General features: G+C 68.1%; 98 protein-coding genes (2 of these 98 cut by a window edge). 52 read left to right on the top strand and 46 right to left on the bottom strand.

The window, feature by feature from the left end:
• The 26 genes from ACSQ9A_RS23980 to ACSQ9A_RS23855 form a co-directional block, all read left to right on the top strand.
• Positions 1–725: the 3' portion of a tyrosine recombinase XerC gene (locus ACSQ9A_RS23980; protein WP_436305460.1), read on the top strand. The gene continues 292 nt to the left of window position 1, outside the view; only the last 725 of its 1,017 coding nucleotides appear in the window; the start codon falls outside the window, past its left edge; its stop codon occupies positions 723–725.
• Entirely contained in the window at positions 722–1,924 is a 1,203-nt protein-coding gene (locus ACSQ9A_RS23975; protein WP_436305459.1) for a class I SAM-dependent rRNA methyltransferase, read from the top strand. The genes ACSQ9A_RS23980 and ACSQ9A_RS23975 overlap by 4 nt, the downstream gene beginning before the upstream one ends.
• A gap of 80 nt (positions 1,925–2,004) precedes the next feature.
• The gene (locus tag ACSQ9A_RS23970; RefSeq protein ID WP_436305458.1) at positions 2,005–3,051 is read left to right on the top strand and encodes a CobW family GTP-binding protein; all 1,047 of its coding nucleotides are present in this window, start codon (positions 2,005–2,007) and stop codon (positions 3,049–3,051) included.
• A gap of 567 nt (positions 3,052–3,618) precedes the next feature.
• The gene (dksA, locus tag ACSQ9A_RS23965) at positions 3,619–4,263 is read left to right on the top strand and encodes an RNA polymerase-binding protein DksA (RefSeq protein WP_093104176.1); all 645 of its coding nucleotides are present in this window, start codon (positions 3,619–3,621) and stop codon (positions 4,261–4,263) included.
• Positions 4,264–4,295: 32 nt separating this feature from the next.
• On the top strand, positions 4,296–5,885 hold the full coding sequence (locus ACSQ9A_RS23960) for an STAS domain-containing protein (RefSeq protein ID WP_436305457.1): 1,590 nt from the start codon (positions 4,296–4,298) through the stop codon (positions 5,883–5,885).
• A gap of 167 nt (positions 5,886–6,052) precedes the next feature.
• On the top strand, positions 6,053–6,598 hold the full coding sequence (gene hslV, locus ACSQ9A_RS23955; protein WP_436293632.1) for an ATP-dependent protease subunit HslV: 546 nt from the start codon (positions 6,053–6,055) through the stop codon (positions 6,596–6,598).
• A 19-nt stretch (positions 6,599–6,617) separates the two neighbouring features.
• Complete coding sequence (hslU, locus tag ACSQ9A_RS23950; protein WP_436305456.1) at positions 6,618–7,943, top strand: ATP-dependent protease ATPase subunit HslU; 1,326 nt, start codon at positions 6,618–6,620, stop codon at positions 7,941–7,943.
• A gap of 259 nt (positions 7,944–8,202) precedes the next feature.
• Entirely contained in the window at positions 8,203–8,631 is a 429-nt protein-coding gene (mraZ, locus tag ACSQ9A_RS23945; RefSeq protein WP_093104177.1) for a division/cell wall cluster transcriptional repressor MraZ, read from the top strand.
• An 8-nt stretch (positions 8,632–8,639) separates the two neighbouring features.
• A complete protein-coding gene (gene rsmH, locus ACSQ9A_RS23940; RefSeq protein ID WP_093104004.1) occupies positions 8,640–9,560 on the top strand; it encodes a 16S rRNA (cytosine(1402)-N(4))-methyltransferase RsmH in 921 nt (306 codons plus the stop codon).
• A gap of 2 nt (positions 9,561–9,562) precedes the next feature.
• Complete coding sequence (gene ftsL / locus ACSQ9A_RS23935; RefSeq protein ID WP_093104006.1) at positions 9,563–9,925, top strand: cell division protein FtsL; 363 nt, start codon at positions 9,563–9,565, stop codon at positions 9,923–9,925.
• The gene (locus ACSQ9A_RS23930) at positions 9,922–11,679 is read left to right on the top strand and encodes a peptidoglycan D,D-transpeptidase FtsI family protein (RefSeq protein WP_436293630.1); all 1,758 of its coding nucleotides are present in this window, start codon (positions 9,922–9,924) and stop codon (positions 11,677–11,679) included. Before ftsL ends, ACSQ9A_RS23930 begins: the two co-directional genes overlap by 4 nt.
• Positions 11,679–13,163, top strand: a complete 1,485-nt coding sequence (locus tag ACSQ9A_RS23925; RefSeq protein ID WP_436305455.1) for a UDP-N-acetylmuramoyl-L-alanyl-D-glutamate--2,6-diaminopimelate ligase — start codon at positions 11,679–11,681, stop codon at positions 13,161–13,163. Before ACSQ9A_RS23930 ends, ACSQ9A_RS23925 begins: the two co-directional genes overlap by 1 nt.
• Before the next feature lie 23 nt (positions 13,164–13,186).
• Entirely contained in the window at positions 13,187–14,605 is a 1,419-nt protein-coding gene (locus tag ACSQ9A_RS23920; RefSeq protein WP_436305453.1) for a UDP-N-acetylmuramoyl-tripeptide--D-alanyl-D-alanine ligase, read from the top strand.
• A 16-nt stretch (positions 14,606–14,621) separates the two neighbouring features.
• Positions 14,622–15,800, top strand: a complete 1,179-nt coding sequence (gene mraY / locus ACSQ9A_RS23915) for a phospho-N-acetylmuramoyl-pentapeptide-transferase (RefSeq protein WP_093104012.1) — start codon at positions 14,622–14,624, stop codon at positions 15,798–15,800.
• A gap of 5 nt (positions 15,801–15,805) precedes the next feature.
• Positions 15,806–17,488 (top strand): UDP-N-acetylmuramoyl-L-alanine--D-glutamate ligase, encoded by a 1,683-nt coding sequence (gene murD, locus ACSQ9A_RS23910; RefSeq protein WP_436305451.1) that lies wholly within the window; start codon positions 15,806–15,808, stop codon positions 17,486–17,488.
• Positions 17,485–18,777, top strand: coding sequence for a putative lipid II flippase FtsW (gene ftsW / locus ACSQ9A_RS23905; RefSeq protein ID WP_093104016.1), 1,293 nt, complete (start codon positions 17,485–17,487; stop codon positions 18,775–18,777). Before murD ends, ftsW begins: the two co-directional genes overlap by 4 nt.
• Entirely contained in the window at positions 18,774–19,835 is a 1,062-nt protein-coding gene (gene murG, locus ACSQ9A_RS23900) for an undecaprenyldiphospho-muramoylpentapeptide beta-N-acetylglucosaminyltransferase (protein ID WP_093104017.1), read from the top strand. The genes ftsW and murG overlap by 4 nt, the downstream gene beginning before the upstream one ends.
• On the top strand, positions 19,832–21,289 hold the full coding sequence (gene murC / locus ACSQ9A_RS23895; protein WP_093104019.1) for a UDP-N-acetylmuramate--L-alanine ligase: 1,458 nt from the start codon (positions 19,832–19,834) through the stop codon (positions 21,287–21,289). Before murG ends, murC begins: the two co-directional genes overlap by 4 nt.
• A complete protein-coding gene (locus ACSQ9A_RS23890; RefSeq protein WP_436305450.1) occupies positions 21,286–22,245 on the top strand; it encodes a D-alanine--D-alanine ligase in 960 nt (319 codons plus the stop codon). The genes murC and ACSQ9A_RS23890 overlap by 4 nt, the downstream gene beginning before the upstream one ends.
• Complete coding sequence (locus ACSQ9A_RS23885) at positions 22,245–23,027, top strand: cell division protein FtsQ/DivIB (RefSeq protein WP_436305448.1); 783 nt, start codon at positions 22,245–22,247, stop codon at positions 23,025–23,027. The genes ACSQ9A_RS23890 and ACSQ9A_RS23885 overlap by 1 nt, the downstream gene beginning before the upstream one ends.
• 16 nt (positions 23,028–23,043) lie before the next feature.
• Positions 23,044–24,273: a cell division protein FtsA gene (ftsA, locus tag ACSQ9A_RS23880; protein WP_093104023.1), complete on the top strand. Its 1,230-nt coding sequence runs from the start codon at positions 23,044–23,046 to the stop codon at positions 24,271–24,273.
• 158 nt (positions 24,274–24,431) lie between these two features.
• Complete coding sequence (gene ftsZ, locus ACSQ9A_RS23875) at positions 24,432–25,640, top strand: cell division protein FtsZ (RefSeq protein ID WP_093104025.1); 1,209 nt, start codon at positions 24,432–24,434, stop codon at positions 25,638–25,640.
• A 78-nt stretch (positions 25,641–25,718) separates the two neighbouring features.
• On the top strand, positions 25,719–26,642 hold the full coding sequence (gene lpxC / locus ACSQ9A_RS23870; RefSeq protein ID WP_093104026.1) for a UDP-3-O-acyl-N-acetylglucosamine deacetylase: 924 nt from the start codon (positions 25,719–25,721) through the stop codon (positions 26,640–26,642).
• 18 nt (positions 26,643–26,660) lie between these two features.
• Positions 26,661–26,837: a hypothetical protein gene (locus tag ACSQ9A_RS23865; RefSeq protein WP_170855528.1), complete on the top strand. Its 177-nt coding sequence runs from the start codon at positions 26,661–26,663 to the stop codon at positions 26,835–26,837.
• Positions 26,838–26,872: 35 nt separating this feature from the next.
• Positions 26,873–27,133, top strand: a complete 261-nt coding sequence (locus tag ACSQ9A_RS23860) for an AbrB/MazE/SpoVT family DNA-binding domain-containing protein (protein WP_170855529.1) — start codon at positions 26,873–26,875, stop codon at positions 27,131–27,133.
• Positions 27,130–27,528: a PIN domain-containing protein gene (locus tag ACSQ9A_RS23855; protein ID WP_170855530.1), complete on the top strand. Its 399-nt coding sequence runs from the start codon at positions 27,130–27,132 to the stop codon at positions 27,526–27,528. Before ACSQ9A_RS23860 ends, ACSQ9A_RS23855 begins: the two co-directional genes overlap by 4 nt.
• A gap of 10 nt (positions 27,529–27,538) precedes the next feature.
• Here the strand turns inward: ACSQ9A_RS23855 and ruvC are convergent, their stop codons facing one another.
• The 8 genes from ruvC to ACSQ9A_RS23815 all read right to left on the bottom strand — a co-directional run bounded on the left by ruvC (position 27,539) and on the right by ACSQ9A_RS23815 (position 35,199).
• Positions 27,539–28,087: a crossover junction endodeoxyribonuclease RuvC gene (gene ruvC / locus ACSQ9A_RS23850; protein ID WP_093104029.1), complete on the bottom strand. Its 549-nt coding sequence runs from the start codon at positions 28,085–28,087 to the stop codon at positions 27,539–27,541.
• Positions 28,088–28,094: 7 nt separating this feature from the next.
• Positions 28,095–29,165 (bottom strand): phosphatidate cytidylyltransferase, encoded by a 1,071-nt coding sequence (locus tag ACSQ9A_RS23845; RefSeq protein ID WP_436305447.1) that lies wholly within the window; start codon positions 29,163–29,165, stop codon positions 28,095–28,097.
• Complete coding sequence (locus ACSQ9A_RS23840; RefSeq protein ID WP_436305446.1) at positions 29,162–29,920, bottom strand: lysophospholipid acyltransferase family protein; 759 nt, start codon at positions 29,918–29,920, stop codon at positions 29,162–29,164. The genes ACSQ9A_RS23845 and ACSQ9A_RS23840 overlap by 4 nt, the downstream gene beginning before the upstream one ends.
• Positions 29,921–30,038: 118 nt before the next feature.
• Positions 30,039–30,788 (bottom strand): monofunctional biosynthetic peptidoglycan transglycosylase, encoded by a 750-nt coding sequence (gene mtgA / locus ACSQ9A_RS23835; protein WP_436305445.1) that lies wholly within the window; start codon positions 30,786–30,788, stop codon positions 30,039–30,041.
• Positions 30,785–31,627: a shikimate dehydrogenase gene (gene aroE / locus ACSQ9A_RS23830; RefSeq protein WP_436305444.1), complete on the bottom strand. Its 843-nt coding sequence runs from the start codon at positions 31,625–31,627 to the stop codon at positions 30,785–30,787. The genes mtgA and aroE overlap by 4 nt, the downstream gene beginning before the upstream one ends.
• Before the next feature lie 2 nt (positions 31,628–31,629).
• Entirely contained in the window at positions 31,630–32,493 is an 864-nt protein-coding gene (locus tag ACSQ9A_RS23825; RefSeq protein ID WP_093104036.1) for an energy transducer TonB, read from the bottom strand.
• Positions 32,490–34,553 (bottom strand): ribonuclease catalytic domain-containing protein, encoded by a 2,064-nt coding sequence (locus tag ACSQ9A_RS23820; RefSeq protein WP_436305443.1) that lies wholly within the window; start codon positions 34,551–34,553, stop codon positions 32,490–32,492. The genes ACSQ9A_RS23825 and ACSQ9A_RS23820 overlap by 4 nt, the downstream gene beginning before the upstream one ends.
• Positions 34,554–34,602: 49 nt before the next feature.
• Entirely contained in the window at positions 34,603–35,199 is a 597-nt protein-coding gene (locus ACSQ9A_RS23815) for a YqiA/YcfP family alpha/beta fold hydrolase (RefSeq protein ID WP_436305442.1), read from the bottom strand.
• 49 nt (positions 35,200–35,248) lie between these two features.
• On the opposite strand from ACSQ9A_RS23815, the gene rodA reads away from it, so the two are divergent.
• From rodA to ACSQ9A_RS23800, 3 genes are all read left to right on the top strand, one after another.
• On the top strand, positions 35,249–36,403 hold the full coding sequence (gene rodA, locus ACSQ9A_RS23810) for a rod shape-determining protein RodA (RefSeq protein ID WP_436305441.1): 1,155 nt from the start codon (positions 35,249–35,251) through the stop codon (positions 36,401–36,403).
• A gap of 33 nt (positions 36,404–36,436) precedes the next feature.
• Complete coding sequence (gene tldD / locus ACSQ9A_RS23805; RefSeq protein ID WP_436305440.1) at positions 36,437–37,897, top strand: metalloprotease TldD; 1,461 nt, start codon at positions 36,437–36,439, stop codon at positions 37,895–37,897.
• Positions 37,898–38,114: 217 nt separating this feature from the next.
• Positions 38,115–39,233: a 3-deoxy-7-phosphoheptulonate synthase gene (locus tag ACSQ9A_RS23800; protein WP_436305439.1), complete on the top strand. Its 1,119-nt coding sequence runs from the start codon at positions 38,115–38,117 to the stop codon at positions 39,231–39,233.
• Positions 39,234–39,249: 16 nt separating this feature from the next.
• Here ACSQ9A_RS23800 and ACSQ9A_RS23795 read toward each other — a convergent pair whose 3' ends face one another.
• Entirely contained in the window at positions 39,250–39,750 is a 501-nt protein-coding gene (locus ACSQ9A_RS23795) for a cupin domain-containing protein (RefSeq protein WP_436305438.1), read from the bottom strand.
• 4 nt (positions 39,751–39,754) lie between these two features.
• The gene (mpl, locus tag ACSQ9A_RS23790) at positions 39,755–41,158 is read right to left on the bottom strand and encodes a UDP-N-acetylmuramate:L-alanyl-gamma-D-glutamyl-meso-diaminopimelate ligase (RefSeq protein WP_436305437.1); all 1,404 of its coding nucleotides are present in this window, start codon (positions 41,156–41,158) and stop codon (positions 39,755–39,757) included.
• A 67-nt stretch (positions 41,159–41,225) separates the two neighbouring features.
• Between mpl and ACSQ9A_RS23785 the strand changes: the two genes are divergently transcribed.
• The 7 genes from ACSQ9A_RS23785 to ACSQ9A_RS23755 all read left to right on the top strand — a co-directional run bounded on the left by ACSQ9A_RS23785 (position 41,226) and on the right by ACSQ9A_RS23755 (position 47,485).
• A complete protein-coding gene (locus ACSQ9A_RS23785) occupies positions 41,226–41,819 on the top strand; it encodes a hypothetical protein (RefSeq protein WP_436305436.1) in 594 nt (197 codons plus the stop codon).
• Entirely contained in the window at positions 41,816–42,349 is a 534-nt protein-coding gene (locus ACSQ9A_RS23780; protein ID WP_093104048.1) for a TlpA family protein disulfide reductase, read from the top strand. The genes ACSQ9A_RS23785 and ACSQ9A_RS23780 overlap by 4 nt, the downstream gene beginning before the upstream one ends.
• Positions 42,350–42,471: 122 nt before the next feature.
• The gene (gene accB / locus ACSQ9A_RS23775) at positions 42,472–42,939 is read left to right on the top strand and encodes an acetyl-CoA carboxylase biotin carboxyl carrier protein (RefSeq protein WP_093104050.1); all 468 of its coding nucleotides are present in this window, start codon (positions 42,472–42,474) and stop codon (positions 42,937–42,939) included.
• A gap of 2 nt (positions 42,940–42,941) precedes the next feature.
• Entirely contained in the window at positions 42,942–44,291 is a 1,350-nt protein-coding gene (gene accC / locus ACSQ9A_RS23770) for an acetyl-CoA carboxylase biotin carboxylase subunit (RefSeq protein WP_436293614.1), read from the top strand.
• A gap of 16 nt (positions 44,292–44,307) precedes the next feature.
• Entirely contained in the window at positions 44,308–45,192 is an 885-nt protein-coding gene (gene prmA, locus ACSQ9A_RS23765) for a 50S ribosomal protein L11 methyltransferase (RefSeq protein WP_436305435.1), read from the top strand.
• Between the two features lie 42 nt (positions 45,193–45,234).
• The gene (locus tag ACSQ9A_RS23760) at positions 45,235–46,539 is read left to right on the top strand and encodes a zinc-ribbon and DUF3426 domain-containing protein (protein ID WP_436305434.1); all 1,305 of its coding nucleotides are present in this window, start codon (positions 45,235–45,237) and stop codon (positions 46,537–46,539) included.
• Between the two features lie 43 nt (positions 46,540–46,582).
• Positions 46,583–47,485, top strand: a complete 903-nt coding sequence (locus ACSQ9A_RS23755) for a carbohydrate kinase family protein (RefSeq protein WP_093104056.1) — start codon at positions 46,583–46,585, stop codon at positions 47,483–47,485.
• Between the two features lie 104 nt (positions 47,486–47,589).
• Here ACSQ9A_RS23755 and ACSQ9A_RS23750 read toward each other — a convergent pair whose 3' ends face one another.
• The 8 genes from ACSQ9A_RS23750 to ACSQ9A_RS23715 all read right to left on the bottom strand — a co-directional run bounded on the left by ACSQ9A_RS23750 (position 47,590) and on the right by ACSQ9A_RS23715 (position 57,771).
• Positions 47,590–48,069: a histone H1-like DNA-binding protein gene (locus tag ACSQ9A_RS23750; protein ID WP_436306352.1), complete on the bottom strand. Its 480-nt coding sequence runs from the start codon at positions 48,067–48,069 to the stop codon at positions 47,590–47,592.
• A 193-nt stretch (positions 48,070–48,262) separates the two neighbouring features.
• On the bottom strand, positions 48,263–49,489 hold the full coding sequence (locus tag ACSQ9A_RS23745) for a ribonucleotide-diphosphate reductase subunit beta (protein ID WP_436305433.1): 1,227 nt from the start codon (positions 49,487–49,489) through the stop codon (positions 48,263–48,265).
• 150 nt (positions 49,490–49,639) lie between these two features.
• A complete protein-coding gene (locus ACSQ9A_RS23740; protein WP_436305432.1) occupies positions 49,640–52,567 on the bottom strand; it encodes a ribonucleoside-diphosphate reductase subunit alpha in 2,928 nt (975 codons plus the stop codon).
• 349 nt (positions 52,568–52,916) lie between these two features.
• Positions 52,917–53,513 carry a 1,6-anhydro-N-acetylmuramyl-L-alanine amidase AmpD gene (gene ampD / locus ACSQ9A_RS23735; protein WP_436305431.1) on the bottom strand — a complete coding sequence of 199 codons (597 nt, stop codon included), beginning with the start codon at positions 53,511–53,513 and terminating at the stop codon, positions 52,917–52,919.
• Positions 53,500–55,020 carry a sigma-54-dependent transcriptional regulator gene (locus tag ACSQ9A_RS23730; protein WP_436305430.1) on the bottom strand — a complete coding sequence of 507 codons (1,521 nt, stop codon included), beginning with the start codon at positions 55,018–55,020 and terminating at the stop codon, positions 53,500–53,502. Before ACSQ9A_RS23730 ends, ampD begins: the two co-directional genes overlap by 14 nt.
• Before the next feature lie 4 nt (positions 55,021–55,024).
• Positions 55,025–56,716, bottom strand: a complete 1,692-nt coding sequence (locus ACSQ9A_RS23725; protein WP_436305429.1) for a two-component system sensor histidine kinase NtrB — start codon at positions 56,714–56,716, stop codon at positions 55,025–55,027.
• Between the two features lie 12 nt (positions 56,717–56,728).
• The gene (locus tag ACSQ9A_RS23720) at positions 56,729–56,965 is read right to left on the bottom strand and encodes a PP0621 family protein (protein WP_093104065.1); all 237 of its coding nucleotides are present in this window, start codon (positions 56,963–56,965) and stop codon (positions 56,729–56,731) included.
• Positions 56,962–57,771 (bottom strand): cytochrome C assembly family protein, encoded by an 810-nt coding sequence (locus ACSQ9A_RS23715; protein WP_436293607.1) that lies wholly within the window; start codon positions 57,769–57,771, stop codon positions 56,962–56,964. Before ACSQ9A_RS23715 ends, ACSQ9A_RS23720 begins: the two co-directional genes overlap by 4 nt.
• Before the next feature lie 80 nt (positions 57,772–57,851).
• Here ACSQ9A_RS23715 and ffh point away from each other — a divergent pair, with 80 nt between their 5' ends.
• Positions 57,852–59,234, top strand: coding sequence for a signal recognition particle protein (gene ffh / locus ACSQ9A_RS23710; RefSeq protein WP_093104068.1), 1,383 nt, complete (start codon positions 57,852–57,854; stop codon positions 59,232–59,234).
• 55 nt (positions 59,235–59,289) lie between these two features.
• On the opposite strand, the gene mdoH is transcribed toward ffh, so the two are convergent.
• The 6 genes from mdoH to ACSQ9A_RS23680 all read right to left on the bottom strand — a co-directional run bounded on the left by mdoH (position 59,290) and on the right by ACSQ9A_RS23680 (position 67,143).
• On the bottom strand, positions 59,290–61,290 hold the full coding sequence (mdoH, locus tag ACSQ9A_RS23705) for a glucans biosynthesis glucosyltransferase MdoH (RefSeq protein ID WP_436305428.1): 2,001 nt from the start codon (positions 61,288–61,290) through the stop codon (positions 59,290–59,292).
• 392 nt (positions 61,291–61,682) lie between these two features.
• Positions 61,683–63,089 (bottom strand): sigma 54-interacting transcriptional regulator, encoded by a 1,407-nt coding sequence (locus ACSQ9A_RS23700; RefSeq protein WP_093104073.1) that lies wholly within the window; start codon positions 63,087–63,089, stop codon positions 61,683–61,685.
• The gene (locus ACSQ9A_RS23695; protein ID WP_436305427.1) at positions 63,086–63,703 is read right to left on the bottom strand and encodes a hypothetical protein; all 618 of its coding nucleotides are present in this window, start codon (positions 63,701–63,703) and stop codon (positions 63,086–63,088) included. The genes ACSQ9A_RS23700 and ACSQ9A_RS23695 overlap by 4 nt, the downstream gene beginning before the upstream one ends.
• A gap of 70 nt (positions 63,704–63,773) precedes the next feature.
• A complete protein-coding gene (locus ACSQ9A_RS23690; protein ID WP_436293603.1) occupies positions 63,774–65,201 on the bottom strand; it encodes a sensor histidine kinase in 1,428 nt (475 codons plus the stop codon).
• Positions 65,201–66,571 (bottom strand): tRNA (N6-isopentenyl adenosine(37)-C2)-methylthiotransferase MiaB, encoded by a 1,371-nt coding sequence (miaB, locus tag ACSQ9A_RS23685; RefSeq protein ID WP_436305426.1) that lies wholly within the window; start codon positions 66,569–66,571, stop codon positions 65,201–65,203. The genes ACSQ9A_RS23690 and miaB overlap by 1 nt, the downstream gene beginning before the upstream one ends.
• Positions 66,572–66,672: 101 nt before the next feature.
• Positions 66,673–67,143: a hypothetical protein gene (locus ACSQ9A_RS23680; RefSeq protein WP_093104079.1), complete on the bottom strand. Its 471-nt coding sequence runs from the start codon at positions 67,141–67,143 to the stop codon at positions 66,673–66,675.
• Between the two features lie 220 nt (positions 67,144–67,363).
• Between ACSQ9A_RS23680 and ACSQ9A_RS23675 the strand changes: the two genes are divergently transcribed.
• The 4 genes from ACSQ9A_RS23675 to ACSQ9A_RS23660 all read left to right on the top strand — a co-directional run bounded on the left by ACSQ9A_RS23675 (position 67,364) and on the right by ACSQ9A_RS23660 (position 72,818).
• Positions 67,364–68,617, top strand: a complete 1,254-nt coding sequence (locus ACSQ9A_RS23675) for an efflux RND transporter periplasmic adaptor subunit (protein ID WP_436305425.1) — start codon at positions 67,364–67,366, stop codon at positions 68,615–68,617.
• The gene (locus tag ACSQ9A_RS23670; protein WP_436305424.1) at positions 68,614–71,766 is read left to right on the top strand and encodes an efflux RND transporter permease subunit; all 3,153 of its coding nucleotides are present in this window, start codon (positions 68,614–68,616) and stop codon (positions 71,764–71,766) included. The genes ACSQ9A_RS23675 and ACSQ9A_RS23670 overlap by 4 nt, the downstream gene beginning before the upstream one ends.
• Before the next feature lie 109 nt (positions 71,767–71,875).
• Complete coding sequence (locus tag ACSQ9A_RS23665) at positions 71,876–72,016, top strand: hypothetical protein (RefSeq protein ID WP_436305423.1); 141 nt, start codon at positions 71,876–71,878, stop codon at positions 72,014–72,016.
• A gap of 7 nt (positions 72,017–72,023) precedes the next feature.
• The gene (locus ACSQ9A_RS23660) at positions 72,024–72,818 is read left to right on the top strand and encodes a GSU2403 family nucleotidyltransferase fold protein (RefSeq protein WP_436305422.1); all 795 of its coding nucleotides are present in this window, start codon (positions 72,024–72,026) and stop codon (positions 72,816–72,818) included.
• Between the two features lie 29 nt (positions 72,819–72,847).
• On the opposite strand, the gene ACSQ9A_RS23655 is transcribed toward ACSQ9A_RS23660, so the two are convergent.
• The 10 genes from ACSQ9A_RS23655 to ACSQ9A_RS23610 form a co-directional block, all read right to left on the bottom strand.
• Positions 72,848–73,789 (bottom strand): alpha/beta hydrolase family protein, encoded by a 942-nt coding sequence (locus tag ACSQ9A_RS23655; protein WP_436305421.1) that lies wholly within the window; start codon positions 73,787–73,789, stop codon positions 72,848–72,850.
• Positions 73,782–74,588: an alpha/beta fold hydrolase gene (locus ACSQ9A_RS23650; RefSeq protein ID WP_436305420.1), complete on the bottom strand. Its 807-nt coding sequence runs from the start codon at positions 74,586–74,588 to the stop codon at positions 73,782–73,784. Before ACSQ9A_RS23650 ends, ACSQ9A_RS23655 begins: the two co-directional genes overlap by 8 nt.
• Positions 74,585–75,304 (bottom strand): 4'-phosphopantetheinyl transferase family protein, encoded by a 720-nt coding sequence (locus tag ACSQ9A_RS23645; protein ID WP_436305419.1) that lies wholly within the window; start codon positions 75,302–75,304, stop codon positions 74,585–74,587. Before ACSQ9A_RS23645 ends, ACSQ9A_RS23650 begins: the two co-directional genes overlap by 4 nt.
• Before the next feature lie 10 nt (positions 75,305–75,314).
• On the bottom strand, positions 75,315–80,330 hold the full coding sequence (locus tag ACSQ9A_RS23640) for an amino acid adenylation domain-containing protein (protein WP_436305418.1): 5,016 nt from the start codon (positions 80,328–80,330) through the stop codon (positions 75,315–75,317).
• A complete protein-coding gene (locus ACSQ9A_RS23635) occupies positions 80,327–87,655 on the bottom strand; it encodes an amino acid adenylation domain-containing protein (RefSeq protein ID WP_436305417.1) in 7,329 nt (2,442 codons plus the stop codon). Before ACSQ9A_RS23635 ends, ACSQ9A_RS23640 begins: the two co-directional genes overlap by 4 nt.
• A gap of 332 nt (positions 87,656–87,987) precedes the next feature.
• Positions 87,988–88,626, bottom strand: a complete 639-nt coding sequence (locus ACSQ9A_RS23630) for a histidine phosphatase family protein (RefSeq protein WP_436305416.1) — start codon at positions 88,624–88,626, stop codon at positions 87,988–87,990.
• Between the two features lie 44 nt (positions 88,627–88,670).
• Positions 88,671–89,297 carry a DUF4136 domain-containing protein gene (locus tag ACSQ9A_RS23625; RefSeq protein ID WP_436305415.1) on the bottom strand — a complete coding sequence of 209 codons (627 nt, stop codon included), beginning with the start codon at positions 89,295–89,297 and terminating at the stop codon, positions 88,671–88,673.
• Positions 89,298–89,325: 28 nt separating this feature from the next.
• On the bottom strand, positions 89,326–90,237 hold the full coding sequence (gene ttcA, locus ACSQ9A_RS23620) for a tRNA 2-thiocytidine(32) synthetase TtcA (protein ID WP_436305414.1): 912 nt from the start codon (positions 90,235–90,237) through the stop codon (positions 89,326–89,328).
• Positions 90,237–90,626, bottom strand: a complete 390-nt coding sequence (locus tag ACSQ9A_RS23615) for a dihydroneopterin aldolase (protein ID WP_436305413.1) — start codon at positions 90,624–90,626, stop codon at positions 90,237–90,239. The genes ttcA and ACSQ9A_RS23615 overlap by 1 nt, the downstream gene beginning before the upstream one ends.
• Positions 90,623–91,423: an SDR family oxidoreductase gene (locus tag ACSQ9A_RS23610; RefSeq protein ID WP_436305412.1), complete on the bottom strand. Its 801-nt coding sequence runs from the start codon at positions 91,421–91,423 to the stop codon at positions 90,623–90,625. The genes ACSQ9A_RS23615 and ACSQ9A_RS23610 overlap by 4 nt, the downstream gene beginning before the upstream one ends.
• Positions 91,424–91,440: 17 nt before the next feature.
• On the opposite strand from ACSQ9A_RS23610, the gene ACSQ9A_RS23605 reads away from it, so the two are divergent.
• Together ACSQ9A_RS23605 and ACSQ9A_RS23600 are read left to right on the top strand one after the other, a co-directional pair.
• Positions 91,441–92,538 (top strand): class I SAM-dependent methyltransferase, encoded by a 1,098-nt coding sequence (locus tag ACSQ9A_RS23605; protein WP_436305411.1) that lies wholly within the window; start codon positions 91,441–91,443, stop codon positions 92,536–92,538.
• Positions 92,539–92,570: 32 nt separating this feature from the next.
• Entirely contained in the window at positions 92,571–93,461 is an 891-nt protein-coding gene (locus ACSQ9A_RS23600; protein ID WP_436305410.1) for a TauD/TfdA dioxygenase family protein, read from the top strand.
• A 22-nt stretch (positions 93,462–93,483) separates the two neighbouring features.
• Here the strand turns inward: ACSQ9A_RS23600 and ACSQ9A_RS23595 are convergent, their stop codons facing one another.
• Positions 93,484–93,870 carry a DUF5329 family protein gene (locus tag ACSQ9A_RS23595; RefSeq protein WP_436305409.1) on the bottom strand — a complete coding sequence of 129 codons (387 nt, stop codon included), beginning with the start codon at positions 93,868–93,870 and terminating at the stop codon, positions 93,484–93,486.
• A gap of 117 nt (positions 93,871–93,987) precedes the next feature.
• Here ACSQ9A_RS23595 and hisN point away from each other — a divergent pair, with 117 nt between their 5' ends.
• The gene (gene hisN / locus ACSQ9A_RS23590; protein WP_436293587.1) at positions 93,988–94,782 is read left to right on the top strand and encodes a histidinol-phosphatase; all 795 of its coding nucleotides are present in this window, start codon (positions 93,988–93,990) and stop codon (positions 94,780–94,782) included.
• A gap of 148 nt (positions 94,783–94,930) precedes the next feature.
• Positions 94,931–95,470: a helix-turn-helix transcriptional regulator gene (locus ACSQ9A_RS23585; RefSeq protein WP_436293586.1), complete on the top strand. Its 540-nt coding sequence runs from the start codon at positions 94,931–94,933 to the stop codon at positions 95,468–95,470.
• 28 nt (positions 95,471–95,498) lie between these two features.
• Here the strand turns inward: ACSQ9A_RS23585 and ACSQ9A_RS23580 are convergent, their stop codons facing one another.
• On the bottom strand, positions 95,499–95,723 hold the full coding sequence (locus ACSQ9A_RS23580; RefSeq protein ID WP_436305408.1) for a hypothetical protein: 225 nt from the start codon (positions 95,721–95,723) through the stop codon (positions 95,499–95,501).
• Between the two features lie 114 nt (positions 95,724–95,837).
• Here ACSQ9A_RS23580 and ACSQ9A_RS23575 point away from each other — a divergent pair, with 114 nt between their 5' ends.
• Complete coding sequence (locus tag ACSQ9A_RS23575) at positions 95,838–96,032, top strand: DUF2905 domain-containing protein (RefSeq protein ID WP_093104104.1); 195 nt, start codon at positions 95,838–95,840, stop codon at positions 96,030–96,032.
• 4 nt (positions 96,033–96,036) lie between these two features.
• The gene (locus tag ACSQ9A_RS23570) at positions 96,037–96,963 is read left to right on the top strand and encodes an ROK family protein (RefSeq protein ID WP_436305407.1); all 927 of its coding nucleotides are present in this window, start codon (positions 96,037–96,039) and stop codon (positions 96,961–96,963) included.
• On the opposite strand, the gene ACSQ9A_RS23565 is transcribed toward ACSQ9A_RS23570, so the two are convergent.
• Positions 96,936–98,468 carry a PLP-dependent aminotransferase family protein gene (locus ACSQ9A_RS23565; RefSeq protein WP_436305406.1) on the bottom strand — a complete coding sequence of 511 codons (1,533 nt, stop codon included), beginning with the start codon at positions 98,466–98,468 and terminating at the stop codon, positions 96,936–96,938. The two genes, ACSQ9A_RS23570 and ACSQ9A_RS23565, sit on opposite strands and share 28 nt — an antisense overlap.
• Before the next feature lie 182 nt (positions 98,469–98,650).
• Here ACSQ9A_RS23565 and ACSQ9A_RS23560 point away from each other — a divergent pair, with 182 nt between their 5' ends.
• Entirely contained in the window at positions 98,651–98,968 is a 318-nt protein-coding gene (locus tag ACSQ9A_RS23560; RefSeq protein ID WP_436305405.1) for a hypothetical protein, read from the top strand.
• Here ACSQ9A_RS23560 and otsA read toward each other — a convergent pair.
• The 7 genes from otsA to ACSQ9A_RS23525 all read right to left on the bottom strand — a co-directional run bounded on the left by otsA (position 98,965) and on the right by ACSQ9A_RS23525 (position 107,772).
• Positions 98,965–100,350 carry an alpha,alpha-trehalose-phosphate synthase (UDP-forming) gene (gene otsA, locus ACSQ9A_RS23555; protein WP_093104110.1) on the bottom strand — a complete coding sequence of 462 codons (1,386 nt, stop codon included), beginning with the start codon at positions 100,348–100,350 and terminating at the stop codon, positions 98,965–98,967. The genes ACSQ9A_RS23560 and otsA overlap by 4 nt on opposite strands.
• Before the next feature lie 25 nt (positions 100,351–100,375).
• Positions 100,376–102,301: a glycoside hydrolase family 15 protein gene (locus tag ACSQ9A_RS23550; protein ID WP_436305404.1), complete on the bottom strand. Its 1,926-nt coding sequence runs from the start codon at positions 102,299–102,301 to the stop codon at positions 100,376–100,378.
• On the bottom strand, positions 102,298–103,059 hold the full coding sequence (otsB, locus tag ACSQ9A_RS23545; RefSeq protein ID WP_093104113.1) for a trehalose-phosphatase: 762 nt from the start codon (positions 103,057–103,059) through the stop codon (positions 102,298–102,300). Before otsB ends, ACSQ9A_RS23550 begins: the two co-directional genes overlap by 4 nt.
• A gap of 64 nt (positions 103,060–103,123) precedes the next feature.
• Positions 103,124–104,380: a multifunctional CCA addition/repair protein gene (locus ACSQ9A_RS23540; protein WP_436305403.1), complete on the bottom strand. Its 1,257-nt coding sequence runs from the start codon at positions 104,378–104,380 to the stop codon at positions 103,124–103,126.
• Positions 104,381–104,421: 41 nt separating this feature from the next.
• Positions 104,422–105,105, bottom strand: a complete 684-nt coding sequence (locus tag ACSQ9A_RS23535; RefSeq protein WP_436305402.1) for a glutathione S-transferase family protein — start codon at positions 105,103–105,105, stop codon at positions 104,422–104,424.
• 85 nt (positions 105,106–105,190) lie between these two features.
• On the bottom strand, positions 105,191–105,751 hold the full coding sequence (locus tag ACSQ9A_RS23530; protein WP_436305401.1) for an MgtC/SapB family protein: 561 nt from the start codon (positions 105,749–105,751) through the stop codon (positions 105,191–105,193).
• Entirely contained in the window at positions 105,751–107,772 is a 2,022-nt protein-coding gene (locus ACSQ9A_RS23525) for a transglycosylase SLT domain-containing protein (RefSeq protein WP_436305400.1), read from the bottom strand. Before ACSQ9A_RS23525 ends, ACSQ9A_RS23530 begins: the two co-directional genes overlap by 1 nt.
• Positions 107,773–107,781: 9 nt before the next feature.
• On the opposite strand from ACSQ9A_RS23525, the gene ACSQ9A_RS23520 reads away from it, so the two are divergent.
• Positions 107,782–108,399, top strand: coding sequence for a 5-formyltetrahydrofolate cyclo-ligase (locus ACSQ9A_RS23520; protein ID WP_436305399.1), 618 nt, complete (start codon positions 107,782–107,784; stop codon positions 108,397–108,399).
• A gap of 1 nt (position 108,400) precedes the next feature.
• Here the strand turns inward: ACSQ9A_RS23520 and ACSQ9A_RS23515 are convergent, their stop codons facing one another.
• Complete coding sequence (locus tag ACSQ9A_RS23515) at positions 108,401–109,384, bottom strand: LysR substrate-binding domain-containing protein (protein WP_436305398.1); 984 nt, start codon at positions 109,382–109,384, stop codon at positions 108,401–108,403.
• Positions 109,385–109,522: 138 nt separating this feature from the next.
• Between ACSQ9A_RS23515 and ACSQ9A_RS23510 the strand changes: the two genes are divergently transcribed.
• Positions 109,523–109,843, top strand: a complete 321-nt coding sequence (locus ACSQ9A_RS23510) for a DUF2917 domain-containing protein (RefSeq protein WP_436305397.1) — start codon at positions 109,523–109,525, stop codon at positions 109,841–109,843.
• Positions 109,844–109,861: 18 nt separating this feature from the next.
• Here the strand turns inward: ACSQ9A_RS23510 and ACSQ9A_RS23505 are convergent, their stop codons facing one another.
• Complete coding sequence (locus ACSQ9A_RS23505) at positions 109,862–110,266, bottom strand: BLUF domain-containing protein (protein ID WP_436305396.1); 405 nt, start codon at positions 110,264–110,266, stop codon at positions 109,862–109,864.
• A 91-nt stretch (positions 110,267–110,357) separates the two neighbouring features.
• On the opposite strand from ACSQ9A_RS23505, the gene ACSQ9A_RS23500 reads away from it, so the two are divergent.
• Both ACSQ9A_RS23500 and ACSQ9A_RS23495 read left to right on the top strand, forming a co-directional pair.
• Entirely contained in the window at positions 110,358–111,128 is a 771-nt protein-coding gene (locus ACSQ9A_RS23500; RefSeq protein WP_436305395.1) for a Crp/Fnr family transcriptional regulator, read from the top strand.
• Positions 111,129–111,245: 117 nt separating this feature from the next.
• Positions 111,246–112,437: the 5' portion of a hypothetical protein gene (locus ACSQ9A_RS23495; protein ID WP_436305394.1), read on the top strand. It continues 107 nt past the right edge of the window; only the first 1,192 of its 1,299 coding nucleotides appear in the window; it begins with the start codon at positions 111,246–111,248; its stop codon lies beyond the right edge, outside the window.

The raw sequence follows: 112,437 nt of genomic DNA, 5'->3' as shown, positions 1-112,437 counted from the left end.
TGGTGGGCGCGAACCCGGTGCAGGACGTTCATGCGCCCAAGGCAGCTCGGCCCTTGCCGAAGGCGCTGGCGGTCGACGAGGCCGTGCAGCTCGCCGACCTGCACGACGCCGATGCCGACCCCTGGGCCGAGGCGCGCGATCGCGCGATCGTCGAACTGCTCTACGGCTGCGGCCTGCGCGTCGGCGAACTGACCGGATTGGACGTGCGCGCCAGCAACACCGCGCGCGGCTGGGTCGATCTCGATGCGCAGGAAGCCAGCGTGCTCGGCAAGGGCAGCAAGCGCCGCATCGTGCCGGTGGGCGCCAAGGCGGCCGAGGCGCTTGCGGCCTGGCTCGCGGTGCGCGACGAATGCAGCGCGCTCGAGGCCGCCCGACTGCGCGATCCGGCGAATGCCGCCGCGCTATTCATCGGCCGCAACGGCCTGCGTTTCTCCCCCCATTCGGTCTGGAAGCAGCTGCGCCAGCGCAGCCTCAAGGCCGGCCTGGCCGCGCCGGTGCATCCGCACATGCTGCGCCATTCCTTTGCCAGCCACGTGCTGCAGTCCAGCAGCGACCTGCGCGCGGTGCAGGAGCTGCTGGGCCACGCCAACATCGCAACCACGCAGGTCTACACGCGGCTGGATTTCCAGCACCTGGCCAAGGCCTACGATGCGGCGCATCCGCGGGCGCACGCGCGCGACGAGGGCGCATCGGTGCGCGCCCATAAAAGCAAGAACAAGCCATGAAACTTCTGCGTCTTCGGCCCGGCAAGGAGCGCTCGCTGCAGCGCCGCCATCCATGGGTCTTCGAATCGGCGATCGCCAAAGGCGGCGGCGATGCGGGCGAGACGGTGCGCATCGAATCGGACGAGGGCAAGTTCCTCGCCTGGGCGGCCTTCAGCCCGCATTCGAAGATTCGCGCCCGCGCCTGGAGCTTCGACGAGAAGCAGCGCATCGACGCGGCCTTTTTTGCGGCGCGTGTCGCGAGTGCGGTCGCAGCCCGGCAGCTCTTCGACCTGCAGAGCGACGGCGTGCGGCTGGTTCACGGCGAGGCCGACGGTCTGCCGGGTCTGATCGTCGACCGCTATGGCGACACGCTGGTGGCGCAGTTCCTGTCGGCCGGCGTGGAGCGCTGGAAGGAGGTGCTGGCCGATGCTTTGCTGGCTGCCACCGGTCTTGCAAAACTTTACGAACGCTCCGACGCGAGCGGCCGCGAGCGCGAGGGCCTCGCGCCGCAGACCGGCTGGCTGCGCGGCAGCGGTCCCACAGAGCTCACGATCCGCGAGCACGACTGGCAGCTCACGCTCGACATCGCGACCGGCCACAAGACCGGCTTCTACCTGGACCAGCGCGACAGCCGCCGGCGCTTTGCCGAACTGGCCCGGCATCGCCGCTTTCGCCGCGTGCTCAACTGCTTCTGCTACACCGGCGGCTTCACGGTCGCGGCGCTCGCGGGCTTGAAGGCGGCCGGCGCGGTCGAGGGCGCCGAGCTGGTGTCCATCGATTCCTCGCTGCCGGCGCTGGAGCGTGCGCGTGCGCATGTCGCCTTGAATGGCTTCGAAGGCGCGCGCACCGAGTTCCTCGATGCCGACGTCAATGCCGCGCTGCGCCGCTTCATCGAGGAGGGACGGGTGTTCGACGCCATCGTGCTCGATCCGCCCAAGTTCGCGCCCACCGTCGCCCACGCCGAGCGCGCCGCGCGGGCCTACAAGGACATCAACCGGCTGGCGCTCAAGCTGCTGGCGCCGGGCGGCGTGCTCTTGACTTTTTCGTGCTCGGGCGGCATCGGCGCCGACCTGTTCCACAAGATCGTGGCCGGCGCCGGCATCGATGCCGGCGTCGACGGCTACATCAGCGAGCGCCTGGGCGCCGCGCCGGACCACCCGATGACCATCGAGTTCCCCGAGGGCGAGTACCTGAAGGGCCTGGTGGTGGTGCGCAAATAGCTTTTGCCCTTGCCGGAGCGCGGCCGGACCGCCGTCGCTAAACTTTCCGCCTTTCCCCGATTCCACCCCCGGAGCACTTCATGGCCCTCATTCCCGCCACCATCCTGACCGGCTTCCTCGGCGCCGGCAAGACGACCTTGCTGAAGCGCATCCTGAACGAGGCGCACGGACAGAAGATCGCGGTGATCGAGAACGAATTCGGCGAAGAGAACATCGACACCGACATCCTGGTCACCGAGTCGAAGGAGCAGATCGTGCAGATGAGCAACGGCTGCATCTGCTGCACCATCCGCGAGGACCTGCGCGAGGCGCTGCAACTGCTGGCGGCCAAGAAGCGCAAGGGCTTGCTCGATTTCGACCGCGTGGTGATCGAGACCACCGGCCTGGCCGACCCCGGCCCGGTGGCCCAGACCTTCTTCATGGACGACGAGATCGCCGAGAGCTACCTGCTCGACTCGATCCTCACGCTGGTGGACGCCAAGCATGCGCCGCAGCAGCTCAACGACCGCCAGGAGGCGCGCCGCCAGGTCGGCTTTGCCGACCAGATCTTCATCAGCAAGAGCGACCTGGTCGCCGCCGACGAGACCGAGGCGCTGATCCACCGGCTCAAGCACATGAACCCGCGCGCGCCGCAGCAGAAGGTGCATTTCGGCGAGGTGCCGCTGAAAGACGTGTTCGATCTGCGCGGCTTCAACCTCAACGCCAAGCTGGACATCGACCCGGACTTTCTCAAGGAAGACGAGCACGAGCACCACGACCACGAACACGGCGAGGATTGCGACCACCCTTCGCATGCGAACGAGGGCCACGGCCACCACCATCACCATGACGACGACGTGAAAAGCTTCGTCTACCGCGCCGACCGGCCCTTCGACCCGGCGCGGCTGGAGGATTTCCTGGGCGCCATCGTCAACATCTACGGCCCGCGCATGCTGCGCTACAAGGGCGTGCTCCACATGCAGGGCACCGAGCGCAAGGTGATCTTCCAGGGCGTGCACCAGCTGATGGGCAGCGACCTCGGCCCGGCCTGGGGCGCGGACGAAAAACGCAACAGCCGCATGGTCTTCATCGGCATCGACCTGCCGCGCGAAATCCTGGAGCAGGGCCTGGAGCAGTGCCTGGTCTGATGATCGAGTGCGAGGCGGCCGCCGACGGGGCGCCCCAAGGCGAGCTGCGCCTCCCCCTCGGGGGGTGGAGTTACACGCAGCGTAGCGAAGTGAAAAGCCGGGGGCCAACATTCTTTGTCTATACAATCGCGCGCCTGTTCCGGGAGCGCACCTGTCCTGTCTTTATGGGGATGTGTGACTTTCGGCATAGGACTGCGCACGTTTCTGGCCTGCTTTCGGGGGTATAACCCCGGGGTTCGCCACCGGCGAGCACCCTGACAACGTTCGTCGAAGGAGCCAGTCACCGTGAAGAAACCCGTCGCCAAAGCCAAGCCCGTGACCAAGCCGGCGGTCAAGAAGACACCGGCTGCCAAGAAGGCTGTGCCCGCGGCGAAGAAGGTTTCTCCGGTCAAGCCAGTCAAGTCTGCCGCGCCGTCGAAGGCCCCTGCCAAGAGCAAGACCACGACGGCGAGTGCAGGCGCTTCGTCAACCAAGGCGGCCGGCCCTCGTGCCACCGCACATGCTGCATCACCGACTCCCGTGAAAAAAGCGGCTGCCGCCTCCACTCCCGCCACGGCGACACCTTCCATGACCACTCCGACCACCCCCACCAATACCCCCGCCGCCACGCCTGCCCCCGCACGCGGCGGACGCGTTTCGCGGCTGTCGCAGCTGACCGTGCCCTCCATGCCCCAGTCGGTGGCCTCCACCGCGGCCAAATCGAGCTTCGTCCAGATCACGACGAACCCGCTGGTGCCGCCGCCGCCCATCGCCGTCAAGAAGGACCCGAAGCTGGCCAACAACTGGAAGAGCAAGCCGGCCCACGAACTCACCGATGCCGAGGTGATCGCGATGCCGGATTCGGAGTACATGAACGAGAAGCAGATGGCCTTCTTCCGCCTCAAGCTGCAGGAGCTCAAGCGCGGCATCCTCGAGAACGCCGGCGAGACCACCGAGCATCTGCGCGAAGACACGGTGGTCGTGCCGGACCCGGCCGACCGCGCCACCATCGAGGAAGAGCACGCGCTCGAACTGCGCACGCGCGACCGCGAGCGCAAGCTGCTCAAGAAGATCGAGCAGTCGATCCAGCGCATCGACGCCGGCGACTACGGCTACTGCGACGAAACCGGCGAGCCGATCGGTGTCGGCCGCCTGCTGGCCCGGCCGACCGCCACACTGTCCCTGGAGGCGCAACAGCGTCGTGAACTGAAGCAGAAGATGTTCGGCGACTGATCTTTCACGAAGCCGAAGGGGAGACGCTGCGCATGGCCAAGGAAGATTCCGGTCGCTTGTTGTCGAAGGTTGCGAAGTTCGTTCGCAATCCGCTCAAGGATTGGTCCGAGCTCGACGCCGAGGAGTCGTCGCAGCTCGAGAACGGCTACAGCCGCGAGATGCTCAAGGAAATGATCGAGCGGCGGCAGCGCAACGACTTCGTGCGCCGCCGTGAGTTCGACATGCTGCGCAAGTTGCGCCAGCGCGAGGCGGCCGGCGGCCGGGATGCCGCGGCCACGCCGTCCTCCTTCAACGTCAGCAGCACCTCGGGCAAGACCGAGGGCCGGGCGCTCACGCTCAAGAAGATCGACGAGATCGAAGAGCAGATGTCGCAGCAATGGTGGAAGAACCGCGGGCCTGGAGGCGCAGCCGGCCCCGACGGCGCGGCTTCCCGGAACTCCGACATGGCCGCTCAGCATGCGCGCGCCTATGCCGACACCGTACCCGGCGTGCCGCCGCCCCCCGGGGCGACCGGGCAGCAGGGCGCACGCTCCGTCTACGACGGCAGCATCGAGGAAGCCGCCATCCGCTTCGCCCACGGCGACGATGCCGGCGCCGAAGCCATCCTGTTGCAGACGCTGGCACCGGACAGCCCGAGCGCCGATCACGACGACACCTGGCTCGCCTTGCTCGACCTTTACCGGGCCACCGGCGATGCCGAGAAGTTCGCGGCCGCCGGCGTTCGCTATGCGCAGCACATGAAGCGGGCTGCGCCCGAATGGATTTCGCTGCGCGCGCTGGCGCGCAATGTCCAGGCCTCGGCGGCTGCCGATAGCGAATCGGCGCCGAGGGCGGCACCGGTCGGCGGCGCCGACTGGGCGAGCCCCGCGCGGCTGACGCGCGAAAGCCTGCTCGGCCTCACCCGTGCGCTCGCCGCGGCCGGCGCGTCGTGGAAGCTCGACTGGAATGCGCTCGACGCCATCGAAGCCGATGCCGCCGGGCCGCTGCGCGCCTTGTTCAACCACTGGGCCGATTCGGCGGTGCAACTGCGCTTTGCCGGCAGCGATCGCCTGCTGATCGTGCTCACCGAGGCCACGCCCGTCAACAACCGCCAGGTCGATGCGGTTTGGTGGCAGCTGCACATGGCCGCCTTGCGTGTCATGCACCGGGCCGACGAATTCGAACTGCTGGCGCTCAACTACTGCATCACCTACGAGGTGTCGCCGCCGCCCTGGGAAGACCCGAAGGGCGATTTCGGCGAGCTCGAAGCACAGCCGCAGGGGCCCGCACCGGAGGCGGCGTCCGGATTCGCGATCTCGGCCATCGACGACGAGCCCGGCGACGACCTGGCGCCGGCCGGACCCATCGGCCACAGCGCGCTGGCGGGGGAGCTCGTGGGCGAGTCGCTCTCGACCTGGGAGCGACTCGATGCGGAGCTGGTCGGCGCACCGAACTTGTCGGTGTCGTGCGCGGCGCTGGTGCGCATCGATTTCGTGGCGGCCGGCACGCTCCTGAACTGGGTCACGGCCCGCGATGCGCGCGAACAGCGCGTGGCCTTCGTGGACGCGCACCGGCTGATCGCGGCCTTCTTCGGCGTGATCGGCATTGCCGACCACGCCGAGGTCGCAGTCAGAACGAACTAGGCCCCCGGCTTTTCACTTCGCTTCGCTGCGTGTTTTTCTCTCCACCCCCCGAGGGGGGCTCGGCCGCCTTGGGGCGGCCCGGCGGCGGCCGATATAGTCTCTCAAGCTCACGAGGGCACTACGCTTATTCGGCTTGCATTCGCGCCAGCCGTCGCCATATTGCTTCGATGGAACAATTTCACGGAACCACGATCATCAGCGTGCGGCGCAAGACCCCGAACGGCGACCAGGTCGCAATCGGCGGCGACGGCCAGGTCACCCTCGGCAACATCGTCATCAAGGGCAGCGCACGCAAGGTGCGCCGGCTCTATCACGGCAAGGTGCTCGCCGGTTTTGCCGGCGCGACCGCCGATGCCTTCACCCTCTTCGAGCGTTTCGAGGCCAAGCTCGAAAAGCATCAGGGCCACCTGGCGCGCGCCGCCATCGAGCTCACCAAGGACTGGCGTACCGATCGCGTGCTGCGCCGGCTCGAGGCGATGCTGGCGGTGGCCGACGCCACCACCTCGCTGATCATCACCGGCAGCGGCGATGTGCTGGAGCCCGAGAACGGCATCATCGCGATCGGCTCCGGCGGCGCCTACGCGCAGGCCGCGGCCAAGGCGCTGGTCGACCACACCGAGATGAGCGCCGCCGACATCGTCAAGAAATCGCTCGAGATCGCGGGCGAACTCTGCATTTACACCAATATGCATCACACGGTAGAGACCCTGTGAGGCCGCTCCGAGTCCATCCATGTCCATGACCCCCCAGGAAATCGTTTCCGAACTCGACCACCACATCGTCGGCCAGCCCGACGCCAAGCGCGCGGTGGCGATCGCGCTGCGCAATCGCTGGCGCCGCCAGCAGGTCGAGGAAAAGCTGCGCGCCGAGATCACGCCCAAGAACATCCTCATGATCGGCCCCACCGGCGTGGGCAAGACCGAGATCGCGCGCCGGCTTGCGCGCCTGGCCGATGCGCCCTTCATCAAGGTCGAGGCGACCAAGTTCACCGAGGTCGGCTACGTCGGCAAGGACGTCGATTCGATCATCCGCGACTTGGCCGAAATCGCCGTCAAGCAGACGCGCGAAAGCGAGAGCGCCAAGGTGCGCATGCGCGCCGAGGACGGGGCGGAAGAGCGCATCCTCGACGTGCTGCTGCCGCCGGCGCGTTTGGCCGATGGCGCCGCCACAGACGGCAGCGGCAATGCCACGCGGCAGGCCTTCCGCAAGAAGCTGCGCGAACACCAGCTCGACGACAAGGAGATCGAGATCGACCTGGCCGAAGCGCGCGCGCCGCTCGAGATCATGGGCCCCGCCGGCATGGAGGACATGACCGAACAGCTGCGCGGCATGTTCGGCCAGCTGAGTCAGGGCCGGCGCAAGACGCGCAAGCTCAAGATCGGCGAGGCGATGCATTTGCTGATCGACGAGGAGTCCGCCAAGCTGGTCAACGAGGACGAGATCCGCACCCAGGCGATCCACAACGCCGAGCAGAACGGCATCGTCTTCATCGACGAGATCGACAAGGTCGCCACGCGCACCGAGGCGCAGGGCGCCGACGTGTCGCGCCAGGGCGTGCAGCGCGACCTGCTGCCGCTGGTCGAAGGCACGTCCGTGACCACCAAGTACGGCGTGGTGCGCACCGACCACATCCTTTTCATCGCGAGCGGTGCCTTTCACCTGAGCAAGCCGAGCGACCTGATCCCCGAATTGCAGGGCCGCTTCCCGATCCGCGTCGAGTTGCAGTCGCTCTCGGTGGCGGATTTCGAGAGCATCCTGACCCAGACCCAGGCCTCGCTGGTGAAGCAGTACCAGGCGCTGTTGGCGACCGAGGGCGTGACGCTGGAATTCGCGCCCGACAGCATCACGCGGCTGGCGAGCATCGCCTACGATGTCAACGAGCGCACCGAGAACATCGGCGCGCGGCGCCTGTCGACCGTCATGGAGCGGCTGCTCGACGAAGTGAGCTTCGACGCCACCAAGCTCGAAGGCCAGGCGATCCGCATCGATGCCGCCTACGTGGACGCACGCCTCTCGGCACTAAGTCACGACGAAGACCTCTCTCGATTCATCCTCTGATCGGCGCTTTTCACTTGTACGGTTCACGCATCACATTCATTGCGTGAGCTAAGTGCTTCATCTGCAACGAAATTCGGTGTTCTTGGAATTGCAAAAACACCGCTAAGTCGTTGATTCCATTACAAAAAATACCTGCGACGGCCCGTTGCGCGCTAAGTGTTTCCTGCTACAGTGCAAAAAAGTGCAGTTAAGTGGGAAAAAGTGTCGAGCGGTGCCTCTTTTGGGTGCGCGACGCCTCCCACCACAGGGGTTCGTGGTCGTGTTTCAAGGCGCTTCATCGCTCAGTCTGGATGCCAAGGGGCGGCTCTCCGTGCCGACCCGGCATCGTGACGTCCTGAGCGCCACCGCGGCCGGTCAGCTCACGATCACCAAGCATCCGCACGGATGCCTGATGCTGTTCCCTCGTCCCGAGTGGGAGAAATTCCGCGAGCGCATCGCCGCGCTGCCGATGTCGGCACAGTGGTGGAAGCGCGTTTTCCTGGGCAATGCGATGGATGTCGAAATGGACGGCACCGGCCGTGTGCTGATCTCGCCCGAGCTGCGCTCGGCGGCGGGGATCACGCGCGACGTTCTGTTGCTGGGCATGGGCAACAACTTCGAGCTCTGGGACAAGGCCACCTACGACGCCAAGGAGGCCGAAGCCACGCAGGGCGAGATGCCCGATGTTTTCCAGGACTTTTCGTTCTGAGGCCGGCAGTGGAACAGGCATGGACCCATACGACGGTTTTGTTGAAGGAAGCGGTGGAAGCCCTCCTTCCCGATGCGTCGCGGGCCTCCGGCACCTATGTGGATGCCACCTTCGGCCGCGGCGGCCATTCGCGCGCCATCCTCGAGAGGCTGGCGCCGGCCGGCCGGCTGATCGCGTACGACAAGGACGCGGAAGCGGTGGCCGAAGCAGCGCGCATCGAGGATGCGCGTTTTTCCATCCGGCACCAGGGTTTCAAGGACGTGGGGGAACTGCCGCCGGCGAGTGTGGCCGGCCTGCTGATGGACCTCGGCATCAGCTCCCCCCAGATCGACAACCCCGCACGGGGTTTTTCTTTTCGTTTCGACGGCCCGCTCGACATGCGCATGGACACCACGCGCGGCGAGAGCGTGGCCGAATGGCTGGCAACGGCCGAACCACAGCAGATTGCGGAGGTGATTCGTGACTATGGCGAGGAACGGTTTGCTGTTCAGATTGCAAAGGCGATTGCAGCTCGCCGACAAGAACGGGGCGCAATTTCAACCACCGCCGAGCTGGCCGAGCTCGTGGCTGGCGCGGTCAAAACCCGCGAGCCGGGCCAGAACCCTGCAACGCGCACATTTCAGGCTCTTCGGATTTTCATCAACGCCGAGCTTGAAGAGCTGCAACAGGCGCTAGAAGCGAGCCTTACCGTGCTGCAACCCCAAGGCCGGCTCGCGGTGATCAGCTTCCACTCGCTGGAAGACCGCATCGTGAAGCAGTTCATCGCCAAGCATTCGCGCGAGGTCTACGACCGCCGCGCGCCCTTTGCTGCACCGAAGGCGATGAAGCTGAAGGCTTTGGGACGCGTCAAGCCGTCGAAGGCCGAGGTGGACGGCAACCCCCGCGCGCGCAGCGCGATCCTGCGCGTCGCCGAGCGCACGGAAGCCTGAACATGGCCCGCCTCAACCTGCTCCTGCTCATGGCCGTGCTGGCCTCGGCGATCTACCTGGTGCACACGCAGTACCTGTCGCGCCAGCTGTTCACCGAGCTGCACCGCGTGCAGAACGAGGCGCGCCGGCTCGAGCTCGACCACGACCGGCTGCAGGTCGAGAAGCGCGCGCAGGCAACGCCGCTGCGCGTGGAGAAGCTGGCCAAGGAGCAGCTCAGGATGCGCACGACCACGCCGGCCATCACCCAGTACGTGCGGCAGGACGGCACCGTGATCCCGGCGGTTGCAGCGGTGCCCGCGGCTGCAGCCGCGCCAACGCCGGCCTCGCCGGCGCGTGCGGCGACGACGCGGAGGGCCACGCCATGAGTCGCCGCAGCAGCCGCAGCGTGCAATACACGACCAGCCCGCTGCTCGCGAGCAAGACCCCGGTCTGGCGCAGCAAGTTCATCGTAGCCGGCATCGCCTTCGGCTTCCTGGTGCTGGCCGGCCGCGCGGCCTACGTGCAGGTGATCGGCAACGATTTCTTCCAGCGCCAGGGCGAGGTGCGCTTCACGCGCACGCTGGAGCTGCCGGCCAACCGCGGCCGCATCCTCGATCGCAACGGGCTCTTGCTCGCCTCCAGCGTGGTGGCGCCCAGCATCTGGGCGATTCCGGAGGACATCGAGCGCGACGACCCCGAGGTCAAGGCCAAGCTCAAACAGGTCGCCAGGCTGCTGGAGATGACGCAGAAGGACTTCGACAAGAAGCTGGAGGACGAGGACAAGACCTTCGTCTGGATCAAGCGGCAGGTCGACGAGCCCATCGCCAAGCGCATCGCCGAGCTCAACATCAAGGGCATCTACCAGCGCAAGGAATACAAGCGCCAGTACCCCGAGGGCGAGGCGGCCGCGCACGTGGTGGGCTTCACCAACGTCGAGGACAACGGCCAGGAAGGCATCGAGCTCGCGTTCAACAAGGAGCTGGCCGGCAAGGCGGGCGCGCGCCGCGTCATCAAGGACCGGCTCGGTCGCGTGGTCGAGGGCGTGGGCGAGCAGATCCCGCCGGTCGACGGCCGCGACATCCAGTTGAGCGTCGACAGCAAGGTGCAGTTCTTCGCCTACCAGAAGCTGCGCGATGCGGTGACGGCCAACAAGGCCAAGGCCGGCAGCGTGGTGGTGCTCGACGCCGTCACCGGCGAGGTGCTGGCGCTGGCCAACTACCCGAGCTACGTGCCCGACAAGCGGCAGAACCTCACTGGCGAGCAGCTGCGCAACCGCGCGCTCACCGACACCTTCGAGCCCGGCTCGACGATGAAGCCGATCACGGTCGCGATGGCGCTCGAAGCCGGCCGCATCAAGCCGCAGACGCTGATCGAAACCGGCCCCGGCCGATTCAGCATCGGCGGCTTCACCATCAGCGACACCCACAACTACGGCACGCTGACGGTCGAGGGCGTGATCCAGAAGTCGAGCAACGTCGGCGCGCTCAAGATCGCGCAGAAGATGAGCCCGCACGAGATGTGGGACACCTACACGGCGCTCGGCTACGGCCAGAAGCCCCAGCTGCAGTTCCCCGGTGCGGTGACGGGGCGGCTGCGGCCCTGGAAGAGCTGGCGCCCGGTCGAGCAGGCCACCATGGCCTACGGCTACGGCCTGTCGGCCTCGCTGTTCCAGATGGCGCATTCCTACACCTCCTTCGCGCACGACGGCCAGCTCATTCCCGCGACCATCCTCAAGAGCCCCGACCCGGCGGTGGGCGTGAAGGTGTTCTCGCCGCAGAACGCGCTCGCGGTGCGCAAGATGCTGCAGATGGCGGCCGGTCCCGGCGGCACCGGCCAGCGCGCGCAGACCATCGGCTACTCGGTGGGCGGCAAGTCCGGCACCGCGCACAAGCAGGTCGGCAAGGGCTATGCGAGCAACAAGTACCGTTCCTGGTTCACCGGCATGGCGCCGATCGAGAAACCGCGCATCATCGTGGCGGTGATGATCGACGAGCCGAGCGCCGGCCAGTATTTCGGCGGCCTGGTGGCAGCGCCCGTGTTCAGCGAGGTCGTGCAGCAGACGCTGCGCATGATGAACGTCCCGCCCGACATGGCAGTCAAACCGCTGGTCGTGACCAACGGCGTGGAAGAGAGCTTCTGATGCTGACGCTGCACAGTCCCCTCGAGGCCGCCGGCTGGCTCAAGGCCCGCGTGCGCGGCGTGCTGCATGCCGACAGCCGGCCGGTGGGCGCGGGCGACGGTTTCGTCGCCTGGCCCGGCGCGGCCACCGACGGCCGGCGCCATGTCGCGGCCGCGCTGGCGCAGGGCGCCGCGGCCTGCCTGGTCGAAGCCGAGGGCGTCGAGGCCTTCGGCTTCGAAGGCGAGACCATTGCGCGCTACGTCGGCCTCAAGGCCGCGACCGGGCCGATCGCCGCGGCCTACCACGACGATCCTTCGACCCGGCTCGACGTGCTTGCTGTCACCGGCACCAACGGCAAGACCTCCACCGCCTGGTGGCTGGCGCAGGCGCTCGCGGGGCGCTCGCCCTGTGCCGTGATGGGCACGCTGGGCATCGGCGTGCCGCCGGACCTGAGCTATACCGGCCTGACCACGCCCGACCCGGTGATGCTGCAGCGCGAGCTGCGCAACTACGCGGACCGCGGCTTCGGCGCCTGTGCGATCGAGGCCTCCTCGATCGGCATCGCGGAGCGCCGGCTCGACGGCACGCGGATCGCGGTCGCGGTGTTCACCAATTTCACGCAGGACCATCTCGACTACCACGGCAGCATGGATGCGTACTGGCAGGCCAAGGCCGAGCTGTTCGGCTGGCCGGGCCTGCGCGCCGCGGTGGTCAACATCGACGACGTGCACGGCGCCAGCCTGGTCGCGAACCTGATCGAGCGCGGCGTCGGCGCACTCGACGTCTGGACCGTGTCGGCCGCCGGCGCGCCGGCCCGCCTCCGGGCGACGGAGATCGGCTACGACGCGCAGGGCCTGCAGTTCTCGGTGGTCGAGCAGGGCGTGCCGGCCGAACACCTGAAGACGCAGCTGATCGGCCAGTACAACGTCGCGAACCTGCTGGGCGTGCTGGGCACGCTGCGCGCGCTCGGGCTGTCGCTGAAGGAAGCGGTGGCGGCCTGCGCGCGGCTCGACAGTGTGCCGGGCCGCATGGAGCGCGTCGCCATCGCGGGCCAGCCGCTGGCGGTGGTCGACTACGCGCACACGCCCGACGCGCTCGACAAGGCGCTGGCTGGCCTGCGTCCGCTGGCGCGGCTGCGCGGCGGGCAGCTCTGGTGCATGTTCGGCTGCGGCGGCGACCGCGACACCGCCAAGCGGCCCATGATGGCCGCGGTGGCCGAAAAGCAGGCCGACCGCCTGGTCCTGACCAGCGACAACCCGCGCAGCGAGAAGCCCAACGCCATCATCAGCCAGATCCTCCTCGGGCTCGCGCGTCCCGAGGCAGCCCAGGTCGAGCCCGACCGCGCGAAGGCGATCCGCGAGACGCTGGCTCAGGCCGCGCCCGAAGACGTGGTGCTGCTGGCCGGGCGCGGCCACGAGGCCTGGCAGGAAATCGCCGGCGAGCGCATCGCGTTTTCCGATCGAACGCATGCGATCGAAGCCTTGACGCTAAGGAGTGGCGCATGAGCGTTCATCAGCCAGGAACACCCATGATGACGCTCGGCCAGGCACAGGCCTGGATTCCGGGCGCGCGCCTGGTCGGCGATCCCGCCACGCCCGTCTCGCGCGTGCACACCGACACGCGCACGCTGGCGGCCGGCGACCTGTTCGTCGCCCTCAAGGGCGAACGCTTCGACGCCAACGACTTCCTGGCCGATGCGCGCGCGCGGGGCGCGGTCGCTGCGATCGCGCACCGCGGACTGGCGGCCGCCGGGCTGCCGGGGCTCGAGGTGCCGGACACGCTGGCTGCGCTCGGCGCCCTGGCTGCGGGCTGGCGCGCGCAGTTCGAGCTGCCGCTGGTCGCGGTCACCGGCAGCAACGGCAAGACCACCGTCACGCAGATGATTGCGTCGATCCTGCGCGCCGCCGGTGCCGAGCGCGCGCTCGCGACGGCCGGCAACTACAACAACGAGATCGGCGTGCCGCTGACGCTGCTGCGCCTGCGCGAACAGCACCAGCTCGCGGTGGTCGAGCTCGGCATGAACCACCCGGGCGAGATCGCGCGGCTGGCGGCGATTGCGCGTCCCACCATCGCGCTGGTCAACAACGCGCAGCGCGAGCACCTGGAGTTCATGGCGAGCGTCGACGCGGTGGCGCGCGAGAACGGCGCGGCGATCAGCGCGCTGCCGGACAGCGGCACCGCCGTGTTCCCCTACGGCGACGCCTTCACCTCGCTGTGGAACGAAATGGCGCACGAGGGTGCATCGCGCCGCTGCCTGACCTTCGGCGAGCGGCCCGACGCGGACATCGCGCTGGCGGGCGCCGAATGGCGGGGCGACGCCTGGCGCTTCGAGGCGCGCACGCCGCTCGGCGACATCAAGTCCACCCTGCGGATCGCCGGCCGGCACAACGTGGTCAATGCGCTCGCCGCCGTGGCCTGCTCGCTCGCCAGCGGCGTGTCGCTCGAGAAGATTGCCGAGGGGCTGGCCGCGTTCGAGCCGGTCAAGGGGCGTTCGAAGGCCACCGAGCTGCGTTTCGCGGGTCGGCACACGATCACGCTGGTCGACGACAGCTACAACGCCAACCCCGACTCGGTGCGCGCCGCGATCGATGTGTTGAGCGGCCTGCCGGGCCCGCGCCTCCTGGTGCTGGGCGACATGGGCGAGGTCGGCGACCAGGGACCGCAATTCCACGCCGAGGTCGGTGCATGGGCGAGCCAGCGCGGCATCGAAACACTTTTCGCGCTCGGCCGCGAATCGGCGCACGGCATCGCGGCCTTCAAGGCCGCCGGCGGCGCCGAGGCCCGGCATTTCGACGACATCGCGGCACTCAACGCGGCGGTCCTGGCGCAGGTGCCGCGCACGGCCAGCATGCTGGTCAAGGGCTCGCGCTTCATGCAGATGGAGCGTGTGGTGCAGGCCGTCGCGGCGGCTGCCAAAGAACAACAAGACAAGGAGGGCAGCCAATGAACCCGGCCTGCGCATCATGCTAGTGAGCCTCGCCCTGTGGCTGCAGACGCTCTCGCCGGAGTTCGGCTTCCTGCGCGTCTTCCAGTATCTGACCTTCCGCGCGCTGATGGCCGCGCTGACCGCGCTGCTGGTCGGCCTCCTGGCCGGGCCCTACGTGATCCGCCGCCTTGCCGCGCTCAAGATCGGCCAGCCGATACGCGGCTACGGCATGGAGACGCACCTGACCAAGAGCGGCACGCCCACCATGGGCGGCGTGCTGGTGCTGTTCTCGATCGCCTTCGCGACGCTGCTGTGGTTCGACCCGTCCAACCGCTTCGTCTGGATCGTGCTGTGGGTCACGCTGGGCTTCGGCGCCATCGGCTGGGTCGACGACTGGCGCAAGGTGGTGCGCAAGGATCCGGAAGGCATGCGTTCGCGCGAGAAGTACTTCTGGCAATCGGTGGTCGGGCTGGTGGCGGGCTTCTACCTGCTGTTCAGCATCTCCGAAAGCTCCAACTGGCGCGTGCTCGAGCTGTTCTACAGCTGGGTCGGCTCGGGCTTCGACCTCGACTTTCCGCCCAAGATCAACCTCCTGGTGCCCTTCTTCAAGGAAGTGAGCTACCCGCTCGGCGGCATCGGCTTCGTGATCCTGACCTACCTCGTGATCGTCGGCGCCAGCAACGCGGTGAACCTGACCGACGGGCTCGACGGCCTGGCGATCATGCCGGTGGTGATGGTCGGCTCCGCCCTGGGCGTGTTCGCCTACGTGACCGGCAGCGCGGTCTATTCCAAGTACCTGCTGTTCCCGCACATCCCGGGCTCGGGCGAACTGCTGGTGTTCTGCTCGGCCATGGCCGGCGCCGGGCTCGCATTCCTCTGGTTCAACACCCATCCGGCGCAGGTCTTCATGGGCGACGTGGGCGCGCTCGCGCTGGGCGGCGCGCTCGGCACCATCGCGGTGATCGTGCGCCAGGAAATCGTGTTCTTCGTCATGGGCGGCATCTTCGTGGTCGAGGCGATCTCGGTGATGGCGCAGGTGACCTACTTCAAGTACACCAAGAAGCGCTTCGGCGAAGGCCGCCGCGTGCTCAAGATGGCGCCCTTGCACCACCACTTCGAGAAGAGCGGCTGGCGCGAGACGCAGGTCGTGGTGCGTTTCTGGATCATCACCATGCTGTTGTGCCTGGTGGGTCTTTCCACCTTGAAGCTGCGGTAGGACACATGCGGCATCTTCAAGACCAACACGTGCTGATCCTGGGCCTGGGCGCCTCGGGACTGGCGATGGCGCGCTGGTGCGCGCGCCATGGCGCCAGGCTGACCGTGGCCGACACGCGCGAGGCGCCGCCGCAGCGCGATGCGCTGCTTGCCGAGCTGCCCGAAGCGGATTTTGTCGGCGGGCCGTTCTCGGCCGCACTGGTCGAAGGCACGTCGGTGCGCGCCGTCTATCGCTCGCCGGGCCTGTCGCCGGCTTCGATCGCGGTGGTGGTCGATGCGGCGCGCGCCATGGGCCTTCCCGTGGGCGGCGAGCTCGATCTGTTCGCGCAGGCGCTGGCGGACCTGCGCACCGTGGAAGCTGCCGACGCAGTTGATGCGCCGGTGGAAGAGGCCGAGCCGGCGCCGGTGTCGCCGCCGCAGGAGCAGGAAGCCGAATCCGCCGCTATCGAGGACGACGACGACGACGCCGAAGCGCCGACCCCGATCCTCGTGCCCGTCCCGCCGGCGCCCCAGGGCTACACGCCGGCGGTGCTGGCCGTGACCGGCACCAATGGCAAGACGACGGTCACCGCGCTCGCCGGCCAACTGGTGGAACGCGCCGGCAAGACGGTCGCGGTGGCTGGCAACATCGGCCCCACCTTGCTCGACACGCTGGCCGCGCACCTCGACGCCGGCACGCTGCCCGAGGTGTGGGTGCTCGAGCTCTCGAGCTTCCAGCTCGACGGCGTGCAGGGCTTCGAGCCGACCGCGGCCGCGGTGCTCAACCTGACGCAGGACCACCTCGACTGGCATGGCGACATGGCTTCTTACGCAGCGGCCAAGGCGCGTATCTTCGGCGCCAAGGGCACCATGGTGCTCAATCGCGAGGACGAGGCGGTGATGGCGATGCAGCCCGCGCCGGTGAAGCTGGCGAAGGGCCAATCGCCGCGCAGCATCGTCACGTTCGGCGCCGGCATGCCGCTGCGTCCCGGCGACTACGGGCTCGAACGGCTGAATGGAATGCCCTGGCTGGTGCGCGCGCTGGAAGCCGACGAGACGCAGAAGCGCAAGCGCGGCGCCACGGCCGAAGAGGAAGAGATCCACATCCAGCGCCTGATGCCGGCCGATGCGCTGCGCATCCGCGGCCGGCACAACGCCCTCAACGCCCTGGCGGCGCTCGCGCTCGCCGCGGCGGCCGGCTGCCAGCTCGCGCCCATGCTCTACGGCCTGCGCGAATACCGTGGCGAGCCGCATCGGGTCGAGCCGGTCATGATCGTCGACGAGGTCGAGTATTTCGACGACAGCAAGGGCACCAACGTGGGCGCGACGGTCGCGGCCCTGATCGGGCTGGGCGAAGAGCGCCGCCTGGTCGTGATCCTCGGCGGCGAGGGCAAGGGCCAGGACTTCGCGCCGCTCGCGGAACCGGTGCGCCAGTACGTGCGCGCCGTGGTGCTGATCGGCCGCGACGCGCCGCTGATCGAGGCGGCGCTGGCATCGACCGGCGTGCCGCTGCTGCCCGCCGCCTCGCTGCCCGAGGCCGTGACGCTGGCCGCCGGCCGCGCGCATCCCGGCGATGCCGTGCTGCTGTCGCCGGCCTGCGCGAGCTTCGACATGTTCAAGGACTACGAACACCGCGCGACGGTGTTCTGCGAGGCGGTGCAGGAACTCGCCGAGGCACCGCGTGGCACCGGCGGGGAGGAGCTCGCATGAGCACGACCGCCGCAGCCACCCCCAACAAGACGAGCCGCTTCGCCGGCTGGTTCAGCCGCGCCACGAGCGGCATCGACGCGCTGCCCATGCACCTGCCGGTGCGTCTCGGCAATGCCGGGATGACGCAGACCAAGGCGGCGCCGGTGCGCGTGTTGGGCTTCGACCAGGCGCTGGTCTGGGTCACGGTCGCCTTGCTCGCCTGGGGCCTGGTGATGGTCTATTCGGCCTCCATCGCATTGCCGGACAACCCGCGCTTCGCGCGCCAGGGCTACGGCCCGGCCTTCTTCCTCACGCGCCATGCGGCCTCGGTGGTGATCGCCTTCATCGCCGCGCTCTTGGCCTTCCAGATCCCGATGGCGATCTGGGAGCGCGCGGCGCCCTGGCTCTTCGTCGCCTCGCTGCTGCTGCTGGTCGCGGTGCTGATTCCGCACATCGGCATCAACGTCAACGGTGCGCGCCGCTGGCTGCCGATGGGCTTCATGCGCTTCCAGCCTTCCGAGCTGGCCAAGCTCGCGATGATCCTCTACGCCGCCAGCTACATGGTGCGCAAGATGGAAATCAAGGAGCGCTTCTTCCGCGCCGTGCTGCCGATGGGCATCGCGGTGGTGGTGGTCGGCATGCTGGTGATGGCGGAGCCCGACATGGGCGCCTTCATGGTGATCGCGGTGATCGCGATGGGCATCCTGTTCCTCGGCGGCGTCAACGCGCGCATGTTCTTCGTGATCGCCGCGCTGGTGGTCGTCGCGTTCGGCACCATCGTGGCCACCAGTCCGTGGCGGCGCGAGCGCATCTTCGCCTACCTCGATCCGTGGAGCGAAGAGCATGCGCTGGGCAAGGGCTATCAGCTGTCGCATTCGCTGATCGCGATCGGCCGCGGCGAGATCTTCGGCGTCGGCCTCGGTGGCAGCGTCGAGAAGCTGCACTGGCTGCCCGAGGCGCACACCGACTTCCTGCTCGCGGTGATCGGCGAGGAGTTCGGCCTGGTCGGCGTGCTGCTCGCGATCGGCCTCTTCCTCTGGCTCACGCGCCGCATCATGCACATCGGCCGCCAGGCGATCGCGCTCGACCGCGTGTTCTCCGGACTCGTGGCGCAGGGCGTCGGCATCTGGATCGGTTTCCAGGCCTTCATCAACATGGGCGTGAACCTGGGTGCGCTGCCGACCAAGGGGCTGACCTTGCCGCTGATGAGCTTCGGGGGCTCGGCCATCCTGATGAACGTAGTCGCGCTCGCGATCGTGCTGCGCATCGACTATGAGAATCGGGTTCTCATGCGCGGAGGCCGCGTATGAGCAGGACGGCACTGGTCATGGCGGGCGGCACGGGCGGGCATATCTTCCCGGGACTGGCCGTGGCCGAGGCCCTGCGCGAGCGCGGCTGGCGCGTGCACTGGCTGGGCGCGCCCGGCAGCATGGAAGAAAAGCTGGTGCCGCCGCGCGGCTTCGCCTTCGAGCCGGTGCATTTCGGCGGCGTGCGCGGCAAGGGGCCGATCACGCTGTTCCTGCTGCCGATGCGCCTCTTGCGTGCGTTTTTGCAGAGCATCGCCGTCGTTCGCCGCGTCAAGCCCGACGTGGTGGTTGGCCTCGGCGGCTACATCACCTTTCCGGGCGGCATGATGAGCGTGCTGCTCAACAAGCCGCTGGTGCTGCACGAGCAGAACTCGGTCGCCGGGCTCGCCAACAAGGTGCTTGCCAGCGTCGCGGACCGCGTCTTCACCGCGTTCCCGAACGTGATGAAGAAAGCCCAGTGGGTCGGCAACCCGCTGCGCGCGGCCTTCACTTCGCAGCCCGACCCGGCCACGCGCTTCGCGGGCCGCAGCGGTCCGCTCAAGCTGCTGGTCGTCGGCGGCAGCCTGGGCGCGAAGGCGCTCAACGCCGTCGTGCCGAAGGCGCTCGCGCGCATCGCACCCGAGCAGCGTCCGACGGTCACGCACCAGAGCGGCGCCAAGCAGATCGACGAGCTGCGCGCCAACTATGCGGCTGCCGGCGTCGAAGGCGAGCTCACCCCTTTCATCGAAGACACCGCAAGCGCCTATGCCGACGCCGACCTGATCGTCGCGCGCGCCGGCGCGAGCACCGTCACCGAAATCGCGGCCGTCGGCGCAGCAGCGCTGTTCGTGCCATTTCCATCCGCCGTGGACGACCACCAGACCACCAATGCGCGCTTTCTTGTCGACGCAGGCGGCGGCTGGCTCGTTCAGCAAACCGAATTGACTCCCGAATTGTTGGCCGACTTGCTACAGAAAACCGGGCGCCCTGCGCTCATGGAACGCGCCGTGAAGGCCAAGACGATGCAGAAAACCGAGGCGGTCAACGTGCTCGTGCAGGCCTGTGAGGAGCTGGTCAAATGAAGCACGCAATTCGTCATATCCACTTCGTCGGCATCGGCGGCTCCGGCATGAGCGGCATCGCCGAGGTGTTGTTCAACCTGGGCTACAAGATCACCGGCTCCGACCTGGCCGACAGCGCGACGCTCAAGCGGCTCGCGGGGCTGGGCATCACCACCTTCGTGGGCCACGACGCGGCGAACATCGCGGGCGCCGACGCGGTCGTGACTTCCACCGCCGTGAATGCCGACAACCCCGAGGTGGTCGCCGCGCGCGAGAAGCGCATCCCTGTCGTGCCGCGGGCGCTGATGCTGGCCGAGCTGATGCGGCTCAAGCAGGGCATCGCGATCGCCGGCACGCACGGCAAGACCACGACGACCAGCCTGGTCGCGAGCGTGCTCGCGGCGGCAGGGCTCGATCCGACCTTCGTCATCGGCGGCCGGCTCAACAGCGCGGGCGCCAATGCGCAGCTCGGCAGCGGCGACTACATCGTGGTCGAGGCCGACGAGTCGGACGCTTCCTTCCTGAACCTGCTGCCGGTGATGGCGGTGGTCACGAACATCGATGCCGACCACATGGAGACCTACGGGCACGATTTCGCGAAGCTCAAGAAGGCTTTCGTCGATTTCCTGCATCGCATGCCTTTCTATGGCACGGCGATCCTCTGCACCGACGATCCGGCGGTGCGCGAGATCGTGACCGAGGTGTCCTGCCCGGTCACCAGCTACGGCTTCAGCGAGGACGCGCAGGTGCGTGCGGTCAACGTGCGCGCGGTCGGCGCGCAGATGCACTTCACCGCGCAGCGGCGCAACGGCGTTACGCTGCCGGACCTGGACATCGTGCTGAACCTGCCCGGCGAGCACAACGTGCGCAATGCGCTGTCAGTGATCGCGGTGGCGGTCGAGCTCAACGTGCCCGACGAGGCGGTGCAGCGCGGCCTGGCCGACTTCAAGGGCGTGGGCCGGCGCTTCCAGCGCTACGGCGAGGTCAAGCTGCCGCGCGCACACGGGCCCGGCAGCTTCACGCTGATCGACGATTACGGCCACCACCCGGTCGAGATGGCGGCCACCATCGCCGCCGCGCGCGGCGCTTTCCCAGGGCGGCGCCTGGTGCTGGCTTTCCAGCCGCACCGCTTCACGCGCACGCGCGACTGCTTCGAGGATTTCGTCAAGGTCATCGGCGCGGCCGACGCGGTGCTGCTGGGCGAGGTCTATGCGGCCGGTGAAGCGCCGATCGTGGCCGCCGACGGCCGCTCGCTGGCACGCGCGCTGCGCGTGGCGGGCAAAGTGGAGCCGGTGTTCGTCGACGAGATCGCGGACATGCCGCAGGCCATCCTCGACAACGCGCGCGAGGGCGACGTGGTGATCTGCATGGGTGCGGGCTCGATCGGCGCCGTGCCCGCCAAGGTGGTCGAGCTCGGCGGCGCGGCCTCTTCCAAGAAATCGGAGCGCTTCACGCGCGAAGGGAGAGCACTGTGAACCCGCAGGACTTCGGCAAGGTGGCCGTGCTTTTCGGCGGCACGTCGGCCGAACGCGAGATTTCCATCATGTCGGGCACCGGCGTGCTGGAGGCACTGCGCTCGCGCGGCGTCGACGCCCACGCCTTCGATCCGGCCGAGCGCGAGCTGGTCGAGCTCAAGCACGAAGGCTTCGCACGCTGCTTCGTCGTGCTGCATGGCCGACACGGCGAGGACGGCACGGTGCAGGGCGCACTGGAACTGCTCGGCATTCCCTACACCGGCTCCGGCGTGATGGCCTCGAGCGTGGCGATGGACAAGGTCATGACCAAGCGCATCTGGCAGGCCGACGGCCTGCCGACGCCGCGCTATGTGCGCCTGGCCTTCGACCAGCAGAGCCGCGAGCAGGTGCTGGCCGTGCCCGACGTGCTGGGGCTGCCGCTGATCGTGAAGCCGCCGCGCGAGGGTTCCTCCATCGGCGTGACCAAGGTCGAGGGTTACTCGCAGATGCAGGACGCCGTGACGCTGGCCGTCGGCTACGACACCGACGTGCTCTGCGAGGAGTTCATCGAGGGCGAGGAAGTCACCTGCGCCGTGCTCGGCGGCGGCCTCGGCGCCGAGGCGCTGCCAGTGGTGCGCATCGCCGCGCCCGAGGGCGCCTACGACTACCAGAACAAGTACTTCACCGACGACGTGAAGTACCACTGCCCGAGCGGCCTGCCCGATGCGGAGGAGCAGGAGATCCGGCGCATCACGCTGGCGGCCTACCACCAGCTCGGCTGCCGCGGCTGGGGCCGCGCCGACCTGATGATCCGCGCCAGCGACCGCAAGCCCTTCCTACTGGAGATGAACACCTCGCCCGGCATGACCACCCATTCGCTGGTGCCCATGTCGGCGCGCGCGGCCGGCATCTCCTACGAGGACCTGTGCCTGCGCGTGCTGGCATCGGCCACCCTGGACTCGAAAGCGGAGGTCTGATGGCTGCCAGCATCCCCGTGCCCTTCGACGTCAAGCTCATGAACGTGACCGCGACCCTGGTGTACGCGTTGTTCGCGCTCGTGTTGCTGGCGGCGGGCGCATGGTGGGTGCTGCGCCAGCCCTTCTTCCCGCTGGCCGGCATCAAGGTCGACGGCGAGGTCACGCACAACAACGCGGTCACGTTGCGCGCCAACGTCGCGCCGCAGCTGGCGGGCAACTTCTTCACGGTCGACCTGGCGCGCGCGCGTGTCGCCTTCGAGGCCGTACCCTGGGTGCGCAAGGCGGTGGTGCGGCGCGAGTTCCCGAACAAGCTGCGCGCCACCCTCACCGAGCATGTGCCGGTGGCGCACTGGGGCGACGAGGCGCAATCGCGCCTCATCAACGGCTTCGGCGAAGTGTTCGAGGCCAACGTGGCCGAGGTCGACGACAGCCTGCCGCGGCTGGACGGGCCGACCGAGCAGTCCGGCCAGGTGCTGGGCATGTACCGCGTGCTGCAGCCGCTGTTTGCGCCCTACGAGCTGTCGCTCGACGCGCTCACGCTGTCGAGCCGCGGCAGCTGGCGCGCGGTGCTGGACACCGGCGCCGCGATCGAACTCGGCCGCGGGCAGAGCGAGGAAGTGGCGGCGCGCACGCAGCGTTTTCTGGTCACGGTGGCGCCGGTCGCGCGGCAGTACGGGCGCACGGTCGCTTCGGTCGAGGGCGCCGACCTGCGGCACAACGAAGGCTACGCGCTGCGCTTGCGCGGTGTCACCACGGTCGTCACCGACCCCAAGAAGAAATAGGAACTGAGGAAGCTTCATGTCCAAGGAATACAAAGACCTGGTTGTCGGACTCGACATCGGCACCGCCAAGGTGATGGCGGTGGTGGCCGAAGTGCTGCCCAACGGCGAGCTCAAGCTGGCCGGGCTCGGCATTGCGCCCAGCAACGGGCTCAAGCGCGGCGTGGTGGTGAACATCGACGCCACCGTGCAGAGCATCCAGCAGGCGCTCAAGGAAGCCGAGCTGATGGCCGACTGCAAGATCAGCCGCGTCTACACCGGCATCACCGGCAGCCACATCCGCGGCATCAACTCGAGCGGCATGGTCGCGGTCAAGGACAAGGAAGTCACGCAGGCGGACGTGGCCCGCGTGGTGGAGACGGCGCGCGCGATCAACATCTCGAGCGACCAGCGCCTGCTCTTGGTGGAGCCGCAGGAGTTCGTGATCGACGGCCAGGACGTGAAGGAGCCGATCGGCATGAGCGGCATGCGTCTCGAGGCCAAGGTGCACATCGTCACCGGCGCCCAGAGCGCGGCCGAGAACATCATCAAGTGCGTGCGCCGCTGCGGCCTGGAGGTCGACCAGCTGATGCTGAACCCGCTGGCCTCCAGCCTGGCGGTGCTGACCGAGGACGAGCGCGAGCTGGGCGTGGTGCTGGTCGATATCGGCGCCGGCACCACCGACGTCGCGATCTTCACCAACGGTGCGATCCGCCACACGGCGGTGATCCCGATCGCCGGCGACCTGATCACCAGCGACATCGCGATGGCGCTGCGCACGCCGACCAAGGACGCCGAGGACATCAAGGTCGAGAACGGCTATGCCAAGCAGCTATTGGCCGATCCGGACACGCAGGTCGAGGTGCCCGGCCTGGGCGACCGCGGGCCGCGCATGCTGAGCAAGCAGGCGCTGGCCGGCGTGATCGAGCCGCGGGTGGAAGAGATCTTCTCGCTGGTGCAGCAGGTGGTGCGCGAGTCGGGCTACGAAGAGGTGCTCTCCTCGGGCGTGGTGCTGACCGGCGGCAGCGCCGTGATGCCCGGCATGGTCGAGCTCGGCGAAGACATCTTCCTGAAGCCGGTGCGGCGCGGCATCCCGAAGTATTCGAGCGCGTTGTCGGACATGGTGGCGCAGCCGCGCGCCGCGACCGTGATGGGCCTGCTCGAGGAGGCGCGCTATGCGCGGCTGCGCGGCTTCAAGGTGGCGCAGAAGAACGGCTCTGTCAAGACGGCCTTCGGACGCTTCAAGGACTTCATTGTGGGGAACTTCTGATCATGAACTTCTACCCACTTTGGTTGGCACGCGGAAGTCCTCAACGTCATTTCAACGAGCGATGGCGACGAACCGGCCCACCGCTCGATCGTTGACGGTTCCCTAGAAAAAATTCACTCATACATACACGGCAACTGCAAATATTCAAGGAGTCAGAAATGGCCATCGAAATGATCGAAATCGAAGAGTTCAACCTAGGCACGCAGATCAAGGTGATCGGCGTCGGCGGCGGCGGCGGCAATGCGGTCGCGCACATGATGGAGCGCGGCGTGCAGGGCGTTCAGTTCGTCTGCGCCAACACCGACGCGCAGGCGCTCTCGCGCAGCAACGCGCACAAGACCATCCAGCTCGGTACCAACGGGCTGGGCGCCGGCAGCAAGCCCGAGAAGGGGCGCGATGCCGCGGAAGCCGCGATCGACGACATCCGCGAAGCCATCGCCGGCGCGCACATGCTGTTCATCACGGCCGGCATGGGCGGCGGCACCGGCACCGGCGCGGCGCCGGTGATCGCGCGCGTGGCCAAGGAGATGGGCATTCTCACCGTGGGCGTGGTGACCAAGCCCTTCGACTGGGAAGGCGGCCGCCGCATGACCAACGCCGATGCCGGCCTGGCCGAGCTCGAGGCGAATGTCGATTCGCTGATCGTGGTGCTCAATGAGAAGCTGCTCGACGTGCTGGGCGAGGACGTCACGCAGGACGAGGCCTTTGCGCATGCCAACGACGTGCTCAAGAACGCGGTCGGCGGCATCTCGGAAATCATCAACGAGTACGGCGGCGTGAACGTCGACTTCGAAGACGTGCGCACCGTGATGGGCGAGCCCGGCAAGGCCATGATGGGCACCGCCGCGGCCGCCGGCCCGGACCGCGCGCGCATCGCCGCCGAACAGGCCGTGGCCTGCCCGCTGCTCGAAGGCATCGACCTCTCGGGCGCCAAGGGCGTGCTGGTGCTGGTGACGGCGTCGAAGTCCTCGTTGAAGCTCAGCGAATCGAAGCTCGCGATGAACACCATCCGTGCCTACGCTTCGCCGGACGCGCACGTGATCTACGGCGCTGCCTACGACGACAACCTGGGCGACGAGATGCGCGTGACCGTGGTCGCGACCGGCCTCTCGCGCGCGGATGCGCGCCGCCAGGCGCCGACGCTGGAAGTGATCCGTACCGGCACCGACAACATCCCGTTCAACGTGCCGACGCTCGGCGGCGCGGGCCACGGGCATGCGAGCGGCCAGCCCAACTACGACGGCATGGCGGTGCCCAGCGTGTGGCGCACCAACCGCACCATGGCCGCTGCCAAAGTGGATGCGCTGTCCTCGGGTGGGATGGATGATTTCGAGATCCCGGCCTTTCTCCGCCGCCAGGCCGATTGACCGTCCCAGATGGCAGCTATCACGGACATAGCGAGGCGCACGGCACGCCGGGCGCCTCGCCCTCCTAAAATCGCTGCCGTGCTCCAACAACGTACCCTCAAATCCATCACCCGCGCGGTCGGCGTGGGGCTGCACAGCGGGCAGCGCGTGGAACTCACGCTCAGGCCGGCGCCCATCGATGCCGGCATCGTGTTCCGCCGCGTCGACCTGCCGGAACCGGTCGAGATCGCGATGACGGCCGAGGCCGTCACCGACACGCGGCTCGCGTCCACCGTGTCGTCCAAGGGTGCCAAGGTCCAGACCGTCGAGCACCTGATGTCGGCCTGCGCGGGCCTCGGCATCGACAACCTCCTGATCGACATCACGGCCGACGAGGTGCCGATCCTCGACGGCTCGGCATCGTCCTTCGTGTTCCTGCTGCAAAGCGCGGGCATCGAGCTGCAGAAGGCGCCGCGCCGCTTCATCCGCGTCACCAAGCCGGTCGAGGTGCGCGAAGGCGAGGGGGCCGATACCAAGTGGGCGCGGCTTTCGCCCTACCACGGCTACAAGCTCAGCTTCGAGATCGACTTCGATCATCGCGTGGTCAATTCGACCGGCCAGCGCGTCGAGTTCGACCTGGGGTCGGGCTCGTACAGCCGCGACATCGCGCGCGCGCGCACCTTCGGCTTCACCAAGGAGGTCGAGTACATGCGCTCCAAGGGCCTGGCGCTCGGCGGCGGGCTCGACAACGCGATCGTGATGGACGACACCAAGGTGCTGAATGCGGGCGGACTGCGCTACGACGACGAGTTCGTCAAGCACAAGATTCTGGACGCCATGGGCGACCTCTACGTCATCGGCCGGCCGCTGCTCGCGGCCTACAGCGCGTTCCGCTCGGGCCACGCGCTCAACAACAAGCTGCTGCGCGAACTGCTCGCGCACGAAGACGCCTACGAGATCGTCACCTTCGACGACCAGAGTCGCGCGCCGGCTGGCTTCGCCGAAGTCGCGCGCGCCTGGTAGCGCGGGGCCTTCCAGACGATGCTGCTGTTTCGCTGGGCCATCCTGCTGCTTCTGCTGGTGGCCGGCATCTCTTTCGCCTTCTTCGCCGGCACCGGGCAGCCCAAGTACAAGCGCTTCGGCTGGATCGTGCTCAAGTGGACGCTGTTCGCGGCCTTCGGCTTCTTCGCGGTACTGATCGCGGAGCGCGTGGTTTGACGTGATATCCTTACCTTTTGGTAAGGAAGGTTAGCATGCAAACCACCCTGACATCAAAGGGCCAGATGACGCTGCCAAGTGCCGCCAGGGCGCGGCTAGGCCTGGAGGCAGGCGATCGGCTTCTGGTGACGGTGGTGGACGACGACACCATCGTTCTGAAAAGGCCGACACCAACGCCTGTCAAGGCGCTGCGGGGTCTGCTGGCGCGGCCCAAGCGGGCGCTGACCGTCGAAGAGATGGACGTTGGGGTTGCGGCCCACCTGGGCGAGAAACATCGCCCCGGCACGGCGAAGTGATCGCGCTCGATACCAACCTGTTGGTGAGGCTCCTCACCAACGACGATGCGCGGCAGGCGGCCAAAGCCGAAGCTTGGCTTCGCGACAACGCCAGCGCGCGTTCACCGGCTTACGTCGATCACGTCGTTCTTTGCGAGCTGAGTTGGGTCTTGGAGCGCAGCTATGGCTACGCGCGTGATGCTGTTCACCAAGCCATGAGCGCATTGCTGAACCATGATCAACTCAAGGTCGAATCACCGGGCCTGGTTCGGCAGGCGCTTGGCCTGTACGAAGCTGGTCCGGCCGACTTTTCGGACTACCTGCTGGCCGTGCGTGCGCAGGCCGCCGGCTACGCGCCGGTGCTGACCTTCGATAAGAAGGCGGCCAAAACACCAACGCATCGGTTGCTGCGCTGACGCGTCCGAATCAGCGCGTCCGCCCCTGCCTGTACATCCCGCTGGTGCTGCGTGCGAGCACCGCGGCCTGGCCGAGCCGGGCCATCGAGCTGCCGACATGGGCGTGCGTGATCGCGATGCCGAGCGCATCGGCCGCGTCGCTGCCGGGCAGGCCGGGTAGTTGCAGCAAGCGCTTGACCATCTCCTGCACCTGCGCCTTCGCGGCCTTGCCGTGGCCCGCGACCGCCTGCTTCATCTGCAGCGCGGTGTATTCGGCGACCGACAGGTTGCTCGTCACCAGCGCCGTGAGGCAGGCGCCGCGCGCCTGCCCGAGCAGCAGGGTCGATTGCGGATTGACGTTGACGAACACGATCTCCACCGCTGCTGCATCGGGCTTGTAGCGCTCGACGACTTCGCAGATGCCGTCGAACAGCACCTTCAGCCGGGCCGGCAGCTCGCCCTGCGCGACGCGCTTGGTGCTGATGGTGCCGCTCGCGACATAGCGCAGCGTGTGGCCGTCCATGTCCACCACGCCGAAGCCGGTGGTCTGCAAGCCGGGGTCGATGCCGAGGATGCGCATGCGAGCCTTATGCGCCGAAATACCAGCGCACCGAATGGAAGAACACGGGTGCCGCGAAGCAGAGCGCATCGACGCGGTCCAGCAGGCCGTTGGCGCCCGTCACGCCGACGCCGCGTTGCCCCCAGTTGGGAATGCCGCGGTCACGCTTGAGCGCCTTCATCACGAGGTGGCCCATCGAGCCGGCGACGCAGGCGATCAGCGACACCGCGAGCGCCTGGGCGAACTTGAAGGGCGTGATGAAGGAGAACAGCGCGCCGACCAGGCTCGCGATGCCCATGCCGATCGCCCAGCTGGTCCAGTTGAAGCTGCGGCTCACGTGGGGTGCGACGGGTTCCTGCCGGAACAGCCAGTGCCCGAGCTTGCCGAGCCGGGCCTTGGCCTGTTCCTCGGGCGCCGGTGCGGAAGCATCCCCGGGCATGGTGCTGCGCCGCGAGATCAAATGCTGCGTCAGCACGCAGGTCTGGACCACGAACACCAGGAAGAACACGAGGAAGGCGCTCTTACCCTCGTAGCCCGGAAAGGACAGCAGGAGCAGCGCCGGCACATGGCTCATGCCGTAGACGCAGACCATGATGCCCCACTGCAGCTTGGCGTTGCGTTCCAGGAAGTGGTTGGGGTCGTCGGCCAGCGCGCTCACCACGGGAATCGCGATGAACACATAGACCGGGATGAACACGGTGAACAGGTCGAAGTGCGCGGTTGCGACCAGCCAGAACTGGATTGGCAGTACGACGAAGAAGGCCAGGATCAGGCTGCGATGGTCGCCGCGCCGCGTCGGCGAGAGCGTGATGAACTCGCGCAGCGCGAAGAAAGAGATCAGCGCGAACAGCACGGTGGCGACCGTTTCGCCCAGCGCCCAGCCGATCCAGAAGATCACCACCATGACCCAGGTGGTGCGCAGCAGGGTGAGGAAGTGCAGCAGTTCGCGTTGCCAGGTCTCGTCGTGCACCGGGTTGCGGCGCTCCCTGAAGGTCAGCAGGAAGGCCACGGTGCTGACGATGACGAGCAGGCCGAAGACGATCAGGAACAGGGCCGCGACCTGGTGGTTCGGCGCGAGATGGCGCAGGTATTCGTTCATACGTAGCGCAGCGCGACGACCGCTTCGCGCGCCCGATCGAGGAAGGGCCGGCGCTCTTCACCTTCTTCGAGGCGAACCGGCTCGCCGAAAGTGACCGAGCAAAGAATGGGCACCGGCACGACCTCGCCCTTGGGCATCACGCGCTGCACGTTGTCGATCCAGGCCGGCACCAGCACCGCCTCCGGGAACATCTGGGCCAGCGCGAAGAGGCCCGACTTGAACTTCTGCGGCTCGCCCGTGTGGCCGCGCGTGCCCTCGGGAAAGATGATGATCGAGTCGCCGCTCTGCAGCGCCTCGATCAGGGGCTGCAGCGGCGCGAGGGCTTCGGCGCTGCCGGGCACTACCGCAGCCGCCGGTTCCGCGATCTCGGCCGCCGGCGGCGCGAGCGGCAGTTCCGTTTGCACCACCCCGTCGAACGAGGGCTCGATGCGCTCCGCGGGCGCGGGCGGCGCGACGGGCGGCGGAACCGGCGCGCTGCCGCCACGCTCCACATAGATCGCATTGAACACCTCGGTCGTGATCCAGCGCTTGAAGGGCGTCGTGGCCCAGTAGTCGCGCGCCGCGATCGGCCGCGTGATGCTGCGCAGTTCCTCGGGCAGCGCGGCCCAGATCATCACCAGGTCGAGATGGCTCTGGTGGTTGGCGAAATAGATGCGCTGCTCGGCCTTGGGCGGGCAGCCCCACCAGCGCGCCTGGGCGCCGGTGAGGAGCCGGATCACGACCAGCAGGGCCCACCCCGTGAACTTTGCAAGCATGGCGGCGATGATACGGGCCCGAACCCGTTCACCCTGAGCTTGGCCTGTCCTGAGCTTGTCGAAGGGTCGAAGGGCTGCGCAAGGCTTCGACAGGCTCAGCCCGAACGGTTTGGGGAACTCAGGGCAGTTCTGCAGACGGCATGCGCGCCGCGATCGTGGCCGCGCGGCCCGAGAGATAGGCCGAGCCGGACCGGCGTTCGTAGGACTTGGGGCTCGGCAGCATCACCGCGAGCCGCGCCGCTTCGCCGGCGCTAAGCCGCGCGGCCGGCTTCCTGAAGTAGTGCTGTGCGGCCGCTTCGGCGCCGAACACGCCTTCGCCCCATTCCACGCTGTTGAGGTAGATCTCGAGGATGCGTTCCTTGTCGAGCAGAAGCTCCAGTGCCGTGGCCAGCACCAGCTCCTGGCCCTTGCGCAGCAGCGTGCGCTCGCCCGAGAGCAGCAGGTTCTTCGCGAGCTGCTGGGTGATGGTCGAACCGCCGCGCAGCTGGGGCGGGCGCGGTTCCTTGCCGCGTGCGCGCATCTTGGCAGCACGCCGCGCGGCGATCTGCTCGGCCTTGGCATTGCGCTGGCGCGCGCGCTCGATCGCTTCCCACTCGACACCCTGGTGGTAGATGAACTGGTCGTCTTCGCTGGCGATCACCGCGCGCTTGAGCGTGTCGGAGATCTGCGTGTAGGGGACCCAGCGCTGCTTCCAGTCCCGCTCCCCATTGCTGCGCCCCTCGGTGGCGAGTTGCCAGGCCTCGGAGCGCTGGAAGGCGGTGGACTGCGGATCGATCGCCGCCATCGCGGCGATGCGCGCGATGAAAAAGACTTCGAGCGCGAAGCCCGCGACGATCAGGCACAGCGCCCAGCGAAGAAGCGCTTTCACGTCCGATCGACAATGGCGCGCAGCTCGGCCAGCACCTGTGCCGCGGGCGGCCGCACGCCGCGCCAGAGCGCAAAGGCCTCGGCCGCCTGCTCGACCAGCATGCCGAGGCCGTCGCGCGGCACGGCGCCGTGGTCGCGCGCCCAGTTCATGAAGCCCGCGGCGGCCGGGCCGTACATCATGTCGACCGCCAGCGCGCCGCGCTTCAGCACGCTCGCCGCGACCGGCACTTCGCCGCCCGCCAGGCTCGAGGCCGTGGCGTTCACCACGATGTCGAAGTTGCCGGGCACCGCGTGCAGTTCCTGTGCTTCCAGCGTGACGTGGTGCGCAAGCGCGAGCGCCGCATGGCGCTGCACCAGCGTGATGGCCTTGGCCAGCGTGCGGTTGGCGACCACCACGCGGCGCGGGCCGCCTTCCAGCAGCGGGCCCAGCACGCCGGCCGCGGCACCGCCGGCGCCGAGCAGCAGCAGCTCGCTGCCGGCGAGCGACACCCCTGCATGGACCGTGATGTCGTTGACGAGGCCGGCGCCGTCGCTGTTGTCGCCATGAATGCCGTCTTCCTCGAAGCTCAGCACATTGACGGCGCGCGCCAGCGCGGCGCGCGGGCTCAGGTGCTGGGCCAGCGCCGCCGCGTCGAACTTGAAGGGCACGGTGATGTTGCAGCCGCGCGCGGTGCCGGCCGGTTCGGCGCGGAAGGCCGCCACCGCTTCATCGAAGCCGTCGATCGGCACCAGCCGGCGGCCGTAGTCCAGCGTCTGGCCCGTCAGTTCGGCAAAGCGCGCATGGATCCATGGCGAGCGGCTGTGCTCCACCGGATTGCCCATCACGCAGTACTGGTCCATGCTCATTGCCTCGATGAAGAAGACACCTGGGTTTCGAGCGTCTCGTCGCGGGTGAACTTGAAGCGCGAGGGCAGCACGATCTGGTCGGTCTGGCGGCGCATCGCGTCGGTGAACTTGCCGAAATTGCCGATGCTGCGCACGATCGCCTGGGCGCGCCGGTCCAAGGCCTGGTTGCCCGAACCTTCGATGACCTCGGTGCCGAGGATCGAGCCGTCGAAGTTGACGGTCACCATCATCGTGAGCTCGCCGTACAGTTTTTTGCCGGCGAGCTCGGGGAAGTTCTCGGTGCCGCGTTGCTCGATGCGCCTGCGCAGCGCGTCGACGTAGACGGCATACGTGGCTTCGCGGGTCGCCGGGCTCAGATAGCGCTTCTTGGGCCGCGCGTTCTCTTCGTTCACGCGGCGTTCGATCTCGGCCAGCATCTTGATCAGCTGGCGGCGCTTTTCCTCGCGCGCCGCGTTCTCGCTCGGGCTGCCCTGGTTGCGCGGGTCGGGCATCGGCATGGCGGCGAGCTGCTGCTTGATCTGCGCCAAAAGCAGCATCTGCTGCGCCTGCATCGCCTCCACCTGGCGCTGCGCGTCTTCCATCGAGTCGCCGACGGCGGTGAAGGTGGAGGGCGGCAGCGGGCTGGTGGCGCGGCCGCGTTCGAGATCGCCGCCGCCGGCCAGCGAGGTCTGGGCGATGGCCCGGGCCTTGTCGGGGCGCTCGTTGGTCTTGGCGTTGACCAGGATGACCTCGAGCGGCGTTTCGGTGAACACGCGGTTGAAAGTCTCCGGGTCGGCAAAGCGCAGCCCGAGCAGCAGCGCGTGCGCCGCGACCGACAGGCCGAGCGCGATCTGCAGGCTGCTCAGGTCGCGCAGGTTCATGCTGTTACCTTCTCCGGGGCAGCCTCGTCGCTGTCGGCGAGGTCGACCGCAATGGCGATCGGCCCGGCCACTTCTTCCTCGTCCTCGCCGCTCTCGTCTTCCGCGGCAGCTTCGGCCGGCGCCGCATCGAGGCGCTCGATGACGGTGCCGTGCACGTCGAGCGCGATCTCGTCGATCTCACCGAGCCTGACGCGCACGCGAGCGCCGCGCATCAAGCCTTGCGTGCCGGTGACCTGGAACACCAGCGGCAGCGTGTCGGCGCGCACCAGGGCGCCGTTGCCCACGTCCTTGATCAGGGTCGCGTCGAGTTCGGCGATGCCCCGCTGCTGGAGGTACTTGAGCGTCCAGAAGCGCTCCATGCCGCCCTGGTGGGCGTTGTAGGCGGCGTAGGCCGCGTCGAAACCCGAGAGGATCGAGAACAGGTCGGCGTCCTTGGGCTTGAAAGGCGCAGCCAACGCCGCGGTCTTGCCGTGGCGCGCGGCCGCGATGATCTGCCACTGGTTCACGAGGTCGGTGTAGCGGCGCAGCGGCGAGGTGCTCCAGGCGTAGCTCTTCACGCCGAGGCCGGCATGCGGCAGGGCCCGCGTGCCCATGCGCACCTTGATGCCGGGCGCCAGGCTGGCCTGGCTGCGGTAGAGGCCGGGCACGCCGAGTTCGCCGAGCCAGCCGCCCCAGCTGCTGTTGGCCAGGATCATGGCCTCGGAAACGATCAGGTCGAGCGGTGCGCCGCGCTGGCGGGTGCTGATCTGCACCTGCTCGTTGCCGGTGGGTTCGCTGTCGTTGCCGATCAGTCGGAAGTTGTAGTCGGGCCGGTTGAAGCTCTCGGGCTTGCCGCGCACCACTTCGCGCTGCGCTTTCAGCTGCTTCGCGAGGCGGAACAGGAAGGACAGCGGGGCGCGCGCGCGTTTCGCGACCTCGGGCGTGTTCTCGCCGTCCACCGAGGCATCTTCGAGCCAGCCCTGCGTGACGACGCCGTCGAGCTGGTCATGGCGCAGGTTGGCCACGATCGGCACGCGCTCGAGCTGGGTCTCTGCGCCTTTCAGTTCCAGCGTCGCTTCGTCGAAGCTGGCGTAGAGCGAGACGGCCGGGCAGTCGCGCCCTTCCTGCAGGGTGTAGGCCTCCACCACGTCGTCGGGCAGCATGGTGATCTTGTGGCCCGGCATGTAGACCGTCGACATGCGCGCGCGCGCCACTTGGTCGATCGGGCTGCCCGGCGCCAGCGCCAGGCCGGGCGCCGCGATGTGGATGCCGACGCGCACCGTGCCGCTGCCGAGGCCCGTGACCGAGAGCGCATCGTCGATCTCGGTGGTCTGCGAATCGTCGATCGAGAAGGCCTGCACCTCGGCGAGCGGCAGTTCGTCGGTGATGGCTGGCGCTTGCAGGGCCGGGAAGCCGGTGCCCTTGGGGAAGTTCTCGAACAGGAAGCGGCGCCAGTGGAACTGGTAGGGCGAATCGATCGCGCCCGCCTGCTTGAGCAACTCGAGCGGCGGTCGCTGCGTCGCACGCGCGGCTTCGACCACGGCCTTGTACTCGGGCGCGTTCTTGTCGGGCCGGAAGAGGATCTTGAAGAGCTGCTCGCGCACCGGCGCCGGGCAAACGCCTTCCGCCAGCTGCGCGGACCATTCGGCGATCTGCGCCTGTACCGCTTTTTTCTTCTCGATAGCGGCCAACGCCTGCTGCACGATCTCGGCCGGCGCCTTCTTGAAGCGGCCCTTGCCCGCGCGGCGGAAATAGTGCGGCGCCTCGAACAGCGCCAGCAGCGCGGCGGCCTGCTGCGCCAGCGTCGGATGAGCCTGAAAGTAGTCAACCGCGAGCTCGGCAAAGGCGAACTCGCCTTCGGGCGCGAATTCCCAGGCCAGGTCGAGATCCATGCCGGCGGCCAGGGTGCGCGCTTCGGCCAGCAATTCGGCCGGAGCCGGCTTCTCGAAGCGCAGCACGATGTTGGCGCCCTTGACCTTGACGCGTTTGCCGGACTCGAGCTCGACCTGCGCCGAGGCCTCGGCCTCCGACAACACGCGGCCGCCGAGGTACTTGCCGGCTTCTTCGAACAAAACAAACATGGCGCGGATTGTCCCATGCGCGGCGATGAACGCCGGCCGCGGACCGCGTTCAGGCCGGGTCGATGAAGGCCATCACATCGTCCAGGTGATGGCGCTCGAAATCGGACAGCGCATGGTCGCTGCCCTCGAGCAGCTTGATGCGGCTTCCGGGGTAGCGGGCCGACATCTCGCGCCAGTCCAGGAGCTCGTCGCCCTTGGCGATGACGGCGAAGACCTGCTCGGGCTGTGCCAGCGGCCCGAGTTCGAGCGCACGCAGTTGATCGATGTACTCGGGCCGGAAAAAAAAGTGCTCGGCCGGGTCGTGCCAGGAGCTTTGCTCGCCGATGTAGTTCGCCAGGTCGCGTGCCGGATGGACCGCGGGGTTCAGCAGCACGGCGCGGCAGCCTGTCATGCCGGTCACATGGGTGGCATAGAAGCCGCCGAGCGAGGAACCCACGACCGCCATCGAGCTGCGCGGCCATGGCGCGATGCCGTTCATCACGAGATCGATGGCCTCGCGGGGGGAGGGCGGCAGTTGCGGGCACCACCACTGCAGTTGCGGGTGCCGTTCGGCCACGCGCTGCGCCATCTGCCGCGCCTTGGTCGACAGCGACGAGGAGCGAAAGCCATGGAGATACAACAAATGGGTGGTGGGCAGCGGGTTCATGCGTTTGGATTGTTACGGAAGCGCGCCGGGACGCGGATAATCCGCGCCCATGTCAGCCGTGTTCAACCAGCCGTCGCTCGCGCGTCGCATCGTCCCCGTGTTCCAGGGCTTCGACGGCTTTCTCGCTTTCGCCGTGCTGCTGCTGGCCTGCGCCGGCATGCTGACCATGTATTCGTCGGGTTTCGACCACGGCTCGCGCTTCGCGGACCACGGCCGCAACATGCTCCTGGCCGGCTTCATCATGTTCGTGGTGGCGCAGGTGCCGCCGCAGCGCCTGATGTTCTTTGCCGTGCCGCTCTACGCCCTGGGCGTGGGGCTGCTGATCGCGGTGGCGCTGTTCGGCATCACCAAGAAGGGCGCCACGCGCTGGATCAATGTCGGCATGGTGATCCAGCCGAGCGAAATCCTGAAGATCGCGATGCCCCTGATGCTGGCCTGGTGGTTCCAGCGCCGCGAGGGCCAGTTGCGCACGCTCGACTTCGTGGTCGCCACCGTGCTCTTGGCGGTGCCGATCGGCCTGATCATGAAGCAGCCCGACCTGGGCACCTCGCTGCTGGTGCTGGCGGCCGGCCTGTCGGTGATCTTCTTCGCCGGGCTCTCGTGGAAACTGATCGTGCCGCCGGTGGTGATCGGGCTGGTCGCGGTGGCGCTGATCGTCGGCTTCGAGTCGCAGCTGTGCGCCGACGGCGTCGACTGGCGCGTGCTGCACGACTACCAGAAGCAGCGCATCTGCACGCTGCTCGACCCGACCAAAGACCCGCTGGGCAAGGGCTTCCACATCATCCAGGGCATGATCGCCATCGGCTCCGGCGGCGTCGGCGGCAAGGGTTTCATGCAGGGCACGCAGACGCACCTGGAGTTCATTCCCGAGCGCACCACCGACTTCATCTTCGCGGCTTATTCCGAGGAATTCGGTCTCATCGGCAATCTGGCGCTGATCGCGGCCTTCGTCTTCCTGATCTTTCGCGGCCTCGCGATCGCGCTGGATGCGCCGACGCTGTTCTCCCGCCTGCTGGCCGGCGCGATGACGATGATCTTCTTCACCTACGCCTTCGTGAACATGGGCATGGTGAGCGGCATCCTGCCCGTGGTCGGCGTGCCTTTGCCCTTCATCAGCTATGGCGGCACCGCGATGGTGACGCTCGGCCTGGGGCTCGGCATCCTGATGTCCATTTCGCGCGCCAAGCGGCTGATGCAGTCCTGAGCGCCATTCGGGGTGCGAGCCTAGAATCCTTCGATGATTTCACGCGAACCCACCATCGAGCGCCTCGCCACGGCGCAGCAGCTCCTGCTCACGCCCTTCGGCCTCGACGAGTCGCACCTGTCGCGCGCCCTGGCCGAAATCACCGCCCACAAGGTGGACGACGCCGACCTCTACTTCCAGTACACGCGCAGCGAGGGCTGGAGCCTGGAGGAGGGCATCGTCAAGACCGGCAGCTTCAGCATCGACCAGGGCGTCGGCGTTCGCGCGGTCAGCGGCGAGAAGACGGCCTTCGCCTATTCGGACGACATCTCCGAGGCCTCGCTGCTCGATGCGGCGCGCACCGTGCGCACCATTTCCGCTGCCGGGCGCAACGGGCGGGTGAAGGCTCCGGTGCGCAAGGTTGCAACGAGCCGTTCGCTCTATGGCGGCGTGGACCCGATCTCGACGCTCGACAGCACCGCCAAGGTCGAGTTGCTCGGCAAGGTCGAGAAGCTCGCGCGTTCCAGGGATCCGCGCGTCGCGCAGGTGATGGCCGGCCTCGCGAGCGAATACGACGTGGTGCTGGTCGCGCGCGCCGACGGCACGCTGGCGGCCGACGTGCGGCCGCTGGTGCGGCTGTCGGTCACGGTGATCGCCGAGCAGAACGGCCGCCGCGAGATGGGCTCGGGCGGCGGCGGCGGCCGCTTCGGCCTCGCCTATTTCGACGATGCGCAGATTGCCGAGTACGTCGACCAGGCCGTCCAGCAGGCGCTCACCAACCTGGAATCGCGTCCCGCGCCCGCGGGCGAGATGACCGTGGTGCTCGGCCCGGGCTGGCCCGGCATCCTGCTGCACGAGGCCATCGGCCACGGGCTGGAAGGCGACTTCAACCGCAAGGGGTCGAGCGCCTTCTCGGGCCGCATCGGCGAGCGCGTGGCGGCCAAGGGCGTGACCGTGCTGGACGACGGCACCATCGCCGACCGCCGCGGCTCGCTCAACGTCGACGACGAAGGCAACGCGACGCAGCGCAATGTGCTGATCGAGGACGGCATCCTGAAGGGCTACATCCAGGATTCGCTCAATGCGCGCCTGATGAAGGTCCCGCCCACCGGCAACGGCCGCCGCGAGAGCTACGCGCACGTACCGATGCCGCGCATGACCAACACCTACATGCTGGGCGGCGACAGGGTGCCGGAAGAAATCGTCGCCAGCATCAAGAAAGGCCTCTACGCCACCAACTTCGGCGGCGGCCAGGTCGACATCACGAGCGGCAAGTTCGTGTTCTCGGCCAGCGAAGCCTACTGGGTCGAGAACGGCAAGATCCAGTATCCGGTGAAGGGCGCCACCCTGGTCGGCAACGGTCCCGATGCGCTGACGCGCGTGACGATGATCGGCAACGACATGGCGCTCGATACGGGCGTCGGCACCTGCGGCAAGGAAGGCCAGAGCGTGCCGGTCGGCGTCGGCCAGCCCACGCTGCGCATCGACGGCCTGACCGTCGGCGGCACCGCCTGACGCCCGCAAACAACAGCCGAGCCCAAAACCCTGTGCTACATTCGGCCTCTATGTCTTCGCGCGTCGCGTTTTTCTTTTCGTACTTTTGGTTCCCGGTTTCCGGCGGACGAGAGGCGAGCGCGTAAAGCACACTGACACACCCTCCCAGAACCGCCGGCGCCTCGAGCCCCGGCGGTTTTTTTATGCCCCGATGATTTTCAAAGTGAAGGAAGAAGCGATGAGCACGAACACTGCCCCGGCCACCGAGAACTGGTATGCGAGCGTCGAGAAAACCAGCCGAACCGACGACGAACGCATCAAGGACATCACCGTGCTGCCCCCTCCCGAACATCTGATCCGTTTCTTCCCGATCCGCGGCACGCCGGTCGAATCGCTGATCAGCGGCACCCGCCGCGCCATCCACAACATCATGGCCGGCAAGGACGACCGGCTACTGGTCGTGATGGGCCCGTGCTCGATCCACGACCCGGCCGCCGCGCTCGAATACGCAAGGCGCCTGAAGGCCGAGCGCGAGAAGTACGCCGGCACGCTGGAGATCGTGATGCGGGTCTACTTCGAAAAGCCGCGCACGACGGTGGGCTGGAAGGGGCTCATCAACGACCCCTACCTCGACGAGAGCTTCCGCATCGACGAGGGCCTGCGCATCGCGCGCCAACTGCTCATCGACATCAACCGGCTGGGGCTGCCGGCCGGCAGCGAGTTCCTCGACGTGATCTCGCCGCAGTACATCGGCGACCTGATCTCCTGGGGCGCGATCGGCGCCCGCACCACCGAGAGCCAGGTGCACCGCGAACTGGCTTCTGGCCTGTCGGCGCCGATCGGCTTCAAGAACGGCACCGACGGCAACATCCGCATCGCGACCGACGCCATCCAGGCGGCGGCGCGCGGGCACCACTTCCTCTCGGTGCACAAGAACGGACAGGTGGCGATCGTGCAGACCAACGGCAACAAGGACTGCCACGTGATTCTGCGCGGCGGCAAGGCGCCCAACTACGACGCCGCGAGCGTGGCCGCCGCCTGCGAGGACCTCGAAGCCGCCAAGCTGCCGCCGACGCTGATGGTCGACTGCAGCCACGCCAACAGCAGCAAGCAGCACCAGAAGCAGATCGACGTGGCGAAGGACATCGCCGCGCAGATTGCGGGCGGCAGCAAGAGCGTGTTCGGCCTGATGGTCGAGAGCCACCTGAGCGCGGGCGCCCAGAAGTTCAGCGCCGGCAAGGACCGCGTGGCCGATCTGGAATACGGCAAGAGCATCACCGATGCCTGCCTGGGCTGGGACGATTCGGCCCAGGTGCTGGAGCTGCTGTCGCAAGCGGTGAAACAGCGCCGCGGCTGAATCGGTGCGACGGCGCTCAGATCAGCGCCGCCAGCTCCGGCCAGTGGTGGCGCAGCAGCGCCGCCTCGTCGCCCTCGGGTTGCATGAACGAGAAATCGCTGAAGTCGAAACCGGGTCCCACGGTGCAACTGACCAGCGTGTAGTCGTCGGTGGCCTGCGACACGATGGGCCGGGCTGCTTGCCACTGGCCTGCCGGAACGGTGTGCTGCGGTCGCGTGCCGTGGACATCGACCGGGCCCAGCCGCAGGTGGACCGGCGGCGTGCGCAGCGCCCCATCGCTGGTCCAGAGCGCGAGCGGAACCCCTTCGAGATGGATCCACACTTCGTCGGACGCCACACGGTGCCAGCGCGAATGCTGGTGGGCTTCCAGCAGGAAATAGATGGTAGTGAGCGCCTGGCGGGCCGGCCGCCCATCGGCGGGCATGACCTGCGCTGTCGAGCGGAACACCTCGCGAAACCAGCCGCCCTCGGGATGAGGCTGCAGATTCAGGGTATCGATGAGCTCCTGTGCGCGCATGAGCCTATTCTGCCGCGCCTGTCGCGCGCAAGGCGGAAAGAAGCTTCTCGTGCACGCCTCCGAAACCGCCGTTGCTCATGCAGACGATGTGATCGCCGGGCCGCGCGACCGCGACGATCTGCGCCACCAGCGGCTCGATCGCGCCGGCCACCTGCGCCCGGTCGCCCATCGGCGCGAGCGCTGCGGCAGCGTCCCATTCCAGTCCGCCGCTATGGCAGAAAGCGAGGTCGGCCGCTTCGAGGCTCCAGGGCAGCTGGGCCGCCATGGTGCCCAGCTTCATGGTGTTGCTGCGCGGTTCGAAGGCGGCCAGGATGCGCTCGCCCTGGTGGCCGTCGGCGTCGAGCTTCTTTCGCAGGCCGTCGAGCGTGGTGCGGATCGCCGTCGGATGGTGCGCGAAGTCGTCGTAGACCGTGATCGCTGCGCCCGCGCGCGCGACGGTGCCGCGCAGCTCCATGCGGCGGCGCACGTTGCGGAAGCTGGCCAGAAAGCCGGCCGCTTCGGCCGGCGCCACGCCCACGTGCTCCGCGGCGGCGATCGCGGCGAGCGCATTCATCTGGTTGTGCAGACCGGACAGCGCCCATTCGACGCGGCCGACCCGCTCGCCTTGGCGCAGCACCTCGAACGCGTCGTGCGGCCCATGGGCCTGCCATTCGCCGCCGGCGCCGAAGCGGGCCAGTTCGCTCCAGCAGCCCTGGGCCAGCACGCGCTGCAGACTTTCCTCGGTGGCGTTGACGACCACACGGCCCGTCCCCGGCACGATGCGGACGAGGTGGTGGAATTGCCGTTCGATCGCCCCCAGGTCGTCGAAGATGTCGGCGTGGTCGAACTCCAGGTTGTTCAGGATCGCGGTGCGCGGGCGGTAATGGACGAACTTGCTGCGCTTGTCGAAGAAGGCCGTGTCATATTCGTCGGCTTCGATCACGAACTTGTTCTTGCCGAGCCGGGCCGAGACGCCGAAGTCGAGCGGCACACCGCCCACCAGGAAACCCGGCGCCAGGCCGGCGCGTTCGAGGATCCAGGCCAACATCGAAGTGGTGGTGGTCTTGCCGTGCGTGCCGGCCACCGCCATCACATGCCGGCCCTGCAGCACGTGTTCTGCCAGCCATTGCGGGCCGCTGGTGTAGCTGGCGCCGGCGTCGAGGATGGCTTCCATCAGCGGGAACTTGGGTGTGCCGTCGGCGAGCCGGGCGCGGGACACCACGTTGCCGATGACGAAGACATCGGGCCGCAGCGCCATCTGGTCGGCGTCGTAGCCTTCGATCAGCTCGATGCCGAGCGAGCGCAGTTGGTCGCTCATCGGCGGATAGACGCCGGCATCGCAACCGGTCACCCGATGGCCGGCTTCGCGCGCCAATGCGGCGACACCGCCCATGAAGGTGCCGCAGATGCCGAGGATGTGAATATGCATCGGTCGATTCTAGGGACGCAGGGCGGCCGGTCTTCTGCCGGTGCCTTACTGCGGGCAAAATGGGCCGATGGACACGTCCAAGCAGGAAATTGCCGCCGCTGCGGCCCGCCTCGTCGTCGAGGAAGGGCTGGAGTACGGCCCCGCCAAGCGCCGCGCGCTGCGCGACCTGGGTCTGCCTGTGCGTACGCCGCTGCCGAACAACGACGAGATCGAGGCCGAGGTGCGGGATTACATCCGGCTCTATTGCGCGGACACCCAGCCCAAGGAATTGCACGCGCTGCGCCAGCTGGCGCTCGAATGGATGGAGCGGATGGCGCAGTTCCGGCCTCACATCGGTGGCGCCGTGTGGCACGGCACGGCGACGCGCCTGTCGGACATCTACATCCAGCTCTTCTGCGACGACCCGAAGTCCGCCGAGATCGCGCTCATCGACCACCATGTCGATTACGAGCCGCGCATGGTCACCGGCTTCCATGGCGAGCAGGTCGAAGCCCTCAGCGTTCATGTGGCGAGCCGGGCACTCGGCGAGGAGATTGGCGTGCACCTGCTGGTGTACGACCTCGACGATCTGCGAGGCGCGCTCAAGCCTGACGCGCAGGGCCGCATCCCGCGTGGCAACCTGGCCGCGCTCAGGCGGCTGATAGAAAAGGACAGTGGATGACTTCGAGCCCCACGCGCCGGGCCTGGCTCTATGGCGGCGTCGCCGCGGTGGCGGCCGTTGCCGGTCTGGGCGGTGCTCTGTGGCACCGCCGGGGCGGCGCGGCCGGCGGCGAGCAGCTGGACGCCGCATTCTGGGCGCAGCGCTTCGATCGGCCCGAAGGTGGCGAACTGGTGTTCGAGAGTCTGCGGGGCAAGCCGCTGTTGCTCAACTTCTGGGCCACCTGGTGTCCTCCTTGCGTCGAGGAGATGCCCATGCTCGATGCGTTCTTTCGCGAAAATGCGGCCAACGGCTGGCAAGTTGTCGGTCTGGCGATCGATCAGCCCACCGCGGTTCGCAAGTTCCTGACCAAGACGCCGGTCAGCTACCCCATCGGTCTGGCGGGGCTGCAAGGCACGGAACTGGTCAAGAATCTGGGCAACACGGCCGGCGGTCTGCCCTTCACCTTGGTGCTCGATGCCGGTGGCGCAGTGGCGGCGCGTAAAATGGGCAAGCTCGAGCCGGGTGATCTCCAGGCATGGCGACGGGCCTAGTTCACGGCTAGAATCGCTCGCCCGTTCGGGCAGTTGATGGCGAAACGCCGAAATACGCCGAAAAACACCGATTTTTAGGCGAGTTAAATCCTAATAGCCGGCAAAGCCGGCGCTGGAGTCCCATGGATCTGCGCAAGCTCAAGACACTGATCGATCTGGTGTCCGAATCGAATATTTCCGAACTGGAAATCACTGAAACCGAAGGCAAGGTCCGCATCGTCAAGGGCGGCGTCGCCGCACCGGTTCAATACATTCAAACCGTCGCCGCGCCGGCTCCGGCCATCGGCGCTGCAGCACCGGCCGGTGCCATCGCCGCGCCAGTCGCGGCGGCGCCGGCCGCAGAGGCGGCGCCCGTCGGCCATGCCATCAAGTCGCCGATGGTCGGCACCTTCTACCGCTCCTCCAGCCCCGGTGCACCCGCATTCGTCGAGATCGGCAGCCAGGTCAAGGAAGGCGACACGGTCTGCATCATCGAGGCGATGAAGATCCTCAACGAGATCGAGGCCGACAAGGCCGGCACCATCACACAGATCCTCGGCGAAAACGGTCAGGCGGTCGAATACGGCCAGCCGCTGTTCATCATCGAGTGACCATGTTCAAGAAGATACTGGTCGCCAACCGCGGCGAAATCGCGCTGCGCATCCAGCGCGCCTGCAGCGAGTTGGGTATCAAGGCCGTGATGGTCTATTCCGAGGCCGATCGCGATGCCAAATACGTGAAGCTGGCCGAGGAAGCGGTATGCATCGGCCCGGCCCCTTCCTCGCAGAGCTATCTGAACATGCCGGCGATCATCTCGGCGGCCGAAGTGACGGACTCCGAGGCGATCCACCCGGGTTACGGCTTTCTGAGCGAGAACGCCAACTTCGCCGAACGCGTGGAGCAGAGCGGTTTTCAATTCATCGGCCCCACGCCCGAATCGATCCGCATCATGGGCGACAAGGTCTCGGCCAAGCAGGCCATGATCAAGGCTGGCGTCCCCTGTGTGCCCGGCTCGGAGGGCGAACTGTCCGACGATTCCTCGACCAACAAGCGCATCGCCCGGGCGATCGGCTATCCGGTCATCATCAAGGCGGCGGGCGGCGGCGGCGGGCGCGGCATGCGCGTGGTGCACACCGAGGCGGCGCTGGTCAATGCGATCCAGATGACCAAGGCGGAGGCCGGCGCGGCCTTCAACAATCCATCGGTCTACATGGAGAAGTTTCTCCAGAACCCGCGCCACATCGAGATCCAGATCCTCGCCGACAAGCACAAGAACGCGGTCTACCTGGGCGAGCGCGACTGCTCGATGCAGCGGCGCCACCAGAAGGTGATCGAGGAATCGCCCGCACCGGGCATCCCGCGCAAGTTGATCGAGAAGATCGGCGAGCGCTGCGCGGCCGCCTGCAAGAAGATCGGCTACCGCGGCGCCGGAACCTTCGAGTTTCTCTACGAAAACGGCGAGTTCTACTTCATCGAGATGAACACGCGCGTGCAGGTGGAGCACCCGGTCACCGAATTCACGACCGGCATCGACATCGTGAAGACGCAGATCATGGTCGCCGCCGGCGAGAAGCTGCCGTTCACGCAGCGCCAGATCGAGATGCGCGGCCACTCGATCGAGTGCCGCATCAATGCCGAAGACGCCTACAAGTTCACGCCCTCGCCGGGCCGCATCACGATGTGGCATCCGCCGGGCGGGCCGGGGGTGCGCGTGGATTCGCACGTCTACACCAACTACTTCGTGCCGCCGAACTACGACTCGATGGTTGGCAAGATCATCGTTCACGGCGATACCCGCGACCAGGCCTTGGCGCGCATGCGCACGGCGTTGAGCGAAACGGTGATCGAGGGTATCCAGACCAACATCCCGCTGCACCGCGAGTTGATGGTCGACGCCAAGTTCATGAGCGGCGGCACCAACATCCACTACCTCGAAGAGTGGCTCGCGGCCCACAAGCGCTGAGCGGGACCGCGGCACCGTGTTCGAACTCCGCCTGCTCGCGCCGGAAGATCGCGTCGAAACCGTCAGCGATGCGCTCGAGGCGCTCGACGCGCTGAGCGTTTCGGTCGAGGACGCGGATGCCCAGACCGATGCCGAGCAGGCCCTGTTCGGCGAGCCGGGCATGCCGCCGCCCAAGGGAGGCTGGCAGCGCTCCCGGGTGATCGCCTTGTTTGCCGCCGAGGCGCAGGCGCGGGAGGCTGCTGCGGTGCTGGCCGCGCAGGACTTCTTTGTGGATTGCGAGGTGCTTGGATTGACCGAGGTGCCCGAGCAGGACTGGGTGCGGCTGACGCAGTCCCAGTTCGCACCGGTCGAAATCACCCCCGAGTTCTGGATCGTGCCCACCTGGCACGATCCGCCGGCGCAAGCGCAGCAGGTCATCCGGCTGGACCCGGGTCTTGCCTTCGGCACCGGCACGCACCCGACCACGCGCATGTGCCTGCGCTGGATCGCAACGCGCGGGGAGCTCCGTGGGAAGCGCGTGCTCGACTACGGTTGCGGCTCCGGCATCCTGGCGATCGGCGCGGCCAAGTTCGGCGCGACCGACATCGACGCCGTCGACATCGACGAAGCCGCCGTGGATTCGACGCGGCTCAACGCTGAGGCGAACGAGGTGCAACTGAAGGCCGGCCTGTCCGACTTGGCAACTGGCCGCTACGACATCGTGCTCGCCAACATCCTCGCCACGCCGCTGAAGGTGCTTGCGCCTTTGCTGTGCGAGCACGTCGCAGCGGGCGGTTCGCTGGTGCTGGCGGGCATCCTCGAGCGCCAGGCCGACGAACTGAAGCTCGCCTATGCGCCCCATGCAGCGCTGGAAGTGAGCGACAGCGAGGACGGCTGGATTCTGATGACCGCGGCCCTCTAGATCGTCCTCGACGCTGGAGGTCGACCCTACAATCGGCGCCTCATGAGCCTGGTCACTCGCTGCCCCGCCTGCGCCACCACTTTCAAGGTGGTGAGGGACCAGCTTCGCATCTCCGACGGGTGGGTGCGCTGCGGCCGGTGCAGCGAGGTGTTCGACGCGACCGTCGATCTGCATGAAGCGCCCGATTCGGCGCCTGGACCCGCGGCAGTCGCACCGACGTCGGCGCCCGACGAAGGCACCAGCAGCGTGCCGCCCGACGCCGATCCGCCGATCGAAACTGAGCTGGACGAAGTGGCAGAGTGGCCCGCGGACGAGGAACCCGTGCGGAACCTCGAGGAGGCGGACTTCCTCGACGACGAACAAGAGATCGAACCACCGGTCGCCGAGCCGCCCGTCGCCGTGCCGCCGCCGCCTGCGTCCAAGACCTCGGCGCCATCCGATCCGCTGTCGTTCGCTGTCGGCGTCGTTGCGGACGAGCCCTGGCCCCAGCGCTCGCAGCCGATGCGTGCAGCCGAAGCGCAAGTGATTCCGCCTTATCCCTCGCTTCCGCCATTCCCGAACATCGACCTGAACCTGCCGGCCGCCCCGCCCATCGGCCGCGAGCCGCCACCGCCACGGCCGTCGCCGCCACCTCCGCCGGCGGCTGAAGAAGACACCGGCAACGCGCAACTGCAGAAGGCGCTGCGCCGTGCGCGTGCCAAGTCCGCCAAGATCGCCAGGGCGAAGGCGCGCGGAGAAGAGCGGGCGGCGCGCGAATCGGCGCCCGTGGTGCTGGCCGCCAGCGAGCCTGAGCCTGCTATCGAGCTCGCTCGGCGCAGCCCTCGGTTTTTGGGCGCCGCCGCCGAGGGATCGGCATTCTGGCAGCGGCCAGCGGTGCGGCGCTCCCTGATCGTCGTGGCCGCGCTGGCTGCGCTTCTTCTGCTCGTGCAGGTATTGCATCAGGAGCGCGACCTCATCGCCGCTCGCCAGCCGGGGCTGCGTCCCGCGCTCGCGGCGCTGTGCAGCCTGACGGGCTGCGAGCTCTCGGCGCTGCGCCAGATCGGCGACATCACGATCGATGGCGCCTCCTTCGCGCGCGAGAAAAGCGGCGATGCCTACCGCCTCAGCTTCACCTTGCGCAATGCCGCCACCGTGCCGCTCGCGATGCCCGCGGTCGAGTTGTCCTTGCTCGACATGCAGGAGCGTGCCGTGATCCGGCGCGTGCTCATGCCGGCCGAGTTCGGCGCGCCGCCCGTCCTGCCCGCCCGTGCCGAGCGCGCGGCGTCGTTGCCGCTGGCGCTGACCGGGCCCGAGGCCGCGGCACTGGCGCCGATCGCAGGCTACCGGGTGCTGGCCTTCTATCCTTGAGCCGCGCGCTCTTTTCTTTTTTCAATCAACCAACGGTTCATCCATGGCAGCAGTGATTTGCGGTTCCCTCGCGTTCGACACCATCATGACTTTCGAGGGACGGTTCGCCGATCAGATCCTTCCGGACCAGTTGCACATCCTCAACGTGTCCTTTCTCGTGCCCGGCCTCAGGCGCGACTTCGGCGGTTGTGCGGGCAACATCGCCTACAGCCTCAACGCGCTAGGCGGCACGGCACTGCCGATGGCGACGGTCGGCAGCGACGGCGTCGACTACCTGGAGCGGCTGCGAACGCTGGGCATCAGCACCGAGTTCGTGCGGCAGGTGGACGACAGCTTCACCGCGCAGGCCATGATCATGAACGACCGCGACAACAACCAGATCACGGCCTTCCACCCGGGCGCGATGCAGCAGGCGCACATCACGCGCATCGCGGCGCGCGAGGACATCCGGCTCGGCATCATCGCGCCCGACGGCCGCGAGGCGATGCTGCAGCATGCCGAGCAGCTCAAGGCTGCGGACATCCCTTTCGTGTTCGATCCCGGCCAGGGCCTGCCGATGTTCGACGGCAAGGAACTCGCGCATTTCGTCGACTTGGCCAGCTGGGTGGTGGTCAACGACTACGAGGGAAAGATGCTCTCGCAGCGCACGGGCTGGAGCCTTGCTGAGATCTCGAAGCGTGTGCGCGGACTGGTTGTGACGCTGGCTGCCGAAGGCTGCGAAGTGTGGACCGAAGGCGAGCGCGAGCACGTGCCCGGCGTGAAGCCGACGGCCGTGGTCGAGCCGACGGGTTGCGGCGATGCATGGCGCGGCGCGCTGCTGTTCGGGCTGGAGCAGGGCTGGCCGCTCGCGCGTTGCGCTGCGTTGGGCAACCGCATCGGCGCGCTCAAGATCGCGCAACGCGGGCCGCAGAATTACCAGGTGGATCGGAAGGCGCTCGGCCTCTGAGCCCATAAAAAAGCCCAGCACCTGTCTTCGGTGCCGGGCCAACCATAAAAAAAGCCCAGCACCTTGCGGTGCCGGGCTTTGTGCCTTCAAGGCCGCTGAACGACTCAGGGCTTGCTGGCCGTCGGAAACGGCCAGGCTGCCTGGGGGTTCAGCGTCGTTTGCGCTGCAGGAGCAGGCACTACGGCTGCCTTGGCGGGCGCTTTCGCGGCCTTCTTGGCAGCAGGCTTTTTCGCTGCTTTCTTGGCAGCAGGCTTCTTGGCTGCAGCCTTTTTCGCAGGCGCTTTCTTGGCAGGCGCCTTTTTCGCGGCGGCCTTCTTCGCCGGCGCCTTCTTGGCTGCTGCCTTCTTCGCAGGCGCCTTTTTCGCGGCGGCCTTCTTCGCCGGCGCCTTCTTCGCTGCTACCTTCTTGGCAGGAGCCTTCTTCGCAGCGGCCTTCTTCGCCGGTGCCTTCTTGGCTGCTACCTTCTTGGCAGGAGCCTTCTTCGCAGCGACCTTCTTGGCCGGTGCCTTCTTGGCGGCGACCTTCTTAGCCGGAGCCTTCTTTGCAGCGGCTTTCTTGGCCGGCGCTTTCTTTGCAGTTGCCATTTCTATTTTCTCCTTGATCAAGTTGAAAAAATCAACCTTTTGAAGCACTCCACGCATGTTGGTAGCGTGAAGCGATTCATGGCGTTGGAGCAAGCCCCAGCACCATGAACACCTGAGCTTTTCACCGCCGCACTCTTCGGTGCGTGTAGCCGGCGAAAGCAATTCTTGAACTCACTTTATTTGTCGGAACGATTCAATCCCAGGAGAGCGCACCACCCGACTGATACTCGATCACGCGGGTTTCGAAGAAGTTGCGCTCCTTCTTCAGGTCAATCATTTCGCTCATCCAGGGGAACGGGTTTTCCTCGTTCGGGAAGAGCGTTTCCAGGCCGATCTGCTGCGCGCGCCGGTTGGCGATGTAGCGCAGGTAGCCCTTGAACATGGAGGCATTCATGCCGAGCACGCCGCGAGGCATGGTGTCTTCGGCGTAGCGGTACTCGAGCTCGACGGCCTTCAGGAAGAGGGCCTTGATCTCGGCCTTGAACTCCGCGGTCCAGAGGTGCGGATTCTCGAGTTTCAGTTGGTTGATCAGGTCGATGCCGAAGTTGCAGTGCATCGACTCGTCGCGCAGGATGTACTGGTACTGCTCGGCGGCGCCGGTCATCTTGTTCTGGCGGCCCAGCGCGAGGATCTGGGTGAAGCCGACGTAGAAGAACAGCCCCTCCATCAGGCAGGCGAAGACGATCAGCGACTTGAGCAGGGTCTGGTCGTTCTCGTGCGTGCCGGTGTGGAAGTGCGGGTCGCTGATGGCTTCGATGAAGGGGATCAGGAACTGGTCCTTCTCGCGGATCGACGGCACCTCGTTGTAGGCGTTGAAGATCTCGCTCTCATCCAGGCCGAGCGACTCGACGATGTACTGGTAGGCGTGCGTGTGGATCGCTTCCTCGAAGGCCTGGCGCAGCAGGAACTGGCGGCACTCGGGGGCCGTGATGTGGCGGTAGGTGCCCAGCACGATGTTGTTGGCGGCCAGCGAATCGGCGGTCACGAAGAAGCCGAGGTTGCGCTTGACGATGCGGCGCTCGTCTTCGGTCAGGCCGTTCGGGTCTTTCCAGAGCGCGATGTCGCGCGTCATGTTCACTTCCTGCGGCATCCAGTGATTGGCGCAGGTGGCGAGGTACTTCTCCCAGGCCCACTTGTACTTGAACGGAACCAACTGGTTGACGTCGGTCTGGCCGTTGATGATGCGCTTGTCGGCGGCCTTCACGCGGCGCGCGGCCTGCGCTTGCGGCATGGAAGCCGGAGCAGGCCGCAGTGCGACGCCATCATCGAGTGTGCGGAAAGTCGGGGCGATAGGAGCAATTTGCGAAGTCGGGAACTCCGACGAGCGACCGACGGTCGCGTCGTTGTTTGATGAGTGCCGCAATCCTTGTTGCAGATCCTTTGGCAAGGAGGGCTTGACTTCTTCGTCCCAGGTCAACATAGAAAGATCCAATGCTCAAATTATGTGAGCAACGATGTGAGTTGCAAAGTGCTGCTTCACATCGCGCTCCAATTATGTTGCCGTTATGTTGTTCGCATGCATCGCCATTTGTCAGGCGATGCCGCGAATCACGGCAACTTCACGCTGACATCACTGGCACGCTTCGCACGTCGGATCGTCGACGCCGCAGAACGCGATGTCGGTCGCCGGCATCGCACTCAGCTGCGCTTGCGCTGCGAGCGCAGCCGCTTCGAGCGCGCTCATGCCCGACGAAGATGCGTCGCCACTGCCATTGCTTCCCGAGGACACCGCGTTGAGCCGGCCCGATTGCACCGTCGATTTCTCGGCGTGCGTCGCGCTCTGCGTGCGCAGGTAGTAAGTGGTCTTCAGGCCGCGCAGCCACGCGAGCTTGTAGGTGTCGTCGAGCTTCTTGCCCGACGCGCCGGCCATGTAGATGTTGAGCGACTGCGCCTGGTCGATCCACTTCTGGCGACGCGCGGCGGCTTCCACCAGCCAGGTGGTTTCGACCTCGAACGCGGTGGCATAGAGCGCCTTGACGTCCTGCGGTACGCGGTCGATCGGGCGCAGCGAGCCGTCGAAGTGCTTGAGGTCCATCACCATCACGTCGTCCCACAGGCCCAGGCGCTTGAGGTCTCGCACCAGGTAGTGGTTGATGACGGTGAACTCGCCGGAGAGGTTCGACTTGACCGACAGGTTGCCGAAGCAGGGCTCGATCGAGGCGTCGACGCCGATGATGTTCGAGATGGTCGCCGTCGGCGCGATGGCGACGCAGTTCGAGTTGCGCATGCCGTCGGCCTTGATCTTCTGGCGCAGCGCATTCCAGTCGAGCGTGGACGAGCGGTCGACGTCGACGTAGCCGCCGCGCGCCTTCTCCAGCAGGTCGAGCGTGTCCGGCGGAAGCACTCCCTTGTCCCACAGCGAGCCCTTGTAGCTCGAATACTTGCCGCGCTCGCGCGCCAGTTCGGTCGAGGCCCAGTAGGCGTGGTAGCAGATCGCTTCCATCGACTCGTCGGCGAACTGCACCGCTTCCTGCGAGGCGTAGGGAATACGCAGCTCGTACAGCGCGTCCTGGAAACCCATCACGCCGAGGCCGACCGGGCGATGGCGCAGGTTGGAGTCGCGCGCCTTCTTGACCGCGTAGTAGTTGATGTCGATCACGTTGTCGAGCATGCGCATCGCGGTCGAGATCGTGCGCTGGAGCTTTTCCTGGTCGACCTTGCCGTCCTTCAGATGCTGCAGCAGGTTGACCGAGCCGAGGTTGCAGACCGCGGTTTCGGTGTCGCTGGTGTTGAGCGTGATCTCGGTGCACAGGTTCGACGAATGGACCACGCCGGCATGCTGCTGGGGCGAGCGCACGTTGCAGGCATCCTTGAAGGTGATCCACGGATGCCCGGTCTCGAACAGCATCGTGAGCATCTTGCGCCAGAGATCGGTGGCCTGGACCGTGCGGCTCGGCTTGATTTCGCCGCGCGCGGCCTTCTCTTCGTAGGCGGCGTAGGCGGTCTCGAAGTCGGTGCCGAACTTGTCGTGCAGGTCGGGCACGTTGGAGGGCGAGAACAGCGTCCAGCTGCCCTTTTCCATCACGCGGCGCATGAACAGGTCGGGAATCCAGTTCGCCGTGTTCATGTCGTGCGTGCGGCGGCGGTCGTCGCCGGTGTTCTTGCGCAGTTCGAGGAACTCCTCGATGTCGAGGTGCCAGCTTTCCAGGTAGGTGCAGACCGCGCCCTTGCGCTTGCCGCCCTGGTTGACCGCCACCGCGGTGTCGTTCACCACCTTGAGGAAGGGCACCACGCCCTGCGACTCGCCGTTGGTGCCCTTGATGTGGCTGCCGAGCGCGCGCACACGGGTCCAGTCGTTGCCCAGGCCGCCCGCGAACTTGGACAGCAGGGCGTTTTCCTTGATCGACTCGTAGATGCCGTCGAGGTCGTCGGGCACCGTGGTCAGGTAGCAGCTCGAGAGCTGCGAGCGCAGCGTGCCGCTGTTGAACAGGGTGGGCGTGCTCGACATGAAGTCGAAGGAGGACAGCACTTCGTAGAACTCGATCGCGCGGGCTTCGCGGTCGATTTCATTGAGGGCCAGCCCCATCGCCACGCGCATGAAGAAAGCCTGCGGCAGTTCGATGCGGGTCTTGCGCACGTGCAGGAAGTAGCGGTCGTAGAGGGTCTGCAGGCCGAGGTAGTCGAACTGCAGGTCGCGCTGGGGCTTGAGCGCGGCGCCGAGGCGGTTCAGGTCGTACTGCAGCAGCTTCTCGTCGAGCAGCTCGTTGTCGACGCCCTTCTTGACGAACTGCGGGAAGTAGTCGGCGTAGGCCTGGGCACGTTCGGCCGGCATCACCTCGCGGCCGATGATCTCCTTGAAGATCGTGTGCAGCAGCAGGCGCGCGGTGGCGAAGGTGTAGTCGGGGTCCTTCTCGATCAGCGTGCGAGCCGCCAGGATCGACGCCTTGTAGACCTCGTCGAGCGGCACGCCGTCGTAGAGGTTGCGCATCGTTTCGGCCACGATCGGGCCGGCCGTGATGCTGTCGCCCAGGCCTTCGCAGGCGGATTCGATCAGGCCCTTGAGTTCGTTGAGGTCGAGCGCGACGCGCTCGCCGCGGTCGAGCACGTGCAGCGTCGAAACGGCGATCTGCGCGTCCTGTTCGCCCGACTTCGAGCGTTCCTGCGAGCGGCGCTCGCGGTACAGCACGTAGGCGCGCGCGATCTCGTGGTGGCCGCCGCGCATCAGGCCGAGTTCGACCTGGTCCTGCACGTCCTCGATGTGGAAGGTGCCGCCGCCCGGACGCGAGCGCACCATAGCGCGGACCACGCCCTGGGTCAGGTTGTCGACCGTCTCGCGCACGCTGGCGGAAGCCGCGCCCTGGGTGCCGTGCACCGCGAGGAAGGCCTTCATCATCGCGATCGCGATCTTGTTGGGCTCGAAGGGCACGACCGCGCCGTTGCGGCGAATGATCTGGTAGTGGGCGAGCGCGTTGCTGGCGGGCGAGCCTGCGACATCGTTTTTTTGCGGCGTCGAGGGTACGGCGCGAGGTGTGGCGGGGGTGTTCAGGGCAGTTTGCATTCGTTCCTCTGTTGGCAATTCTTGTTGGGGCGGTGGTGCCGCTTGCGGCCGGTTGCTCGGCATGAAGCACGGGGCAGGGCACACTATATCTAGGGTCTCGCGGGTCTACAACCCACTAGATGTAGTGTTTTCCCAATGGTTCAAGGAACAAGTTCACAGCGAAGAGCTCTCAGATGAAGAGCTATGCCGCGCCGTTGCTGACCCACCTTAGCGCCTGCCGCTGTCCATGGGCCTTGCAGGCGTTTTTGGGCCTGAAAGGCGCATGGTTGCTGCGCCGCCGGGGTTGCGCGATCGGCGTTGTTGCGCTGCATCCGCTGCGCATCGCGGGATGCATCGCGATTGAAAAATTTCAGCGCACCGCGACGTCGTCGGGGAACATCGCGCGGTCCCAGCCCAGTTGCTCCTGCAGCAGGCGCCAGTCGAAGCCGCTGCCTGGGTCCGCCTTGCGGCCCGGCGCAATATGTTCATGGCCCGCGATGAACGCGATCGCATGGCGCTGCGCGAGCGCCGGGCAAAGGCTCGCGAGGGTCTCGTATTGGGCGGGCTCGAAGCCTTCGCCCTCCAGGCCTTCCAGCTCGATGCCGATCGAGTCGTCGTTGCAGTTGGCGCGGCCGCGCCACGATGAAGGACCGGCATGCCAGGCGCGGTCGTCGCAACTCACGAACTGCCACAGCTCGCCGCTGCGGCGCACATAGAAATGGGCCGAGACCTCGATGCCGCGGATGGTCTGGAAGTAGGGATGCGCATCCCAGTCCAGCTGGTTCGTGAAAAGCCGCTGGACCTCGTCGCCGCCATAGCGTCCCGGCGGCAGGCTGATCGAATGCAGCACGATCAGATCGATCTGCGCGCCCTCGGGGCGCGGCCCGAAATTCGGCGAGCGCAGTTGCCGGGCGAAGCGGTACCAGCCGGCCTGCCAGAGGCCTGCGTTGTCTTCAGTCGTCGACACCGTTGCCACTCGCCTCGTCGCCGCTGGGGGTCGCGATGCCCAGGCGCGCGATCCGGTAGCGAATCTGCCTGAGGCTCAGGCCGAGCCGCGCCGCGGCAGCGGTCCGGTTGAAGCCGCTCTCCTGCAGCGCACGCACGAGGATCTCGCGCTCCTGCTGGTCGAGATAACTCTGCAGGTCGCTCGGTACCGCGGGTGCCGGCTTTGCTTCGGAGGGCGCTGCTGTCGTGCTGGCTGCGGGCTGCTGTTCCGGAGTTGCCGGCGCCGGGGCCACAGGCAGTGCCATGCTGGCGCTGCCCACGAAATCGAGATGGAGCACGTCGCCATCGCTCAAGGCCACGGCGCGATGCAAAAGGTTTTCGAGCTCACGCACGTTGCCGTGCAGCGGATGCTCCGCGAGGCGCTGCAGCACCTCGGGCGAAAGAACGGGCACCGGCATGCCGGCATCGCGCGCGATGCGTGCGAGCAGGGCCTCGCAGAGTGCGGGCAGGTCTTCGCGCCGCTCGCGCAAGGCCGGCACCGCGATCTCGATCACGTTGAGGCGATAGAACAGGTCCTGGCGGAAGCGGCCGGCTTGCACCTCGGCCTGCAGATCCTTGTGGGTCGCGCTCACGATGCGCACGTCGACCGCATCTTCCTGGGTCGAACCGATCGGGCGCACGCTGCGCTCCTGGATCGCGCGCAGCAACTTGGATTGCATCGGAAGCGGCAGGTCGCCGATCTCGTCGAGGAACAGCGTGCCGCCGCGGGCGGCCTGGAAGTAGCCGTCGCGGTCCTGCGAGGAGCCGGTGTAGGAGCCTTTTCTCGCACCGAAGAATTCGGCCTCGAGCAGATTCTCGGGAATCGCGCCGCAGTTGACGGCGACGAAAGGACCGTCGCTGCGCTGGCTGCAGGCATGCACCGCGCGTGCCACCAGTTCCTTGCCGGTGCCGGACTCGCCGCGCACCAGCACCGGCGCCATGCCGCGCGCCACCTTGGCGATGCGGGACTTGACGAGGCGCATCGGCTCGGAAGCGCCAACCAGCCGTTCGAGCGCAGCCAAGCCGGCGTTGCTGGTCGTCGCCGCGACCTTGCTGCTGCCCTCGTCGGCCTGGCGCATGGGCCGTGCAGGCGCAGCCTGGGCCTGCACGGCAGAGGCGACGACGGCGCGGAACTGCTTGAGGTCCACCGGCTTGGTGAGGTAGTCGAAGGCGCCGGCCTTGAGGGCCTCGACCGCGTTCTCGGCCGAGCCGTAGGCCGTCATCACCACGCAGCGCTCGCTGCGCTGGTCCTGCTGGATGCGCTGCAGGATCTCCATGCCGAGCCCGTCGGGCAGGCGCATGTCGGTGATCACGGCATCGAAGCGGCCCGCGTCCAGGTGCTCGCGGGCTTCCGACACGCTGCCGGCCGCCTCGACCCGGTAGCCCTCGCGCAGCAGCGTGAGTTCATAGAGCGTGCGCAGGTCGGGCTCGTCGTCGACGACCAGGATCTGGGCAGGGGGCCGAGGTGCTGAGGAGGTGGGGGTGCTCACGGCGCTATTGTGTCAGCCGGGTCTCGCCCGCAGCGAAGGAGACGAAGAATTCGTTGCCTTCCGGCCCCGCGGCGTAAAGGGCGCGGCGCTCGTAGCCGATCGTCGCGCCGTGCCGCTCGCACAGCTCGCGGCAGAGGAAGAGGCCGAGGCCGCTGGAGCGGCTTTCGGAGGAGAAGAAGGGTTCGAACAGATGGCGCTGCACCGCAGGTTCGAGCGGTGCGCCGTCGCTCCACACCTGCAGGCTGGCGCGGCCGGCCGCGTTCTGGCGCGTCGTCACCTGGATCGAGCCTTCGCGATCGCCGGCATAGCGCGCGGCGTTGTCGAGCAGGTTCACGAGGATGCGCCGCAGATGTTCGATGTCGAAGCGCACCACGCTGCCGGCCGCTTCGAGAACCAGCAGCACGCCCTGGCGCTGCGAGTGCCGCACCCACTCCTCGGCGAGCGTGCGCACGGTCGAATCGAGGGCCAGCTGTTCGCCCAGCGGCAGCACCCGCTGCTGGCGGGCCCGCGCGACATCGAGCACTTCGTCGACGATGCGCGAGAGCCGCTGTGCGTTCTGCTGCACCATCGTCGTCAATTGGCGGTGCGCCGGGTCGACCAGGTCCTCGCCCAGCAGCGCGCTGGCCTGGGTGATGGCGGCCAGCGGGTTGCGGATCTCGTGCGCGACGGCCGCCGACATGCGGCCCATGGCCGCCAGCTTCTCGGTGCGGATGCGCGCCTGGAGCTCGCGCAGGTCCTGCAGGAACATCACGCACAGGCTCTCGGTGTGGCGGTCGGTGCCCGGCGTGAGCCGCGTGCGGACCCGCACTTCGCGCGGCGCGCCCTGCGCCTGCGCGACCGGAATTTCCTTCGATTGCGGCGTGCGCCGCGCGAAGGTCTGGCGCGCAATCGCGGCCAGGGCGGCCCAGGCCGGATAGGTGCTCAGCGCGAAGGGCAGTGCGAGTTCTGCCAGCCCCTGCCCGAGAATCGCGTTGGCGGCGGGGTTGGCGGCATGCACCTGCCCTCGCTCGTCGATCACGAGCACGCCTTCGCTGAGGGTCTCGATCACGAGGTCGTTCACCAGCGCGTGCATCTGGGCGGTGCTTCGATTGCGCTGCGCCAGCGCTTCTTCGCGCGTGAGCCGCCGCGCCAGCTCGTGCGCGAGCAGCGCCACCACGAACAAGCCGGTGCCGGTCAGCGCCGCCTGCACGAAACGCGGCGATGCGTCGCCCGGCTGCTGCAGCCAGTACCAGCCCGCATGCACCAGCAGCAGCAGCGTGACGGCCGCGGTGGTGCCCAGGCCCACCATGCCCGAGCCCAGCACCGCGCCCATCAGCACCGGCAAGGCAAAGAGCGGCGTGTAGTTGATGCTGCCGATCTGCAGCAGTTGCAGCGCGGTGAAGGTGATCAGGTCGATGCCGATGGTCGAAAGCCAGGCGGCGCCGAAGCCGCGCACCGGCAGCTGGAAGAGCGCATAGCGTGCCGCCAGCAAGGCCGCCCCCAGGTAGCCGACGGACAGCGCGATCGCCGCCGGCTCCAGCGGCTGCCCGAGCGCGAAGGTCACCGCCTGCAACAGCAGCAGCACGACGGCGACGAAGCAGCGCGCGGTCATGAAGCCGCGCCACAGGCGCAGCAGCGCCGAGCTTTCGCGGGCGAACTGATCGAGCAGGCTCCAGTCCGTCGCCGGCTCGCCACGCGACCAGAGGAATGTGCTCATCGGCAATGCGCCTCAGTGCGCAGCCGCCTGGCGGTGCGCAGCGCTGCAATACACCGCGCCGTCGGGTCCGCTGATGGCATCCGCTGCCGGCAGATGCAGCCCGCAATGGGCGCAGCGCACCATGGCCTGCGGCGCCCCGACGGCCGGCGTGGCGGGCGGCGGCGGGCGCGAGCGCATCTCGTCGCGCCGATTCTTGCGCCAGAGCCAGATCGCCACGAAGACCACGGCGAGGACGAGCAGGTATTTCATGGTGTCGCGCGCGCCAGCACCACTTCGAGCACGAAGCGCGATCCGACGTAGGCCAGCAGCAGCAGGGCGGAGCCCGCGTAGAGCACGCGCCGGGCCGTGCGGCCGCGCCAGCCGAAGCGAGCGCGACCGATCAGCAGCACCGCGAAACTGAGCCAGGCCAGCACCGAGAACACGGTCTTGTGGTCCCATTTCCAGGCCCGCGCGCTGGCGCCGTACAGCGTCTCGCTGAACAGCAGGCCGGCGAGCAGCGTGGCCGACAGCAGCACGAAGCCGGCGGTGACGAAGCGGAAGGTGAGGCGCTCCATCGTCAGCAGCGGCACACCGCCCTGCGGCTCGGCCGCGAGCCGGATCTGCTTTTCGGCACGGGTCATGAGCCAGGCATGCACCACCGCCGCGGCGAACAGGCCGTACGAGGCGATGCCGAGCGCCAGGTGCAGCGGCAGCCAGGGCGAGGCCGACACATGCAGCGGCGTGCCGGGGAACAGCACGGCGAGCAGCACCGCCGCCGCGCCCAGCGCCGCAAGCACGCGCCGCACCTTGAGCTGCGGATACATGCGGCTTTCGATTGCGTAGACCGTCAGCACCAGCCAGGCCGTGACCGACAGCGCCGGCGCGAAGCCGAAGCGCGGGTCGCCGCCGACCAGCCCGACGCCCAGTGCGCAGGCGTGCAGCAGCCAGGCCAGCCCGAGCAGCCATTGCATGGAGGGGCGGCCCAGCCAGGAAGAGGCAGCGGCGGTCGTGCCATAGGCGGCGGCGGTGGCGATGCCCAGCGCCACGCCGAGTGGGGAGGGGATCGCTAAAATCATCGGTCGGAGTTTAGCGTCTCGCCTTGGCGAGACGCCTCTCGCTCCCGTCTATATACCGGTCCCGCCGAGCGGGAAGCACCATGGCCACCGCCCTCACCGAAAAATTCTCCCGCCTCGTCAAGCAGGTCAGCGGCCAGGCCCGCATCACCGAAAGCAATGTGCAGGACATGCTGCGCGAAGTGCGCATGGCCTTGCTCGAAGCCGACGTCGCTCTGCCCGTGGTGCGCGATTTCGTCGCCCGCGTGAAAGAAAAAGCGCTTGGCCAGGAGGTGCTCGGCTCGCTGAAACCCGGCCAGGCGCTGGTCGGCATCGTCAACCGCGAACTCGCCGCGACCATGGGCGAAGGCGTGGCCGACATCAACCTGGTGGCCCAGCCGCCGGCCGTGATCCTGATGGCTGGCCTGCAGGGCGCCGGCAAGACCACCACCACCGCCAAACTGGCCAAGCACCTGATCGAAAAGCGCAAGAAGAAGGTGCTGACCGTGTCGGGCGACGTCTACCGTCCGGCGGCCATCGAGCAGCTCAAGACGGTCACGAAGCAGGCCGGGGCCGAATGGTTCCCGAGCACGCCTGACCAGAAGCCGCTCGACATCGCACGCGCCGCGCTCGACCATGCCAAGCGCCATTTCTTCGACGTGCTGCTGGTCGACACGGCCGGCCGTCTCGCGATCGACGAGGTGCTGATGACCGAGATCCAGCAGCTGCACACCGCACTGAACCCGGTCGAAACCCTGTTCGTGGTCGATGCGATGCAAGGCCAGGATGCGATCAATACGGCCAAGGCCTTCAAGGAAGCGCTGCCGCTGACCGGCATCATCCTGACCAAGACCGACGGCGATTCGCGCGGCGGCGCGGCGCTGTCGGTGCGGCAGGTGACGGGCGTGCCGATCAAGTTCGCCGGTGTCAGCGAGAAGATCGACGGGCTGGAGGTGTTCGATGCCGAGCGCCATGCCGGACGCATCCTCGGCATGGGCGACATCGTCGCGCTGGTCGAGCAGGTCACGGCCGGCGTTGACGTCGCGGCTGCGCAGAAGCTGGCGGCCAAGGTCAAGAGCGGCGCCGGCTTCGACCTCAACGACTTCCTCGGCCAGCTGCAGCAGATGAAGCAGATGGGTGGCCTCTCCAGCATCATGGACAAGCTGCCCGCGCAGATGGCGGCCAAGGCCACCGAGGCCGACATGACGCGCGCCGAGCGCGACATCCGGCGCAAGGAAGGGATCATCAACAGCATGACGCCGCTGGAACGGCGCAAACCCGAGCTGCTCAAGGCCACGCGCAAGCGCCGCATCGCGGCCGGCGCCGGTGTGCAGGTTCAGGAAGTGAACCGACTGCTCAACGAGTTCGAGCAGATGCAAGGGATGATGAAGAAGATGAAGGGCGGCGGCCTCATGAAGATGATGAAGCGCATGGGCGGCATGAAGGGGATGCCCGGAATGGGCGGAGGCGGGATGCCGCGCTTCTGACCGCAATAAAAAAAGCCCGCTGACAGCGGGCTTTTTTTGCGGCGAGATCAGCGCGTCACACGCGTGCCAGTCTTACTGCATGCATCCACGCTCTGCGCAGCACGGCCGGCGAGCGCGACTCTTCGGGAATCAGCAGGAAGCCGCGATCGCGCAGCGAGTTGCCCAGTGCAATCTGGCTGGTCAGCACGGTCAGCGGGATCGCCAGCAGCAGCGGCAGGCCGACCGGCATCAGCCAGGCCAGCGCACCGGCGTCGATCAGCGCGATACCGACCGCCAGCGCCGCGATCACCAGGGTCATCGGCGCCAGCTGGGCGGCGGCGATGCGCCACGGCACAGCGGCCGCTTCGCGCGGAGGCGACTTCCAGTCCAGCTTGATGCCGGTGAGCGCCACGATCACGAACAGCGAGTGGGCCAGCATGCGGACCGGCGCTTGCACGATGGCCAGCGCGCTTTCGAGCGCGGCGCTCTTGAGCAGGCTGCCGACGCCGCCGTACTGGCGCTGCTCGCGGCGCATCAGCACGGCCGCGATGCCCAGGATGCGGGGCAGGAACAAGAGGCACAGCGTCCACAGCCAGAGGCCGGCCAGTTCCATCGGCATCACCAGCCAGTGGGCGACCACGCTGGAGCCGGTGAGCCACAGGGCCGTGCCCAGCGTCAGGAAGGCGAGCCACAGCGGCGCCGAGACATAGGCCATGGTGCCGGTGACGAACATCGCGCGGTGCACGGAATGCAGGCCCGGTTCGGCCATCAGGCGCGCGTTCTGCAGGTTGCCCTGGCACCAGCGGCGGTCGCGCTGCAGTTCGGCCAGGAGGTCCGGCGGCTGCTGCTCGTAGCTGCCGACCAGGTCGGCCACCAGCCACACGTGGTAGCCGGCGCGGCGCATCAGCGCGGCCTCGACGAAGTCGTGCGACATGATGCCGCCCGACATGCCGCCGGTGCCCTTGATCGGCGCCAGCGCGCAGTGTTCCATGAAGGGTTCGACGCGGAGGATCGCGTTGTGGCCCCAGTAGTGCGATTCGCCGAGCTGCCAGAACTGCATGCCGAGCGTGAACAGGCGGCCCGTCATGCGCGATGCGAACTGCTGGGCGCGGGCATGCAGCGTGACGTGGCCGATGGCCTGCGTCGCGGTCTGGATGATGCCGGCCGTCGGGTTGGCTTCCATCAGCTTGACCATCGAGGTCAGGCAGTCGCCGCTCATCACGCTGTCGGCATCGAGGACCACCATGTAGCGGTAGTCCTTGCCCCAGCGGCGGCAGAAGTCGGCCACGTTGCCGGCCTTGCGATGGGTGCGGCGCTTGCGCAGGCGGTAGTAGACCTCGACCTGCGGCTGGTTCGGGCTCTCCGCCAGCGCGGCGCGCAGCTCTTCCCAGGCGGCGCGTTCGGCGGCGGCAACCTCGGGCGTGTAGCTGTCGGACAGCACGAACACGTCGAACTGCCGCGCATGGCCGGTCGCGGCCACCGATTCGCAGGTCGCGCGCAGGCCGGCGAACACCGTGGCCACGTCCTCGTTGCAGATCGGCATGATGATCGCCGTGCGCGCTTCCGGATTCATCGGATGGTCGGCCACCTGCTTGGCCGAGAGCGCGTGCTTGTCGCCGCGCACCGAGACGTAGAAGCCCATCAGTGCGGTCACGAAACCGGTCACGACCCAGCCCGAGAGCAGGCCGTAGAGGGCGATCTGGCTGTACTCGAGCCAGAGGTTGTCGTAGTCGGGCTGCACGCGGGCGAACAGCGTCGAGGCGATCAGCGTGCTGAAGACGGTGAGCGCCATGAAGGCCAGGCGCCGCTGCGTGGCGGCACGCTGCCAGGGCTGCTTGGCCGCCCGGGCCGGCGCCGCGCCGCGCGCCACCTGGGCTGCGCTGCCGGCGCCGAGCTTGACCAAGAGGGCCGTGCCGATGCTGTTCCAGAAGCCGCGCCAGGGGCGGGGCGCCATCGAACCGCGGTTGATCGGGGGCGCCGTCACCGAATTGGGATGGCGCTCTTCGCGGATCGGGCTGCGGTGCGAGAAATCCGCGGCCGTCAGCACTTTCAGTTGGGAGAAATCGTTGGGCTTCATATGCGACTCACCACCGTTGCTTCTGGACGGATGGCGTGTCGCCGATTGCCGGAAAGCGCTTGAACACGCAGTCCGGTGCGGCACCGCCGGCGTTTGCCAGCGCGGCCGCTGAATGACCCGCGGCACGGGGCCGCGAGAGGGAAAACTGCTTTTGACGCAGGCCGTCGCGCTGCGGACGCAGTGCGAAAGATGGGCTGTTGTGTGCTGTCATGCCTCTACAGGGGCAAACCCTGTGCCAGCATGGAAAAACGCTTTCAGATCAAGCGCTTAGATCGCTTCGGTGGCCTTTCGACTGACCGTGAACCCCGCGAGGGCTCCAAAACCCCCGAATTTGTCGCCGAATCCCGACAAGCTCTGGAGTAGCACTGAGGATGTTCAATCGAATCAACGACTTAGCTGCGTCGCTCGTCGGCGACAGGATCGCCGCCGGGCGACGCCGCGTCGGCCTTGAAGTGGCCGGGCGTGAGTTCGTGCTTCTGCAGCAGCCGGTAGAACTCGGTGCGGTTGCGGTCGGCCAGGCGCGCCGCGTCGGCCACGTTGCCGTCGGTCAGCTTGAGCAGGCCGACCAGGTAATCGCGCTCGAAACGCTGCTTGGCTTCGGCGTAGGTCTGGACCTCGACGCTCGGCACGCGCAGTGCGCGCTGCACCAGCGCCAGCGGGATCAGCGGCGAGCTCGAAAGCGCGCAGACCTGCTCGACCACGTTGAACAGCTGCCGCACATTGCCCGGCCACGAGGCGGTGGTCAGCGCCTTCAGCGCCTCGGGCGCGAAGCCGGAGAGGCGCTTGCCGTACTTGGTCGAGAGCCGCTGGAGGAAATGGTTGGCCAGAAGCGGAATGTCTTCGCGCCGCGCCGCGAGCGTCGGCAGGTTCAGCGTGACGACATTGAGCCGGTAATAGAGATCTTCCCGGAACTGCCCGGCTTCCATGGCCGCATCGAGATCGCGGTGGGTGGCGGAGATGATCCGCACATCGACCGTGATCGACTGGGTTGCGCCCACCGGCCGCACCGCGCGCTCCTGCAGCACCCGCAGCAGCTTGACCTGCAGGGCCGGCGGCATGTCGCCGATCTCGTCGAGCAGCAGCGTACCGCCGTCGGCCTGCTGGAACAGGCCCTTGTGGTTGGCGACCGCGTCGGTGAAAGCGCCCTTCATGTGGCCGAAGAGCTCCGACTCCAGCAGCGCCTCGGGGATGGCCCCGCAATTGACCGCCACGAAGGGCTTGTCGGCACGCGCGCTGGCGCGGTGGATGGCACGCGCCAGCAGCTCCTTGCCGGCGCCGCTGTCGCCGCGCAGCAGCACGCTGGCGTCCGACTTGGCCACCATGCGGGCCTCGGCCAGCAGCTCGGACATGCGGTTGCTCCGGCTCACGATCTCCGAGCGCCAGCTTTCGTCGCCGCCCTTGCCGCTGCCGGTCGTCGGCGCGCCGAGCGCCAGCGCCTGGGCGATCTTGTCGAGCAGCTCGCGCGCGTCGTAGGGCTTGGTCAGGTAGGTGAAGACGCCGCGCGCCGTGGCCTCGACCGCGTCGGGAATGGTGCCGTGCGCGGTCAACAGGATCACCGGCAGCGTCGGATGGCGCTTGCGGATCTCGTCGAACAGCGCCAGGCCGTCGCGGCCCGGCAGCCGCACGTCGCTCAGGACCAGCTGCGGATGCTCGATCTCGAGCTGCGTCAGCGCCGATTCCGCCGAGGTCACGGCCGTGACCTGGTAGCCGGCCCCGGTGAGCCGCATCGACAGCAGCCGCAGCATGTCCGCGTCGTCGTCGACGACGAGGAGGCGGGCGCCGCTGCTGCTGTTGCTCATGGTGCGGGCTTGGGCGTGCTCGGCACCGGGGCCGCCGGTGGCGGGCTGTTGGGCCGTGAAAAGCTGCGCTCGATCGCGCGCAGCGCCTCGATGCGGTCGTTCAACTGGTCGATGCGCCGCTGGCTGTCGCGCAGCTGTTGGGCCTGCCGTTCGCGGTCGTCCTCGACGCGGCGCTGCTCCTGGTAGCGGGCAGCGAGCGCGCGGGCCAGCGGCTGCAAGGGCTGGGCATCGGCCGAGGGGTTGGCGGCCACGCGCTGCATCAGGCCGATGGCGCGTACGAGGTCGGCCGGAACGCGGGTCTGCGCCAGAACCAGCGCGACCTGCATCTGCGTCAGGGGGACGTCGCCGGGCTCGCCGAGGCGCGCGAGTTCGCCCGCGAGTTCGTTGCCGCCGAGCGGCCGCACCCTGTCGGCGTAGGCGAGCAGGGCGGCCACCGGGCCCTGCGTGAGCTGCGTGAACACCAGGGCCGGCTGCGTGGCCGGAGCCATGGGCTCGGCTTCGACCGGCATGACGGGCGGGGGCGGCGGCGGCGCGGGCACCACGGCGACGGCTTCGGCCGGCGGCTTGGGAGGTGCGCTGCACGCGGCGAGCAGCATCGGCACGACGAGCGTCATGACGAAAGCGGATCTGCGGACGATCGGAGAAAAAAGCATGGGTCGGAAGTAGCGCGTGGAGCGGCAGAGTTCAGGCGGAGCGCGGCAGTTCGATGCGGAAGCGTGCGCCGGGCCCCTCCGGCAGCAGCGTGATGCGGCCGCCATGAGCCGCAATGTACTCCTGCACGATCGACAGCCCGATCCCGGTGCCCTTGACCGAATGCTGGGGTTGCCGCTCGCCGCGGAAGAAAGGTTCGAAGATGCGGTCGCGATCGCCCTCGGCGATGCCGGGGCCGGCGTCCTCGATGTCGATGCGTGCGGTGTCGGCCGTGCTCGAGACGGCGATCGCGATGGTGCCTCCGCGAGTCGAAAAACGGATCGCGTTCGACAGCAGGTTGGCCAGCGCGGTGCCCAGCTTCACCGGGTCCACCACCACTGCGATCGGCTCGCCTTCCGCCCGCACCGTGAGGCCGTTGGCCTGCCACTGCAGGCGCTGGGCCTCGATCTGTTCCTCGATCAGCGGCAACAGCGGCGTGCGCTGGCGGCGCAGCTCGCGCGCCTCGAAGGCCGCCGCGTTGAAGCGCAGCAAGGCCTCGATCTGTCCCTGCAGCGCGATGGTGTTCTGCTGCAGGATCTGCGCGACCTCGCGCTGCGCCGGGTTCAAGGCGCCGGTCACGCCGTCTTCCAGCAGCGAGACGCCTTCGCGCAGCGCGGCCAGCGGTGTCTTGAGTTCATGCGACACGTGACGCAGGAAGCGTGCCTTGTCGGCGTCCAGCTCGGTGAGCCGCAGCCGCAGCCATTCGAGTTGCTGCGATACGCGGCGCACGTCGGCCGGGCCGCGGATATCGATCGGCTCGTCGAGCCGATTTTCCCCGAGCCCGACGATGGCGTGCTCCAACCGCTTGAAGGGCCGCGCCAGCCAGATGCCGAAGGCGAGCGCGAGCGATACCGCCAGCGCGCTGGCGGCCAGCACCTCGCGCATCAGCCGCCGGCGCGCGTTCTCGATGCGCTGCGCGAGCGCGTTGTTCTGCGTCTCGATCAGGAACTGGACCTGCTGCGCGATGTTGGTGTTCAGCGCGTCGAGGTCTCGGAATTGCATCGCCATCGAGCTCTCGCGCGCAAGCGCGGTCTCGGGAGCGCCGCCCATCAGGCCCTCGATCACGCTCATCTGGGCCCGCCACTGGTCGGGGCCGGCGGACGGCAGGCCGTTGACGCCGAGGCGATCGAGCACGTGGCGGGCGTCGCGCGCGGCCTCGTCGAAACGGCGGCGCAGCACCGCATCGTTGAGCACCAGCGACTGGCGCCCCGCGCGCTCCATCGCGGCGCTGCGCTCGGCCAGGGACTGCGCCGCGCCCGACAGCGTGAGGGCGCGCGCGGCCGCGTCGCGGCTCTGCGTCACCAGCGCGTCGTACTGGAACACCGAACGCAGCGCGACGCCCACGAGCAGCGCCGTGATCAGCAGGAACGCGAACAGCAGCAGCTGCCGGAACGAGCCGCGCGCCGACTTCAGTTTCGCCATCAGGCCGCCGGCACCGCGGCTTCGCGGGCCGATGCCTGGGGCGATTCGGCGGTCGGGACCTCGCCGCGCAGCGTGTAGGCCAGCGAGCGGGTGATGCGCACGTCGATCATGCGGCCGACCAGCCGCGCATCGCCTTCGAAATTGACCACCCGGTTGCACTCGGTGCGGCCCATCAGCTCGTGCGCATCCTTGCGCGAAGGTCCTTCGACCAGCACGCGCTGCAGCGTGCCGACGCGGCTTTCGCCGAAGCGCTTGACGTTGCCGTCGATCACGGCCTGCAGCCGCTGCAGCCGTGCGAGCTTGACCGCATGCGGCGTGTCGTCGGGCAGGGCGGCCGCCGGCGTGCCGGGGCGCGGGCTGAAGATGAAGCTGAAGCTGTTGTCGAACTCGAGATCGTCGATCAGCTTCATCATCTTGTCGAAATCGGCATCGGTCTCGCCCGGGAAGCCGACGATGAAGTCGCTGCTGAGCGAAAGGCCGGGGCGGATGGCGCGCAGCTTGCGCACCGTGCTCTTGTATTCCATCGCCGTGTAGCCGCGCTTCATCGCCATCAGGATGCGGTCGCTGCCGTGCTGCACCGGCAGGTGCAGGTGGCTCACGAGCTGCGGCACGCGGGCATAGGCCTCGATCAGCCGCGGCGTGAACTCGTTCGGGTGGCTGGTGGTGTAGCGGATGCGCTCGATGCCGGGAATCTCGGCGATGTATTCGATGAGCAGGGCGAAGTCGGCGATCTCCGCTGTGCCGCCCATCCTGCCGCGGTAGGCATTGACGTTCTGGCCCAGCAGCGTGACTTCGCGCACGCCCTGGTCGGCCAGGCCCGCGACCTCGACCAGCACGTCGTCGAGCGGGCGGTTCACTTCCTCGCCGCGCGTGTAGGGCACCACGCAGTAGCTGCAGTACTTGGAGCAGCCTTCCATGATCGAGACGAAGGCGGTCACGCCCTCGACCCGCGCCGGCGGCAGGTGGTCGAACTTCTCGATCTCGGGGAAGCTGATGTCGACCTGCGGCCGGCCTTCGCGCTCGCGCTGGTTCAGCATCTCGGGCAGGCGGTGCAGGGTCTGCGGGCCGAAGACCACGTCGACGTAGGGCGCACGCGCGATGATGGCCGCGCCCTCCTGGCTCGCCACGCAGCCGCCGACGCCGATCTTCACGCCGCGGGCCTTGAGATGCTTGACGCGGCCCAGGTCGGAGAACACCTTCTCCTGCGCCTTCTCGCGCACCGAGCAGGTGTTGAAGAGGATCAGGTCGGCCTCGTCCACGTTGGTGGTCGGCTCGTAGCCCTGGGCGGCGTGCAGCACGTCGGCCATCTTGTCCGAGTCGTACTCGTTCATTTGGCAGCCGAAGGTCTTGATGAAAACTTTGGGGGTCATGGGGTGCTCCCGGTGAGGTCCGGTTGGCCTTGCTCTTTCGTCATGGCGCGCCTGGCCGGCGGCAAGGCGGCCGGGCCCTGGCGTCGAAGGCGGGCGCTTTTCTACTGCCCGTAGCGGGGCAGCTGGTCAAACGGCGTCTTGCCGTCGTCGCGCGGGCCGGTGTCGGCCACGAAGGGCCAGAAGTTCAGAAGCGGCTTCTCTGCCGATTCGCGCTTGGCCTGCGCCTCCTCGGGCGTGAGGATCCAGACTTCGCGCACCAGGCCGGCGGCATCGCGCGTGTAGTTGACCAGCAGGTTCTGGCCGGTGATGGAGGCCGGCATCACCAGCATGTGCTGGGCGCTGCGGATGCGCGCGCCCGGCGAGAGCCGCTCGGGCTGGCCGTCGAGCTGGATCTCGGGCGGGTTCACCACCATGAATTTGCCGCGCAGCGTGCCGACGGGGAAATTGCGGCCGCCTGCGGCGGCTTCGTTCTGGGTTTGCGGCACGGGCGCGTCCTGCGCCCAGGCGGGCGCCATTACTGCGCCGAGCGCTACTAAAATGAGAGCATTCCAGGGGGTGATGCAGCGGTTCATGGTGTTCATCCAGAGGCTGTGGGAGCGGGGATTCTAGCGGCCCGTTCCCTGTCGGCCCACGCCGGAGCCGCGTCCATGGCGTGCGGTCCCTCATGGTCGCTTTACTTATCTTTACGGGGGTGATGGACTCTTGCAGTGCACCCCTGCTCCAATGGTTGCTGTCAGGTAAAAGTGCACCCACTGCGCCTGCGATCCGCCCACGATCCAACGTATACGCCCCATGAAGAAGAACCTCGTCCTCACCTTTGCGGGCGTGTTGATCGTCGCCGCCGCAGCCGGCACCTGGTGGTGGTCCGGCGCCAAGACGCGCAGCGCGCCAGAGGCCGGCGCGCCGACCGCGGGCAAGGGTGCGGCGCCCAACGGGGGCGCGGTGGCGCTGGTCACGCTGGCCGCCGCGCAGCGGCAGGACGTGCCGGTCACGGTGCAGGTCAACGGCAGCGTGGTTTCTCTCAACAGTGTGGACCTGCGCCCGCAGGTGACCAACACGGTGCGCGAGGTGCATGTGAAGGAAGGGCAGTTCGTGAAGGAGGGCCAATTGCTCTTCACGCTCGACGACCGTCCCGACCAGGCCAACCTCGCCAAGGCGCGGGCGCAGCAGCAGAGGGACGAGGCCACGATGGCCGATCTCGAGCGCCAGCACAAGCGCAGCCAGGAGCTCGTGGCGCAGAACTTCATCGCCAAGGCTGCGGCCGACGCGACGCTGTCGCAGCTCGAGGCGCAGCGCGCCGCGGTGGCGGCCGATCGCGCGGCGGTGCAATCGGCGCAGGTGGCGCTGGGCTATGCGACGCTGCGCGCCCCGATCGCCGGGCGCATCGGCGCCGTCAACATCTATCCGGGCACGCTGGTGCAGCCCAGCCTGTCGCTGGTCACGATCACGCAGCTCGACCCGATCGCGGTGAGCTTCCCGGTGCCCGAAGGAAAGCTGCAGGACCTGCTGGCCGCGGCCCGTTCGCACACGCCGGTCGAGGCGCTCGTGACCGGGCGCAAGGCGCCGATGAAGGGCGCGCTGAATTTCGTCGACAACACGGTCGACCCGCTGATCGGTACGGTGCGCGCCAAGGCGGTGTTCGACAACGCCGACCAGGGCCTCTGGCCCGGCCAGTTCGTCGAGACCCGCGTCACCGTGCGCACCATCGAGGGCGCGACGGTGGTGCCGGCGGCCGCGATCATGATGCTGACCGAGGGCAGCTCGGTCTACGTGGTCGATGCCAACAAGACGGCCGCGCGCCGCAAGGTCGAGACGCTCCACAGCTTCGGCACGCAGGTCGCGGTGCGCGGCGTCGAGCCGGGCGAGCAGGTGGTCATCGAAGGCAAGCAGAACGTGCGTCCCGGCGGCAAGGTGCGCCTCGACGCAGCGGCCACGCCACAGCAACAGCAGCGGCCCGGCGGCACGACGCCCGAGGCCACGCCCGGCAGCGCGGCCTCGGTCGCGCCCTCCAACGCCAGCCTGGTCGCGGAGCGGGAGCGCTCATGAACATCTCCGAGCTTTGCATCCGTCGTCCGGCGATGACGGTGCTGCTCTCTGCCGCCGCGGTGGTGGCCGGCATCTTTGCCTATTTCCAGATCCCGGTCGCGGCGCTGCCGAGCTACAACACGCCGGTCATCAACGTCAACGCGCAGCTGCCGGGCGCCAGTCCGGACACCATGGCTTCCTCGGTCGCGCTGCCGCTCGAAAAACAGTTCTCCACCATCCCCGGGCTGCAGATCATCAGCTCGGTCAACACCCAGGGCGTGACCTCGATCACGCTCGAGTTCGTGAGCAGCCGCGACATCGATGCGGCCGCGGTCGACGTCCAGGCTGCGCTGCTGCGCGCGCAGCGGCAGCTGCCGATCGAACTCACCCAGCTGCCGTCCTATCGCAAGGTCAACCCGGCCGACGCGCCGGTGCTGTTCATCGCGATGGTGTCGCAGTCGATGAGCCCGGCCGAGCTCAACGACTATGCCGAGAACCTGATCTCGCCGACGCTGTCGACCATCGACGGCGTGGCCCAGGTCGTGGTCTACGGGCGCAAGGCCTTCGCGGTGCGCGTCAAGGCCAACGCCGACCTGCTCAACGCGCGCAACATCACGCTCGACGAGCTGGCCGACGCGGTGCGCTCGGCCAATGCCAATACCCCGGTCGGCGTGCTCGACGGCCCGCGCCAGACGCTCACGATCCAGGCCAACGAGCAACTGATGAAGGCCGCCGACTTCGCCAAGCTGATCGTCGGCCAGCGCAATGGGGCGCCGGTGCGTCTGGACGAGGTCGCAACCGTCGAAGACAGCTTCGAGTCGGTCAAGACCGGGAGCAGCTTCAACGGCCAGAACTCGATCTCGCTGGCGGTGCAGCGGCAGCCCAACGCCAACACGGTGCAGGTGGTGGACGCAGTGCGCGCGCTGATGCCGCGCTTCAAGGAAGAGCTGCCGCAGTCGGTCGAGATCAACATGGTCAACGACCGCTCGATCTCGATCCGCGAGGCCGTGCACGACGTGCAGCTGACGCTGCTCGGCACCGTGCTGCTGGTGGTGCTGGTGATCTTCCTGTTCCTGCACCGCGTGGTGGCCACGCTGATTCCGGCCGCCACGATCCCGATCTCGCTGATCGGCGCGGTGGCGCTGCTCGCCGCCTTCGGCTACAGCCTGGACAACGTGTCGCTGCTGGGCATCACGCTGGCGGTCGGGCTGGTGGTGGACGACGCGATCGTGGTGCTCGAGAACATCATGCGCTACGTCGAGAAGGGCATGGAGCCGATGGCCGCCGCGCTGCGCGGCGCGCGCGAGGTGGGCTTCACCATCATCTCGATCTCGATCTCGCTGGTGGCGGTGTTCATCCCGATCTTCTTCATGCCGGGCGTGATCGGCCTGCTGTTCCACGAGTTCGCGGTGGTGGTGGGCCTCGCGGTCATGGTCTCGGCCGTGGTGTCGCTCACGCTGGTGCCGATGCTCGCGAGCCGGCTGCTCCGGCATACGCCGCGTGCCCACGGCGCCCTGGACCATGAGGAAGGCCACCCGGAGCCGGGCACTGCAATCGGGCGCGGCTTCGAGCGGGGCTACCGCTGGGTCCACGGCAGCTACCTGCGCTCGCTCGACTGGACACTGCATCATCGCAAGCTCATGCTGGTCGTCGCCGCATCGACCTTCGCGCTGACGGCGTGGCTGTTCATCGTCATCCCGAAGGGCTTCTTCCCGGAGGAAGATATCGGGCAGATCTTCATCACGACCGAAGCCGCCGAGGACATCTCGTTCCCGGCGATGAAGGTCTTGCAGGATCGCGTGGCCGAGGCCGTACAGGCCGATCCGAACGTGGCCTATGTCAACTCCTTCGTCGGCGTCGGCGGTTCGAGCTCCACGCAGAATGCCGGCCGATTGTTCGTGGTGCTCAAGCCGCGCAAAGAACGCGCCGCCATGGCGCAGGTGATGGAGTCCCTGCGCACGCGCTTTCGCGAGATCGCGGGCATCACCGCCTACATGCAGCCGCTGCAGAACCTGCGCCTGGGCGGCCGGCAGAGCAAGGCGCGCTTCCAGTACACGCTGCAAAGCGTGAGCGCCGGCACCATGAACGTCTGGGCCGACCGGCTGATGGAGCGCATGCGCGCCGACCCGGCCTTCCGCGACGTGACCAGCGATTCGCAGAACCGCGGCCTTCAGGCCACCATCGACATCGACCGCGACAAGGCCGGCGTGCTCGGCGTCGAGGTCGGCGACCTGCGCACCGCGCTCTACAACGCCTATGGCGACCGGCAGATCGGCAGCATCTACGGCCCCAGCAACACCTACCAGGTGATCCTCTCGGCGGCCGACGACGACCGCCAGTTCGAGGAGGACATGACACGCCTCTCGGTGCGCAACAAGGCCGGGCAGCTGGTGCCGCTGTCGGCCTTTTCGACGGTCAAGCGCACCGTCGGCCCGACCTCGGTCAACCACCAGGGGCAGCTGCAGGCCGTGACGGTGTCCTTCAACCTCGCGCCCGACGTGCCGCTGGGCAATGCGACCGCCAAGGTCGACCAGTTCAAGGCCGAGCTCAAGATGCCGGCCTCGATCATCACGAGCTACGGCGGCGACGCTGCGGTGTTCCAGAGCTCGCAGGCCAGCCAGGCGGTGCTGCTGATCCTGGCCGTGCTGGTGATCTACGTGCTCCTGGGCGTGCTCTACGAGAGCTACATCCATCCGCTGACCATCCTGGCCGGCCTGCCTTCGGCGGCGGTCGGGGCGCTGTTGTCGCTCAAGCTCTTCGGCTTCGACCTGACGCTGATCGCGACCATCGGCATCCTGCTTCTGATCGGCATCGTCAAGAAGAACGCGATCATGATGATCGACTTCGCGCTCGATGCGCAGCGCACCCAGGGCATGCAGCCGGTCGATGCGATCCGCGAGGCCTGCCGGCTGCGCTTCCGCCCGATCATGATGACCACGCTGGCGGCCATGATGGGCGCACTGCCGCTCGCGCTGGGCCTGGGCGCCGGCGCCGAACTGCGCCAGCCGCTGGGCGTGGCGGTGGTCGGCGGGCTGATCTTCTCGCAGGTGATCACGCTCTACATCACGCCGGCGATCTACCTCGCGCTGGACCGCTACAGCGGCAGCGGGCCGATGCAGGAGCTGCCTGAGGAAAAGCTGGCGCACGTGGCGCCGGGGGCGGCTGGATAGCGCCGCTGGGAGCCATCCGCCCTGGCCGGCCCGGTCCCGTAGCCGCCATCTAAGTTGTTGATTTATATCGATTCACCGCATCAATTCAGATTTCTTTATTTTTGCGGTGATGAACTACCTCCCACTTCCCGACAACGCGGCCCGCCAGGTCATCGACTCGATGACCGTCTTCGGCGAGTTTCGACGCGTCAAGCGCCAGGTCGAAGCTTACGCCGGCAGCATGTATTTGGAAGCGGGAGGGAGCGTATGAGTACCTGGTGAAGACCAAGCCGCGCCGCCGCGTCCAAGAGCGGCTGGGCGCCCGCTCGGAGCAAACCGAACGCACCTTCACGGAGTACATATCGCGGAAGAAGGCGCTCGAGTCGCGCTTGCAATCGCTGCGTGAAGCGCTCACCGAGGCTGAGCGCATGAACAAGGCGCTGAAGACGGGCCGTACCCCTGATCTGGTCGTTCGGCTGCTTCAGGCGCTTGAAGATGCAGGGCTGTTCAAGCACTTTACCGTCGTGGGCACATACGCCTTGTATGCCTACGAAACGGCCGCGAGTGTTCGCGTCGCGCCGGGCGCACTGGCCACGCAAGACGTCGACCTGTTGTGGGATGCGCGCAGGCGCGTGCAATTCATGACTGACCTCGAGCAGTCGGACTCCTCGGTACTGAAGGTGCTCAAGAGAGCCGACCCGAGCTTCGAGCGCAAGGAAGGGCCCAACAAAACGGCCATCAACGCCCGTGGCTTCGAAGTCGACTTCCTGCGTCGCCAACCCGTGGAGGATGACCCTCACCCTTTCCGGTTCTCTGCCGACGAAGGCGACCTGTGGCCGGTCCAGGCTGTCCGCGCCTCGGTACTCACGAGCGCACCGCGCTTCGAGCACGTGGTCATTTCGCCCACTGGCCGCATGGCGCTCATGAGCACTATCGCGCCGGCGACCTTCGTGGAGTTCAAGCGCTGGCTGGCAGAAGCGGCTCTGCAGCGCGAGGTCGCCAAGCGCCGCCGCGACCGATTGCAGGCGGACATCGTGCAGGACTTGCTGGACCAAGGCCTGCTGGTGGTCTGAGCACCGGAAACGGACGAAGAAGGGGGCGTTCAATGCACCGGATCGCGCTGCCAGGCCGCGGCGCTGCGCGCTGCGCCCGCATGCGTGCCGGCGCGACCCGTTGCAGCGGAATGGGCCGAGGCCGTACCGCCATGCGTCACGCGCAGCGCCCAATCGCACACCACCTTCATGAAGATCTGCTGCGAGGCCATCGAGGTGAGGCTGTGGTCGATCTCGCCGATGAACTCGTATTCGAACTGCTGCATGAAGGGCTCGTCGGCAAAGGGCCCCAACTGGTCGCGGTGGCGGTCCGTCACGTGCATGGTGCCGGTGTAGAAAAGCAGCACCGCCACGTTGCGCTCCGCCAGCTGCGTCATCGAGCGGCGGAACAGCGCGGCCGTGACCTCCGGCGGTTCGGGCTCGAAGATGCCGGGCGAGGCGGCGGCCGCGGCGCTGGCCGAGAACTTGCGCTGCAGCCAGCGCACCGTCTTGCCGATCACGGCCGGATTGGTCGGCACCGCCAGCGCGCGGTGCAAGGTGCGCTCCCAGCGCGCGCGGCGGCCGGGGAAGGCGTAGCCGTCGAACATCAGGAGCCCGATCACGCGCGCATCGGCAACGGCGAGCGAAAGCCCGTTGGTGGCGCCCGAGCACAGGCCGATCGCAATGAAGCGTCGGATGCCGAGCATGGTCTGGATCAGGTTCATCGCCGCCTGCAGATCGAACACCGCCTGCGTGAGGAAATGCTCGGAGCCGCCGGCCGGGCCGCTGTCGCCCAGGCCCGCGAGGTCGAAGCGGATGCTGCTGATGCCGCGTGCGGCCATCTGCCGCGCCAGCTTCACGTTGATGCGCCGAGGCCCGATCCGGTGGTTCGCGCCCATGTTGAGCATGAGGCAGGCGACGGGCGCCAGCGAGCCCTCTGAGGGCGTCGTGATGACGCCGATCAGCGAGCCGTCGGGCCCGAACTGGACGGGGATTTCCTTGTAGTCATTCATGGACTTCTGCCAGCAAGCGTTGCAGGGCCTCGGTGGGGACCATCGCGTTATTGGGATGCGGATCGGAGGTCCAGATCAGGGGATGCTGGAACGGCGTGACGCGCAGCGGCATGTGGCGGGCCGTCTCCTTGCCCGCCCATTGATGGGCAATATGGTCATCGGCATCGGCGAGCACCACCGTTTCGTGCAGCGCCGTGAGCTGCAGGGCTTCCGGGCCGAGCGCACGCAACTGCTGGCGCAGGATCGGCGACACGCCGAAGCCGAAGATCTCGTCGGTGAAGGAATCGCCGTCCTTCGCCAGCCGGCGCCGCCATGCCGGGTCAGGCACGCAGAAGGAACGTTCGAGCGCATCCACGTGGCCGGCGCGCAGCTCCTCGACGTAGCGCGCACCGTCGACGATCGGGTCCCACAGGATCAGCCGGGCCGGATCGCAGCGCCCACTCTTGGCCGCCAGCACCGCCAGCGCGGCGCCCAGGCGCGCGCCGAGCCAAACGATGCGCCGGCTGCCGGCGCGGCGCCGCAACTCCTCGTGCGCGGTGCAGACGTCGCGCCGCCAGCCTTCGAGATCGCCGTCGGTGTCCTCGCCGGGCGAATCGCCGCTGCCGTGGTAGTCGAAGCGCAGCACCGCCACGCCGGAACGCGCGAGCCGGTCGGACAGCACGCGGAACAGGCGATGCGCGCGGACCGCCTCCTGCCCGAGGGGCGGGCAGATCAGCACCGCGATGCCGCTCTCGCGCTCAGGCGAATGGAAGAGCCCGAAGAGCTGCCGCGAGGCCGGGCCGAAGAGCATCGGAGTCATGCGTAAGTCTCGCTTTCGACGGCGGGCAGGCGCTGTACGACAACCGCCTCTTCGCATATCAGCACCCGTGCCACTGCACACAGGGCGCCCTGGACATCATGGAAGGAGGACAGCGCCAGGCGCACCACGCCATCGGCGGAGGTGATCTTCACTTCGCGCGAATCGGGCACCACGCCCACGTCGAAGCTGCGCGTGTCGACCGAGAGGCCCATGCCGGTGGCCTTCAGGCAGGCCTCCTTGCGGGTCCAGCAGGCGAGGAAGGCGCGGTCGCGCGCGCTGGGTTCGAGCTGGGCCAGCGCATGCCGCTCGGCCTCGGTGAAGTAGCTGGCGGCCAGCGCCGCCGCGTCCGGCATCGGGCGCAGCAGTTCGACATCGACGCCCACTTCGGCCTCGTCGCAGACCGCGATCAAGGCCACCGACTGGCTGTGGCTCAGGTTGAAGCGCAGCTGCGCATGCTCGACCAGCGTGGGCTTGCCGAAGGCGCCGTGGTCGAACTCCAGCAGGCTCGCGGGAATGCCGCATTGCGCGGACAGCGTCTCGCGCAGGGCTGCATGGGCGGCGACGAAACGGTTGCGGTCACGCCGGAAGACGAAGCGCCGGGCGCGCTCCCACTCGGCCTCCGACAGGGAAGCCACCGCCTGCGGCGCCGGCGTGGCGTCCAGGTCGACCTGCCAGAGGCGGCAATGTGCCGAGGAGGGGAGTTGTGTGATCGTCATGGTGGCCTCGTCAGCTCTTGCGGCTCCAGCCGGAGAATACGCGGCCGAGCAGGCCGCCGCGCCGCGACTCGCCCTCCGCCGACGCCGCGGCCAAGGCGTCGAGCGCGATGCCGGCAGCGGCCGACGCCAGCTGCCCCAGGCCTTCGAACACATAGCGGCGCGGTTCCACGCGGAAGCCCATTACCTGTTCGGCCTGCTGGATCACGCGCATCGCGAGCAGCGAGTCGCCGCCCAGGTCGAAGAAGTTGTCGTGGGCATGGATGTCGTTGACGTCGATGCTGAGCGCGCTGGCCCAGATCTGGGCCAGCTTCGCCTGTTCGGGCAACAGCAGCACCTGCGGCTGCGCCTGCCGCGGTCGCGAGGCCGCGGTTTGCGCTGCGGTGGGCGCCGGCGCCGCGTCGGCCGCGAGCCGCTGCAGGTAGCTCGCGCTGTTCGAGCCGGCCGGCGCCGCGATGGTTTCCAGCGTGGCGTCCGGCTGCTGCGCGACCAGGCGCAGCAGCTCGAGGTAGCGCTCCTTGAAGGCGGCGCCGGTCTCGCGCTTGTAGATGTCGGCGTTGTAGACCACCGCGCCTTCGAGGCCGTCGGGCTTGTCCATCAGCCAGATGCCGAGATCGTCGGTCGCGCCGCGCTGCGGCAGGTGCATCTGGCGGTGCTGGAGGCCGCCGATGTCGCGCGGCCGCTCGCGCGCATCCTGGAACGAGAACAGGGCCTGGTAGAGCCCCACGCCCTGCGCGCGCTCCACGAACTCCGGCTCGCTGACCAGGCGCTCGAAGGGGATCTGCTGGTGGCTCATCACCGCGATCAGCTCCTGCTTGACATAGCGCATGAACTCGCCGAAGCGCAGCGAGCGGTCGATCTGGAAGGACAGCGGCAGCACGTTGTTGAAGAAACCCATCACCGGCTCGAGCTCGGGCGCCTCGCGGCCGCGCACCGGCGTGGCGATGACGATCGAGCGGCTGTCGATGATGCTGCTCATCATGAGAATATAGACGCCCAGGGTCAGCATGTTGAGCGTGACGTCGTGGCGCTGGCCGGTCTCGCGCAGCCGCTCGGTGAGCGCCTTGTCGACATTGATCCAGTGCGCGCCACCCTGACCGCTCATGCCGGCGCGGCGCGGCATGTCGGTGCGCGGCGCCTTCGGCGTCGGCGAGTTCGCGAAGCGGTCCTTCCAGTAGCGCAGCTGGAGTTCGGCCTCGGGCTCGGTGAGCCAGCGCGCATACCAGTCGGCATAGTCGCCGTGGGTCACGGCCAGTTCGGGCAGGCCGTGCGCCTCGCCGCGCACCAGCGCGCCGTAGATGGCCGCAAGCTCGCTCTGCAGGATGTCGAAGGACCAGCCGTCCCAGATCAGGTGGTGCGGCACGAACACGAAGGCATGATCGTCGGCTGCGATCTTGTAGAGCGCCGCGTGGAACATCGGTGCGCGATGGATGTCGATCGGCTGGTCGGCCATTTCGTGCATGCGCTCGATCAGCTCGGCTTCGCGCTGGTCTTCGGGCAGGTGGCCGAGGTCGATCACCGGCAGCTCGTAGGCCAGCTCCTTCGCGATCAGCGCGGCCGGTGCGCCGGTGGCCGCATCGGCACCGATAGCGGTGCGCAGCGATGGTTGCCGCTCGATCATCACGCGCAGCGCCGCCTTGAACTTCTCGATGTCCAGCGGCCCGCCGAGCCGGTGCGCGGACGGGGCGTTGTAGGTCGAACGCCCCGGATGCAGCTCCTCCACGAAGCGGATGCGCTCCTGCATCGGCGTGAGCGGTGCGCTCCTGCGGTCCGCGACATGCGCGATGGGTGCGCTGCGCGGCGCGTTGCTGCCGTCGAGGCCTTCGATCGCCGCGGCCAGCCGTTCGGCCGTCGGCGCCTCGAACAGCATGCGCAGCGGCACCGTGAGCTCGAACTCGCGGCTCAGCAGGGTCGCCAGGCGCGCCGCCAGCAGCGAATGGCCGCCCAGCGAGAAGAAGTCGTCGCGGATGCCGAGGCCTGGCAGGTTGAGCACGCGCTCCATCGTTTCCATCACGATGCGTTCGCGCTCGTTGCGCGGCGCCAGCCGCTCGCTCGTCTCCTGCCGCGTCGCGCTGGGCTTGGGCAGCGCCTTGCGGTCCACCTTGCCGTTGGGCAAGAGCGGAATGGCGTCGAGGCCGACCACATGCTGCGGCACCATGTACTGCGGCAGGCGGCTGCGCAGATGGCGGTCGAGCGCGGCCAGGTCGACCGTGGCGCCCGGCGAGGCCGCGAGGTAGGCCACCAGGCGCACGTCGCCCGGCTGGTCTTCGCGCGTGACGACCACGCTGCGCGCCACGCCCGGCGCCTCGTTGCAGCGCGCCTCGATCTCGCCGAGCTCGATGCGGTAGCCGCGCACCTTGACCTGGAAGTCGAAGCGGCCCAAGTGTTCCAAGAGGCCGTCGTTGCGCCAGCGGCCGCGGTCGCCGCTGCGGTAGATCAGCGTGTGAACGCCGTCGATGGCGGTCGTCACGAAGCGCTCGGCCGTGAGCTCGGGCCGGTCGAGGTAGCCCAGTGTCACGCCCATGCCGCTGATGCAGATCTCGCCCGGCACGCCGATCGGGCAGGGCTGCAGGTTGCTGTCGAGGATCCAGACGCCGGTGTTCGCCATCGGGCGGCCGATCGAGACTCCGCGCGCCGCGACGATCGGGCGCTCCATGCGCCAGACGGTCGACCACACGGTGGTTTCCGTCGGTCCGTAGAGGTTCCAGAGCTCGCTCGTGCGGCCCATCAATTCGAGCGAGAGATCCGCCGGCACCGGCTCCGCGCCGATCCAGGCGCGGAAGCCGCGCGGACCCGACCACTCTGCATCGAGCAGCAACCGCCACATGCCGGGCGTGGCCTGCAGGATGGTGATGGCTTCGGACTCGAGCAGCGCGCGCAGCCGGTTGCCGTCCATCGCGACCTCGCGCTGCACGATCACGATCTCGGCGCCCGCCGCCAGCGGCAGCATCACCTCGGGCACCGCCATGTCGAAGGACAGCGTGGTCACTGCGGCCATGCGATCGCTCGCGCCGATGCCCGGCTCGCGCTGCATGGTCTGCATCAGGTTCGCCGCCGCGCGGTGCGGCACGCAAACGCCCTTGGGCTTGCCGGTCGAGCCGGAGGTGTAGATCACGTAGGCCGTGTCTTCGCCCTGCGCATCCTGCGCGCCGGGCACGAGCGGCGTGGGCGCTTCGTTCTGCCAGCTGGTGTCCAGGTCGAGCAGCAGCACGCGGTCAGCCGCGTCTTCGCGCCACATCTTCGGCGCCGCGGCGATCGAGGAGCTGGTCAGCAGCAGCCCGAGCTTCGCGTCTTCGGCGTAGTAGTCCAGCCGCGCCTGCGGGAAGGCGGGGTCGAGCGGCACATAGGCGGCGCCGCTCTTGAGCACCGCGAGCAGGGCCACGAACATGTCGAAGCCGCGGTCCAGGCACAGGCCGACACGTTCGCCGCGGCCCATGCCGCGCGCACGCAGCGCATGGGCCAATTGGTTCGAGCGTTCGTCGAGTTCGCGGTAGCTCATGCGCTGGGCGCCATCGCGCAAGGCCGGCTGTGCGGGCTGTGTCGCTGCATGCGTCATGAAGCCCGCATGCATCAGCGGCGCGCCTTCCAGCGGCGTCGGCGCCGGCTGCAGGGCCGCGAGAGCACGCGCTTCGGCGGGCGACAGGAGGTCGAGCCGGCCGACCGGCCGCGTCGGATCGCGCACCACGGCGCGCAGCAGGGATTCATACATGCCGAGCCAGCGGCGCACGGTCGCGTCGTCGTAGAGGTCGGCGTTGTACTGCGCCTCCATCTGCATGCCGCCCACCACGGGCGTCACGTTGAGGAAGAGCTCGAAGTTCTCGTAGCGGCGCGCGATGGTGCTCTGCTCGACCTGCAGGTCGGGAAAGTTGCCTTCGTTGGGCGCGGCATCGCGGTCCACGTTGAACAGCACGTTCACCAGCGGCAGCCGGCTGGGGTCGCGCGGCACGGGCAGCTTCTTGAGCAGCGCGCCGTAGGTCAGGGTCTGGTGTTCGAAGGCGTCGAGCAGGGCGCTGCCCGACTGGCGCGCCAGCGCATCGAAGCGAGCCTGGGCGTCGACCGCCACGCGGATCGGCAGCAGGTTGACGCAGTGGCCCACCAGCGAGGGCATGTCGCTGGGCATCTGGCCCGCGGCGGCGATGCCGATCACCAGGTCGTCCTGCGCCGTGAGGCGGTGCAGGGTCGCGGCGAAGGCGCCGAACATGGTCGCGAACAGGCTGGTGCCCGAGACGGCGCCGACCTTGCGCAGACCGTCGATCAGGTCCTGGCTCAGCACGTGGTCGATGCGGTAGGCATTGAAGGTGCGCACGGCAGGCCGCGGGCGGTCCAGCGGCAGCTCCAGCACCGGCAGGCTGCCGCCGGCGAAGCGCGAGAGCCAGTAGCCGACGTGGGCATCCATCTCGGGGCTGTTCGCCTCTTGCGCCTCCCAGGCGGCGTAGTCGGAGTACTGGGCCGCCGGCTCCAATGCCGGACCGGCGCCGATCTGTTCGGCATAGAGACTGCCGAGGTCCTGGCTGATCACGCCCCAGGACCAGCCGTCGCAGATCGCGTGGTGCGCGCTCATCACGAGCACATGGTCGATCGGCGACAGCCGGTAGAGCGCGGCCCTGAAGAGCGGACCCTGTTCGAGCTGGAAGGGCTCGAGCACGGCGGCCACGCCGTCTTCCTCGAGCCTGCGCTTCTGCGCCGTCGCATCGAGCGCGCCGAGGTCGTGTTCGGCCATGTGGACCGGAGCGGCCTCGCCGATCAGCAACTGCGTGCCATCGGGCGAGATGGTGGCGCGCAGCGATTCGTGGCGCGCGACCAGCCGGTCGAGTGCGCTGGCGAGTGCACGCGTGTCCAGCGTGCCCTTGAGCCGCAGCCGGAGCGTCTCGTTGTAGGCGAGCGAGGCTTCCGGACTCAGGCGATCGCCGAGCCAGACTTCGCGTTGCGCCTCGGTGGTCGAGACGACCCGCTCGATCTGGCCCGAGGCGAAGGGATCGAAATCCTCGGTGGCGTCCTCGGCGGACAGGGTGGCGACTGCGTCGATCATGCTTTGTACTTCGTGAATTTGCCTTGGGCGTTCGGATCGGGCACGAACCAGGCGGGTTGGCCATCCTTGTCGCGGCCCAGCCGCGCATCGGGTGCGGGCGGATGCGAGGGGTCGAGCACCGTCTTGGGCGCGGCGCGGCGCGGCAGCAGCTCGGCTTCCTGCATCTCGGCGATCGATTCCTTGAAGGCGGACTTGATGGTCGCGATGTCCTGCTGCGAATGCGCGGCCGTCATGAAGCAGGGGAAGTTGTCGAGGATGTGCACGCCGCGGCTGCGCATCATCGCGAACAGCAGGTCCTGCAGCGGATGGTCTTCCAGCCAGCTCACGCGCCACAGCGAGGAGAAGTAGCGGATCTCGACCGGCGCGCCGACCTCGCGGCAGAAGGCCGAGAGCTCGTCGGCCATGGCCGCGGTGTGCAGGTTGAGCTGGGTCTGCAGCTTGTTGTTGTCTGCCTTCAGGTGCTCGAGCGCGGCCTTGGCCGCGGCCAGCGCAAGCGGATGCCGCACGAAGGTGCCGGCGAAGTAGGTCACGCCCACGGTGGGCACCGAATCGTCGCCGTACTGCCAGGGGCCGCCGTCGAGCGCATCCATGTACTGCCGCCTGCCGGCGATCACGCCGACGGGGAAGCCGCCGCCCAGCACCTTGCCGTAGGTGGCGAGATCGGCGCGGATGCCGAACAGCGCCTGCGCACCGCCCAGGTCGCAGCGGAAGCCGGTGATGACCTCGTCGAAGATCAGGCAGGTGTCGGATTTTTCGGTGATCGCGCGCACCTCGCGCAGGAACTCGCGCGGCTGGAAGTCGGGCCGGCGGCTCTGCACCGGCTCGACCAGCACGGCGGCCAGGTCCTCGGCGTTGGCGCGGATGAATTCGAGCGCCTCGGGCGTGCCGTAGTCCAGCACGCGCACGTCGCCGAACATGCCTTGCAGCACGCCGGGCGCGGCCGACATGCCCTTGGCGTTGCGGCCCGCGCGCACCAGCACTTCGTCGAAGGTGCCGTGGTAGGAGCCGGTGAAGAGCACCACAGTGCTGCGGCCGGTGACGGTGCGCGCGATGCGCAGCGCCGCCATCACCGCCTCGGAACCGGTGTTGCACAGGCCCGCGCGGTCGAAGCCGGTGAGCTCGCACAGCAGCCGGGTTACTTCGGCGGCCAGCGGATGCTGCGGGCCGATCTCGTAGCCGAGCTCGAGCTGCGTCTTCACCGCTTCGTTGATGAAGTCGGGCGTCCAGCCGAAGAGGTTCATGCCGAAGCCGTTGAGCGTGTCGACGTACTCGTTGCCGTCGATGTCCCACATGCGCGAGCCCTTGGAGCGCTCGATCACGATCTGGTAGGTGATCTCCTTGGTCGCGGGCCGGAAGCCGTTGACCACGCGCGGGTCGGCCATGTGCGGGCGGTTGCGCTCGGTGAAGGCCTTGCTCTTCTGCGTGCGCTCGACGTAGCGGCGCATGAAGGCGGCGAGCCGTGCCTTCTGGCGCTCGGTCGGCTCCTTGCTCTGCGTGTGGATGCGCGCGATGGCGCCGAAGGCTTTCTTGACGTCGTACTTCGGCGCGACCGGGAGCGGCTCCTCGGTGGCAGCCGGCTCGGGGGTGTTGGACGCCGTGGCCGCGGCGGTGGCCATGGGCGTGGGTTGCTCCACCGCCGGGGCCGGCAGCACGGGGCTGGCCGGAACCGTCGGCGCCGCCGACAGCAATGCGAGTTGCTGTTGCATCAATTGCATCTGTTGCGCGATGACCTGCTGCACCAGGCTGCCGTTGCCGCCCGCCATGGCCGCCGCGGGCTGCATGGCCGGCAGCGCTGCCGGCAGCGCCGCAAGCACCGGCTGCTGCGGCACGGCGGCGGGCATCGCCGGCGCGGCCTGTGGCACCACCGCTGCTGCGGCATCCGGCGGCAACGTGGCGTCGAGGAACTCGGCCAGTGCGTCGAAGCTGCGATAGCTCTCCATGAGCTGCCGGAAAGTCAGGTTGACCTTGAAGGTCTTCTTGACCTGCAGCGCGGCCTGCGTGAGCGTGAGCGAGTCGAGGCCGATCTCGACGAAGGGCGCGGCGCCGTCGACGTCGGCCATGTCGGCGCCCGAGAGGTTCTCGAACAGCTCGCGCAGGCGCGTGACGAGGGAGGCGCGGCGCGCGGGTGGCGCGGAAGTGGCGACGGTCATTGTCAACTCCGGAATCGATGGGGTCAGGGGCACGGATGGGGCAGGAATTTCGGCGGGCAGTGCAACGGCGGCCGGCGCCGACGCGATGTCGACCCAGAAGCGCTTGCGTTCGAAGGGATAGGTGGGCAGGCGCACGCGCTGCTTGCGTGCGCGCGTATCGAGGGCGGCCAGGTCGATCTCCACGCCCTGGGCCCAGAGCCGGCCGGCGCCGAGCCGCCAGGCCGCGCTCTCGCTGCTCGTCTGGTCGGCAAGCAGCGAGGCCGCCGGCGCGGGCAAGGCCTTGCTCGCGTGCTGGCGCACCAGCGTCGCCAGCGTGTTGCGCGGGCCGATCTCGACGAAGAGCGGATGCGCGAGCTGGGCCAGCACTTCGCGCACGGCGGGCGAGAAGCGCACCGTCTCGCGCAGGTGGCGCGCCCAATAGTGCGGGTCGGTCGCTTCCTCGGCGCTCAGGAGGCGGCCGGTGAGGGTCGAGTAGATCGGGAGGCGGGGCAGGGCGAGCGGCGTCTCGCGCACCAGCGCCTCGAAGGGCGCGACCGCCGCGTCCATCATCGCGGAGTGGAAGGCATGCGAGGTCTGCAGCGTCTTGGCGACGATGCCCCTGGCTTCGAGCTCGGCGCGCAGCTTCTCGATGGCATCGCTCGGGCCTGCGGCCACGCAGACCGCCGGGCCGTTGTCGGCCGCGAGCGAAATCCCTTCGGGCAGGAGCGGCTGCAGCTCGGCGGCCGGCAGGCGCACCGAGAGCATGGTGCCGGCGGGCAATGCCTGCATCAGCGCGCCGCGCCGCGCGACCAGGCGGGCCGCATCCTCGAGCCGCATCACGCCGGCCAGCACGGCGGCGGCGAACTCGCCGACGCTGTGGCCGATCATCGCGGCCGGCTTCACATCGAGCGCCATCAGCTGGCGCGCCAGCGCGTATTCGAGCGCGAAGGTCGCCGGCTGCGTGACCGAGGTCGGCGCCAGCGCGGCTGCATCGTCCGAGAACATGCGCTCGCGCAGGTCGAAGCCGAGCACGCCCTCGAAGGCCTGCAGGCATTCGTCGAAGGCGGCGCGGAAGACGGCATCGCCGGCATACAGCGTGCGACCCATGCCGGCGTATTGCGCACCTTGGCCGGGGAACATGAAGACCGGCTGCGGCACCCAGGCATTGACCGCGGCGCCGGCGCGGGCGGCCGAGTCGGCGCTGCGCAAGGCCGTCACGGCTTCGTCGATGGATTCGGCGACCACGCAGGCGCGCTGCGCGAACTGCTTGCGTCCCACGCGCAGCGTGTGGGCGACGTCGGCCAACGAGAGTTCGCGGTGCGCATCGAGGTGATCGGCCAGCCGGGCGGTGGCGGCGGCGAGCGCCGCCGGCGTCCGCGCAGAGAGCGTGAGCAGTTGCGGGCCGTTCGCCGGATCGGAAGGCGCGGCGAGCGGCGCTTCCTCGACGATCACGTGCGCATTCGTGCCGCCGACGCCGAAGCTGCTGACGCCGGCACGTCGCGGCGCGGCCTCGCGCGGCCAGGGGCGAAGCTGGCTGTTCACGCGGAAGGGCGTGGCCTCGAAATCGATGGCCGGGTTCGGCGCGTCGTAGTGCAGGCTGGCCGGGATCGCCTCGCAGTGCAGCGCGAGGGCGGTCTTGATGAGGCCGGCCGCACCCGCAGCGGTGACCATGTGGCCGACATTGCTCTTCAGCGAGCCGATGGTGCAGAAGTCGATGTCGGCGGTGTGCGCGGCAAAGGCGCGCGTCAAGCCTTCGACCTCGATCGGATCGCCCATCGGCGTCGCCGTGCCGTGCGTCTCGACATAGGAGATGCTGCGCGCCTCGACGCCGGCCGAGGCGAGCGCCGCTTCGACCACCGCGGCCTGGCCGTCCACGCTGGGCGCGGTGAAGCTGGCCTTGGCGCCGCCGTCGTTGTTGATGCCGGCGCCGCGCAGCACCGCGTAGATGGTGTCGCCGTCGGCGATCGCGTCGGAGAGACGCTTGAGCAGCACGACCGTCGCGCCGTCGCTGAACACCGTGCCTTTGGCCTTGGCGTCGAAGCTGCGCGTATGGCCGTCGGGCGACAGCATCGAGCCTTCGTTGTAGAGATAGCCGCTCTTCGGCGGGCAGGTAACGGAGGCGCCGCCCGCCAGCGCCATGCGGCACTGGCCGGTGCGCAGCGCGAAGAAGGCCTGGGCGATCGCCACCAGCGAGGTCGAGCAGGCGGTGTGCACGCTCACGGCCGGGCCGGTCAGGTTGAGCTTGTTCGCCACGCGGGTGGTGATGTAGTCCTTCTCGTTGGCCAGCATCACCTGGAACTCGCCGATCATCTCGACCAGGTCGGGCCGCGTCGAGACGTGGCGCTGGAAGTAGCTGGCGTTGTACATGCCGCCGTACACGCCGACCGGGCCGGGCGCCTGGTCGGGCACGTAGCCGCCGCGTTCCAGGCATTCCCAGCAGATCTCGAGGAACACGCGCTGCTGCGGGTCCATCAGCTCCGCTTCCTTCGGGTTGATGCCGAAGAAGGCAGCGTCGAACTGATCGATGTCGTCGATCACGCCGCGGGCGCGCACGTAGAGCGGGTCGGCGCGCAGCGCGGCGCTGACGCCGGCGTCCAGCGTCGCATCGTCGAAGAAGCTGATCGACTCGCGGCCGGCCATCAGGTTGTCCCAGAACTGTTCGACATCGGCGGCGCCCGGGAAGCGGCCGGCCATGGCGATCAGCGCCACCGGCTCCATGTCGCTGCCGGTGGCAGGCTTTGCTGCCGGTGTGCGCTCGCGCTGCGGCGGTGCGGGCTCGTCGTCCTGCGCCTGCATGTCGGCGGCCAGGGCCGCGGGCGTCGGCTGGCGGAAGAACAGGTTGCTCGAGAGGCGGCGTTCGCTGCCCTGCTGCAGATCGCGCAACACCCTGAGCACCAAGAGCGAATCGCCGCCGAGGTCGAAGAAGTTGTCGCTGCGGCCGACCTGGTCGAGGCCCAGGGCGCGCGCGAAGGCGGCGCAGACGCGGCGCTCCGTATCGCTGCGCGCTTCCTCGAAGGGCTGCGCGAGCTCGGGCCGTTGCCGCGGCGGCTCGGGCAGTGCGCGGCGGTCCAGCTTGCCGTTGGTTGTGACCGGCAGCTGTTCGAGCCAGACCTGGGCCGCGGGCAGCATGGCTTCGGGCAGGCGATCGGCGAGATGCTGGCGCAGCGTGGTCCAGGGCAGCTCGGCGCCGCGCGCCACGAGGTAGGCCACGAGGCGCAGCCGGCCTGCCGCGTCCGCGCGCGGCACGACCGCACAGGACTTGATGCCGGGATGGGCGAGCAGCGCGGCCTCGACCTCGCCGATCTCGATGCGATGGCCGCGGATCTTCACCTGGCCGTCGATGCGGCCGATGTATTCGATGCTGCCGTCGGGCAGCCAGCGCGCCTGGTCGCCGGTGCGGTAGAGGCGCTCGCCGGGCCCGCCGAAGGGATCGGCCACGAAGCGTTCGGCGCTCAGGTCGGGGCGCTGCAGGTAGCCGCGCGCCAGGCCGCGCCCGCCGATGCAGAGCTCGCCGACCAGGCCGGCGGGCAACATCGCCATCGAGGGGCTCAGCACGCGCAGCACGGTGTCGTTGATCGGGCGGCCGATGGGCACCGAGCGCGCGTCGGCCGCGAGGTCCTGCGCAATCCGGTGGGTGGCCGCGAAGGTGGTGCACTCGGTCGGTCCATAACCGTTGATCAGCGTGAGCCCGGGCAACGCCGCGAGCGCGCGCCGCACGTGCGGCACCGACAGCGCCTCGCCGCCGGTGAGCAGCTGGCGCAGGCCTGCGAGTTGCGCGGGATCGTCGTCGACCACCGCGTTGAACAGGCCGGCGGTGAGCCAGGCGGTCTTCACCGAGTGTTGGGCGATGGTGCGTGCGAGGCCGGCGCCCGTGGGCACCTTCTCGTCATGCACCACGCAGATGCCACCATTGAGCAACGGGCCCCAGATCTCCAGCGTCGAGGCATCGAAGCCCAGCGGCGCCGCATGCAGCATGGCCTCGCCCGGACGGAGTTCGACATAGTGCGCGTCGACCACGAGGCGCAGGATCGAGCGATGGCAGATCTCGATGCCCTTGGGCGTGCCGGTCGAGCCGGAGGTGTACATCACGTAGGCCACCGATTCGCCGTCGGCCGCGGCCGGTGCGAGCGGCGGCAGCGCGGCATCTTGGCCGGCATCGTCGTCGATGGACAGCAGCGCCCGCTCGCTCGGCACCAGCTGCCGGTACGCGGCCTGCGTCACGACCAGGCCGACGTCGGAATGCGAGAACATGAAGGCGATGCGCTCGACCGGGAAATCCGGCTGGACCGGCACATAGACGGCGCCTGCCTTCAGGATGCCGAGCATCACGATCACGGCCGCGCTCGAGCGGTCGAGCATCACGCCCACGGTGTCGCCGGCACGGATGCCGTGCGCCTGCAGGCGGCGCGCCATCCGTTCGGCGCGCTCGGCCAGCTCGCGGTAGCTCAGCGCGCCTGCGTCGCCGACGAGCGCGATCGCATCGGGCCGGCGGGCGACCTGGCGGTCGAACATGGCGTGGACGGTCAGCGCCGCGTCATAGGCCGAGGCGGCGCTGTTCCATGTTTCCAGTTGGCGCTGGCTGTCGAGGGCCGGCAGCGTGCGGATCTCGCGCAGGCTCGCGGCGGGGCGATCGAGCAGATCCGAGGCGGTGTCGGCGATGGCCAGCAGCAGGCCGACTTCGATTGCGCTGTCCATCAGCGAAGCGGTGGCGGCCAGTCGGAGCGTCGCCGGCCGGCCCGCGGGCGCATGGAATTCCAGCTGAAGCGAAGGCGCGTCGGCCTGGCCGGCGCTCACGCCATCACGGAGCCAGAGCGCAAAAGGGGGCGGCGATCCGGCCGTCGATGCGACGGCGCTGTTGCGACGTGCGCTGTCGATCGCGGCCAGCCATTGCTGCGCTGTCGTGGTGTCGTCGCAGTTCACCGCGACGCCGGCACCCGGTGCCTCGTGAAACTCCACCGCCGCCAGGCCCAGCCAGCGGGATTGAAGCAGGATCCATGAAGCGGCGAAGAGCGTGTCCGGCAGAAAGCCGGACGCCTGGGCCTGCGCGGCCCACCGGGTCGCGAGTGCCGGCGGGATATCGAGGCTTGAGACTTGCACCGCGGCTTGCCCCGCTGCGCCGGCACGGGGTACGAACAGGTCCCCCAGCGAAAGCGCCGTCGCGTCGGTCGAGGAATTGGGTTGAGGTCCTTGTTCCATGAACTGGTGGCTCCGCTGTTAGCGCTGTTGCTTCCTTGCCTCGTACGCCGGCCTACATGTATCTATTAAGAGTAACTACAAAGCATTCACTCCATGTGCCGGATATTGCCCCTTGACGATGCGTCGCGCCACCGTACAAAAGGCTATGTGCCCAGCCTATGTCGTTTGGATGCTCTGCAACATTCGACGCATTTGGTTGCGACTGCTGTAGGACGGCGTGGACACGATTCTGCCTCCCTTTTTACATTTTGAATACAAAGGAAGTACAAGAAACGCCGCGTAGACGGCGAGAACTCATAGAAAAGTTCTATTTTTAACGGATCAGGCCTGGTTCAGGCCGCGGCTTCGTCGAGCGACCCCTCGCTCAGGTGTCCGGTATCGCCCCAGCCCACGAGCGTGAAGCCCTGGGGCGTCCAGAGCAGGCGGTTGATGGCGGCATTGCCCAGGTGCCAGGTGCGCGGAGCCTGCAGTTCCTGCCCGGTGGCCGCGCGGTAGAGAACGTCCATCACGCCGCCGTGCGCCACCATCACCACCAGTTCGCCCGGGTGCCGCGCTGCGAGCCCCGCCGCCACGCCGGTCACGCGCTCCCTGAAGGTCAGCAGTGATTCACCGCCATTCGGCGCGAAGGCCGGATCGCGAGTGCGCCAGAGCCGGGCCTGGTCGGGGAGGGTGGCATCGATGTCGGCGAAGGTGCGGCCTTCGAAGTGACCGAAGGCCCGCTCGCGCAGCCCCGGCTCCGCCTTCACCTCGATGCCGCGCGGCGCTGCGATTTCGAGCGCGGTTTGCCATGCGCGCGCGAGGTCGCTGGCATAGATGGCGGCGATGGGTTCTTCCGCGAGCGCCTGCCCGACGCGCCGGGCCTGCCAAAGGCCCGTGTCGTTGAGGGCGATGTCGAGATGCCCCTGGATGCGGGTGTCGACATTCCATGCGGTTTCGCCGTGGCGCACGGCAATCAGGCGGGTGACCTCCATCCGAGGCGATTCTAGGGGTGAACCCTAGGGCCTGCTAACAGACTCTAGTTCTTGGCGGTCGAGACCTCGATGTCCACCCGGCGTTCGCCCTTCGGCGGATTCGGAAAGCCCTGCAAGGCAGCCTGGAACATCACCGGCAGCACCGTCGCGCTGGCCGTGTAGGGGCCGTCGTTGCGCGCATGGGTTTCGTACACCACGCGGTTGGACGGCAGTTCGCGCAGCACGATGCTGACCTCGCGCGCATACCAGGGGTTCGAGGCGGGCGGGAAGGCCGGTCCGTACCAGCCGCCGCCATACCAGCCCCGGCCGTACCAGGGCGAGCCGTAGCGGCCGTAGCGGTAGGGCCCCCATGGCCCGCCGCCGTAGAACCAGGGGTCGGCCCAGGGCGAGAGCTCGGCTGTCACGCGGGCGCCGATCTGTGCCGTGTAGCGGGGGGTGGCGTCGTCGCGGCGCAGGCCGACGCGTTCGAGCGCGGCGCCCGCCATCGCTTCGAGCTGTTGCTGCGAAGCCTCGCTGGCCTGCTGCGAGGGCAGGCGCTCGAAGCGGTAGGTGGCACCGGCCGGAACCGCGCTGATGTTGGAGAAACTTTTCACCTCGCTGTCGACCACCCAGCGGGTGGCGCAGCCGGTGAGGCCGACGGTCAGCACCAGGGCGGTGAGCGCAAGTTTCATGCGGATCTCCTCGTGGAAGCGCCGTCCCTCAAAGTTGCACGATGCGCAGCGCAGACGGCGCCGGGAACTCGGGTGCGTCGAATGCCTTGTCGCCTTCGGCATCGGCCACGCCGGTGGCCTTGAGACCCTTGAAATCGAAGGACGTTCCGTCCAGCAGATGCGAAGGCACCACGTTCTGCAGCGCATTGAACATGTTCTCGACGCGCCCCGGGTGCTTGCGGTCCCATTCGCGCAGCATCTCGCCCACCTGCTTGCGCTGCAGGTTCTCCTGGCTGCCGCAGAGCGTGCACGGAATGATCGGGAACTCGCGGTGCTGGGCCCAGCGAACCAGGTCCTTCTCGGCCACATAGGCCAGCGGCCGGATCACGATGTGGCGGCCGTCGTCGCTCACCAGCTTGGGCGGCATCGACTTGAGCTTGCCCGCGAAGAACATGTTGAGAAAGAAGGTCTGCAGCATGTCGTCGCGGTGGTGGCCCAGCGCGACCTTGGTGGCGCCGAGCTCGTCGGCCACGCGGTACAGGATGCCGCGGCGCAGACGGCTGCACAGGCCGCAGGTGGTCTTGCCCTCGGGGATCACGCGCTTCACGATCGAGTACGTGTCCTGCTCCTCGATGTGGAAGGGCACGCCGAGCGCAGTGAGGTAGCCCGGCAGCACATCTTCGGGAAAGCCGGGCTGCTTCTGGTCGAGGTTGACCGCGACGATGTCGAAGTGGATCGGCGCGCGGGCCCGCAACTTGAGCAGGATGTCGAGCAGCGCGTAGCTGTCCTTGCCGCCCGAGACGCAGACCATGACCTTGTCGCCTTCCTCGATCATGTTGTAGTCGACGATCGCGCGGCCGACCTCGCGGCACAGGCGCTTTTCGAGCTTGTGGGTCTCGCGCTCGATCTTCACGTTGTTGTTGGTGGACGAAGGGGCTTCGTCGATCCATACCGCACTCATCATTTGCTCCTGAAAACTTCAACGCCGACGGCCTCGCAGTCGGGGTACACATCCGGCTTGGCCGTCGACACCCGCGCGGCCTGCACCTTGGGATGCGCGAGCACCTGCGTCAGGATGTCGTCGCACAGCGTTTCCTGCAAGTGGATGTGGCCCTTGGAGAGGCGCGTGGCGACGGTGCGGCGGATGAAGTCGTAGTCGACCACTTCGTCGAGATCGTCCGACGTCGGCGTCGAGACGTCCAGCGGCACGTAGAGATCGACATTGATGATGACGCGCTGCTCGGCGCGCTTCTCGAACTCGTGCACGCCGATGTTGATCCAGACCTCGTAGTTGCGCAGGAAGACGCGCCGGCACGAGAGCAGAAGAGGGTCGAGGGCGGCAGTGGTCATGGTGTGGAGCCTTTTTTCAGCAGCTCGTCGACGACGAACATGATGTCGCGTGCCAGCGGCACCAGGTGCTGGCCGTTGTCGACGCAAAGGGTGGTGCCGGTCACGCTGGGCGTGCCGGCGAGGAAGACGCAGGCGCGGGCGACGTCGGCCGGATCGATGGGCCGGCACAGCAGGTTGGCGCGCGAGGCCTTTTCGAAGTTGGCCTGGTTCTGCGGCCCGCTGGTGTAGAGGATGCCGGGCGCCACGCCGCACACCCGCACCGCGGGCGCCAGCGACTGGGCCTGCAACGCCACGGCGCGCTCCAGCGCCAGCTTGGACACCGTGTAGGAGAAGTAATCGGGGTTCAGGTTGTAGACCTTCTGGTCCAGGATGTGGATGGCCGAACGGTCGATGCCGTCGCCGGGCGCGGCGCTCTTCGCGAGCAGCCGTGCCAGGGACAGCGGCGCGACCAGGTTCACGCCGAGCTGGCGCAGCGCGGCATCGGCGTCGAAATCCAGGCCGGTGTCGGGCTCGAAGGCCGAGGCGTTGTTGACGATGCAGCCCAGCGGGCCGTCGGCCGTGACCTTGGCGATCAGCGCGCGCCGTCCCTCTTCGCTCGCGATGTCGGCTTCGATGGCCGTGGTACGGTGTCCCTCGTCGCGCAGGCGCGCGCACAGTGCCTCGGCCTGCGCGCGCGAGGCGCGGTACTGGCACCACACCGTCCAGCCCGCGCGCGCGAAGGCCTCGCAGACCGCGGCGCCGAGCCGCTGGCCGCCGCCGGTCACGAGCACGCCGGGGCGTGGGGTCGATTCAGCCATCCTGATAGATTTCCCGTATGAACCAGGAGCACAGCGCGCAACGCGCCACCCCCTTGACCCGGATTATCGATGCCACCCTGCAGCGCGCCGGAGGCTGGCTGCCATTTGACCGTTTCATGGCCCTGGCTCTTTATGCGCCGGGCCTGGGCTACTACGCCAACGCGAGCCGCAAGTTCGGCCAGATGCCCGCCTCGGGCAGCGACTTCGTGACCGCGCCCGAGCTCACGCCGCTGTTCGGCCGCGCCCTGGCCGTGCAGGTGGCCGAGGCGCTGGCGAAGACCGGCACCGACGAGCTCTGGGAGTTCGGCGCCGGCTCGGGCGCGCTCGCGCTGCAGCTGCTCGACGCTTTGGGCGATCGCGTCGAGCGCTATCGCATCGTCGACCTGTCCGGCACGCTGCGTGAGCGCCAGCAGCAGGCGCTGGCGCGCCACGCCGGCAAGGTCGAGTGGCTGGCCGAGCTGCCGGAGACGATGCGCGGCGTGGTGGTCGGCAACGAGGTGCTCGATGCGATGCCGGTGCAGCTGCTGGCGCGCAGCGGCGGTGCGTGGTTCGAACGCGGCGTGGTGCGCCGGGGCGAGGGCTTCGTCTGGGAAGACCGTCCGACCGAACTGCGGCCGCCGGTGGAGGTGGAGGGCGCGCACGACTACCTGACCGAAATCCATCCGCAGGCCCAGGCCTTCATTGCCACGCTGGCCGACAGGCTGAAAGAGGGCGCGGCCTTCTTCATCGACTATGGCTTTCCCGAAGCCGAGTACTACCACCCGCAGCGCCACATGGGCACCGTGATGTGCCACCGCGGCCACCAGGCGGACGGCGATCCGCTGGCGGAGGTGGGGGAGAAGGACATCACGGCCCACGTCGACTTCACCGGTGTGGCGCTCGCGGGCCAGGAGGCCGGCCTCGAGGTGCTGGGCTACACGAGCCAGGCGAGGTTTCTGCTCAACGCGGGCATCCTGCCGATGATGGAGCAGGCGTCCCTGGCGGAGCGCACGCTGGCCGCGCGCCTGATCCACGAGCACGAGATGGGCGAGCTGTTCAAGGTGATCGGCTTCGCGGCCGGCGAGCCCTGGGACGCCCTGGGCTTTGCCGAGGGCGACCGCAGCCACACGCTCTGAAGCGGTTGGACAATTCGTCGAGAATGGGCCGCATGACTGCCGCCCCGACCGCAGATACCGCGCCGCATCAGGACTTCGAGGTGCGCCCCTTCGATGCACCGGTCGGCGCCGAGATCGTCGGCCTCGACATCGGAAGGCCAATCAACGAAGCCGATTTCAGGCGCATCCACCGCGCGCACCTGGACCACCACGTGCTCGTGTTCCGCGACCAGCAGATCACGCCGGACCAGCACATCGCCTTCAGCCGCCGCTTCGGCCCGCTCGAGATCCATGTGCTGCACCAGTTTCATCTCGAGGGCCATCCCGAGATCCTGATTGTCTCCAACATCAAGAAGGCCGACGGCGAGCCGCTCGGCCTCGGCGACGCAGGCGCCTATTGGCATTCCGACATTTCCTACAAGCTTCACCCCAGCCTCGGCTCGCTGCTGCATGCGCAGGAACTGCCGAGCGAGGGTGGCGACACGCTCTTCGCCGACCAGCATCTCGCCTGGGAGGGCCTGAGCCTCGGGATGCAGCAACGCATCCTGCCGTTGAAGGCCGAGCACAGCTACCTCGCCAAGTACGAGGAACTGCGCGCCAAGAATCCGTGGCGCCCCAAGCTCTCGCAGGCCCAGATCGACAAGGTCGCGCCCGCGGTTCAGCCCGTGGTGCGCACCCATCCCGAAACCGGCCGCAAGGCGCTGTTCGTCAGCGAACATTTCACGACCCGCATCGTCGGCTTGCCGCAGGAGGAAAGCGATGCGTTGCTGGCCGAGCTGTTCGCGCACAGCGTGAAGCCCGAGTACGTGTACCGCCACCGCTGGGCGCCGCACGACCTGGTGTTCTGGGACAACCGCTCGCTGATGCACCTGGCCGCGGGCACGCCCGACGAACTGCGACGCAAGCTCTACCGAACGACCATCGAGGGCGATCTGCCGTTCTGAAGCCTGGCCGCGACGAAGCGCTTCAGGCCTTGGCCTGACGTCTCACCAGGCGAAGCTCGTCCTTCAGGAAATCGCTCGAGTTGCGCGTGCGCTTGTCCGCCGTTCGGACCTTGTAGGGCACCTTCGTCACTTCGGAGCGCGTGCCGCACAGCCGGATGAAATCCTCGGCGGTCACGATCTTGTCCTTGAAGTGGTCGTACTTGGCGCGCAGGTGCTGCGCCGCTTCCGTGGCATCGTGCTCCTCGCCATTGCGCATGAACTTCATCGATTTTTGGCTGGCAACTCGCTGGATCAGGGTCTCGATCACCCTCTGCTCGGAGGCCGAGGGGGTGGCGTGGGTCGGGCTGGCCGCACACAGCCCAAAAGCCATCGCGGCCAGCAGGGCTTGCAGGAATCGAAGTGTGTTCATTGGCATCGGACTCCAAAGAGCGGGTCACGCAAGTCCAGCCGATGCTAGCGGCGCTGGGCGTGGGGCGTCAAAGCAGCCTGCTGTCAGGTTTAATCTATTTTTTTGCCTTCTCGCGCCATGAGCTCCCACCTCCCTTCGCAAGACGATCTGCGCATCGCCAACGCGCTGGCCGACGCCGCGGCCGCGCATTCGCTGCGCCTGTTCCGCACGCCGCTCGACATCATTGCCAAGGCCGACGAGAGTCCGGTCACCCAGGCCGACCGCGCGGCCGAGACCGCGATGCGCGAGATCCTCGGCCGGGAGCGCCCGGCCGACGGCATCTTCGGCGAGGAGCACGGCCTGGAGCGCGTGGATGCCGCGAGCGTCTGGGTGCTGGACCCGATCGACGGCACGCGCAGCTTCATCACCGGTTCGCCGCTCTGGGGCACGCTGATCGCGCTGGTGCGCGGCGGCCGCGTCGAGCTCGGCATGATCGACATGCCGGTGCTCGGCGAACGCTGGGTCGGCCTGCACAGCCTCGGTGCCGAGCGCAATGGGCAGGCGGTGCGCGCGAGCAGCTGCAGCGCTGTTGCCGAGGCGCGCATCGTCACCACCTCGCCCGACATCTTCAATGCCGCCGACTGGCAGGCCTTCGACACGCTGAGCCGCCGCTGCGCGATGCGCCGCTTCGGCGGCGACTGCTACGGCTACGCGCAGCTCGCGGGCGGCACCATCGACCTGGTGGTCGAGACCGGCCTGCAGCCCTACGACTACCTGGGCCCCGCCGGGCTGATCGAGGCGGCCGGCGGCGTGATCACCGACTGGCAGGGCCAGCCGCTGGGCCTGCAGTCCGACGGCCGCGTGATCGCCGCGGCCACGCCGGCGCTGCACCGGGAGGCGCTCGCGGTGCTGGGCGCGGCAGGCGGCCGCTGAAGCAAGCAGTCGACGCGGGACCTTTGTCCCGCCCGATCACCCGTCCGGCGCACCCGCAGCGCTCGAACCGGGACAGTCGCCTCACGACAACCCGCGCCGTGATCCGAACAATCGATGCTCCCCTCACTGTCTCGCGGGAGTTCTTTCGATGTCAGTTCACGCCATCCACGCGGCGATCCCGCCCTCGCGGCATCCGGCCTTGCTGGGCCTGATTGCGCTGATCGATGCGACGTCCGGCGAGGAGCGCGGTGCGGTCCTCGGACGCTGGCTCGAAACCCGCTTTGGCGAACGCCGCCCGCTGGGCTGGCAGGTCGAGCGCGCGGCCGCCGCGGCGATGTCGCTGCTCGACGCGGCCGACACGCCGATCGACGAGCTGGCGCGCCGGCACCGCGTGAGCCGGCGCCAGCTCGAGCGCGATTTCCGGCGTTGTCTCGGCGTGGCGCCGCGCACCTACGCGCGCCTGGTGCGCTTCCAGCGCGCGGCCTGCGCGATCGCCGACGGCATGCCGCTGGCGCAGGTGGCCGCGGAACACGGCTTTGCGGACCAGGCGCACATGACGCGCGTTTTCGGCGAAACCGCCGGCGTGACGCCGCGCCATCTGCGCGACGGCGACGGGGCTGCGGCCGCGCTGCGTTCGGCGTTCGCGCATCGCACGGTCATGCCGCCGGCCTTGCGGCTGGCGGCCTGAGAAGCCGGCTGCGGCCACCGCGCCTTCCTCACAGATCGTTGACAGGGCCACCCGCGCCTTCGGTCCGCGCGGCGGATGTGCGTTCGCGCGGCTCCTCCATGCCCTGCCAGACGATGACCTTGCCGTGGTCGCTCCAGGCCTCGGTGGCCTGGGCTGCCGAATGAATGGCGCCCCGCGCATCGCAACCGCCGATGCCGGCGGCCAGCACGCACAGCAGGCCGGCCAGCCCGGCGCGGGGGGTGGGGTCGAACATGATGTGCTCCTCGAATTGGAAAGAGCTTCGATGATTGCAGACGCGGCCCCGCGGTCTTGGAGTTTTGCGTCATGCGTTCGGGCGGCCTGTCGCTGGCAGAGCTAGACTCTTCCCATGATTCGCTGGCTGATCGTCGTCGTGCTTGCACTGGTCCTGATGAGCGGGCTCACCGAGTGGCTGCGGCGCTACGGCTTCGGGCGCCTGCCCGGCGACTTCGAGTTCCGCGCCTTCGGGCGCGAATGGCAGCTGCCGATCGGAAGCACGGTGGTGCTCAGCACGATCGCAGCCTTGATCGCAAAGTGGATTTGATTCGATGAGAGCTTGTGTCGATATCGGCGGCACCAAGGTGGCCGTGAGCTTGTCGGCCGACAGCACATCCCCGCTGATCGGCCGGCGCAGCGAACCGACCGCCAAGACCGGCGACAACGATGCGGTGGCGCTGCAGATCCTGCGGCTCATCGACGAGATCTGCGCCGAGCAGGGCATCGCCGCCGATTCGATCGACCGCGTGGGCGTGTCCTCGGCCGGTCCCTTCGTGCTGCGCGACGGCATGGTCGAACTCGCCACGCCCAATATCTGCGGCGGCATCGCGGGTCCGGCGCGCGGCCTGCCCAACCAATGGATGACGGCGATCGTCGAGGCGCCGCTCAAGCGGCGCTTCGACCACGTGCGGGTCGAGAACGACGCGGTGGCCGCGCTCGAGGCCGAGCGCCGCTGGGGCGCGCTGCAGGGCGCCGATCATTGCGCCTACGTCACCTGGAGCACCGGCGTCGGCGTCGGCCTGTGCGTCGACGGCCGCATCCTGCACGGCAAGAACGGCAATGCGGGCCATGCGGGCCACAGTTTCGTGGTCGACGACGACAGCAACGCGCTGTGCGGCTGCGGCAATGTCGGCGACGTCGAGGGCCTGGCCGCCGGCAACTCGATCGCGCGCCGCTTCGGGCATCCGGCCGCGGATCTCTTCGCCGCGGCGGCCGCGGGCGATCCGCAGGCGCTGGCCACCACCGATGCGCTGTGCCGCGTGATGGGCCGCATGCTCTACAACCTGGTCGCCACGCTCGATCTGCAGCGCATCAGCCTGGGCGGCAGCGTGTTCTGGAACAACCGCGATTTCCTGCTGCCGCGCCTGCAGGCGCAGGTCGACGGCAAGCTGGTCGCTTTGACGCGCGGTGCAGTGCTGGTGCCCGCAGGGCTGGGCGACAAGGTGGGTGATTACGCGGCGCTGGCGCTGCTCGACTGAAGCCGGCGCGCCTCAGGCGACCAGGCGGGTGCAGGCGATGGCCGAGTCGTCTGTGCCTTCCCTGCGCCCCGGCTCAACGTCTCGACGATCTGGCCCAGGCGGCGCAGGGCGGCATCGACCGTCTCGCCGTAGGGCCAACCGCAGTTGATGCGCATGTAGTGGTCGAAGCGCGAGGAGTTCGAGAACAGCGTGCCGGGCGCCACCACGATCCGCTCGGCCAGCGCCGCATCGAAGACCCGCGACGAGGAGAGGCGCTCGGGCAGCTCGACCCACAGCTGCAGCCCGCCGGGTGGCAGGTTGATGCGGGTCCCTGCAGGAAAGTAGCCCGCGATCGCATCGGCGGTCTGCTCGCGCTGCGTCTTCAGGCAGTTGCGCAGATGGCGCAGGTGGCGATCGTAGGCGCCGGTGGCCATGAACAGGCCGGCCGCGCCTTGCGAGAGTCCCTCGTTGTTGCGCGTCTGCGCGAACTTGAGCATCTCCACGCGCGCCTGCCAGCGCCCGGCCGCGATCCAGCCCAGCCGCAGGCCGGGCGCGAGGATCTTGTGCAGCGAGGCGCAATGGATCACGTTGCCGCTGGCATCCCAGGACTTGAGCGCGCGCGGCGGCATCTGCGCATCGATGAGCTCGCTGTAGGTGTCGTCCTCGATCAAGGGAATCGCGTGCTGCTCGCACAGCTGCGCGAGCCGCGCCTTGTGGGCATCGGGCATCACGCTGCCCAGCGGGTTCTGCAGGTGAGGCACCACCACCACGGCCTTGATGTTGTCGTAGGTGCGGATCGCGAGTTCCAGCGCCTCGATCGAGATGCCGGTCTGCGGGCTGGTCGGGATCTCCAGCGCGCGCATGCCCAGGCTCTCGAGCACCTGCAGCAGGCCGTAGAAGGTGGGCGACTCCACGGCCACCGTGTCGCCCGGCTGCGCCACGGCACGCAGCGCGAGGTTGAGCGCCTCGATGCAGCCGTTGGTCACCAGGATGTCCTCCGGCGAGATCGTCATGCCCACGCGCAGGCTGCGCTGGGCGAGCACCTCGCGGAACTGGCGATGGCCCTTCAGCGGCGCGGCGACCGCCAGCATGCCGGGGTGCTGGCGCAGCATGCGCGTCATGGCGCTGCGCAGCGCCTCGGCCGGATAGAGCTCCGGCGCGCCGCGCGCGATGGAGAGGTTGAGCTTCTCGGGGATCTGCCGGCGGCGCGCCACGAAGTCCGACACCTTGGCGTGGATGCCGACGTACTGCGCCGGGTCGGGCGCCCGGTCGGCCGCGGGCTCGTCCATGGCCGCGATCGACAGGCGCCGCGGGCGCCGCACGAAGTAGCCCGAGCGCTCGCGCGCCTCGACCCAGCCTTCGCTCTCCATCGCGCGGCACAGCTGCAGCGCGGTCGAGAGGCTGATGTCGTGCTGGCGCATCAGGCGCCGCAGCGAGGGCAGCTTGTCGCCGGGCTTGAGCGAGCCGGCGCGGATCGCGTCGAGGTAGTGCGTGGCCAGCTGCCGGTAGAGCGGGGGTGAGTCCATGGCTTCGATGCTCCGGCAATGAGGGCAGGGAAAACAGATGCAGATGTGGGGGAAAACGACCATAACAGATGGGTTCGGAGCGCCACTGTTGCGCTTCCGATTGCCCTTGGCTGTGCCTGTTTTTGCGGCAGCCCGCTGCCTACGATTCAGCCATCCCCACTCTGCATCGAAAGAGGCCAGCCATGACCAGCGATCTTTCCGAAACCACGCGGCTCGAGCCCGGCCAATCGCTGCGCTTGGCGGTCGATGCGGGCGCCTCGCTGCTGGTCATGGAAGGCCGCGTGCGCATCGTGTCGCCGCCGTCCTGGTTCGGCGACACCGTGTTCAGCGTGGAGAACAGCTTCGACGAAGGCGAGGCCTACCTTGCCGGGCGCGGCGGCTGGATCGAGGTCACGGCGCTGACGCCGGTGCGCCTCAGGGGCGTGCCGCAAGTGGCGCCCGCGGTGCCGGCCGTGAGTTCGCGCGTCGCGCGGCTGGTGCAGTTGCTCTTCGCGAGCTAGCGCACGCTCTCGGCCGCGCGCAGCGCCTCGAGAAAGCTGCGCCGCCACCAGTGCACGTCCTGCTCGCGGATGCGCGCCAGCAGCTTCTGGTGGCGTTCGCGGCGCTCTTCCAGCGGCATCTGCAGCGCCTGTTGCACGGTCTCGGCGGTGCCGTGCGTGTCGTAGGGGTTCACCAGCAGCGCTTCCTTCAACTGTTCGGCCGCACCGGCGAAGCGCGAGAGCACCAGCACGCCCGGATCGGCCGGGTCCTGCGCGGCGATGTATTCCTTGGCCACCAGGTTCATGCCGTCGCGCAGCGGCGTCACCAGTCCGACCGCGGCCGCACGGCACAGCCCCGGCACGCGCTTGCGCGCCACCATGCGGTGGATGTAGCGCACCGGCATCCAGTCGAGCTCGCCGTAGTCGCCGTTGATGGCGCCGCACAGCGATTCGAGCTCGCGCCGGATGTCGGCGTAGGCGTCGACCGTCTCGCGCGTGGGCGAGGCGATCTGGATCAGGGTCGCGCTGCGGCGGTTCTCGGGGTAGTTGGCCAGCAGTTCGCGGAAGGAGCGCACGCGGTTCGGGATGCCCTTGGAATAGTCGAGCCGGTCGATGCCCAGCAGCAGGCGCCGGCTCGAGTACTCGCGCTTCATGGTCTCGTACATGTCGCGCGATTCCTTGGCATGCGTGAGCGCGGCGAACTCGTCGACGTCGATGCCGATCGGGAAGGCGCCGCAGCGCACGGTCTGGCCGTACGCACGGTAGATGCTGTTGCCCATGAAGGCGCCGTTGGCCTCGTTGCGCACGTACTGCTCGAAATGCTGCACGTCCTGCTGGGCCTGGAAGCCGATCAGGTCGTAAGCGAAGAGCGAGCGCATGAGCCATTCGTGCTGCGGGACCGCCGCCATGATGATGTGCGGCGGCAGCGGGATGTGCAGGAAGAAGCCGATGCGCTGCCTGCACCCCATCGCGCGCAGCTCGGCCGCGAGCGGGATCAGGTGATAGTCGTGCACCCAGATGATGTCGTCGTCCTGCAGCAGCGGCAGCAGCTTGCGCGCGAACAGCTGGTTCACACGCCGGTAGCCGCCGATGAAGCTGGCCTCGAAGTTGGCCAGGTCCAGCCGGTCGTGGAACACCGGCCACAGCACGTCGTTGCTGTAGCCGAGGTAGTAGCTGTCGTGGTCTTCGCGGCCGAGGTCGAGGGTGGCGAGCGTGACCTTGCCGGCCTGCTGCCGGTGCATATCGCCTTCGCCGGTCGGGCCGTTCTCGACAATGGTGCCGCTCCAGCCGAACCACAGGCCGCCGGTCAGCTGCAGGCTTTCGCCGAGCGCCACGGCCAGCCCGCCGGCCGCGGGCTTGCGCGGATCGGCAACGCGATTGGAAATGACGACGAGACGGCTCATGGGCTCCTTGTGATCGCGGCCGGTTTCAAATGCACGAATCCCAGGGAGCCGACAGCCGCACCGCCGCATTGATGATGCCGACCATCGAATAGGTCTGCGGGAAGTTGCCCCACATCTCGCCCGTGACCGGGTGCGTGTCTTCCGACAGCAGGCCCAGTGGATTGCGTGCCGCCAGCATGGTCTCGAAGATCTGCCGCGCCTCGGCCTTGCGGCCGATCTTGGCCAGGGCGTCGATGCGCCAGAAAGTGCAGATGTTGAAGGCCGTCTCGGGCTTGCCGAAATCGTCGGCCGCCTCGTAGCGGCGCATGTAGGGACCGTCGCAGAGCGACTTCTCCATGGCCTCGACGGTCGAGATGAAGCGCGGGTCGCGCGCATCGATCAGGCCGACCTCGGCCATCAGCAGGATGCTCGCATCGAGCTCGTGGCCGCCGAAGCTCTCGGCGAAGGCCTGGCGCTCCTCGCACCAGGACTTGGTGAGGATCTCCTCGTGCATGCGCGAGGAGTGGCCGTGCCAGTAGGCCGCGCGCTCCGGCAGGCCGAGCGCGCGCGCCACCTTCGCGAGCCGGTCGCAGGCGGCCCAGCTCATCAGCGCCGAGCTGGTGTGCACGCGCGCGCGCGTGCGCAGCTCCCACATGCCGGCATCGGGCGTACCGTAGACGCGGATGGCCTGCTCGCCCACGGCTTCGAGGTGGGGGAACTCGGCCACGCCGGCGCGGCTGAGCAGCCGGTGGTCGTGGAAGGCCTGCGAGGCGCCGAGCACGATGTTGCCGTAGACGTCGTGCTGGAAGTGCTCCTGCGCCTGGTTGCCCACGCGCACCGGCCCCATGCCGCGGTAGCCGGCCAGCCCTTCGACGAAGGACTCGGGCAGTTCGCGCTCCAGGCCGATGCCGTAGAGCGGCTGGATGTGCTGGCCGTGCGAGCCGATCACGACGTTGCTGAGCCAGCGCAGGTAGTCCTCCATGGTGCCGACCTCGGACAGGCTGTTGAGCGCGCGCACCACGAAGAAGGCGTCGCGCAGCCAGCAGAAGCGGTAGTCCCAATTGCGCTGGCTGCCCGGCGCCTCGGGAATGCTGGTGGTCATGGCGGCGACGATGGCGCCGGTGTCCTCGTAGAGCGAGAGCTTGAGCGTGATCGCGGCGCGGATCACCGCGTCCTGCCACTCGAAGGGGATCGCGAGCCGCTTGCTCCAGGTGCGCCAGTAGGCGATGGTTTCCTGCTCGAAATGGCGCGCCGTGTCGGCGATGCCGTCGGTCAGCGTCTCGTCGGCGCCGAACACGAAGTTGTGCTCGCGCGACAGCACGAAGGGCTGGCGCGAGAGCACGTGCGAGACCGGGGCGTCGGTGTTGAGACGCAACGCGAAGTCGGGCCCCACATAGCGGATGTGGTTGCTGCCGCGCGTCATGGTCGGCGCCGTCGCGCCCCACTGGAAGCGAGGGGCCAGCGAGACGCGGATGCGCGGTGTGCCCTGGATCGGCCTGACGCGGCGAACGATTGTGAGCGGCCTGAAATAACGCGAGCGGCTGTGAAAGCGCGGCGCCAGGTCGGTGATCTCGAGGCCCTGGCCCGCACTGTCGAAGAGCTGGGTGCGCAGCACGGCGGTGTTCGGCTCGTACCACTGCTTGGCCGATGCGAAGTCCTCGATTTCGATGGCCCATGCGCTCGCATCCTCGGCCGGATGCAGCAGCGCGTTGAACACCGGCTCGCCGTCGAAACGCGGCAGGCAGCACCAGACGATGCGCCCGCGCTCGTCGACCAGCGCGCTGAAGGCGCAGTTGCCGATCACGCCCAGCTTCAGCGAGGGGTTGGCCGGCGCAACGAAGCCGCGGCGGGCAGCGGGTGCGTCCAGCACCTCGGGATGCGGCGCTGCCTTGTCGCTCGCGCCGGCGGCGCCGGCAATCGACTCGCCGGCGCGGTCTTCGGGCGCGGCGACCTCTTTCAGATTCGTCGTCATGCAGGTTTTCCTTCCGTGTCGGATTCCGGTCCCGCGAGCAGATCGCGTGCCTGGACCAGCCATTCGAACACGGCGCGCGGGGAATCCAGCCGGTGCAGCGCCAGGCTGGGGCCCGATCCGACCTTGATCGCCACGCCGCCGCGCGGCTGCACGATGGCGAAGCCGCTTTCGTCGGTGGTGTCGTCGCCGGCGAAGACCGGCATGCGGCCGGCGAAGGGCGCTTCGCGCAGGAAGGCGTCGATCGCGACGCCCTTGTTGATGCCCGCGGGCTTGACCTCGAACACGAACTTGCCGTGCAGCAGCTCCAGCTGCGGCTGGCCGTCGATCGCGCGCAGCAGCGCGTCGCGGCAGACGGCTTCGAGCTGGGGCGCGAGCCGGTAGTGCAGGGCGATCGCGGCATGCTTGCGTTCCACCAGCAGGCCTTCGTAGACGCGCGCGAGCTCGTTGACGACGTCCAGCACCATCCTGAGGTCGGGTGCGCGCTGCTCCTGCATCCGGCCCTCGGCATCGCGGCGCTGCACGCCGTGCTCGCCGGCGGCCGGCAGGCGCAGCGGTGCAAGGAAGCGGTCGAGCACGTCGATCTGCCGGCCAGACACGACCGCCAGCGCGCCGCCCAGCAGGTCGTGCAGGTCGTCGAGCAGAGCGACCAGGGAGGTCGGCACCTCGATCGCTTCGGGCGTCTCGGCAATGGCCACGAGCGTGCCGTCGAAATCGAGGAACAGGGCAGCGTCTGGCGTGAGGCGGGGGGGCGTCTGCATTTAGGGGAAAACCATAGCAGACTCGGGCAGTGGGGGGCGTCGGCCAAGACCGCAAATCGGTCTTCTAGGCGCGCGGCGGAAGCGCAGCTGCAACGGCGGCAACCCGCTCACGGGCGATTGCCTCGCCGATTTTCGGGCCCGCTGCACCCGCCAGCTGTGCGTCGCGTGCAATGGGCTCCGTTTCGACCGATTGCGCCGCGCCGAGTGCCGCCAGCAGGCGCTCGCGCTGCGGGTAGGCGCTGTCCTCGAGCCCGAGCCGCCCGCGCGCGTCGCATTCGCAGGCCAGCAGCGCCTGTTCGAAGCGCTCCGGCTTGCGAAATGCATCGCAGCGTTCGAGCAGCCGCACCAGCGCCGTCGCATTGAGTTCGCCGCTGCGATGGATGTTGCCGTGCTCGCGCGCCACCACCTCGGCCAGTTCGCGCAGCTCGACCGGCACGCGCCAGCGCTCGCACACAGCCTGCAGCAGCGCCGCGCCGCGCTGCTCGTGGCCGATGTGGCGCGGCAGTACCTCGGGCGGCGTGCTGCCCTTGCCGAGGTCGTGCACCAGGCAGGCGAAGCGCACCGCCAGCGGCGCCTCGAGCCGCGCCGCCATGTCGAGCACCATCATGAGGTGCAGGCCGGTGTCGACCTCGGGGTGATGGGCTTCGGGCTGCGGCACGCCCCACAGCCGGTCGAGCTCGGGCAGCAGCACGGCCAATGCCCCGCAATCGCGCAACAGCTCGAACATGCGCGAGGGCCTGGCTTCCATCAGCCCGCGCGCGAGCTCCTGCCAGACGCGCTCGGGCACCAGCGCATCGACTTCGCCGGCCGCGACCATCTCGCGCATCAGCGCCATGGTCTCGGGGGCGACCTCGAAGTCGGTGAAGCGGGCCGCGAAGCGTGCGACGCGCAGGATGCGCACCGGGTCCTCGCGGAAGGCATCGGTCACGTGGCGCAGCAGCTTCTGCGCAAGGTCGTGCCGGCCGTGGAAGGGGTCGATCAGGTGCGCTGTGTCGATGGCGCTGGCGGCCTTGTTTGCCGGCAGCGCGATCGCGTTGACCGTCAGGTCGCGCCGGGCCAGGTCCTGCTCGAGCGTGACGTCGGGCGCGGCATGGATGGTGAAGCCGCGATAGCCGGGCGCGCTCTTGCGTTCGGTGCGCGCCAGCGCGTATTCCTCGCGCGTCTTGGGGTGCAGGAACACCGGGAAGTCGCGGCCCACCGGCAGAAAGCCCTTGGCCACCATCTCTTCGGGCGTGGCGCCGACCACGACCCAGTCGCGATCGCTGCCGGGCCGACCCAGCAGCGCATCGCGGATCGCGCCGCCGACGAGATAGGTTTGCATGGGACGCAGTTTAGGTGCTGGCCCCTCATGCCGGATCTCGCTCAGCGCTCGATTCGGTAGGGTTCGTCGATGACGACGAAGCGCTTCTCGACCAGCGCCTCATCGATCCAGGCCTTCACGCCGGGAAGCTGCTGTACGCGCTCGATATAGGCTGTGATCGCGGCAGGCACCGGCAGGCCGAAGGTCCTGATGCGCACGCCGACCGGCGCGAAGTACGCATCCGCGATGCCGAACTCGCCGAACAGCATCGGCCCGCCATGGGTTTCCAGGAGGCCGCTCCACATCTGCACGATGCGCGCGAGGTCGACACCCACCTCCGGCTTGTCGCGCAGGATGATCCGGCCCTGCTCACGCAGGTCCGCCTCGATGTTCATTCCGCAGTGGGTGCGCAGTGCGCCGAAACCTGCGTGCATCTCGGCGCAGATGCTGCGCGCATGCGCGCGCTGGGCCATGTCGCGCGGCCAGAGGGCCTTGTCGGGATGGCTCTCGGCGAGGTATTCGCAGATCGCCAGCGTGTCGTAGACGATGGTGGCGCCGTCCACGAGCACTGGCACGCGGCCGGTCGGGTTGATCGCGTGGATGGTCTTCTTGAAGTGCGAGTCGGCATCGAAGTCGTCGAAGGGCACCATGACTTCCTCGAACGCGATGCCGGCCTGCTTCATGAGCACCCAGGGCCGCATCGACCAGGACGAGTAGTTCTTGTTGCCGATGTAGAGCTTGGGCATCGCGGTCCTCCAGGTTGCTGCAAAGCCCTCGATGCTAGCGGCTGGGCAGCGCGCGATTGATGCCGAAGGCGTGCGCCATTGATGCTCAGCGCCTGGTTTCGTCGTCGGGCGAGGCGATCACGCGGGGTTTCCCGTTCGCACCGCCGCCGGGAGGCGGGCCGATCATCCGCTCGATCAGCTCCACCAGTCGCGGCACCAGCGCAAGCACGGCCAGCGCCAGCAGGGCGCTGAGTATCGCGGTCACCTCGCGTCCGAGTCCGCTGGCCATGCCGATGGCGGCCGTCATCCAGAGGCCGGCCGCGGTGGTGAGGCCCTCCACGTGCCGTTCGTCCCGGCCCTGCTTGAGAATGGTCCCGGCGCAGAGAAAACCCACGCCCGCCACCAGACCCTGGATCACGCGGCTCATGTCGGCCGGCACGATGCCGGTCTGCTGAGGCACGAGCACGAAGAGCGCGGAGCCGATCGCCACCAGCATGTGGGTGCGCACCCCGGCGGCCTTGCCGTGCTGTTCGCGCTCGAAACCGAGCGCGAAGCCCAGCACCGCCGCGAGAAAGAGGCGCACCAGGATGCGCGTGAACTGGGCGACGTCGCCGACGTCCGAGAACTCGGCCGCGATGGTGCTCGCGGCTTCGTCCCACCAGGCCATCAGGGCAGGTCCTTGTTGGGCTCGGGCTCGGCGGCGTCGCGCGGGCCCACGTTGCCGAGGCGGTCCTTGATCGATTGCGGCCGGCCGGTGATCAGGGCCGCGTAGTTGGTGGCGTTGGCGAGCACCTTCTTGACGTAGTCGCGGGTCTCGTTGAAGGGCACGTTCTCGGCCCAGATGGCCGCTTCCATCACCGGCCCGTTGCGCCAGTTGCGCGGCCGGCCCGGGCCGGCGTTGTAGGCCGCGGCGGCCAGCGCCATCGAGCCGTCGAAGTCGTCGAGCGCGAGCTTGAGGTAGTTGGTGCCGATGGTGATGTTGGTGTCGCGGTCGTTGATCTGGCCGGGCGTGAAGCCCGCGAGGCCGATCTTGTTGGCAGTCCAGCGCGCAGTGGCGGGCATCACCTGCATCAGGCCCGAGGCGCCGACGCCCGAGCGCGCGTCCATGATGAAGCGGCTTTCCTGCCGGATCAGGCCGTAGACGTAGGCCGGGTCGAGGCCGATCTCCTCGCTCTTGCGCACCACGGTGTCGCGAAAGGGCATCGGGTAGCGCTGCTCGACATCGATCATGCCCTTGGTGCGCTCGCTGGTGTTGATGCAGCGGTCCCACACTTCGCGCCGGCAGGCGAGGTCGGCCGCGGCCAGCAGTTCGCGGTCGCCCATGCCGCCCTTGTCGTGCAGGTTGGTGGCGTAGTTCCACTCGCGCGTGCCCTCGGGGCGCAGGCCGATCGCGATCGCGTTGAGAGCGCGGTTGAGCGCCGGGTTGTTGCGTGCCGCGTCCTTTTCTTCGGCCGTGAGCGGCGCCGGGCGGGTCGGCACGGTGGCGCGCTCGCCCAGCTCTTCGAGCGCCAGCAGTTCGTAGAAGCCGCGCGTGCCGGCAATGCTTTCGAACAGCGCGCGCGCCTGGGCGCGGCGCTCGTCACCGCCCTGGGCGTGGAGGGCGCGCGCCTTCCAGTAGATCCAGGTCGGATCCTGCTGCGTCGATTCGCTCATGGCATCGATCGCGGCCTGCACGTTCTTCCAGTGGCCGCTGCGCAGCGCGGCGCGCGTCTTCCAGGCCAGCATGTCGTCGGAGAGGTCGCCGTTCTTCGTGACGTTCGCGAAGGCGCCGCCCGCCGCCGGCGAGAGCTTGACGGCGTACTGGCGGCCGATCGCGCCCCAGAGCCAGTTGCGCTCCTCCGACGTCAGCATCGGGCCCCACTTGCTCTCGAGCTGGGAGGCCGCCATGTCCGGGTCGGCGATGGTCATCTTGATCAGCGCGAGCACCACCAGCTCCTTGCGCGCCTTGGTGGCGACGAAGGCGCGGCCGGTCAGGAACTTGGCCATGCTGGCATTCAGCTCGTCGAACTGCGCGACGGCATCGGGCGCGGCAAGGAGGATCGCGGCGCGGGCCGCCTGCGGCCGGTTGGCCTCGATGGAAAGGCGCGCCTTTTTCCATGCGTCGTTGGGCGACATCTGGCCGGCCGCGATCATGCGGTCGGCCGCGGTCAGGCAGCCGTCGTCGAGCTCGCGCTGGCCCAGCCAGTTGCGGCGGACTTCGTCGGCCTGCGCCTTGGTGGCGTTGCCGCCGCGCAGCGTTTCGACAAGGATGGCGTAGCAGCGCACCTGGGCATCGTCGTTCATGCGGTAGGCCGGGTGCAGCGTGGCGAAGCCGTCCCAGTCGCGGCGCTGGCCGAGCAGCATCAGCCAGTCGTTGCGCAGGCGGTCTTCCTGGTAGGTGCCGGCGTAGCGCGAGAAGAAGTCCTGCACCTCGGAGGCGCTCGCTTCCTGAAGGCGCGCCTTGAGCTCCCAGTAGGCGGCCCAGGGTTCCAGCGCGTGGCCTCTTGCCTGCGGCAGCAGGGCCGCGAGACGCGCCTTGTCGCCGCGCTGGAAGGCCTGCTTCATTTGCACCAGCACGTCGTCGTCGCGGTTTTGCGCGCAGGCCGGCTGCAGCAGTGCCGCGGTGGCGAGGACGAGCGAAAGAACGAGGGTGGAGAAGGGCGCGCGGGGCCGGCGGGGCGCGGGTGCCAAAATGCTTGCAAACTGCATCGGGCGATTATGGACAAGTCAAAGGGTGCCGACACCTCGGCAACTGCCAACTTTCTCAAGCAACAGCTGCGAAAAGCGCTGATGGAGCAGCGCCTCGCCATGCCCGACCGCCTCGCGCGCGCCGACCTGCTGCAGCGCGTGATGCGGATCTGGCTGGTCGGCCGGCCCGACACCGTGATCGGCGCCTACTGGCCGATCAAGGGCGAGTTCGATCCCTTGCCCGCGCTGCACCGCTGGAAGGAAGACGGGGAATTGCTGGACGAGCCGCACCGCCGGCGCATCGGCCTGCCGGTGGTCGACCGCGTCCACAAGATCCTGACCTTTCGCGCGTGGTATCCGGGCTGCCCGATGGAGAACGACGCCTTCAACATTCCGAAGCCGAAGGACACCGAGCTGATCGTGCCCACGCTGCTGTTCGTGCCCTGTCTGGGCTACAGCGCCGGCGGCTACCGCCTGGGCTACGGCGGCGGCTTCTACGACCGCACGCTGGCGGCGCTGGAGCCGCGGCCTTTCACCGTGGGGCTCGGCTTCACGAACGGCTACATCGAGGAGTTCGAGCCTGAGGCGCACGATCTGCCGCTCGACGCCATCCTCAACGACAACGGCGTAGTCTGGCCGGCGGGCTGATTCAGTCCAGCTGATCGACGGTGTCGGGGTCCGGCACTTCGCCGATGGTCTCGCGCGTGACCGCGGCCTGCGACTGCAGCCAGTCGCAGAAGTCCCTGATCTCGGGCCGCTGCGCGTTGCGCGGACCGACGATCAGCCAGTAGGCCATCGGTGAATCCATGCGGTGCTGCGGCAGCACCTCGACCAGGTCGCCGTTGGCCAGGCTCTCGGCGATCAGTGAGCTGCGTGCCAGCACCAGGCCCTGGCCGGTGAGCGCGGCCTGCACCATCTGGTAGGCGTAGTTGAAATAGAGCCAGCGCTTGGGCTGCGCCCGATGCAGGTCGTTGACTTCGAACCAGCGGCGCCAGGTGAGCCATTCGAGGTGCGTGCGGTGCGCATCGCCGGCCTCGATCAGCGCGAAACGCGCGATGTCGGCCGGCGCCTTGATCGCGGGGTTGCTCTTGATCAGCCAGGGGCTCGCCACCGGCGTCAGCGTTTCGCCGAAGAGCCGCACCGCGCCGGCCGGCATGCTCTCGCCGGGGCCGTAGCGCAGCGCGATGTCGATGTCCGCGAGGTCCATGTCCAGCGCCGTGTCGGTGGCGTCGATGCGGATGTCGATCTCGGGGTTGTCGCGCTGGAAGGCCTCGAGCCGCGGGATCAGCCACATCGAGGCGAAGGAGGCAAAGGTCGTGAGCGACACGCTCTTGCGGCCCGCGCTCTGCCGGATCTGGCGCACCGCGCCGTCGATGCGCGGCAGCGACTGCTGCACCGCCAGCAGCAACTGGGCGCCGGCGCTCGTGAGCTCGACCGCGCGCGTATGGCGCAGGAACAGGCTCACGCCCACCTCTTCTTCCAGCGACTGGATCTGCCGGCTCACGGCCGACTGGGTCAGCGCCATTTCTTCCGCCGCGGCGCGGAAGTTCAGGTGCCGCGCCACGGCCTCGAAGGCGCGCAGGTGACCGGCCGAGATCGGGCGGGAGCGCAGATGGGTCTGGGAATGCTGCATGGGGTGGGGCTGGATTGATGCGAAATCGGAATCAGTAGGCTACCGCGTTTTCATTGGACCGCCAACGGGGAAGCGCCGATCATTCATTCCCGAAGCGCGCAATTGCGTTTCGGAGAAAACCCTCTACAGGAGTCTCACATGTCCGCCGCTTGCACCACCACCTCTACGTTCCCGTCCCCGGCCCTGGCACGTCCGGCTGCCGTACCGCCGGCCGTGCGCCGGGGTGCATGGCAGCTGTCCGCGGGCGCGGCGACCAGTCTCAGAGCCTCCAGCGCGAGCATCCTGCGCATCCGGCAAGGCCGAGTGTGGGTCACGCGCGATGCCACCGATGTCTGGGGCAGCGAAGACCTGGTGCTCGCACCGGGCGAAACGCTGGCCGTCGCCGCCGGCGAGCGCATCGTGATGGAGCCCTGGGACAGTCACGGCGCCACTTACAGCTGGGATGTCGCGACGGCCTAGCCCGTCGGGGTTTGCCGGCTATCCAGCAATGTCGAGGCGGGGGCGCAGCGCCAGAAAGCGCTCCAGCGCCTCGGCCCCGTCGAGTTGCTGAAGGATGGCGAGGTCTTCGCCTTCCTCATCGTCCTCGGTCTGGGCCAGGCCCATCTCGAAGCGCTGGTAGCGGCGTTTCGAGAGTCCGCCTTCATAGACCACGCGCATCTCGATGTGCCGCGGGTCGGCCTCCAGGCGGTTCAGCAGGCCCAGCACCTGCTTTCGCGGGCCTTCGAAATGCTGGCAGAAGCGCATGCCGTCGAACACCAGCAGTCCCGTGATTCCCTCCGTTGCGTTGCGGGCTCGCGCCCGAGTCACGATTTGGCCCACGACTTCGGTGGGTTGGCCGGGTGCCAGCAGGCTGCAATAGAGGATCTCGTGGAGTTCGGTCATTCGGTCGCGGGTTGGAAGCGAGCGCAGTGTAGGTGCGCCGAACAGCGCGCGAAATGTGAAAAGACATAGGCGCAAGGCCTATAGTGGGTCGGTGAAATTCGAGGACTATCCGGCCCCTGTCCATCCGCCGCGCTGCGCCCATCCGTGCGAGGAGTGCGGTCTGCGCCGGAACCCCGCTTTCCTGCCCGTATCACCCGAGGAACTGCATGCCATCCAGTCCTTCCGCACGGGCACGCGCGTCGTCGATGCCGGCCGGCCCGTGGTCGAGGAAGACCGACCCAGCGCGCAGCTGTTCACGCTCTATTCCGGTTGGGCCTTTCGCTTCAAGACGCTCAGCGACGGCCGGCGGCAGATCCTGAGCTTCCTGCTGCCGGGCGACTTCATCGGGCTGCAGGACGAGTTTGCCGAGAGTCACACGCACGGCGTCGAGGCGGTGACCGCGGTCACGCTGTGCGTCTTTGCGCGCGACCAGCTCTGGGACCTGTTTCACAGCCAGCCCAAGCTGGGCTACGACATCACGTGGCTGGCGGCGCGCGAGGAAAAGATGGTGGACGACAACCTCGTGACCGCCGGCCGGCGCAACGCGGCCGAGCGGGTCGCGATGCTGCTGATGCATCTCTACCGCCGCGCCGAACGCGTCGACATGGCCCGCGAGGGCTGGGTCGTGTTTCCGTTCAACCAGCAGCACATCGCCGATGCATTGGGCCTGTCGCTGGTGCACACCAACAAGACTTTGCGGCGGCTGCAGCAACTCGGGCTCTACAAGCTCGACAGCGGATGGCTGCGCATCCTCGAGCCGCAAGTGCTCGAGACGCTGGGCGACTATTTCGAGCGGCCGCTGCGGCCCACGCCGCTGATCTAGGGCCTGTTAACAGGCCTTGGTCACGGCCATCGCGTATCGTAGAGGCCCCGCCCGGAAATCCCGGGCACGAGCCCCGACCCGGCAGCCGCCGGCCAACCCCCTGACTGCGCTGCCTCTGTGAAACTCCTGTCCCGTCTGCGCCAGGTCGCCATGGTTGGCGGCGTCGAAACTTTCGGGGTGGCCATCGGCGGCATTGCCGGCCTGCTCATCGTCAACGTGATGCCGAAGGACCAGTACGCGGCCTACACCTTCCTGGTCGCGTGCATGACGCTGATCCTGGGCATCACCGACCTCGGGCTCGCCCATTGCACCCTGCCCATCGTCGGCCAGCGCGCGGGCGAAGTGCCGTGGGTCGTGGGCGTCTGCCACCAGGTGTTCCGCAAGCGCTGGCTGTTGCTGGCGCTGGGCCTGGCCGTGATCGGGCCCTACTGGTTCTACACCTCGCAGCAGCATGCGTGGGCCGGGTGGGCCTATCTCACAGCGTCGCTGCTCATGGTCGCCGTCGTCCTGCTGGCGCTCAGGGAGCACTACGCCAACACGGTGCTGCTGATCCTTGGCCAGATCCCGATCCTGAACCGGATCGCCTTCTCGTCCCATTGCGTGCGCATCGCTTTCGTCGGCGTGGTGCTCCTGCTGCCCGCGACGTCCTGGTCGGTGACCGGCATCGTGGCGGCGACCGCCGCGGCGAGCTTCGTCAGCGTGATGCTGTACCGCAAGGCCTTCAGGACACAGCAGTTGCCGGATGCCCATCTCGATGCGGCCGACACGAAGAAGGTGGACGCCCAGGTGCTGCGGATCGCGAAGCCGCTGGTGCTGCCGGCCATCTTCTACCAGGTGCAGGGCGTGATCACCGTGTTCCTGGTGTCCTTGTTCGGCACCGCCAGCATGATGGCCGAGGTCGGCGCCTTCGGCCGCTTGGCCATGGTGCTGATCGTGGTCGACCGGGTGACCAACACCCTGCTGTTCCCGGCCATCGCGCGGGCGCCGGTGGGCGCGCGCCTCGGCGCGATCGTGGCACAGGCCCATGTGGCCTATTTCGCCATGGGCGCCCTGGTCCTGCTGACTTCCTTCTTCTTCCCGCAGTACTGGATCCTGCTCCTGGGCAAGCAGTACGCCAGCATGACGCCGCTGGTGTGGATGGTGTTCCTGGCCTCGATCCTGATGAACGCCTCGGGTTTTGCCTTCCGCACCCTGTCGGTCCGCGGCGCGACCGCGGGCCAGACCTACAGCATCGCGGTGACGCTGATCACCCAGATCCTCTATCTGCGGCTGGTGGGCGTGAGCGATCTGCGCTCGGTGCTCGGCTTCG

Source organism: Variovorax sp. LjRoot290 (assembly GCF_964253985.1).
Lineage (GTDB): Bacteria > Pseudomonadota > Gammaproteobacteria > Burkholderiales > Burkholderiaceae_C > Variovorax.
This window is presented reverse-complemented; position numbering and strand designations above follow the sequence as displayed.

What these genes read in the sequence shown, in the direction of transcription:
- ACSQ9A_RS23795 (WP_436305438.1), bottom strand. Translation starts at nt 39,750, where the DNA reads ATGCGCGCACAGGAGCTCATCGATACCCTGAATCTGCAGCCTCATCCC.
- ACSQ9A_RS23640 (WP_436305418.1), bottom strand. Translation starts at nt 80,330, where the DNA reads ATGATCGACGCAGTCGCCACCCTGTCCGCCGAGGACGCCACCGAGGAT.
- ACSQ9A_RS23690 (WP_436293603.1), bottom strand. Translation starts at nt 65,201, where the DNA reads ATGGCGAAACTGAAGTCGGCGCGCGGCTCGTTCCGGCAGCTGCTGCTG.
- ACSQ9A_RS23865 (WP_170855528.1), top strand. Translation starts at nt 26,661, where the DNA reads ATGCTGCTGTTTCGCTGGGCCATCCTGCTGCTTCTGCTGGTGGCCGGC.
- dksA (WP_093104176.1), top strand. Translation starts at nt 3,619, where the DNA reads ATGACCACTCCGACCACCCCCACCAATACCCCCGCCGCCACGCCTGCC.
- ACSQ9A_RS23665 (WP_436305423.1), top strand. Translation starts at nt 71,876, where the DNA reads ATGAACTACCTCCCACTTCCCGACAACGCGGCCCGCCAGGTCATCGAC.
- hslU (WP_436305456.1), top strand. Translation starts at nt 6,618, where the DNA reads ATGTCCATGACCCCCCAGGAAATCGTTTCCGAACTCGACCACCACATC.
- ffh (WP_093104068.1), top strand. Translation starts at nt 57,852, where the DNA reads ATGGCCACCGCCCTCACCGAAAAATTCTCCCGCCTCGTCAAGCAGGTC.
- ACSQ9A_RS23695 (WP_436305427.1), bottom strand. Translation starts at nt 63,703, where the DNA reads ATGACGCTCGTCGTGCCGATGCTGCTCGCCGCGTGCAGCGCACCTCCC.
- ACSQ9A_RS23565 (WP_436305406.1), bottom strand. Translation starts at nt 98,468, where the DNA reads ATGGACTCACCCCCGCTCTACCGGCAGCTGGCCACGCACTACCTCGAC.
- ftsA (WP_093104023.1), top strand. Translation starts at nt 23,044, where the DNA reads ATGTCCAAGGAATACAAAGACCTGGTTGTCGGACTCGACATCGGCACC.
- ACSQ9A_RS23625 (WP_436305415.1), bottom strand. Translation starts at nt 89,297, where the DNA reads ATGAAACTTGCGCTCACCGCCCTGGTGCTGACCGTCGGCCTCACCGGC.
- ACSQ9A_RS23510 (WP_436305397.1), top strand. Translation starts at nt 109,523, where the DNA reads ATGTCCGCCGCTTGCACCACCACCTCTACGTTCCCGTCCCCGGCCCTG.
- ACSQ9A_RS23605 (WP_436305411.1), top strand. Translation starts at nt 91,441, where the DNA reads ATGAACCAGGAGCACAGCGCGCAACGCGCCACCCCCTTGACCCGGATT.
- ACSQ9A_RS23535 (WP_436305402.1), bottom strand. Translation starts at nt 105,105, where the DNA reads ATGCCCAAGCTCTACATCGGCAACAAGAACTACTCGTCCTGGTCGATG.
- ACSQ9A_RS23760 (WP_436305434.1), top strand. Translation starts at nt 45,235, where the DNA reads ATGAGCCTGGTCACTCGCTGCCCCGCCTGCGCCACCACTTTCAAGGTG.
- ruvC (WP_093104029.1), bottom strand. Translation starts at nt 28,087, where the DNA reads ATGCGCATCCTCGGCATCGACCCCGGCTTGCAGACCACCGGCTTCGGC.
- ACSQ9A_RS23715 (WP_436293607.1), bottom strand. Translation starts at nt 57,771, where the DNA reads ATGATTTTAGCGATCCCCTCCCCACTCGGCGTGGCGCTGGGCATCGCC.
- hisN (WP_436293587.1), top strand. Translation starts at nt 93,988, where the DNA reads ATGAGCTCCCACCTCCCTTCGCAAGACGATCTGCGCATCGCCAACGCG.
- ACSQ9A_RS23615 (WP_436305413.1), bottom strand. Translation starts at nt 90,626, where the DNA reads ATGACCACTGCCGCCCTCGACCCTCTTCTGCTCTCGTGCCGGCGCGTC.
- accC (WP_436293614.1), top strand. Translation starts at nt 42,942, where the DNA reads ATGTTCAAGAAGATACTGGTCGCCAACCGCGGCGAAATCGCGCTGCGC.
- ACSQ9A_RS23815 (WP_436305442.1), bottom strand. Translation starts at nt 35,199, where the DNA reads ATGAACCCGCTGCCCACCACCCATTTGTTGTATCTCCATGGCTTTCGC.
- ACSQ9A_RS23820 (WP_436305443.1), bottom strand. Translation starts at nt 34,553, where the DNA reads ATGTTTGTTTTGTTCGAAGAAGCCGGCAAGTACCTCGGCGGCCGCGTG.
- murD (WP_436305451.1), top strand. Translation starts at nt 15,806, where the DNA reads ATGCGGCATCTTCAAGACCAACACGTGCTGATCCTGGGCCTGGGCGCC.
- ACSQ9A_RS23785 (WP_436305436.1), top strand. Translation starts at nt 41,226, where the DNA reads ATGGACACGTCCAAGCAGGAAATTGCCGCCGCTGCGGCCCGCCTCGTC.
- ACSQ9A_RS23515 (WP_436305398.1), bottom strand. Translation starts at nt 109,384, where the DNA reads ATGCAGCATTCCCAGACCCATCTGCGCTCCCGCCCGATCTCGGCCGGT.
- ACSQ9A_RS23630 (WP_436305416.1), bottom strand. Translation starts at nt 88,626, where the DNA reads ATGGAGGTCACCCGCCTGATTGCCGTGCGCCACGGCGAAACCGCATGG.
- ACSQ9A_RS23595 (WP_436305409.1), bottom strand. Translation starts at nt 93,870, where the DNA reads ATGAACACACTTCGATTCCTGCAAGCCCTGCTGGCCGCGATGGCTTTT.
- ACSQ9A_RS23845 (WP_436305447.1), bottom strand. Translation starts at nt 29,165, where the DNA reads ATGAACGAATACCTGCGCCATCTCGCGCCGAACCACCAGGTCGCGGCC.
- mdoH (WP_436305428.1), bottom strand. Translation starts at nt 61,290, where the DNA reads ATGAAGCCCAACGATTTCTCCCAACTGAAAGTGCTGACGGCCGCGGAT.
- ACSQ9A_RS23740 (WP_436305432.1), bottom strand. Translation starts at nt 52,567, where the DNA reads ATGCAAACTGCCCTGAACACCCCCGCCACACCTCGCGCCGTACCCTCG.
- ACSQ9A_RS23970 (WP_436305458.1), top strand. Translation starts at nt 2,005, where the DNA reads ATGGCCCTCATTCCCGCCACCATCCTGACCGGCTTCCTCGGCGCCGGC.
- miaB (WP_436305426.1), bottom strand. Translation starts at nt 66,571, where the DNA reads ATGACCCCCAAAGTTTTCATCAAGACCTTCGGCTGCCAAATGAACGAG.
- ACSQ9A_RS23975 (WP_436305459.1), top strand. Translation starts at nt 722, where the DNA reads ATGAAACTTCTGCGTCTTCGGCCCGGCAAGGAGCGCTCGCTGCAGCGC.
- mpl (WP_436305437.1), bottom strand. Translation starts at nt 41,158, where the DNA reads ATGCATATTCACATCCTCGGCATCTGCGGCACCTTCATGGGCGGTGTC.
- ACSQ9A_RS23825 (WP_093104036.1), bottom strand. Translation starts at nt 32,493, where the DNA reads ATGAACCTGCGCGACCTGAGCAGCCTGCAGATCGCGCTCGGCCTGTCG.
- ACSQ9A_RS23700 (WP_093104073.1), bottom strand. Translation starts at nt 63,089, where the DNA reads ATGAGCAACAGCAGCAGCGGCGCCCGCCTCCTCGTCGTCGACGACGAC.
- ACSQ9A_RS23925 (WP_436305455.1), top strand. Translation starts at nt 11,679, where the DNA reads ATGCTGACGCTGCACAGTCCCCTCGAGGCCGCCGGCTGGCTCAAGGCC.
- ACSQ9A_RS23840 (WP_436305446.1), bottom strand. Translation starts at nt 29,920, where the DNA reads ATGCTTGCAAAGTTCACGGGGTGGGCCCTGCTGGTCGTGATCCGGCTC.
- ACSQ9A_RS23575 (WP_093104104.1), top strand. Translation starts at nt 95,838, where the DNA reads ATGATTCGCTGGCTGATCGTCGTCGTGCTTGCACTGGTCCTGATGAGC.
- ACSQ9A_RS23560 (WP_436305405.1), top strand. Translation starts at nt 98,651, where the DNA reads ATGACCAGCGATCTTTCCGAAACCACGCGGCTCGAGCCCGGCCAATCG.
- ACSQ9A_RS23675 (WP_436305425.1), top strand. Translation starts at nt 67,364, where the DNA reads ATGAAGAAGAACCTCGTCCTCACCTTTGCGGGCGTGTTGATCGTCGCC.
- ACSQ9A_RS23650 (WP_436305420.1), bottom strand. Translation starts at nt 74,588, where the DNA reads ATGACTCCGATGCTCTTCGGCCCGGCCTCGCGGCAGCTCTTCGGGCTC.
- ftsL (WP_093104006.1), top strand. Translation starts at nt 9,563, where the DNA reads ATGGCCCGCCTCAACCTGCTCCTGCTCATGGCCGTGCTGGCCTCGGCG.
- ttcA (WP_436305414.1), bottom strand. Translation starts at nt 90,237, where the DNA reads ATGAGTGCGGTATGGATCGACGAAGCCCCTTCGTCCACCAACAACAAC.
- ACSQ9A_RS23525 (WP_436305400.1), bottom strand. Translation starts at nt 107,772, where the DNA reads ATGCAGTTTGCAAGCATTTTGGCACCCGCGCCCCGCCGGCCCCGCGCG.
- ACSQ9A_RS23885 (WP_436305448.1), top strand. Translation starts at nt 22,245, where the DNA reads ATGGCTGCCAGCATCCCCGTGCCCTTCGACGTCAAGCTCATGAACGTG.
- mraY (WP_093104012.1), top strand. Translation starts at nt 14,622, where the DNA reads ATGCTAGTGAGCCTCGCCCTGTGGCTGCAGACGCTCTCGCCGGAGTTC.
- ACSQ9A_RS23505 (WP_436305396.1), bottom strand. Translation starts at nt 110,266, where the DNA reads ATGACCGAACTCCACGAGATCCTCTATTGCAGCCTGCTGGCACCCGGC.
- murC (WP_093104019.1), top strand. Translation starts at nt 19,832, where the DNA reads ATGAAGCACGCAATTCGTCATATCCACTTCGTCGGCATCGGCGGCTCC.
- ACSQ9A_RS23580 (WP_436305408.1), bottom strand. Translation starts at nt 95,723, where the DNA reads ATGTTCGACCCCACCCCCCGCGCCGGGCTGGCCGGCCTGCTGTGCGTG.
- ACSQ9A_RS23540 (WP_436305403.1), bottom strand. Translation starts at nt 104,380, where the DNA reads ATGCAAACCTATCTCGTCGGCGGCGCGATCCGCGATGCGCTGCTGGGT.
- ACSQ9A_RS23720 (WP_093104065.1), bottom strand. Translation starts at nt 56,965, where the DNA reads ATGAAATACCTGCTCGTCCTCGCCGTGGTCTTCGTGGCGATCTGGCTC.
- otsB (WP_093104113.1), bottom strand. Translation starts at nt 103,059, where the DNA reads ATGCAGACGCCCCCCCGCCTCACGCCAGACGCTGCCCTGTTCCTCGAT.
- ftsZ (WP_093104025.1), top strand. Translation starts at nt 24,432, where the DNA reads ATGGCCATCGAAATGATCGAAATCGAAGAGTTCAACCTAGGCACGCAG.
- ACSQ9A_RS23725 (WP_436305429.1), bottom strand. Translation starts at nt 56,716, where the DNA reads ATGAGCACATTCCTCTGGTCGCGTGGCGAGCCGGCGACGGACTGGAGC.
- ACSQ9A_RS23600 (WP_436305410.1), top strand. Translation starts at nt 92,571, where the DNA reads ATGACTGCCGCCCCGACCGCAGATACCGCGCCGCATCAGGACTTCGAG.
- ACSQ9A_RS23585 (WP_436293586.1), top strand. Translation starts at nt 94,931, where the DNA reads ATGTCAGTTCACGCCATCCACGCGGCGATCCCGCCCTCGCGGCATCCG.
- ACSQ9A_RS23745 (WP_436305433.1), bottom strand. Translation starts at nt 49,489, where the DNA reads ATGTTGACCTGGGACGAAGAAGTCAAGCCCTCCTTGCCAAAGGATCTG.
- ACSQ9A_RS23550 (WP_436305404.1), bottom strand. Translation starts at nt 102,301, where the DNA reads ATGACGACGAATCTGAAAGAGGTCGCCGCGCCCGAAGACCGCGCCGGC.
- ACSQ9A_RS23800 (WP_436305439.1), top strand. Translation starts at nt 38,115, where the DNA reads ATGAGCACGAACACTGCCCCGGCCACCGAGAACTGGTATGCGAGCGTC.
- ACSQ9A_RS23670 (WP_436305424.1), top strand. Translation starts at nt 68,614, where the DNA reads ATGAACATCTCCGAGCTTTGCATCCGTCGTCCGGCGATGACGGTGCTG.
- ACSQ9A_RS23520 (WP_436305399.1), top strand. Translation starts at nt 107,782, where the DNA reads ATGGACAAGTCAAAGGGTGCCGACACCTCGGCAACTGCCAACTTTCTC.
- ACSQ9A_RS23635 (WP_436305417.1), bottom strand. Translation starts at nt 87,655, where the DNA reads ATGGAACAAGGACCTCAACCCAATTCCTCGACCGACGCGACGGCGCTT.
- ACSQ9A_RS23530 (WP_436305401.1), bottom strand. Translation starts at nt 105,751, where the DNA reads ATGGCCTGGTGGGACGAAGCCGCGAGCACCATCGCGGCCGAGTTCTCG.
- ACSQ9A_RS23930 (WP_436293630.1), top strand. Translation starts at nt 9,922, where the DNA reads ATGAGTCGCCGCAGCAGCCGCAGCGTGCAATACACGACCAGCCCGCTG.
- ACSQ9A_RS23750 (WP_436306352.1), bottom strand. Translation starts at nt 48,069, where the DNA reads ATGGCAACTGCAAAGAAAGCGCCGGCCAAGAAAGCCGCTGCAAAGAAG.
- ACSQ9A_RS23655 (WP_436305421.1), bottom strand. Translation starts at nt 73,789, where the DNA reads ATGAATGACTACAAGGAAATCCCCGTCCAGTTCGGGCCCGACGGCTCG.
- accB (WP_093104050.1), top strand. Translation starts at nt 42,472, where the DNA reads ATGGATCTGCGCAAGCTCAAGACACTGATCGATCTGGTGTCCGAATCG.
- ACSQ9A_RS23755 (WP_093104056.1), top strand. Translation starts at nt 46,583, where the DNA reads ATGGCAGCAGTGATTTGCGGTTCCCTCGCGTTCGACACCATCATGACT.
- tldD (WP_436305440.1), top strand. Translation starts at nt 36,437, where the DNA reads ATGATTTCACGCGAACCCACCATCGAGCGCCTCGCCACGGCGCAGCAG.
- ACSQ9A_RS23780 (WP_093104048.1), top strand. Translation starts at nt 41,816, where the DNA reads ATGACTTCGAGCCCCACGCGCCGGGCCTGGCTCTATGGCGGCGTCGCC.
- hslV (WP_436293632.1), top strand. Translation starts at nt 6,053, where the DNA reads ATGGAACAATTTCACGGAACCACGATCATCAGCGTGCGGCGCAAGACC.
- ftsW (WP_093104016.1), top strand. Translation starts at nt 17,485, where the DNA reads ATGAGCACGACCGCCGCAGCCACCCCCAACAAGACGAGCCGCTTCGCC.
- ACSQ9A_RS23680 (WP_093104079.1), bottom strand. Translation starts at nt 67,143, where the DNA reads ATGAACCGCTGCATCACCCCCTGGAATGCTCTCATTTTAGTAGCGCTC.
- ACSQ9A_RS23610 (WP_436305412.1), bottom strand. Translation starts at nt 91,423, where the DNA reads ATGGCTGAATCGACCCCACGCCCCGGCGTGCTCGTGACCGGCGGCGGC.
- aroE (WP_436305444.1), bottom strand. Translation starts at nt 31,627, where the DNA reads ATGGACCAGTACTGCGTGATGGGCAATCCGGTGGAGCACAGCCGCTCG.
- ACSQ9A_RS23645 (WP_436305419.1), bottom strand. Translation starts at nt 75,304, where the DNA reads ATGACGATCACACAACTCCCCTCCTCGGCACATTGCCGCCTCTGGCAG.
- ACSQ9A_RS23570 (WP_436305407.1), top strand. Translation starts at nt 96,037, where the DNA reads ATGAGAGCTTGTGTCGATATCGGCGGCACCAAGGTGGCCGTGAGCTTG.
- murG (WP_093104017.1), top strand. Translation starts at nt 18,774, where the DNA reads ATGAGCAGGACGGCACTGGTCATGGCGGGCGGCACGGGCGGGCATATC.
- rodA (WP_436305441.1), top strand. Translation starts at nt 35,249, where the DNA reads ATGTCAGCCGTGTTCAACCAGCCGTCGCTCGCGCGTCGCATCGTCCCC.
- ACSQ9A_RS23960 (WP_436305457.1), top strand. Translation starts at nt 4,296, where the DNA reads ATGGCCAAGGAAGATTCCGGTCGCTTGTTGTCGAAGGTTGCGAAGTTC.
- otsA (WP_093104110.1), bottom strand. Translation starts at nt 100,350, where the DNA reads ATGAGCCGTCTCGTCGTCATTTCCAATCGCGTTGCCGATCCGCGCAAG.
- ACSQ9A_RS23860 (WP_170855529.1), top strand. Translation starts at nt 26,873, where the DNA reads ATGCAAACCACCCTGACATCAAAGGGCCAGATGACGCTGCCAAGTGCC.
- ACSQ9A_RS23920 (WP_436305453.1), top strand. Translation starts at nt 13,187, where the DNA reads ATGATGACGCTCGGCCAGGCACAGGCCTGGATTCCGGGCGCGCGCCTG.